Annotated in this window: 110 protein-coding genes (2 of these 110 only partly in view); 52 read left to right on the top strand and 58 right to left on the bottom strand. The window is 67.3% G+C overall.

Annotated elements, in window-relative coordinates:
- Positions 1-536 carry the 3' portion of an ABC transporter ATP-binding protein gene (locus VJ162_RS07510; protein WP_324663425.1) on the top strand. Its footprint begins 202 nt before the window's first position, so 536 of the gene's 738 nt are visible here — the last part of the coding sequence; its start codon lies off the left edge, out of view; it ends in the stop codon at positions 534-536.
- Positions 533-2146, top strand: a complete 1614-nt coding sequence (locus VJ162_RS07515; RefSeq protein ID WP_324663426.1) for a hypothetical protein — start codon at positions 533-535, stop codon at positions 2144-2146. Before VJ162_RS07510 ends, VJ162_RS07515 begins: the two co-directional genes overlap by 4 nt.
- 1 nt (position 2147) lies before the next feature.
- Here VJ162_RS07515 and VJ162_RS07520 read toward each other — a convergent pair whose 3' ends face one another.
- The gene (locus tag VJ162_RS07520) at positions 2148-2762 is read right to left on the bottom strand and encodes a transcription antitermination protein (protein WP_324663427.1); all 615 of its coding nucleotides are present in this window, start codon (positions 2760-2762) and stop codon (positions 2148-2150) included.
- A 70-nt stretch (positions 2763-2832) separates the two neighbouring features.
- On the opposite strand from VJ162_RS07520, the gene VJ162_RS07525 reads away from it, so the two are divergent.
- Positions 2833-4005 (top strand): MBL fold metallo-hydrolase, encoded by a 1173-nt coding sequence (locus tag VJ162_RS07525; RefSeq protein ID WP_324663428.1) that lies wholly within the window; start codon positions 2833-2835, stop codon positions 4003-4005.
- On the opposite strand, the gene VJ162_RS07530 is transcribed toward VJ162_RS07525, so the two are convergent.
- The 3 genes from VJ162_RS07530 to VJ162_RS07540 form a co-directional block, all read right to left on the bottom strand.
- Entirely contained in the window at positions 4002-4295 is a 294-nt protein-coding gene (locus VJ162_RS07530) for a DUF6432 family protein (protein ID WP_324663429.1), read from the bottom strand. The two genes, VJ162_RS07525 and VJ162_RS07530, sit on opposite strands and share 4 nt — an antisense overlap.
- A 120-nt stretch (positions 4296-4415) precedes the next feature.
- A complete protein-coding gene (locus VJ162_RS07535; RefSeq protein WP_324663432.1) occupies positions 4416-5510 on the bottom strand; it encodes a hypothetical protein in 1095 nt (364 codons plus the stop codon).
- Positions 5511-5702: 192 nt separating this feature from the next.
- Positions 5703-6932 (bottom strand): PKD domain-containing protein, encoded by a 1230-nt coding sequence (locus VJ162_RS07540; protein ID WP_324663433.1) that lies wholly within the window; start codon positions 6930-6932, stop codon positions 5703-5705.
- 144 nt (positions 6933-7076) lie between these two features.
- On the opposite strand from VJ162_RS07540, the gene VJ162_RS07545 reads away from it, so the two are divergent.
- On the top strand, positions 7077-7913 hold the full coding sequence (locus VJ162_RS07545) for a DUF7093 family protein (RefSeq protein ID WP_324663434.1): 837 nt from the start codon (positions 7077-7079) through the stop codon (positions 7911-7913).
- A gap of 38 nt (positions 7914-7951) precedes the next feature.
- Positions 7952-8344 (top strand): DUF5611 family protein, encoded by a 393-nt coding sequence (locus VJ162_RS07550; RefSeq protein WP_324663435.1) that lies wholly within the window; start codon positions 7952-7954, stop codon positions 8342-8344.
- A 270-nt stretch (positions 8345-8614) separates the two neighbouring features.
- Here the strand turns inward: VJ162_RS07550 and VJ162_RS07555 are convergent, their stop codons facing one another.
- From VJ162_RS07555 to VJ162_RS07575, 5 genes are all read right to left on the bottom strand, one after another.
- A complete protein-coding gene (locus VJ162_RS07555; protein ID WP_324663437.1) occupies positions 8615-9382 on the bottom strand; it encodes an ABC transporter permease in 768 nt (255 codons plus the stop codon).
- A complete protein-coding gene (locus tag VJ162_RS07560; protein ID WP_324663438.1) occupies positions 9379-10323 on the bottom strand; it encodes an ABC transporter ATP-binding protein in 945 nt (314 codons plus the stop codon). Before VJ162_RS07560 ends, VJ162_RS07555 begins: the two co-directional genes overlap by 4 nt.
- Before the next feature lie 81 nt (positions 10324-10404).
- The gene (locus tag VJ162_RS07565) at positions 10405-10764 is read right to left on the bottom strand and encodes a cell division protein SepF (protein ID WP_324663439.1); all 360 of its coding nucleotides are present in this window, start codon (positions 10762-10764) and stop codon (positions 10405-10407) included.
- A 104-nt stretch (positions 10765-10868) separates the two neighbouring features.
- Complete coding sequence (locus VJ162_RS07570) at positions 10869-11186, bottom strand: RPA12/RPB9/RPC11 RNA polymerase family protein (RefSeq protein ID WP_324663440.1); 318 nt, start codon at positions 11184-11186, stop codon at positions 10869-10871.
- A gap of 13 nt (positions 11187-11199) precedes the next feature.
- Complete coding sequence (locus VJ162_RS07575; RefSeq protein ID WP_324663441.1) at positions 11200-11682, bottom strand: RNA-binding protein; 483 nt, start codon at positions 11680-11682, stop codon at positions 11200-11202.
- A 92-nt stretch (positions 11683-11774) separates the two neighbouring features.
- Between VJ162_RS07575 and VJ162_RS07580 the strand changes: the two genes are divergently transcribed.
- On the top strand, positions 11775-12686 hold the full coding sequence (locus VJ162_RS07580; protein ID WP_324663442.1) for a cobalamin-binding protein: 912 nt from the start codon (positions 11775-11777) through the stop codon (positions 12684-12686).
- Here VJ162_RS07580 and VJ162_RS07585 read toward each other — a convergent pair.
- Positions 12683-13045, bottom strand: a complete 363-nt coding sequence (locus VJ162_RS07585) for a DUF5658 family protein (protein WP_324663443.1) — start codon at positions 13043-13045, stop codon at positions 12683-12685. The two genes, VJ162_RS07580 and VJ162_RS07585, sit on opposite strands and share 4 nt — an antisense overlap.
- 74 nt (positions 13046-13119) lie before the next feature.
- Complete coding sequence (gene ubaA, locus VJ162_RS07590) at positions 13120-13923, bottom strand: SAMP-activating enzyme E1 (RefSeq protein ID WP_324663444.1); 804 nt, start codon at positions 13921-13923, stop codon at positions 13120-13122.
- 102 nt (positions 13924-14025) lie between these two features.
- Here ubaA and VJ162_RS07595 point away from each other — a divergent pair, with 102 nt between their 5' ends.
- Positions 14026-14565, top strand: coding sequence for a DUF3592 domain-containing protein (locus VJ162_RS07595; protein WP_324663445.1), 540 nt, complete (start codon positions 14026-14028; stop codon positions 14563-14565).
- A gap of 105 nt (positions 14566-14670) precedes the next feature.
- Here the strand turns inward: VJ162_RS07595 and VJ162_RS07600 are convergent, their stop codons facing one another.
- The gene (locus tag VJ162_RS07600) at positions 14671-16161 is read right to left on the bottom strand and encodes a carboxypeptidase M32 (RefSeq protein WP_324663446.1); all 1491 of its coding nucleotides are present in this window, start codon (positions 16159-16161) and stop codon (positions 14671-14673) included.
- Positions 16162-16329: 168 nt separating this feature from the next.
- Here VJ162_RS07600 and katG point away from each other — a divergent pair, with 168 nt between their 5' ends.
- Positions 16330-18462: a catalase/peroxidase HPI gene (gene katG, locus VJ162_RS07605; protein ID WP_324663447.1), complete on the top strand. Its 2133-nt coding sequence runs from the start codon at positions 16330-16332 to the stop codon at positions 18460-18462.
- A gap of 342 nt (positions 18463-18804) precedes the next feature.
- Here katG and VJ162_RS07610 read toward each other — a convergent pair whose 3' ends face one another.
- The 5 genes from VJ162_RS07610 to VJ162_RS07630 all read right to left on the bottom strand — a co-directional run bounded on the left by VJ162_RS07610 (position 18805) and on the right by VJ162_RS07630 (position 24923).
- On the bottom strand, positions 18805-19248 hold the full coding sequence (locus VJ162_RS07610; protein WP_324663448.1) for a universal stress protein: 444 nt from the start codon (positions 19246-19248) through the stop codon (positions 18805-18807).
- A gap of 166 nt (positions 19249-19414) precedes the next feature.
- Positions 19415-21682, bottom strand: a complete 2268-nt coding sequence (locus VJ162_RS07615; protein ID WP_324663450.1) for an NADP-dependent malic enzyme — start codon at positions 21680-21682, stop codon at positions 19415-19417.
- Positions 21683-21778: 96 nt separating this feature from the next.
- Positions 21779-22996, bottom strand: a complete 1218-nt coding sequence (locus VJ162_RS07620; RefSeq protein WP_324663451.1) for an MFS transporter — start codon at positions 22994-22996, stop codon at positions 21779-21781.
- Positions 22997-23016: 20 nt separating this feature from the next.
- The gene (locus VJ162_RS07625; protein WP_324663452.1) at positions 23017-24648 is read right to left on the bottom strand and encodes an SLC13 family permease; all 1632 of its coding nucleotides are present in this window, start codon (positions 24646-24648) and stop codon (positions 23017-23019) included.
- A 71-nt stretch (positions 24649-24719) separates the two neighbouring features.
- Positions 24720-24923: a hypothetical protein gene (locus VJ162_RS07630; protein ID WP_324663453.1), complete on the bottom strand. Its 204-nt coding sequence runs from the start codon at positions 24921-24923 to the stop codon at positions 24720-24722.
- A 318-nt stretch (positions 24924-25241) separates the two neighbouring features.
- On the opposite strand from VJ162_RS07630, the gene VJ162_RS07635 reads away from it, so the two are divergent.
- The 3 genes from VJ162_RS07635 to VJ162_RS07645 all read left to right on the top strand — a co-directional run bounded on the left by VJ162_RS07635 (position 25242) and on the right by VJ162_RS07645 (position 28589).
- Complete coding sequence (locus VJ162_RS07635) at positions 25242-25619, top strand: tautomerase (RefSeq protein ID WP_324663454.1); 378 nt, start codon at positions 25242-25244, stop codon at positions 25617-25619.
- Positions 25620-25852: 233 nt separating this feature from the next.
- The gene (locus VJ162_RS07640) at positions 25853-27358 is read left to right on the top strand and encodes a phosphoenolpyruvate carboxykinase (ATP) (protein WP_324663455.1); all 1506 of its coding nucleotides are present in this window, start codon (positions 25853-25855) and stop codon (positions 27356-27358) included.
- A 160-nt stretch (positions 27359-27518) separates the two neighbouring features.
- On the top strand, positions 27519-28589 hold the full coding sequence (locus VJ162_RS07645) for a type II glyceraldehyde-3-phosphate dehydrogenase (protein WP_324663456.1): 1071 nt from the start codon (positions 27519-27521) through the stop codon (positions 28587-28589).
- Between the two features lie 143 nt (positions 28590-28732).
- Here VJ162_RS07645 and VJ162_RS07650 read toward each other — a convergent pair whose 3' ends face one another.
- Both VJ162_RS07650 and VJ162_RS07655 read right to left on the bottom strand, forming a co-directional pair.
- Entirely contained in the window at positions 28733-30007 is a 1275-nt protein-coding gene (locus VJ162_RS07650) for an endonuclease/exonuclease/phosphatase family protein (RefSeq protein ID WP_324663457.1), read from the bottom strand.
- Between the two features lie 80 nt (positions 30008-30087).
- Positions 30088-31200, bottom strand: coding sequence for a M20 family metallopeptidase (locus VJ162_RS07655; protein WP_324663459.1), 1113 nt, complete (start codon positions 31198-31200; stop codon positions 30088-30090).
- Between the two features lie 142 nt (positions 31201-31342).
- Between VJ162_RS07655 and VJ162_RS07660 the strand changes: the two genes are divergently transcribed.
- The 3 genes from VJ162_RS07660 to VJ162_RS07670 all read left to right on the top strand — a co-directional run bounded on the left by VJ162_RS07660 (position 31343) and on the right by VJ162_RS07670 (position 34551).
- On the top strand, positions 31343-32056 hold the full coding sequence (locus tag VJ162_RS07660) for a hypothetical protein (RefSeq protein ID WP_324663461.1): 714 nt from the start codon (positions 31343-31345) through the stop codon (positions 32054-32056).
- A 69-nt stretch (positions 32057-32125) separates the two neighbouring features.
- Entirely contained in the window at positions 32126-34003 is a 1878-nt protein-coding gene (locus VJ162_RS07665) for a PINc/VapC family ATPase (RefSeq protein WP_324663462.1), read from the top strand.
- A 380-nt stretch (positions 34004-34383) separates the two neighbouring features.
- The gene (locus tag VJ162_RS07670) at positions 34384-34551 is read left to right on the top strand and encodes a hypothetical protein (RefSeq protein ID WP_324663463.1); all 168 of its coding nucleotides are present in this window, start codon (positions 34384-34386) and stop codon (positions 34549-34551) included.
- Positions 34552-34722: 171 nt separating this feature from the next.
- Here the strand turns inward: VJ162_RS07670 and VJ162_RS07675 are convergent, their stop codons facing one another.
- Positions 34723-34989 carry a helix-turn-helix domain-containing protein gene (locus tag VJ162_RS07675; protein ID WP_324663465.1) on the bottom strand — a complete coding sequence of 89 codons (267 nt, stop codon included), beginning with the start codon at positions 34987-34989 and terminating at the stop codon, positions 34723-34725.
- Positions 34990-35109: 120 nt separating this feature from the next.
- Here VJ162_RS07675 and VJ162_RS07680 point away from each other — a divergent pair, with 120 nt between their 5' ends.
- Genes VJ162_RS07680 through VJ162_RS07690 form a run of 3 tightly spaced genes read left to right on the top strand, consistent with a single transcriptional unit; the run spans position 35110 to position 37648 of the window.
- Positions 35110-35406 carry an EMC6-like membrane protein gene (locus tag VJ162_RS07680; RefSeq protein WP_324663467.1) on the top strand — a complete coding sequence of 99 codons (297 nt, stop codon included), beginning with the start codon at positions 35110-35112 and terminating at the stop codon, positions 35404-35406.
- Position 35407: 1 nt separating this feature from the next.
- Positions 35408-37246 carry a ribosome biogenesis/translation initiation ATPase RLI gene (locus tag VJ162_RS07685; protein ID WP_324663469.1) on the top strand — a complete coding sequence of 613 codons (1839 nt, stop codon included), beginning with the start codon at positions 35408-35410 and terminating at the stop codon, positions 37244-37246.
- Between the two features lie 24 nt (positions 37247-37270).
- Positions 37271-37648, top strand: a complete 378-nt coding sequence (locus VJ162_RS07690; RefSeq protein WP_324663471.1) for a hypothetical protein — start codon at positions 37271-37273, stop codon at positions 37646-37648.
- Positions 37649-37707: 59 nt separating this feature from the next.
- On the opposite strand, the gene VJ162_RS07695 is transcribed toward VJ162_RS07690, so the two are convergent.
- Positions 37708-37923: a hypothetical protein gene (locus tag VJ162_RS07695; protein ID WP_324663472.1), complete on the bottom strand. Its 216-nt coding sequence runs from the start codon at positions 37921-37923 to the stop codon at positions 37708-37710.
- Positions 37924-37996: 73 nt separating this feature from the next.
- Positions 37997-38518, bottom strand: a complete 522-nt coding sequence (locus VJ162_RS07700; RefSeq protein WP_324663473.1) for an archaemetzincin family Zn-dependent metalloprotease — start codon at positions 38516-38518, stop codon at positions 37997-37999.
- 39 nt (positions 38519-38557) lie between these two features.
- On the opposite strand from VJ162_RS07700, the gene VJ162_RS07705 reads away from it, so the two are divergent.
- From VJ162_RS07705 to fer, 5 genes are all read left to right on the top strand, one after another.
- The gene (locus VJ162_RS07705) at positions 38558-38962 is read left to right on the top strand and encodes a UPF0146 family protein (RefSeq protein WP_324663475.1); all 405 of its coding nucleotides are present in this window, start codon (positions 38558-38560) and stop codon (positions 38960-38962) included.
- A gap of 34 nt (positions 38963-38996) precedes the next feature.
- On the top strand, positions 38997-39857 hold the full coding sequence (locus VJ162_RS07710) for a TIGR01548 family HAD-type hydrolase (protein WP_324663477.1): 861 nt from the start codon (positions 38997-38999) through the stop codon (positions 39855-39857).
- A gap of 129 nt (positions 39858-39986) precedes the next feature.
- The gene (locus tag VJ162_RS07715; protein WP_324663479.1) at positions 39987-41660 is read left to right on the top strand and encodes a histidine kinase N-terminal 7TM domain-containing protein; all 1674 of its coding nucleotides are present in this window, start codon (positions 39987-39989) and stop codon (positions 41658-41660) included.
- A gap of 109 nt (positions 41661-41769) precedes the next feature.
- A complete protein-coding gene (gene npdG, locus VJ162_RS07720; protein ID WP_324663480.1) occupies positions 41770-42435 on the top strand; it encodes an NADPH-dependent F420 reductase in 666 nt (221 codons plus the stop codon).
- A gap of 307 nt (positions 42436-42742) precedes the next feature.
- Positions 42743-43426, top strand: a complete 684-nt coding sequence (fer, locus tag VJ162_RS07725; RefSeq protein ID WP_324663482.1) for a ferredoxin Fer — start codon at positions 42743-42745, stop codon at positions 43424-43426.
- A 42-nt stretch (positions 43427-43468) separates the two neighbouring features.
- Here the strand turns inward: fer and VJ162_RS07730 are convergent, their stop codons facing one another.
- A complete protein-coding gene (locus VJ162_RS07730) occupies positions 43469-43735 on the bottom strand; it encodes a thioredoxin family protein (RefSeq protein WP_324663483.1) in 267 nt (88 codons plus the stop codon).
- A gap of 104 nt (positions 43736-43839) precedes the next feature.
- Between VJ162_RS07730 and VJ162_RS07735 the strand changes: the two genes are divergently transcribed.
- The 3 genes from VJ162_RS07735 (at position 43840) to VJ162_RS07745 (ending at position 46018) form a co-directional block, all read left to right on the top strand.
- Complete coding sequence (locus tag VJ162_RS07735; RefSeq protein ID WP_324663484.1) at positions 43840-44010, top strand: preprotein translocase subunit Sec61beta; 171 nt, start codon at positions 43840-43842, stop codon at positions 44008-44010.
- Between the two features lie 236 nt (positions 44011-44246).
- Positions 44247-44621, top strand: coding sequence for a DUF7532 family protein (locus tag VJ162_RS07740; protein ID WP_324663485.1), 375 nt, complete (start codon positions 44247-44249; stop codon positions 44619-44621).
- Positions 44618-46018, top strand: a complete 1401-nt coding sequence (locus VJ162_RS07745) for a DUF402 domain-containing protein (RefSeq protein ID WP_324663486.1) — start codon at positions 44618-44620, stop codon at positions 46016-46018. Before VJ162_RS07740 ends, VJ162_RS07745 begins: the two co-directional genes overlap by 4 nt.
- Before the next feature lie 110 nt (positions 46019-46128).
- Here VJ162_RS07745 and VJ162_RS07750 read toward each other — a convergent pair whose 3' ends face one another.
- Positions 46129-47490 carry an LVIVD repeat-containing protein gene (locus VJ162_RS07750; protein ID WP_324663487.1) on the bottom strand — a complete coding sequence of 454 codons (1362 nt, stop codon included), beginning with the start codon at positions 47488-47490 and terminating at the stop codon, positions 46129-46131.
- Positions 47491-47527: 37 nt separating this feature from the next.
- A complete protein-coding gene (locus VJ162_RS07755) occupies positions 47528-48109 on the bottom strand; it encodes an LURP-one-related/scramblase family protein (RefSeq protein WP_324663489.1) in 582 nt (193 codons plus the stop codon).
- 118 nt (positions 48110-48227) lie between these two features.
- Here VJ162_RS07755 and uvrA point away from each other — a divergent pair, with 118 nt between their 5' ends.
- Entirely contained in the window at positions 48228-51230 is a 3003-nt protein-coding gene (uvrA, locus tag VJ162_RS07760; RefSeq protein WP_324663490.1) for an excinuclease ABC subunit UvrA, read from the top strand.
- On the opposite strand, the gene VJ162_RS07765 is transcribed toward uvrA, so the two are convergent.
- Both VJ162_RS07765 and VJ162_RS07770 read right to left on the bottom strand, forming a co-directional pair.
- On the bottom strand, positions 51227-51802 hold the full coding sequence (locus tag VJ162_RS07765; RefSeq protein WP_324663491.1) for a hypothetical protein: 576 nt from the start codon (positions 51800-51802) through the stop codon (positions 51227-51229). The two genes, uvrA and VJ162_RS07765, sit on opposite strands and share 4 nt — an antisense overlap.
- Positions 51799-52095: a UPF0175 family protein gene (locus VJ162_RS07770; RefSeq protein WP_324663492.1), complete on the bottom strand. Its 297-nt coding sequence runs from the start codon at positions 52093-52095 to the stop codon at positions 51799-51801. The genes VJ162_RS07765 and VJ162_RS07770 overlap by 4 nt, the downstream gene beginning before the upstream one ends.
- A gap of 88 nt (positions 52096-52183) precedes the next feature.
- Here VJ162_RS07770 and VJ162_RS07775 point away from each other — a divergent pair, with 88 nt between their 5' ends.
- Positions 52184-53194: a WD40/YVTN/BNR-like repeat-containing protein gene (locus tag VJ162_RS07775; protein ID WP_324663493.1), complete on the top strand. Its 1011-nt coding sequence runs from the start codon at positions 52184-52186 to the stop codon at positions 53192-53194.
- Here the strand turns inward: VJ162_RS07775 and VJ162_RS07780 are convergent.
- Positions 53191-53577, bottom strand: a complete 387-nt coding sequence (locus VJ162_RS07780) for a hypothetical protein (RefSeq protein WP_324663494.1) — start codon at positions 53575-53577, stop codon at positions 53191-53193. The genes VJ162_RS07775 and VJ162_RS07780 overlap by 4 nt on opposite strands.
- 87 nt (positions 53578-53664) lie before the next feature.
- On the opposite strand from VJ162_RS07780, the gene VJ162_RS07785 reads away from it, so the two are divergent.
- Positions 53665-54096 carry a DUF5518 domain-containing protein gene (locus tag VJ162_RS07785; protein ID WP_324663495.1) on the top strand — a complete coding sequence of 144 codons (432 nt, stop codon included), beginning with the start codon at positions 53665-53667 and terminating at the stop codon, positions 54094-54096.
- A gap of 51 nt (positions 54097-54147) precedes the next feature.
- The gene (locus VJ162_RS07790; protein ID WP_324663497.1) at positions 54148-55233 is read left to right on the top strand and encodes a geranylgeranyl reductase family protein; all 1086 of its coding nucleotides are present in this window, start codon (positions 54148-54150) and stop codon (positions 55231-55233) included.
- Here VJ162_RS07790 and VJ162_RS07795 read toward each other — a convergent pair whose 3' ends face one another.
- Complete coding sequence (locus VJ162_RS07795) at positions 55234-55473, bottom strand: hypothetical protein (RefSeq protein ID WP_324663498.1); 240 nt, start codon at positions 55471-55473, stop codon at positions 55234-55236.
- A gap of 81 nt (positions 55474-55554) precedes the next feature.
- Here VJ162_RS07795 and VJ162_RS07800 point away from each other — a divergent pair, with 81 nt between their 5' ends.
- Both VJ162_RS07800 and VJ162_RS07805 read left to right on the top strand, forming a co-directional pair.
- Positions 55555-55782 (top strand): DUF7860 family protein, encoded by a 228-nt coding sequence (locus tag VJ162_RS07800; protein WP_324663500.1) that lies wholly within the window; start codon positions 55555-55557, stop codon positions 55780-55782.
- A 44-nt stretch (positions 55783-55826) separates the two neighbouring features.
- Positions 55827-56207 carry a hypothetical protein gene (locus VJ162_RS07805; RefSeq protein WP_324663501.1) on the top strand — a complete coding sequence of 127 codons (381 nt, stop codon included), beginning with the start codon at positions 55827-55829 and terminating at the stop codon, positions 56205-56207.
- Here VJ162_RS07805 and ygfZ read toward each other — a convergent pair.
- The 5 genes from ygfZ to mutL all read right to left on the bottom strand — a co-directional run bounded on the left by ygfZ (position 56198) and on the right by mutL (position 63219).
- On the bottom strand, positions 56198-57283 hold the full coding sequence (gene ygfZ, locus VJ162_RS07810; RefSeq protein WP_324663503.1) for a CAF17-like 4Fe-4S cluster assembly/insertion protein YgfZ: 1086 nt from the start codon (positions 57281-57283) through the stop codon (positions 56198-56200). The two genes, VJ162_RS07805 and ygfZ, sit on opposite strands and share 10 nt — an antisense overlap.
- A gap of 66 nt (positions 57284-57349) precedes the next feature.
- Positions 57350-58570, bottom strand: coding sequence for a PGF-CTERM sorting domain-containing protein (locus VJ162_RS07815; protein ID WP_324663504.1), 1221 nt, complete (start codon positions 58568-58570; stop codon positions 57350-57352).
- Positions 58571-58623: 53 nt separating this feature from the next.
- On the bottom strand, positions 58624-59565 hold the full coding sequence (locus VJ162_RS07820) for a carbohydrate kinase family protein (RefSeq protein WP_324663505.1): 942 nt from the start codon (positions 59563-59565) through the stop codon (positions 58624-58626).
- Between the two features lie 52 nt (positions 59566-59617).
- The gene (locus VJ162_RS07825; RefSeq protein ID WP_407066844.1) at positions 59618-60808 is read right to left on the bottom strand and encodes a glycosyltransferase family 2 protein; all 1191 of its coding nucleotides are present in this window, start codon (positions 60806-60808) and stop codon (positions 59618-59620) included.
- Between the two features lie 320 nt (positions 60809-61128).
- Positions 61129-63219 carry a DNA mismatch repair endonuclease MutL gene (mutL, locus tag VJ162_RS07830; RefSeq protein ID WP_324663507.1) on the bottom strand — a complete coding sequence of 697 codons (2091 nt, stop codon included), beginning with the start codon at positions 63217-63219 and terminating at the stop codon, positions 61129-61131.
- 106 nt (positions 63220-63325) lie between these two features.
- Here mutL and VJ162_RS07835 point away from each other — a divergent pair, with 106 nt between their 5' ends.
- The 3 genes from VJ162_RS07835 to VJ162_RS07845 are packed head-to-tail and all read left to right on the top strand — an operon-like array spanning position 63326 to position 65336.
- On the top strand, positions 63326-63490 hold the full coding sequence (locus VJ162_RS07835; RefSeq protein WP_324663509.1) for a hypothetical protein: 165 nt from the start codon (positions 63326-63328) through the stop codon (positions 63488-63490).
- Between the two features lie 59 nt (positions 63491-63549).
- Positions 63550-64791 (top strand): HAD family hydrolase, encoded by a 1242-nt coding sequence (locus tag VJ162_RS07840; protein WP_324663510.1) that lies wholly within the window; start codon positions 63550-63552, stop codon positions 64789-64791.
- A gap of 38 nt (positions 64792-64829) precedes the next feature.
- Positions 64830-65336, top strand: a complete 507-nt coding sequence (locus VJ162_RS07845) for a hypothetical protein (protein ID WP_324663512.1) — start codon at positions 64830-64832, stop codon at positions 65334-65336.
- On the opposite strand, the gene VJ162_RS07850 is transcribed toward VJ162_RS07845, so the two are convergent.
- The gene (locus tag VJ162_RS07850; RefSeq protein WP_324663514.1) at positions 65337-66095 is read right to left on the bottom strand and encodes a hypothetical protein; all 759 of its coding nucleotides are present in this window, start codon (positions 66093-66095) and stop codon (positions 65337-65339) included.
- Between the two features lie 90 nt (positions 66096-66185).
- Here VJ162_RS07850 and VJ162_RS07855 point away from each other — a divergent pair, with 90 nt between their 5' ends.
- Positions 66186-66779: a class I SAM-dependent methyltransferase gene (locus VJ162_RS07855; RefSeq protein WP_324663515.1), complete on the top strand. Its 594-nt coding sequence runs from the start codon at positions 66186-66188 to the stop codon at positions 66777-66779.
- Between the two features lie 43 nt (positions 66780-66822).
- A complete protein-coding gene (locus tag VJ162_RS07860) occupies positions 66823-67227 on the top strand; it encodes a hypothetical protein (RefSeq protein WP_324663517.1) in 405 nt (134 codons plus the stop codon).
- Positions 67228-67238: 11 nt separating this feature from the next.
- Here the strand turns inward: VJ162_RS07860 and VJ162_RS07865 are convergent, their stop codons facing one another.
- The 5 genes from VJ162_RS07865 to VJ162_RS07885 form a co-directional block, all read right to left on the bottom strand.
- Positions 67239-68303 carry a TrmB family transcriptional regulator sugar-binding domain-containing protein gene (locus tag VJ162_RS07865; protein WP_324663519.1) on the bottom strand — a complete coding sequence of 355 codons (1065 nt, stop codon included), beginning with the start codon at positions 68301-68303 and terminating at the stop codon, positions 67239-67241.
- Between the two features lie 86 nt (positions 68304-68389).
- Positions 68390-69538 carry an ABC transporter ATP-binding protein gene (locus VJ162_RS07870; RefSeq protein ID WP_324663521.1) on the bottom strand — a complete coding sequence of 383 codons (1149 nt, stop codon included), beginning with the start codon at positions 69536-69538 and terminating at the stop codon, positions 68390-68392.
- A gap of 92 nt (positions 69539-69630) precedes the next feature.
- Positions 69631-70557, bottom strand: coding sequence for a carbohydrate ABC transporter permease (locus VJ162_RS07875; RefSeq protein WP_324663523.1), 927 nt, complete (start codon positions 70555-70557; stop codon positions 69631-69633).
- Positions 70554-71600, bottom strand: a complete 1047-nt coding sequence (locus VJ162_RS07880; RefSeq protein WP_324663524.1) for a carbohydrate ABC transporter permease — start codon at positions 71598-71600, stop codon at positions 70554-70556. The genes VJ162_RS07875 and VJ162_RS07880 overlap by 4 nt, the downstream gene beginning before the upstream one ends.
- Positions 71601-71618: 18 nt before the next feature.
- Positions 71619-72884 (bottom strand): ABC transporter substrate-binding protein, encoded by a 1266-nt coding sequence (locus VJ162_RS07885; RefSeq protein WP_324663525.1) that lies wholly within the window; start codon positions 72882-72884, stop codon positions 71619-71621.
- A gap of 1473 nt (positions 72885-74357) precedes the next feature.
- Here VJ162_RS07885 and VJ162_RS07890 point away from each other — a divergent pair.
- The 4 genes from VJ162_RS07890 to VJ162_RS07905 all read left to right on the top strand — a co-directional run bounded on the left by VJ162_RS07890 (position 74358) and on the right by VJ162_RS07905 (position 82004).
- Positions 74358-76082 carry an L-lactate permease gene (locus tag VJ162_RS07890; protein ID WP_324663527.1) on the top strand — a complete coding sequence of 575 codons (1725 nt, stop codon included), beginning with the start codon at positions 74358-74360 and terminating at the stop codon, positions 76080-76082.
- Positions 76083-76089: 7 nt separating this feature from the next.
- On the top strand, positions 76090-79161 hold the full coding sequence (locus VJ162_RS07895; RefSeq protein ID WP_324663529.1) for an FAD-binding and (Fe-S)-binding domain-containing protein: 3072 nt from the start codon (positions 76090-76092) through the stop codon (positions 79159-79161).
- A gap of 108 nt (positions 79162-79269) precedes the next feature.
- Entirely contained in the window at positions 79270-79785 is a 516-nt protein-coding gene (locus VJ162_RS07900) for an LUD domain-containing protein (protein ID WP_324663530.1), read from the top strand.
- Positions 79782-82004, top strand: coding sequence for an LUD domain-containing protein (locus tag VJ162_RS07905; RefSeq protein ID WP_324663531.1), 2223 nt, complete (start codon positions 79782-79784; stop codon positions 82002-82004). The genes VJ162_RS07900 and VJ162_RS07905 overlap by 4 nt, the downstream gene beginning before the upstream one ends.
- Here the strand turns inward: VJ162_RS07905 and VJ162_RS07910 are convergent.
- From VJ162_RS07910 to VJ162_RS07920, 3 genes are all read right to left on the bottom strand, one after another.
- Complete coding sequence (locus VJ162_RS07910; RefSeq protein ID WP_324663534.1) at positions 81982-82446, bottom strand: hypothetical protein; 465 nt, start codon at positions 82444-82446, stop codon at positions 81982-81984. The two genes, VJ162_RS07905 and VJ162_RS07910, sit on opposite strands and share 23 nt — an antisense overlap.
- Entirely contained in the window at positions 82443-84173 is a 1731-nt protein-coding gene (locus VJ162_RS07915) for an Nramp family divalent metal transporter (protein ID WP_324663536.1), read from the bottom strand. The genes VJ162_RS07910 and VJ162_RS07915 overlap by 4 nt, the downstream gene beginning before the upstream one ends.
- Before the next feature lie 97 nt (positions 84174-84270).
- The gene (locus VJ162_RS07920; protein WP_324663538.1) at positions 84271-84843 is read right to left on the bottom strand and encodes an ArsR family transcriptional regulator; all 573 of its coding nucleotides are present in this window, start codon (positions 84841-84843) and stop codon (positions 84271-84273) included.
- A 111-nt stretch (positions 84844-84954) separates the two neighbouring features.
- Between VJ162_RS07920 and VJ162_RS07925 the strand changes: the two genes are divergently transcribed.
- The 4 genes from VJ162_RS07925 (at position 84955) to VJ162_RS07940 (ending at position 90272) form a co-directional block, all read left to right on the top strand.
- Positions 84955-85863 carry a D-2-hydroxyacid dehydrogenase gene (locus VJ162_RS07925; RefSeq protein ID WP_324663540.1) on the top strand — a complete coding sequence of 303 codons (909 nt, stop codon included), beginning with the start codon at positions 84955-84957 and terminating at the stop codon, positions 85861-85863.
- Positions 85864-86252: 389 nt separating this feature from the next.
- On the top strand, positions 86253-88538 hold the full coding sequence (gene ppsA, locus VJ162_RS07930) for a phosphoenolpyruvate synthase (RefSeq protein WP_324663542.1): 2286 nt from the start codon (positions 86253-86255) through the stop codon (positions 88536-88538).
- 701 nt (positions 88539-89239) lie between these two features.
- Positions 89240-89968 (top strand): AzlC family ABC transporter permease, encoded by a 729-nt coding sequence (locus VJ162_RS07935; protein ID WP_324663544.1) that lies wholly within the window; start codon positions 89240-89242, stop codon positions 89966-89968.
- A complete protein-coding gene (locus VJ162_RS07940; protein WP_324663546.1) occupies positions 89961-90272 on the top strand; it encodes an AzlD family protein in 312 nt (103 codons plus the stop codon). The genes VJ162_RS07935 and VJ162_RS07940 overlap by 8 nt, the downstream gene beginning before the upstream one ends.
- Positions 90273-90313: 41 nt before the next feature.
- On the opposite strand, the gene VJ162_RS07945 is transcribed toward VJ162_RS07940, so the two are convergent.
- From VJ162_RS07945 to VJ162_RS07965, 5 genes are all read right to left on the bottom strand, one after another.
- On the bottom strand, positions 90314-91030 hold the full coding sequence (locus tag VJ162_RS07945) for a maleate cis-trans isomerase family protein (RefSeq protein WP_324663549.1): 717 nt from the start codon (positions 91028-91030) through the stop codon (positions 90314-90316).
- On the bottom strand, positions 91027-92658 hold the full coding sequence (locus VJ162_RS07950) for a hydantoinase B/oxoprolinase family protein (RefSeq protein WP_324663550.1): 1632 nt from the start codon (positions 92656-92658) through the stop codon (positions 91027-91029). Before VJ162_RS07950 ends, VJ162_RS07945 begins: the two co-directional genes overlap by 4 nt.
- A complete protein-coding gene (locus VJ162_RS07955; protein WP_324663552.1) occupies positions 92655-94658 on the bottom strand; it encodes a hydantoinase/oxoprolinase family protein in 2004 nt (667 codons plus the stop codon). Before VJ162_RS07955 ends, VJ162_RS07950 begins: the two co-directional genes overlap by 4 nt.
- Positions 94658-95866: an Nramp family divalent metal transporter gene (locus VJ162_RS07960; RefSeq protein ID WP_324663553.1), complete on the bottom strand. Its 1209-nt coding sequence runs from the start codon at positions 95864-95866 to the stop codon at positions 94658-94660. The genes VJ162_RS07955 and VJ162_RS07960 overlap by 1 nt, the downstream gene beginning before the upstream one ends.
- A 137-nt stretch (positions 95867-96003) precedes the next feature.
- Positions 96004-96546 (bottom strand): ribbon-helix-helix protein, CopG family, encoded by a 543-nt coding sequence (locus VJ162_RS07965; protein WP_324663555.1) that lies wholly within the window; start codon positions 96544-96546, stop codon positions 96004-96006.
- Positions 96547-96663: 117 nt separating this feature from the next.
- Here VJ162_RS07965 and VJ162_RS07970 point away from each other — a divergent pair, with 117 nt between their 5' ends.
- Positions 96664-97158, top strand: coding sequence for a hypothetical protein (locus VJ162_RS07970; protein ID WP_324663557.1), 495 nt, complete (start codon positions 96664-96666; stop codon positions 97156-97158).
- A 97-nt stretch (positions 97159-97255) separates the two neighbouring features.
- On the opposite strand, the gene mutS is transcribed toward VJ162_RS07970, so the two are convergent.
- A complete protein-coding gene (mutS, locus tag VJ162_RS07975) occupies positions 97256-99925 on the bottom strand; it encodes a DNA mismatch repair protein MutS (RefSeq protein ID WP_324663559.1) in 2670 nt (889 codons plus the stop codon).
- Between the two features lie 126 nt (positions 99926-100051).
- Here mutS and VJ162_RS07980 point away from each other — a divergent pair, with 126 nt between their 5' ends.
- Positions 100052-102115, top strand: a complete 2064-nt coding sequence (locus VJ162_RS07980) for a M61 metallopeptidase family protein (RefSeq protein ID WP_324663561.1) — start codon at positions 100052-100054, stop codon at positions 102113-102115.
- Between the two features lie 103 nt (positions 102116-102218).
- Here the strand turns inward: VJ162_RS07980 and VJ162_RS07985 are convergent, their stop codons facing one another.
- Positions 102219-102383: a DUF7331 family protein gene (locus VJ162_RS07985; RefSeq protein ID WP_262175070.1), complete on the bottom strand. Its 165-nt coding sequence runs from the start codon at positions 102381-102383 to the stop codon at positions 102219-102221.
- A 165-nt stretch (positions 102384-102548) separates the two neighbouring features.
- On the opposite strand from VJ162_RS07985, the gene thiD reads away from it, so the two are divergent.
- Positions 102549-103886 carry a bifunctional hydroxymethylpyrimidine kinase/phosphomethylpyrimidine kinase gene (gene thiD / locus VJ162_RS07990; protein WP_324663565.1) on the top strand — a complete coding sequence of 446 codons (1338 nt, stop codon included), beginning with the start codon at positions 102549-102551 and terminating at the stop codon, positions 103884-103886.
- 57 nt (positions 103887-103943) lie between these two features.
- Here the strand turns inward: thiD and VJ162_RS07995 are convergent, their stop codons facing one another.
- Together VJ162_RS07995 and VJ162_RS08000 are read right to left on the bottom strand one after the other, a co-directional pair.
- On the bottom strand, positions 103944-104189 hold the full coding sequence (locus VJ162_RS07995) for a PRC-barrel domain containing protein (RefSeq protein WP_324663567.1): 246 nt from the start codon (positions 104187-104189) through the stop codon (positions 103944-103946).
- Between the two features lie 71 nt (positions 104190-104260).
- The gene (locus VJ162_RS08000; RefSeq protein ID WP_324663569.1) at positions 104261-104716 is read right to left on the bottom strand and encodes a ferritin-like domain-containing protein; all 456 of its coding nucleotides are present in this window, start codon (positions 104714-104716) and stop codon (positions 104261-104263) included.
- A 179-nt stretch (positions 104717-104895) separates the two neighbouring features.
- On the opposite strand from VJ162_RS08000, the gene VJ162_RS08005 reads away from it, so the two are divergent.
- Both VJ162_RS08005 and VJ162_RS08010 read left to right on the top strand, forming a co-directional pair.
- A complete protein-coding gene (locus VJ162_RS08005) occupies positions 104896-105618 on the top strand; it encodes a hypothetical protein (protein WP_324663571.1) in 723 nt (240 codons plus the stop codon).
- A gap of 71 nt (positions 105619-105689) precedes the next feature.
- Positions 105690-106325, top strand: coding sequence for a DsbA family oxidoreductase (locus VJ162_RS08010; protein ID WP_324663573.1), 636 nt, complete (start codon positions 105690-105692; stop codon positions 106323-106325).
- Positions 106326-106333: 8 nt separating this feature from the next.
- Here the strand turns inward: VJ162_RS08010 and VJ162_RS08015 are convergent, their stop codons facing one another.
- Complete coding sequence (locus VJ162_RS08015) at positions 106334-106519, bottom strand: hypothetical protein (protein ID WP_324663575.1); 186 nt, start codon at positions 106517-106519, stop codon at positions 106334-106336.
- A 182-nt stretch (positions 106520-106701) separates the two neighbouring features.
- Here VJ162_RS08015 and VJ162_RS08020 point away from each other — a divergent pair, with 182 nt between their 5' ends.
- Both VJ162_RS08020 and VJ162_RS08025 read left to right on the top strand, forming a co-directional pair.
- Positions 106702-107796: a sulfite exporter TauE/SafE family protein gene (locus VJ162_RS08020; RefSeq protein WP_324663577.1), complete on the top strand. Its 1095-nt coding sequence runs from the start codon at positions 106702-106704 to the stop codon at positions 107794-107796.
- 24 nt (positions 107797-107820) lie between these two features.
- Positions 107821-108258 (top strand): universal stress protein, encoded by a 438-nt coding sequence (locus tag VJ162_RS08025; RefSeq protein ID WP_324663579.1) that lies wholly within the window; start codon positions 107821-107823, stop codon positions 108256-108258.
- Here VJ162_RS08025 and VJ162_RS08030 read toward each other — a convergent pair.
- The 5 genes from VJ162_RS08030 to VJ162_RS08050 all read right to left on the bottom strand — a co-directional run bounded on the left by VJ162_RS08030 (position 108255) and on the right by VJ162_RS08050 (position 110844).
- Positions 108255-109025, bottom strand: coding sequence for a hypothetical protein (locus VJ162_RS08030; protein ID WP_324663581.1), 771 nt, complete (start codon positions 109023-109025; stop codon positions 108255-108257). The genes VJ162_RS08025 and VJ162_RS08030 overlap by 4 nt on opposite strands.
- A 64-nt stretch (positions 109026-109089) precedes the next feature.
- Positions 109090-109416, bottom strand: a complete 327-nt coding sequence (locus VJ162_RS08035; RefSeq protein WP_324663583.1) for a thioredoxin family protein — start codon at positions 109414-109416, stop codon at positions 109090-109092.
- A gap of 42 nt (positions 109417-109458) precedes the next feature.
- Entirely contained in the window at positions 109459-109941 is a 483-nt protein-coding gene (locus tag VJ162_RS08040) for a hypothetical protein (RefSeq protein WP_324663585.1), read from the bottom strand.
- Positions 109934-110536, bottom strand: a complete 603-nt coding sequence (locus VJ162_RS08045; RefSeq protein WP_324663586.1) for a DUF7344 domain-containing protein — start codon at positions 110534-110536, stop codon at positions 109934-109936. Before VJ162_RS08045 ends, VJ162_RS08040 begins: the two co-directional genes overlap by 8 nt.
- 158 nt (positions 110537-110694) lie before the next feature.
- Positions 110695-110844: a hypothetical protein gene (locus VJ162_RS08050; RefSeq protein ID WP_324663587.1), complete on the bottom strand. Its 150-nt coding sequence runs from the start codon at positions 110842-110844 to the stop codon at positions 110695-110697.
- Positions 110845-111201: 357 nt separating this feature from the next.
- On the opposite strand from VJ162_RS08050, the gene VJ162_RS08055 reads away from it, so the two are divergent.
- Positions 111202-111308: the beginning of a hypothetical protein gene (locus VJ162_RS08055; RefSeq protein WP_324663588.1), read on the top strand. It continues 523 nt past the right edge of the window; only the first 107 of its 630 coding nucleotides appear in the window; its start codon is at positions 111202-111204; its stop codon lies beyond the right edge, outside the window.

The raw sequence follows: 111308 nt of genomic DNA on the forward strand, positions 1-111308 counted from the left end.
GCCAGCCGGTCAGCGACCGGGGCGCAGTGGTCGAACACATCGGCTTTCTCCCTGAGGAACCGCCGCTGTACGACGAGCTCACCGGCCGCGAACAGCTTGAGTACATCGCCGGGCTGCGGGGCCACGACGACTGGGACCGGGTGGAGTCGCTGCTAGAGCGGTTCGACCTCGACGAGGACGCCGACCGCCGGGTCGAGACCTACTCAAAGGGGATGAAACAGAAGCTCGGGCTGATCCAGGCGCTCGTCCACGAGCCCGACGTGCTCTTCCTGGACGAGCCGACCAGCGGGCTCGACCCCCGAGCGGCCCGCACCGTCCGGGCCACAATCGACGAGGTGGCCGCCGCCGACACCACCGTGTTCCTCTCGACGCACATCCTCCCGGTCGTCGAGGAGCTGGCCGACACCGTCGGCGTGCTGTACGACGGCGAGCTCGTGGCCGAAGGGGCACCGGCAGAGCTGACCGGCGGCGTCGAGAGCGGCTCGACGCTTGAGGACGTGTTCCTCGAAGTGACCAGCGAACAGCCCGGCCAATGAGACGGCCCGACCGGCACCGGGCCGGCCGTATCGCCCGGGTCGAACTGCGCCGGACGTGGCGTTCGCTGCGGGCCAGCAACAGGGGCATCCTGTTGCTCGTCGTGGGGGTGCTCGTGGTGCCGCTGTACAGCCTCGTCATCGCCGGGGCGGGCTATCTCGGCGGCGGGGCAGTCACCACCGCGGCCCCCGACGATGTGCGGCTCGCGACGACCGGCGCCGTGGCGGGGCTGCTCGGACTGACGGGGTTCGCCGTCCTCCAGCGGACGGTCAAGCTAAACGGCGAGCCCGACGCCGCCGACGGACTGTTGACGACGGTCGGCTACGAGGACGTCCTCGCGGGGCTGCTGGCCGCCGAGTGTGGCCGGCTGCTCGTGGTCGGCGCGGTACCGCTGTGTGCCCTCGCGGTCGGTGTGACCGTCGGGAGCGGGCTGCCGCTGCTCGGGCTCGCGGTGCTGGTGACGAGCCTGCTGGTCGTCCTGTTCGGACTGCTGGCGAGCTACGCCGCCGGGCTGGGACTCAAGCTGGTCGTCGCTCGCTCGGCCTTCGTCGCTCGCCACCGGGCCGTCATCGGTGGGGTCACCTCGCTGGCGCTCGTGACCGTCTGGCTGCTGGCGTGGGGGACGACCGGGGTCCAGCTGGCGGTGCTGCGGGCCGCGACCCGGTCGCCGCTGTCGTGGGTCGGCGAGCTCGTCTTGCTCGCGGTCCCGTCAGTCGAGGCCGCGCCGCTGGCCGCCGGTGTCGCTGCCGCCGTCATGCTGGGCAGTCTCCCGGCCGCCGGGCTGGTCTGTCTCTGGCTGGCCGAGCGGGTGTGGTACGGCGACGCGGTCCAGCCCGACCACGAGTTCGACGCCACCGAGCGGACGCTGTCGGACCGGCTGCTTTCGGGCCGGGTCTCGACGGCCACCCGCGTCGTCACACAGAAGTCCTGGCGCCGGGCAAAGCGGGCCCCCCTGACCGTCCAGTTCGCGGTCGCACCGGCTTTTCTGCTCGTTTTCCAGCTCCAGACGCTCCTGCTCGAACGGACCGTCCCGCCGACCTTGCCCCTGACGGCCGGGCTGGTCACCGCCGCGGCCGCCGGCGCGGCCTTCAGCCTCAACCCGCTGGGCGGCGAGGAACGGGTCCTACCGCTGACGCTGACGGCCGATATCTCCGGAAAGCGGTTCGTCACCGGCCTCGCGCTCGCGGGGCTGCTCCCAGGCGTCGGTCTGGTGACGGTCCTCGTCACCGGGCTGGGCGTGGTTGCCGGCACGCCGCTCCCGGTGCTCGCGGCCGCGATGGCGACCGCGCTCGTAGTGACCGTCGCGGCCCCCTGGGTGGCCGCCGCGGCCGGCGTCGTCTTCCCGAAGTTCGAGCCCTCGACAGTCGGAGACACGTCGGTGACCGTGCCCAGCGGGTTCGCCTTCGGGCTCTACTTCGCCGTTCTTGCCGCCGTCGCGACCCCCGGCGCCGCCGCCGTCGCACTGGCGATACTCGCGCCCGCGCTGGCCCCGGTCGCGCCGACGTGGCTGCTGGCCGGCGGGGTCGCCACGACCGTCCTGCTCGCCGCTATCGGGGCGGCGATGGGCTACCTCTACGCCGCCAACCGCGTGGGCAGCTACCGGCTGGAGTGAGTCAGCAGACCGGCTTCGGATCCAACCCTATCGCTTCGAGTGCGTTCGCGTACTCCTCGTAGGCGACGCCGACCGCCTCGACCGCCGCGTCGCGGGCCCGCTCACGACCGGACCCGTCGAGCGCCGCGAGCGCGTCACGGGCCGGTTCGAGGTCGCTCGCACCGCTTCTGAGTTCGCGGGCCACGTCGGCGCTGGTCTCGTCGGCTTCGTTGACGAAGTAGCTCACTACCTGCAGGTAAAACCGGTCGAACACCAGCGCCGGGGCGACGAGTCCGGCACCGACGCGCTCGTCGGTTCCGTCGACGGCGTCGAGATGCGCAGAGAGCGCGTCGGGGTCGCCCGGCGCCGCGTCGATGCGCGCCGCCCGTTCGCTCGCAGCCGTCGCGGCTCGATCGAAGGCGTCGACCACGGCTCCGTCGACGGTAGCGTCGGCGTCGCTCGCCCAGCCGTCGAGTGCCTCGGCCACACCGGTCTCCCGGGTCGCCGCGGCCGCCCAGACGGCGTCGGTCTCAAGGTTCGCTCCCGTGGCAGCGATGAGGGCCTTATCCGACCCGATTCGGGTCCGCTCGGTCGTCGTCGCTTCCTCGACAGCCGCGATGGTGTCGGCGGCGTCCATACCGGTTAGAGGACTGCTCCGGACATACATCCTCCGCCCGATTTATCGGCGCCCGGCACCACCGTCCGGTATGGCACAGAACCCACCCGAGCCGCCCGCTGAGCACCCGTCGCTCACCGCGGCGATGCTGAAAAGACAGCTCGACGCAGGCGACCCGGTCCGGCTGCTCGACGTCCGCGACCGCGACGAGTTCGCGGCGTGGCACATCGACGGGCCGTCGGTGACGGCGACGCAACTCCCCTTCGCGAAGTTCCTCCAGGCGAAGGTGACCGGCGACGTCGAGGGCCTGCTCGACGATATCGACGGCGAGGGCCCCGTCACCGCCGTCTGTGCCCGCGGCGAGGCCAGTGCCTTCGTCGCCGGCCTGCTCGTCGACCACGGCGTTGACGCCCGCAACCTCGCCGACGGCATGGAAGGGTGGGCGCGGCTCTACGAGGCCCGCGAACTCCCCGCCGACGCGGCGCCAGTCCTCCAGTACGAGCGTCCGGCCACCGGCTGTCTCTCCTACCTCGTCGTCAGCGACGGCGAGGCCGCCGTCGTCGACCCGCTCCGGGCGTTTACCGACCGCTACGTCGCCGACGCCGCCGACCGCGACGCCACGCTGCGCTACGCCGTCGACACCCACGTCCACGCCGACCACGTCAGCGGCGTCCGGGAACTCGCCAGCGACCACGGCGTCGAGCCGGTCGTGCCCGCCCGCGCCGTCGACCGCGGAGTCACGTACGAGGTCACCGCGCTCTCCGACGACGGGTCGCTATCGGTCGGTTCGACCGCTCTCGACGCCCTCCCGCTGCCGGGCCACACCTCCGGCATGACCGGGTTCCGCGTCGGCGAGGTCCTGCTTGCCGGCGACAGTGTCTTCCTCGAAAGCGTCGCCCGCCCGGACCTCGAAGCCGGCGACGACGGCGCCCCGGAACTGGCACGCACGCTCTACGAGACGCTCACCGAGCGACTCGGAACGCTCCCAGAGGCGACGCTGGTCGCGCCGGGCCACCGCAGCGAGGCGACCGACCCGAACGACGACGGGAGCTACACCGCCCGGCTCGGCGAGCTACGGGACCGGCTCCCGGCGCTCGCGCTCGACCGCGAGACCTTCGTCGAACGCATCTGTGGCGATATCCCACCCCGCCCCGCCAACTTCGAGCGCATCGTCGCCATCAACCTCGGCACCGACGCGGCCGAGGACGGCACCGCCTTCGAACTGGAACTCGGCCCGAACAACTGCGCCGCAGCGCCGCTCTAGAACGGCAACACACCGCGGATTTTGTCAAGCAACGACACGTCCTCGTCCGTCGTCTCCGGCCCCACCACGTCCTCGTCGGGCAGGATGAGCGTCCGCTCCTCGTCGTTCTCGACCACGATGAGGTCGTCGTCTTTCAGCGCAGCCAGCGCGTCCTCAATCTGGTCGATAGTGACATCGGCCCGCGAGCGAATCTCAAACACCGTCATCCCTTCCTGGTGGCGGTCCGCGAGCGCGTCGAGTACCACAACCTCCGTCTCGTCCCGATTGCGGTACTCCGGCTTCGCTCTCATACACCCCTCTAAATCCGGCTGGCTCTTGGCTTTGTCCCTCATCCGGCCATAGTTGTCACCAGCGGCGGGCTATCTATGTCGAATGCGTCATCGTTTGGATGTGCCGTCGCGAGTGGACAGCTACAGCCCGTACTTCTCCGCCAATGTCGAGTTGTACCTTGGATTCGTGTAGTTGTAGTACGCCTCCGGGAGCTCACCGGATGCTATCGTGTCGTCACGCTCCGGGCTGTACCCCTGACGCGCCGGTCCGTAGCGCAGCGTCGAATAGTAATCACCCATGTAGTAGGAAAACGCCTCGTCGCTTTCGCCCTCTTGGTACCGTAACGCCCACTCTTTCGTGATGAAGGTAGTGCTTACGGTTTCACCACTCTCCGGGTCTACAGCCTTGAAGAAAACGATCTCCGGTGCCCACGATCTATTGGTAGGTGTATCAGTATTGTTGCCAAATTCTTCATATCGTTTTAGTCCGCCTGAATAGCTCAACGTGGCCGTGACATCTACTGTGTTTCGCTGAGTGAAATTATATTCCGAAGGCATCTCGTAAGTGTAAACAACGTAGTCACCGGTTGCGTTCGCCTTCAGACCGCTCTCGTTAGCGTACTCAGGAAGTTCTACTGCTGAATAACTGGAACCGTGTTCTTCATTATAGACCTCTTTCACGACGCCAGCCATATCCTGGCTGAACATAAGGTACTGTTCAGTCTCGTTCCACTGGGCAGCATCCCCTCGAAATAGCCCCTCATTTTCTGTAACGCGCTCGATGGTGAGCGTGTAGTTGAACGTGGCGCTTTGGTCAGCTGAGGTGGCCTCGAACGTGTAGCGGCCGCTCTGGTTGAACTCCCCCTCGATCAATTGCGCTTGACCGCCCCTTTCGTTGCTGACAACTTGGGATACGTTCCCATCAGGATTCACGACCCGAAAACCCGGATTCCCGTTTTCAGCCTCCATCGTGATGTTCACCACCTCCCCCTCGTCGGCAGTGATCTGGACCGGTTCATAGAACTTGTTACTCTCACTCGGGTCGCCGTAGTCAAGCTCGCCGGAAGCGGTGACACTACCGTTCTCAGGGATGTACATACTGCGGAGGTCGGTGCCGTTGGTACGCTTCACCTCTCCGTCTTCAGTCGATGCCGGTGTGCTCGTGTCGACCCCGTTCGTGCCACCCTTGTCCGAAAGGAACCCGGCACAGCCAGCGGTTAGGATAAGCGCTGCCATGAGAACGCTGAGTCTTGCCTGTCGAAACGTGGTGTCAGTAAATATCTGCATCGCTCGTTTTTATCTATGTATATTTGTTTTTATCTTACTATATAAATACTGAGAAAATTGTCGGTATCAGTTGCCTCTATTCAATCTTGATATCCTTTCGTACTGCCCATAAAACAGATACCTACCAACCATCAAGTGGAGTTAGAACAGGCCACCACCGAGACCACCACCGCCGATACCGCCACTATCGTCACCACCGTCATCGTCGAACCCCCCACTGATTATGTCTCTGGCATCATCAATGACACTGCCGTCGTCGTCAGCATCGGATATGCCACCCGAGTTATCGGAACTACTGCTATCATCGTCGTCAATAGAAACCCAGTTGGAACCACTATCGTCATCGTCATCCTCATCGTCGTCGGAGCTGTCGCCGCCGATGTGGTTGTGACCGGCGTCATCGCTGGAACTACTACCACCATCGTCGTCGTCGGAGCTACTGCCACCATCTTTGTCGTCTACAGAATCATACGACCCATCAATTGGCTCGTTAACACCCTCTTTTTTGTCCCTGCTAACGGCTTCTGGGCCTCCATCAATTTTGTACCCGCCGCCGTCCAGTTCTCTCACGTTGCTTGCGTCCGGGTCGATGTCCACGAGCTGACCGTCTTGATACGTTGTAATCTTGCCATCGCCGTTCGTATCGACGTAGGTCTGCTCCCCATCAAACGAGTACTGCATATCCGCCTCGCTACCGCACCAAATGGCGAAGCAGCCACTGCTGGTACCACCTCCGGTGTTCCCAACCGAAATCCGTCGCGTCGCGCTCCCACGCTGGCCGAGGGTGTCGTACACCACCGCCGTGACGGGTACTTCACCGGCGCTGTCGAACGAGTGGGTAAACGGGCGGCTGGCCGACATCCCGTCGAGAGAGTCCCGTTCGGCTACGCTGCCGTTGACAAGCCACGTGATCGCCTGCAACGGCGCGTCGTCGTTCGATACGTTCGCGGCGACAGTTGCGTTAGTGCCCGTCCGCGTCGAACCGGCGCCCGACAGCGAGACATCGGGCCCGCTCTCGTTGGTAACGGTGACGTATAGCGTGTCCGAACGGGAGACCCCGTCGTCGTCGGTGACAGTAAGCGTGACCGTGTACTGGCCGACGGCGGTGGCGTCGAACTCGGTCCGCCGACAGCCCACACAGTCGGGCGTCGTCGTCGCGCCGCCGGGCGTCTCGATGGACCACTCGACGCGAGTGATCTCCCCGTCGGGGTCGACCGAGGCGTTGCCGTCGAGATACACCGTTCCGTTGACCGGGACGGTCTGGTCGACGCCGGCATCGGCCAGCGGAGCGGTGTTGTCGGCTGCGAGAGCCGTTCCCGTGGTGGCCAACAGGACCACGGCCGCGAGCAAGAGGAGAGTACCCCGGCGCATTGGTGACCACTGGGCACGGTATCCGTTATAAAATTACGTGTCTTTAGCCCGGAAACGAACGTCGGGAGGTCGACGAGAACAGCGGTGCCGACGCCGGCGGCTGACGGGCAGGGTTTAAGTAGGCCACGGCAACATTGACTGACAATGGGTCTCAAATGCTCCGTCATCGGGCACAAGTACGGTGAGACGGAAGTCGAGCGCGAGCGGGAGGAACAGGGCAGCGAGGTCGTCATCACGATTCAGGAACGCGAGACCTGCGAGCGCTGCGGGAAGACACGCATCGTCTCCGAGAACAAGGAGGTCACTGCCATCGAGACGCCGTCGGACATCGCCGGGGATATGATAGACGACGGGGACTCGGCGGACAAGGCCGGCGGCGAAGAACCAGCGGCCGGCGATGCGTCGGACGACACGACAGCGGACACCGACACGCCAGCGACGGCGGACGAAACGGAGCCAGCAGCCGGGAGCGCCGAGGTACCCGACAGTGCTGTCGACGCCGTGGACCCCGACGCCGACGACGCGGAGATTCTCGATGGCGACAGTGACGGGACAGCAAGCGGTGACAGCGAGCTCGAGGACCCCTCGACCGAGGTGACGGTCGGCGAGAGTGGGGAGAGCGAGCCGTCGCTGGACGCCGAGGAGCCGGCGGTCGCCACCGACCCGGAGTCCGATGACGGGATGATAATCGACGGCGACGATGACGGCGCGGCCGACGACGACCGCCAGCCCGGCGAGTGGCCCGAAGAGCCAAGCGACGACGGCGACGGCTGGGCCCCCGAGACGGACGCGTCGGCGGACGACGAGGCGGACGAGTCGACGGACGTCGAGCCGTTCGGCGGGAACGCCGTCACCGTCCCCGAGGGAGAGTTCCGCTGTCCGGAGTGTGACTTCACCACCGACGTGGCCTCCAGCTCGCTTCGGGCGGGCGATTTCTGCCCCGAGTGTCACAAGGGCGCGCTCGTCAACACCGCGGAGTGAACGCAAAGGGTAAGACGGCGCCTTGCAAAACGTCGCCCATGCGAGAGTACAAGATGCGGCGCGGCGAGCACCTCGAAGACCGCGTTCCGGACATGGAAGCGTTCGTCGAGGAGTACTTCGGCGAGGTAACCGACACCGAGGACCACAACGGCAGCGACCTCCTGGTCGTCGACGAACCGGACAACCCCGTTTTCGAACGCGTCGTCGCCGGGACCGTCTCCTACAGCAGCAAGAAGGACAAGCTGGCGCTGCACATCGACGAGCGCCCGGCCGAAGAGGTCATCGCCGAGGGGCACATCGACGCCGCCGAAGACGCTGTCAGCAAGAAGAACAACTTCCTCGAAGAGGCGACCGGCCGCGACGCGAAGTCCCGGCGAGAGTCGCTGAAACGCGACGTCGAGGACGACGCCGACGCGCCCGACAACATCTAGACTGCCACTATCTGCGATGGCGTTTTGCCGATATCCCTAAATACGCCCGTGACATACAGTCACATACGCCCCGCCGGAGGCGGACAGAAGTATCCGGACCGCTGTGGACCCTGTGCCCGCGGGGTCGTTCACCTGTCATAGTTTGCCGCTCCGCCGGAAGCGGCCCCAATCCGGCAGTTTGGCACGTCCGCTTTTTCCGCCGGGGGTGTTCGTTCCGGTGACACCGCGGCCGGCTGTAACACCGGCATACCCGGTACAGTCCCACGAGGCCTATTCGGCCAGGCCGTAGCCGCGCTTGAACAGCAGGAAATCGATGGCCAGAACGACTGCCGTTACGCCGGTCAGGACGGCCAGGGACGTGTTGGGGTCGATTTCCGTGACGCCGATCATCCCGTAGCGGACGCCGTTGACCATGTAGACCATCGGGTTGAGCAGCGAGACGTTCCGCCAGAGCGGCGGCAGTACGTCGAGCGAGTAAAACACCGCCCCGAAGAACACCAGCGGGCGGAGGATGAACTGGTTCATCACAGTGAGGTAGTCGAAGTCACTCGCCCAGAGCCCGCCGATGACGCCGAGACCGCCAAACAGCGTGGTGATGACCAGCAGGAACGCGACCAGATACAGCGGGTTGGCGAGGGGGACCGGGGTAAACACCAGCCCCACACCGACGATGAGCAGGGACGTGACGATACCCCTGAGCGCGCTCGCCGAGACGTACGCCGTCACCATGCTCCGGTTCGACATCGGCGAGGTCAACACGGCCTGGATATAGTCGTTCCAGCGCCCGTGGAAGATGGTAAACGAGGCGTTCTCGAAGCTGTCCGAGATGGCCCCAAGCACGACCAGCCCCGGCAGCACGAACTGGAGGTAACTCACGCCGGCAATCTCGCCGATCCGGCTGCCGAGTATCACGCCGAACACGGAGAAATACAGCGTGTTCGTGATGATGGGGGGCAGGAACGTGTTGTACGGACGCCGCACGAACCGCAGGATTTCCCGCCGGACCAGCGTCATGAACTGCGTCGTGTTCTTGTTCATGCCGACACCTCCGCGTACTCGCGGTCGTCGCGGGTCAGGTCGACGAACACCTCTTCGAGCGACGCCCGTCGGATGTCCAGCGAGGTGACGGAGTGTCCCTGTCGTTCGAGGGCCCGCATAAGCGCGGGCGCAGTCTGGCTGCCTCCGGCGGCGGTGACGGACAGGCCGTCCTCGGTGACGGCTATCTCGGTGACACCCTCCACGTCGAGACGCGGCGCGGTCCGTGGCGGGTCGGCCAGCCCGATGTCGATGGTGTCGGTACCACGCGCCATCAGCTCGTCGGGGGCGGCGACCTCGACTTTCTGTCCGCTGTCCATGATAGCGACGCGGTCACAGAGCCGCTCGGCCTCCTCGATGTAGTGGGTGGTCAGCAGGATGGTCGTCCCCTCGTCGTTCATCCGGTTGATGATGTCCCAGAGGTCGTGGCGCAGCTGGACGTCGACACCGGCCGTGGGCTCGTCCAGGATCAGCAGGTCCGGGTCGGAGACGAGCGCCCGCGCGAGGACGAAGCGGCGTTTCATCCCGCCGGAGAGCCAGTCGAAGCGGGTGTCCCGTTTCTCCCAGATGCCGACCGTTTTGAGAGCGTCCTCGGCCCGGCGTCGGGCCTCCTCGCTCCCGATGCCGTGGTAACCGGCCTTGTGCTCTAGGACCTCGATGATAGGGAAAAACCGGTCGACGTTGAACTCCTGGGGGGCCAGACCGATACGGTCGCGGGTCTCGCGGTAGTCGTCCTCGACGTCGAAGCCAAAGACCTCGGCGGTGCCGCTGTTCTTGTGGACGAGCCCGACGAGCGTGTTGATGAACGTCGTCTTGCCCGCGCCGTTGGGACCGAGCAGCCCGAAGAACTCGCCGCGGTCGACGGTGAGATCCAGCCCGTCAAGGGCCTGTACGTCGCCGTAACTCTTCCGCAGTTTCCGTGTTCGAATCGCCGGGTCGGTCATTGCTGTCCCTATCGGCCCAGCACCGAAAAGGACAGTGGACCGTCCCGCCGATGATGCCCGTGTGAGCAGGTGACGCGGGTGTTACTGGCCGAGTCGCTCCCGCGAGACCGTGACCCCGGCGGGCGTGATAATGAGCTGGTCGTCGTCCTTCTGGACGATGTCGCCGCCGACTTCCTCGGCGACCTGTTTGAGTTCGTCGCTGATGCGTTCCATCGTGGTGTCCTGCGTCGAGTGGCGCGTGATGTCGGCCACGACGATGTCGCCGTCGTAGACGGCGTCTTTGATGTCGACGACGTCTTTCGACCCGCTGATTCGGGCGATGCGGACCTGTCGTTCGGACTCTACGCTCGACGTATCGAAGTTGTCGGCGTTCAGCTCGACGTAGTCGTCAGTCTGCCGAGAGGGGCCCGACTCGCCGAGAATCTTGCTCATTAGTCCCATGTCACGGAGAGCGGGCGCTACCCGTTTCAACTTTACGTCAGACATCACTTCTTTGTCGCCCGCAGAAACCCCAGTTTCTGGTGAGGCGTCCGCGAGATGCCCCATCAGGACTCGCGCCACTTGTGGCCACACTCGATGCAGGTAAACAGCCGGACCTCGTAGGAGCCGCCCGGTTTCGGCAGCATCTCGTAGTCGGCCCGGTCGCTGTCGCAGCCGTCCGCCGGACAGGGCTCTTGCATCGTCTCGGTGGCGTCCTGGGTCGCGTCGGCCACGGCGGGTGCCCCGTCGTCCCGCTGTCCGGCCTGGGTCGTCATCGCTGCTTCCGCTTGCGAGTCACGTGGCGCCTCGTTCTCACAGGAGCGACACACCCACGTATCGCCCTCCGTGTGCATCACCGAACCGCACTCGTCACAGAACTGCATACGACACCCTCACCTACACCGAGAACTCGAAGAGGTCGTCCCCGACGTGGTGGATGGACGTGACGACTTTCCCCGACTCGCCGACCATGTCCGACCCGTCGGCCATCGCCCGGCCGACGGCGAGGAACTTCCCGTGGGCCTCCTCGTTGATGGCGACGAGGTCGCCCTCGCTGATGTCGTCGTCGGCCTCGGTGATGCCGGGCCGCATGATGTCGGCGCCGTCCGAGACAAAGGAGATAGCGCCGGTGTCGACGGTGACGACGTGTTTCTCGGGCGGGTGGGCGTTGGCGCCCTGAACGGTGAGGAAGGGCTCATCCTCCGCGACGTACAGCACGTAGGGCTCGCCGTCGACGAGGACCACGTCCCAGTCGCTGTCCTCGAACTCCACTTTCTCGAAGCTGTCGGCGTCCAGTTCGACGCCGAGGTTGTCCGCGAGCGCGTCGGCGATGTCGGCGACCGCGTCGGAGCGGAGGTGGTGGCGCGATTTGACGTTCATACGGGCGACTCCGCGGTCACGGGGTGTAAGCGTAACGAAGGCGGGTGCCGACGGTACAGCACAGTTTAGGGCCGCCAGTCCGTAGCGAACCCATGCGCGTCGTCACCCTGCTCCCATCCGCCACGGAAATCGTCTACGCGCTCGGGGTTGAGCCGGTCGGGGTCTCACACGAGTGTGACTACCCGCCGGCGGCCCGCGAGCGGCCCGCTGTCAACCGCTCCCGGGTGGACCCAGCGGCTTCGAGCAGCGAGATCAACGAGCAGGTCGCCGCGGCCGAGGACGGCGACGGCGTCTACGCTATCGACCGCAAGACGCTTTCGACCCTTGCCCCCGACGTGGTCATCACGCAGGGCGTCTGTGACGTGTGCGCCGTCGACCACGTGCAGGTCGCGGAGGCCGTCGCCGACCTGGGGCTTGACGCCGAGGTGCTGACGCTCGACGTACACAGCCTGGCGGACCTCTTTGACTCCATCCACCGCGTCGGTGCAGCTATCGACCGCGACGAGCGGGCGACCGACCTCGTGGCGAATCTCCGGGAGCGAGTGGCCGCCGTGGAGACGACCGCCGCGCGGGCCAGCGAGACACCGACCGTCGCCGTGCTGGACTGGCTGGACCCGGTGATGGTCGCGGGCCACTGGATTCCCGAGATGGTCGAGATGGCCGGCGGCGCGTACGGCATGGCCGACCACGGCGCGCACTCCCGGCCCCGCGAGTGGGGCGAAGTGACGGCGTACGACCCGGACGTGCTGGTGGCCGCGCCGTGTGGGTTCGACATCGACCAGACCCGCAAGAACCTCGCCGACGTGACCGGCCGACCCGGGTTCGACGACCTCCGGGCGGTCCGCGAGGGGCGGGCCTACGTCGTCGACGGCCACCACTACGTGAACCGGTCGGGCCCGCGGCTGGTCGACACGCTCGAACACCTGGCGGCGCTGTGTCACCCCGACCTGTTCGACGCCCCGCCGCGGGATGCGGTGGTCGAGCTGGCGCCGCTGCGGGCCTAGACTCCGGCAGCCGCAAGCGCCACGGAGAGGTTGAGCGCCACGACCACAGTACCGACACCGAGGAGCCCGCCGAGCCACAGCCGCCAGCGCGGGAGCCCCTCGACGGCGGCCCGGTACCGGACGAGGACGAGCCCGACAACGAGCATAACGGTGCCTTTCAGCGCGACGACCAGCAGCGGGTCGTGGGACAGCAGCGTCCGTATCAGCGGGTTCGCCTCGGCCCCGACGCCGGTGAAATGCAGCGCGGCGAGGGTAGAGAGTAAGTCGCCGGTCCCCCAGACGAACACGATACCGAAGACGAGTTCGACGTAGCCCGGGCGTTGCAGCCGCGCCAGCAGATCGGGCGACGAGGGAGACATTGTGAGACCGTTGGCCTCGGTTTTCGGCTACACTGACCTAAACGCACGGCCCCGGCTATCGGTGTGAAATCCAGCTACAGCTCGCAGCGGCCCTCGTAGGTCGCCTCGGTGATGTCATCGATGGCGGGGTCGTCGCCACAGACGGGACAGTCCGGGTTCGGTTCGATGGGCACCTCGTCGACCGACATCGAGCCGGCGTCGAATGCCAGCAGCCGGCCGGCAAGCGAGTCGCCGTAGTCCAGAGCGAGCTTGCAGACCTCGGTGGCCTGCAGGCAGCCGATGGTCCCCGGCAGGACCCCCAACACGCCGGCCGTCGAGCAGTCCGGGACCGTCCCCGCGGGCGGGGCTTTCGGGAACAGACACCGGTAGCAGGGCCCGTCGCCGGTGAAGGTGGTCACCTGTCCCTCGAAGCGGAAGACGGCGCCGTGGGAGAAGGGAACACCGGCGAGCGTGCAGGCGTCGTTGACCAGAAACCGGGTGGCGAAGTTGTCGGAGGCGTCGACGACGATGTCGTAGTCATCGACGAGGTCGGCGTTGTCGGCCGAGAAGCGCAGCTCGTGGGTGTCGACGGTCACGTCGGGGTTGAGGTCGGCGACAAAGTCGCGGGCGCTCTCGACTTTCGGCCGGCCGACGTCGCTGTCGGCGTGGATGACCTGGCGCTGGAGGTTCGACCGTTCGACGGTGTCGTCGTCGACGATGCCCAGCCGGCCGATGCCCGCGGCGGCGAGATACTGCAGGGCGGGGGACCCGAGCCCGCCGGCCCCCACGACGAGCACGTCGGTGTCGAGCAGCGCCGCCTGCCCCGCCGGCCCCACGTCGTCCATGATGATGTGACGGGAGTAGCGGTCGAGCTGTTCGGGGTCCAGGTCCGGTCGCATAGCGGCGTGTTGGCCACCGGTCGGTATAAACAGCGGGATGAGCGACAGTGTCCCCGGACAACCGGCGCCGGGATTTATTTTTCGTGCCCCCATGTACGGGACATGGGAAACAGCGGGACCGACGCGGGCGGCGCCGGCCGGCTCCCCGTCCGGCCGCCGAAACCGGGGACGGCGATGAGCGTCGTCGTCTTGCTGTTCGGTCTCGCCATCGTCTGCGTGGGGGCCTACTCGTACGTGAGCGACTCGGCGAGGCTGGACGGGAGAGTGACAGTCACCGCCGAGGTCACCGGGGTCGGCGTCGAACAGGTCGAGGGGTCGCGTGGCAGGGAGGCGTACGTCCCAGCCGTACAGTTCCAGTACCGCTTTCGGGGGACAGGCTACACCTCGGACAGGCTCTATCCGGGGCGTTCCCAGCCCCAGTACGACGACAGAGCGACCGCGCGAGAGCGCGTGTCGGCGTACGCCGTCGGCGAGCGCGTGACGGCGTACGTAGACCCCGAGGCGCCGGGGGCGGCGTTCCTCGAAGACGCCAGGTCGGGCCAGGCGACTGGCGCCGTTATCGTCGGGGCCATCGTGTCGCTGGTCGGGGGTGTGGGACTCTACCAGGCGCGAGCGGAGTCCCGCGCCCGGCAGTCGCTGTGAGGGGCGCGTGTCGGCGCCGCCGTGGGCCGGAAGCGAATCCGTCGCTGGCGGACACAGCCGCCCCGCGGCTGGAAGCGGGCAGTCGGAGACCCGACAGCAGCGGGGTCAGCAGTCGTAGAGGTCGCGGTACTTCGCGTCGGCGTAGTCGAGGAAGTGGTCGGCAGTGAACGATTCGCCGGTCGCCTCGCGCACGAGGTCGTCGGTCTCGTAGCGGGCGCCGTGGCGGAGGACGTGCTCGGTGAGCCAGTCGTGGATGGGGTCGAAGTCGCCCTCGCGGACGAGCGCGTCCACGTCGCCCACGTCGGCCCGGAGGTGGTGGTCCAGCTGGGCGGCCAGGACGGAGCCGAGCGTGTAGGTCGGGAAGTAGCCGATGGCGCCGTTCGTCCAGTGGATGTCCTGCAGACACCCCGCCGCGTCGGTGTCGGGTCGCACGCCCAGATACTCCTCCATCTTCTCGTTCCAGACCTGTGGCACGTCCTCGACGGCCAGGTCGCCCCGGATCAGGTCGCGCTCGATCTCGAACCGGAGGACGATGTGCATGTGGTAGGTGAGTTCGTCCGCCTCGACGCGAATGAGGTTGTCCGGGTGAACGGTGTTTGCGGCCTCGTAGAACTCGCGTGGCGTCGCGTCGGTGCCGAGGCGGTCGTTGGCCGTCGCCCCGAAGTGCTCCCAGAACGGCTGCGAGCGCCCGATATGGTTCTCCCAGAAGCGCGACTGGGACTCGTGGACCGAGAGGTCCCGGTTGTCCCCCAGCGGCGTGCCGTACTCCTCCCGGGGCAGCCCGAGCGTGTAGGTGGCGTGGCCGAACTCGTGGACGGTCGAGCCGACGGCGTCCATGGGGTCGTCGGGTTTGAACCGCGTCGTGACGCGGGCGTCGAACTGCGTCCCGGTCGAGAACGGGTGTGGCGCGGTATCGAGCCGGCCGTGGTCCCAGTCGTACCCCAGCGTGGCAAGGGCGTCCTCGACGAGTTCGTGTTGGGTGTCGTCGTCGTAGGTCCCGCTGAAGGGGTCCGCGAGCGTCACATCGCTGTCGGCGATGTCGTCGATGAGGGGGACGAGTTCGTCCCGCAGCGTCGTCAGTACCTCCTCGGCGGTGTCGATACCGAGATAGGGTTCGTACTCCTCGAAGAGGACCTCGTAGGGGTCCCGGTCGGGGTCGATGGCGGCGGCGTACTCCCGGCGGAGCTCGACCATCTCTTCGAGCGTGTCGGCGAACATGCCGAAGTCGTCCTCGGCCTTGGCTTCCTCCCAGACGGGCAGGGCGTTGGAGGACGCTTCGGAGATGCGCTCGACGAGGTCCGAGGGGACCCGCACCGCCCGCTCGTGGTCCCGGCGGACCTCGCGGACGACGGCCGCCTGCTCGGCGTCAAGGTCGGCCCCGTCGAGTTCGTCCAGCCACGCCCCCAACTGGTCGTCGGTCAGCAGGTCGTGGTGCAGCGTCGAGAGGGCCGAGGACTGCTTGGCGCGGGCGGGGGTCCCGCCTTCGGGCATCATCACCTGCTGGTCCCACTGGAGGACGCTCCCGGCGTCGGAGACGTAGTGGAGCTGTCGGACGTGCTCCAGGAACTGCTCGTAGGTCTCGGTCGTCGTTGCCATGGCGAGGGGTTAGACTGGCGGACCTATAGACGCGTTGCCGGCGGAAACACTTCCGGCGGGCCGGTACAGGACACCTCGTTTTCATGTAAATTAAGAATTGTTTGGTTTGGCCGACAATATCCTGCCGATTTGAACAACTTTAATAATCTAAAGCGACGGATTTCTCGCATGAGCAAGTCCAACCACGAGTGGTGGCCGAACCAGTTGAGCCTCGATATCCTCGACCAGAACGCCCGCGACGCCGGGCCGATGGACGACTTCGACTACGCGGAGGAGTTCCAGAAACTCGACCTCGACGCGGTGAAGTCGGACCTCGAAGAGCTGATGACGGACTCGAAAGACTGGTGGCCGGCCGACTACGGCCACTACGGGCCGCTTTTCATCCGGATGGCGTGGCACAGCGCCGGCACGTACCGCACCGCCGACGGCCGCGGCGGCGCGGCCGGCGGCCAACAGCGCCTCGCGCCGCTCAACAGCTGGCCCGACAACGCGAACCTCGACAAGGCGCGCCGTCTACTCTTGCCGATCAAACAGAAGTACGGCCGCAAGCTCTCCTGGGCCGACCTGATGATTCTTGCGGGGAACGTCGCCATCGAGTCGATGGGGTTCAAGACCTTTGGCTACGCCGGCGGCCGCGAGGACGACTTCGAGCCCGACGAGTCGGTCTACTGGGGGCCAGAAACCGAGATGGACACCCAGGAGCGATTCGACGAGCCCGGGGAGATAGAGAAGGGCCTCGGCGCGTCCGTGATGGGGCTCATCTACGTGAACCCGGAGGGTCCCGACGGGAACCCCGACCCGGAGCTGTCGGCGAAGAACATCCGCGAGACGTTCTCCCGGATGGCAATGAACGACAAGGAGACGGCCGCACTCATCGCCGGCGGCCACACCTTCGGGAAAGTCCACGGCGCGGACGACCCCGACGAGCACCTCGGTCCCGAGCCGGAGGCGGCGCCCATCGAGGCCCAGGGGCTGGGCTGGGAGAACGACTACGGCTCCGGGAAGGGCGGCGACACCATCACCAGCGGCATCGAGGGTCCATGGACGGGCTCGCCGACCGACTGGGACATGGGTTACATCGACAACCTGCTCGAATACGAGTGGGCGGCCCAGAAGGGCCCCGGCGGCGCCTGGCAGTGGCTACCGGTCGACGAGGAGCTGAAAGACACCGCGCCGGACGCCCACGACGACGAGGAGTCGGTCACGCCGATGATGCTCACGACCGACGTGGCGCTGAAGCGTGACCCGGACTACCGCGAGATAATCGAGGAGTTCCAGGAGAACCCGATGGAGTTCGGGATGAACTTCGCGAAGGCCTGGTACAAACTGACCCACCGCGACATGGGCCCGCCCTCCCGGTTCCTCGGTCCCGAGGTCCCCGAGGAGGAGATGCTGTGGCAGGACCCGCTGCCCGACGCCGACTACGACCTCATCGGGGACGCGGAGGCCGAGCGCCTCAAGTCGGACATCCTCGATACGGACCTCTCGGTCCCACAGCTCGTCAAGACCGCCTGGGCGTCGGCCTCGACGTACCGCGACAGCGACAAGCGCGGCGGCGCGAACGGCGCCCGCATCCGTCTGGAACCACAGCGGAGCTGGGAGGTCAACGAGCCCGAGCAGCTCCGCACCGTCCTGGAGACCCTCGAAGGGATTCAGGCCGAGTTCAACGACTCGCGGGACGACGGGACGAAGGTCTCGCTCGCGGACCTCATCGTGCTGGGCGGTAACGCGGCCGTCGAGCAGGCCGCGGCCGAGGCCGGCTACGACGTGTCGATTCCTTTCGACCCGGGTCGGACGGACGCCACGAGCGAACAGACCGACGCCGACTCGTACGAGGCGCTCAAACCGAGCGTCGACGGGTTCCGGAACTACATCCGGGACGACGTCGACCAGCCGCCCGAGGAACTGCTGGTCGACAAGGCCGACCTGCTGGACCTGACGCCGTCCGAGATGACGGTGCTCGTCGGCGGCATGCGCGCGCTGGGCGCGAACTACCAGGGTTCGGACCTGGGCGTCTTCACCGACCAGCCGGGGACGCTGACCAACGACTTCTTCGTGAACCTGCTGGACATGGACACGGAGTGGGAGCAGGTCTCGGAGAACGTCTACGAGGGACTGGACCGCGCCACGGGCGAGGTCAAGTGGGAGGGGACCCGCATCGACCTCATCTTCGGTTCCCACTCCCGGCTTCGGGCTATCGCGGAGGTCTACAGCGCCGACGACGCGGAGGAGAAGTTCGTCCGCGACTTCGCGGAGACGTGGGCCAAAGTGATGCGCCTCGACCGCTTCGACCTCGAATAATCGTCGTCGGATAACCCGTATCCTGTTTTCCGGGCTCTGGACGTGCCCGTCGGGGCACCGCCCGACACGTCGGCGGTCCCGATTTCCTCTCCTGTTGAAGCGACAGAACAGTCACGGCCGCGGGCAGGGAAGTGCCGTCCCGCGTTTCAGGCCGGAGTCACCACGACGAACGGCGGGCCGCGCTACCACTCAGCAGATCGTCTCTGCTGACCCGAGTCTCGCCTGTCTCGATGTCCTCGTCGGCGGCGACCTGTCCGCCCACGTCGACCGGCCTCTCCCGACAACCAGCGTCGCCCCCGGCTCGTCAGACGATACTGGGGGCAGGTCGCCGGAGTGACGCGGTCATTCTCGGCGGACGAACACCACCGGGCAGGGCGCTTCGAGGAGTACGTCCTGGGTCGCGGACCCGAAGACGGCTTTCCCCGCCGGTGACCGCTTCGCCCCGCCGATGATGAGAAGGTCCGCGTCGGCCGCCATGTCGACGATACTGCTCGCGTGTTGTCCGACGGCCGTTCGGAGTTCGTAGTCGACGCCCGCCTCGTCCAGCTCGGCGGTCATCGAGCTGAATGTCCCGTGTTCGCGCGCTATCTCCGCGGACAGGTCCCCGGTCTCGTCCGCGAGCCCCAGGCTGGCGAGTGCGTTGTCGTATTCCTCGTCGGTGAATATCTGGCCGACGATGACGCGGGCGTTTGCCGGCTTCGCGATGTCGGTTGCCGCCTCTGCGAGCTTCGTGCCGTGCCCCTCGTCACCGGGCCGACCGACGAGGAGTACCGTTTCAAGCGCCATGTATCAATGATACACAGCTCGGATTGTAAACGTACCGGTACTGCCGTCCCGGTACTGCCAGTCGCCGGCCGACAGAGCGGATGAAACCCGAAGCGAGGGAGGAGCCACGCGCTGGCCCGCACCTGCGAGACGGGGGCCGAACTGACAGCGAGGGGCAGCCAAGCGGTTATTCGCCGCTGTCCCGTTGCTGGGCGTCGGCGACGGCGACGCCGGCGAGGTTGACGATGTCTTTGACCTCGTCGCCGCGCTGGAGGACGTGGGCCGGCTTGTCCATCCCAACGAGCATCGGGCCGATGGCCTCCGCCCCGCCGAGCCGCTGGAGGAGCTTGTAGCCGATGTTACCCGCTTCGAGGTTCGGGAAGATGAGGACGTTCGCGGGCCCCTCGAGCTCGGAAAAGCCGTAGGTCCCGGCGAGCATCTCCTCGACGACGGCGGTGTCGGCCTGCATCTCCCCGTCGACGTCGAAGTCGACCTGGGGGTCCTCGTGAAGCATCGAGACGGCGTTTCGCGGTTTCGCGACGCCGGCGTTGTCGACGCTCCCGAAGTCCGAGTACGAGAGCAGCGCCGCGCGCGGTTCGACGTTGAACCGGCGGGCGAGCTCCGCGGTGTGTTTGGTCACCTCCGCCAGCACCTCGGCGGAGGGGTCGAGGTTTACGGTCGTGTCCGCACAGAAGATGACGCGGTTCCGGAAGGTGAGCATGTAGACGCCGGCGGCGTAGTCGGCGTCGTCGGCGGTGCCGATGACCTCCAGGGGCGGACGCAGCGCGGACGGGTACTGGTGGGTGAGCCCGCTGAGCATCGCGTCCGCGTCGTCCATCTCGACCATCATACTGGCGAAGTAGTCCGGGTCACTGCGGACGAGTTCGGCCGCTTCCCCCTGGGTGAGTCCCTTCCGTCGGCGACGCCGGTGCAGTTCCGCCCCGTAGTGGCCCCACTCGTCGTCGGTCGGGTCCGCGACGGCCGGCTCGAAGTCCAGCCCGAGCTCGTCGACGGTCCGTCGGATCTCCGACGCGTCGCCGACGAGAACGGGGTCGGCGATGCCCTGCTCTGTCATCTGGTTTGCCGCCCGGATGATCCGCTCGTTTTCCCCCTCGGCGAGCGCGACGCGTTTCGGGTCCGACTTCGCCTTGTTCAGGACGACCCGCATCATCTCGCGGGACTTTCCGAGTCGGGCCTCCAGTTGCTCGCGGTAGTCATCGAGGTCGAGCTCCCGGCGCGCCGTGCCGCTTTCCATCGCCGCCTCCGCGACGGCGGGTGTCACCTCGTAGAGGACGCGCTGGTCGAGCGGTTTCGGGATGAGGTAGTCGGGCCCGAACTGCAACACGTCGTCGTCGTAGGCCTTGACGACGGCGTCGGGGACGTCCTGCCGGGCGAGGTCCGCGAGCGCCTCTGCCGCGGCTCGTTTCATCGGCTCGTTGATTTCGGTGGCACGCACGTCAAGCGCCCCGCGGAAGATGAAGGGGAACCCGAGGACGTTGTTGACCTGATTGGGGTAGTCAGAGCGGCCCGTCGCCATGATGACGGTGTCGTCTCGGGCGTTTTTGGCCGCCTCGTACTCGATTTCGGGGTCCGGGTTAGCCATCGCGAAGATGACCGGGTCTTCGGCCATCGACCGGACCATCTCCGGCGTGACGATACCGCCGACGGAGAGCCCGACAAACACGTCCGCGCCGGCCATCGCGTCCGCGAGGTCGCCGTCGTCGACGCCCCGTGTGAACGGTTCGATGTACTCGTTCAGTTCGCCGGCGGACGCGCGCCGCTCCGACAGAACCCCGCCTTCGTCACACATCGTGATGTTCTCGCGTGGAATGCCAAGCGAGACGTAGAATCGGGCCGTCGCCGTCGCGGCCGCGCCCGCCCCGGCGAAGGTGACCTGCAGGTCCGACAGCTCTTTCCCGGTGATTTCGACCGCATTGAGCAGGGCCGCACCCGAGATTATCGCGGTCCCGTGCTGGTCGTCGTGGAAGACGGGGATGTCCATCCGCTCACGGAGGCGTCGTTCTATCTCGAAACACTCGGGCGCGCGGATGTCTTCGAGGTTGATACCGCCGAAGGTAGACCCCATGCCCGCCACCGCCTGGACGAACGCGTCGGGGTCGTCGAGGTCCAGTTCGATGTCGAAGACATCGATGTCGGCGAAACGCTTGAACAGGACGCCCTTGCCCTCCATCACCGGCTTCGACGCCTGCGCGCCGATGTCGCCGAGCCCGAGGACGGCCGACCCATTCGAGACGACGCCGACGAGGTTGCCCTTCGCCGTGTAGTCGTACGCCCGGGTCCCGTCCTCGTCGATCTCCCGACAGGGCGCCGCCACGCCCGGCGAGTACGCGAGCGAGAGGTCCCGCTGTGTGCTCGTCGATTTGGTCGTCGAAATCTCTACCTTGCCCGACGGCGGCCGCCGGTGGTATTCGAGTGCGTCTTCTTCGAGTGTCATTGTGTTGTGTCTCCGTTGTGAACCGCGTCGTCATACGGTCGGCGTCCCGTGCCGATATCGCCGGTTCCGGGACACCGATTACCACAGCAGTCCGTCTCAGTCATCGGACGAGCAGCTGCAGGCGGTTGTGTCGCCGCTCCCGGCGGTCGTCGGAGCGGGTGTGCGAACGACTCGAACGACGAAGACCGCCGATATCGCCGTCATGCCGGCCAGTAGCAGCCAGCTCGCTCTGTAGCCGATCCACTCCGCGAGATAGCCAAACGCCGGCGGGGCAAGCAACGCGCCGGACGTAAGCGCCAGCTGGCCGCCGGCCGTGGCGCCACCCATCTTCTCGTTCGGGACGAGCGTCGCCATACAGGAGTAGTAGACGCCGGTAAAGCCAAGCACGAAGAATCCGAGGGCGATGAAGGCCGCTATCGCAGGCACGCGCCCGTCGACGAACGCGACGGCCACGAACAGCACGGCGCTCCCGAGGGCCTGGACGAGGAGAATCACCCCGATGCGTCGGCGCGGTTCGCCGGGCAACGCGTCGCTGAGCCAGCCGGTGATAATCCGGCCCGCGCTGCCCGATACCTGTAGCCCGGCGAGAACGAGCCCGCTGAGCGCGACCGACAGGCCGACGGACTCCTCGAGGTAGATGATGGTGTAGCCGACGGTGGTAAAGAGCGCGGCACCGAGGAACCACCCGGCAAGACAGAGCGACCGGTACGGTCGGTTCCGAAACAGGGTCCCGAAGTCGGGAAACTCCATCGTCCCGTCCGTCGTCGTGGGGGTGTAGCTCAGCGCGAACAGGAGCGCGACCGCGACGCCGAGCCCGGCGGCGATGTAGAACCCGGCCTCCCACGCGAAGACCGCGGCCACGTTCGTCAGGAGCACCGCGCTGACGCCGCTTCCCGCGGTGACGCCGACCTGTTTGATGCCCGTCGCGAGGTTCTGCCGCCCGACCGGGACGTTGCCGAATATCGCCTTGTTCGTGCCGGGTATCGCCGTGCCGTACAGGGCACCGAGGACGAAGACGCTCCCCAACAGTGCCACATACGTGCCCGCAAGCGGGACGAGCAGCGCGCCACCGGCGAGGCCGAGGAGGCCCGCAGTGAGGGTTTTGTGTTCGCCGTACCGATCCGTGACAGCGCCAAGCGGGAGCAGAAACACCGCGTAGCCAAGCGTGAGCCCCGTCACCACGAGTCCGACCGCCGTGCCGCTGAGACCGAACTCGTCGCGGAGAAACGGCGTGGCGGCGAACACGGCGTAGTAACAGATACTCGCGGCGAGTTGCCACAGGAAGACGAGCGAAATCGTTCGGCGATGGTTCATATCGGATAGCTATCGTCGTATCACCAGAGGAACATCGGCCAGACGAAGGTAAACAGAAGCCAGATAAGCCCCGTCAGCACCGCCGTCATGAGGATGTTGAGGATGATGCCGGTTCGCAACATGTGGTTTTGCTTGATGTACCCGCTCCCGAAGACGATAGCGTTTGGCGGGGTCGCCACGGGGAGCGCGAACGCGAAGCTGGCCGCAATCGTGCCGGCGACCGAGAGGAAGATGGCCGTCTTGAACTCCGTCAGGCCGACGGTGGCCGCGAAGACGCTCCCGAGGCCGATGAGTATCGGCGCGAGGATAGTCGCCGTCGCGGTGTTGGAGGTCATCTCGGTCAGGAACACGACCAAGAGCACGACGGCGGCGATGATGAGCACGATCGGCATCCCGGTGAGACCGCTGAACACCGTGTTGGCGATCCACTCCGTCGTGCCGGTGTTTGCCAGCGCATCGGCCAGCGCGATACCACCGCCAAACAGCAGGAGCGTCCCCCAGTCGATGTCGACGAGTTCGTCCCACTCCATGGTGTCGGCCAGCACGAGCGCGGGGATAGCCATCACACCAACCATCACGTAGTAGAGGATCCCCTGATGGCCTTCGAGACCGAACACCGTCATCCCGCTACCGCCAAAGAGCGTGGTCATCCACGTGCTCGGCAGATACGGCTCCAGAAACGTCCCGAGACCGCCCAGCACCCAGAGACCGGCCGTGACGCCGAAGATGACCGCGACGCGGCGACCTCGCGGGTCGAGGTCGTCCTCGTCGTCGAGGTACGCCTGGGCCTGTGCCTGTGCCTCGTCGACGTTGTCTATCTGTGGCGGGTACAGAACGTACGTGAGGAGATACCAGACGATGGGCAGTGTGACAAAGACCACCGGCAGCCCGATGAGCAGCCAGTCGGCGAAGCCGATCTCGTAGTCCAGAATCGCGTTGAGTTGCCCGACGAGCACGGCGTTGGGCGGGGTGCCGATTATCGTCCCGACGCCGCCGATACTGGCGGCGTAGGCCGTCCCGAGCAACATCCCGATCTGCATGTTGGTGAAGTCGTCCGCGGTTTCGATACCGGCGGTTCCGAACCCGCCGTCCGTCATCGCCCCCGAGGCGGCGTCGTCCGGGGACTCGTCCCCGACGGCTGCGACACTCTCACTGCCGAGCACCTGTGTGAGGACGCCGACGGCGATAGGTGTCATCATGGCCGTCGTCGCCGTGTTCGAGACCCACATCGACAGCCCCGCAGTGGAGATCATGACGGCACCGATCAGGCGACGCGGCGAACTCCCCATCTTCGCCATGGTGTACAGCGCGATCCGGCGGTCGATGTCGTATTTCTGGAGGGCGTTTGCCAGCATGAACCCCGCCATGAACAGGAAGATGAGGTGGTCCGCGAAGCCGACGAGCGCGGCGTCCATGTCGTCGTAGACGCCGGTGGCAGTGAGCAACACCGGAATCGACAGCGCCGTCACGGCCAGGGGCATCGTGCCGGTTACCCACAGCGACCCGGCGAAAAACATCGTCGCGAGCGTGTACTGGCCAGCCAGCGAGAGCCCTTCCGGGGTCGGTGCGACTGCGATGAGTATCGTCCCGAGAGAGGCGAGGGCGAATTTCCCCAATCGCTGCTGTGCCTCACTCAGCGTGCGGTGTATCATTGATACAGCCGTAATCTCAAGCCGTCGCTATTAAGCTTTGTGGAGGACATGAATGATGAATGGTTATGTTACTAGAAGCTGGTAACTATCGCCTCGACCTGCTCCCGGGTGAGGTCAGCGGTGTACAACTCGAATAGGACCCGACGGCGGGACTGGGACAGGCCGCGCGTGCCGTTTTCGAGCATCGAGAGGTGCGCCTGCATGAGGTCGTCGACCTCCCGTTCGACGCCCCGCTGCTCGTACCCGGCGGCGACCCGGAGGAGTCGCCACGCCATCGGGGAAACGTCGTCTATGTCGGCATATTCGACAGAGTCTGAGTCATCTGTTGCCACAGTTTTCACCACCGAGTCCGCACGGACAGCTCGGACCCCGGTCTGGCTCCGAGGCGCGTGTGCGATAGACTCAATCAATCCGCAGTAGGGACAGCCATAATTTAAATGGTGTTGCTTGGTGGCCAGCGATAGGCAAGACGGGCGCTGGGCCTCGCCTCGGTGCCGGTACTGCGTGCAGCCGCTCACCCGGTCCGGTCTCGGGCAGTAGACCGGCGGGGGAGATGACACAACATAAATGTCGCTGTCGACGCGACTGCGGGTGTGCCCCTGTTACAGTTTGACATCGCACGGACGCTATCGGCGGCGAAGAAGACATCGTTCGCCGAGCGGGTGACGGAGCTCTACACGACCGAGATGGCGACCACCGGCGGCCACGTCGCGGTCACCATCCGGGAGCGCGAGCCAAGCGAGATGCACCTCGGACGGGCTGTCGACGGGCCGCTCCTCTTTCTCGACGCCGAGATCCGCCAGGGGCGCTCTTTCGACCAGAAGCGAGCGTTCGCGCTCGCCACGATGGAGTACGCGGCTGACGAGTTCGACATCCCGGACGAGAATATGAAAGTCGTCTTCACCGAACACCCCGGACAGGCGATGATGGGCGTCGACCGCGTCGGCGACGAGTGGGACCCGGAGAACTGAACCGGTCGCCGACAGCACGCGGGCCCTGCTGTGACCGACGATTGCCGATACCACTGCGTGGTCCCGCGAGAGTGCCACCAGCCCGGCACAGACTGTTCAATCGTAGAGTTTGCCCGCCGGTTCCGCGCGGAATACTTTATGCTCGTTTGCCATATCCCGAGCTGCTGTAGATATTTACTACTATCACAGTCCTATCAATCTTATTAGTATAGGGAGCGGCCCCTCTCGTACGGATGCAACAGCCATCGGTACCAGCCACGGACTACGTGGCTGCGCTACCAGACCCGGAGACGGCCGACAACGTGGCGTACAATCCGTCGTTGAATCAGCTGCGGGAGTTCTCACAGCACCTCGAAACGACGACCGAGTTCGGCTCGCCCTCGTACGTGAGCCGGGAGCGGTCGCGGAACGCCGAGCGGACGAAAAACACCGTCGACCACGAGTTCGGCCCGGCGGACTACGAGCTCGTCGACGACGCCCTCTCGGCCCTCGACGAGATGGAGCTGGTCTGTCTGGACCGACAGATGGGTCGCCACCCCGACAACACGTACGTCTGCCGGTACTACGTGCCCAAAGCGTACAGCCGCATCGCGCTCGGCTGGGCGAAGCTGTTCGAACCCGTCGAGAGCGAGCGCGAGCCGGACTTCCACACCGTCCAGCTTCCGGACCACGAAGAGGCCGGCGTTCGCGTCTTCCCGGACGAGGGGTTTACCGCCGTCGTCGGCAGCGACTACACCGGCGAAGCCAAGAAGTCGTTTCTCAGGCTGTTCATGTACTACGCGAAACGCCAGGGCGGGCTCGGCCTCCACGCGGGGAGCAAACGGGTCGAACTGGCAGCCGAGGACGGGCGCGAAACCGTCGGCCAGCTGTTTCTCGGGCTCTCGGGGACCGGCAAGTCCACGCTGACCGCCCACGGGCTGTGGCTCGACGACCCCGAGGGCGCGACGATGCTCCAGGACGACGTCTGTGCGCTGGGCCCCGACGGGACCGTGGCCGGCAGCGAAGGCCAGGGGCTGTTCGTCAAGACCCACGGCCTCGACAGCGAGACCGAACCCGCGATGTACGACGCGGTGACCGACGAGTCGGCGGTGCTGGAAAACGTCGCCGTCGACGAGGACGGGACGGTCGATTTCGACAGCGACCGCTACACGACGAACGGCCGGGCCGTCATCCAGCGCGAGCGGCTCTCTTCGGCCGGTGAGGAGATCGACCTGCCCGAGGTGGACCAGATATTCTTCATCACGCGCAACCCGGCGATGCCGCCGGTCGCGAAGCTCACGCCGGAAGAGGCCGCGGTGGCGTTCATGCTCGGCGAGTCGGTCCAGACGAGCGCCGGCGACCCGAACGCCGCCGGCGAGTCGATTCGCGTCGTCGGGACGAACCCCTTTATCATCGGGTCGGAAGGCGAGGAGGGCAACCGGTTCCGCGAGCTGATCGCCGACCTCGACGTGGACTGTTTCGTGTTGAACACCGGCAGCGTCGGCCCGGTCGACATCGGAGTCGAAGAGACGGTGACGCTGTTGCGTGGTATCGCGCGGGAGTCGCTCGACTGGGAGCGCGACGAGACGACGGGACTCACCGTCCCGACTGCCGTCCCCGGAATGGACATCGACGAGTTCGACGTCGCGACGGCCCTGTCCGACCCCACGTCGACGCTCGCCGAGCTCCGGGACGAACGCGACAGATATCTCGCTCAGTTCGACGACCTCGACCCGGCGATCAGGGACGCCCGGTACTGAACCGGGCGGCGGCCCCGTTCGAGACACGACGTTCGGCCGGTGGCACAACAGAGGGCGTGTAGGCGGGTGTTTTTCTAAATCAGAAGTACTACTACGGATTGAGTAAAAAATATTTGCGAAATGCGAAACTACTATCAGTCATCGTCGTGAACACGCTACTATGCTCCACGTGGGCATCAACGGCTTCGGAACCATCGGCAAGCGGGTCGCCGACGCGGTTCGACTACAGCCTGATATGACGGTCGCTGGCGTCACGAAACGCTCCCCGAACTTCGAAGCGGTCGTCGCACACGACCGCGGATACGACCTCTATACGGCCGACGAGGACAGCCGAGCGCAGTTCGAGGCTGCCGACGTTCCGACCCAGGGCGTGGTCTCGGACCTCGTCGAGGCGAGCGACGTCGTCGTCGATGCGACGCCCAGCGGTGTCGGCGAGACGTACGCCGACCTCTACAGCGAGTACGAGACGCCGGCGCTCTTCCAGGGCGGCGAGGACGCCGACGTGGCCGAGGCGAGTTTCAACGCCCGGGCCAACTACGAGCGGGCGGTCGACGCGGAGTCCGCGCGCGTCGTCTCCTGTAACACGACGGGGCTGTCGCGGTTGTTCGCTCCCATTCGCGAGCAGTTCGGCATCGAGAAGGCCCGCGTCACCCTCGTCCGCCGCGGCGGCGACCCCAGCGACACGGGGCGGGGGCCGATCAACGACACGCTGCCCGACCCGGTCGAAATCCCCTCCCACCACGGGCCGGACGTGGAGACGGTGTTCCCCGACATCGACATCGACACGATGGGGATGAAGGTGCCGACGACGCAGATGCACACCCACTCGGTCAACGTCACGCTCGACGCCGACCCCACCGCTGCCGAAGTCCGGGACGCCCTGTCCCAGGAGTCCCGGCTCTTCTTGCTGCCAGAGCACCTCGATATCGACGGCGCGGGGAAGCTAAAGGAGTACACCCGCGACGCCGGCCGCCCGCGCGGCGACGTCTGGGAGAACTGCATCTGGGCCGAATCAGTGACAGTCGAGGACGGGGACCTCTATCTGTTCCAGGCGATCCACCAGGAAGCCGACGTTGTCCCCGAGAACATCGACGCGATCCGGGCGGTCTGTGGACGGACGACGAGCGCCGAGACGAGCATCCAGCGGACCAACGGGGCGCTCGGAATCGGGCAGGACCTGCTGGACCACGACACGGGCACCCGCCGGACCGGGAGTCCAGCCGACGACTGAGTGCCCGGCGGCGTGGACAGCGACCGCAGTCGCTTGTACTCGGAACGGTATTCAGACGCGCATTCTCGACGTGTGGCGTGCTGTACAGACAAGTACCGTCTCCGTAGACGGCGGTGGACGGGCCAGTGATGCGACCGCCCCCGTCACCGGCGCCACAGCCACGCCCCGGCACCCACCACCAGCCCGAGAAGCGCCGACCCGGTGCCGAAGCCGGGGCCCGACGCGCTCGTGGCGGGCGCCGCCGTCCCATCGGTCGCTGTCGTCGCCGTGGCGTCCCTCGCCGTCGGTGACGGCGTCGTCGCAGTTGCCGGCGGCCCCGACAGGTCGAAGGTGCCGACGACACCGGCGTGGTCCGAGGGCCACGCCCGGACCGTCTCGCCGTCGAGTTCGACCGCGGTGCGGTCGCCGGGCCGGTCGCCGACGCGGTCGATGGCCGTCGGCGTGACCGGCCCGCGGTACAGCACGGCGTCGATGCGGCGGTCGAGTAGCGACTCGTCGTTTTGCAGGTCCTTGGCCTGACAGCAGGTGGCGCCGCCCCCGTCGGACCGGAGCGCGGTATACGAGTCGGTCAGCGAACCGGTCAGCAGGTCGTAGGCCGCCTCGCCGGGGGCGCTGTTGAGGTCGCCACAGACGACCACCGGCCCCGTCTCGGGGAGGGTGTCGAGCAGCTCCTGGGCCTGTCGGCGCCGATATCGCGTCGCCGCCGACTCCAGATGCGTCGAGACGGCCCGGACATCGACGCCACCAATGGTCACGTCGACCGCGCTGTACCCCCGAGAGATAGTCAGCGTCCGGTCGCTGTCCGGAATCGGGAGTTCCAGCGCGTCGTCGTAAGTCCCCGCCTCGGGGTCTGCGGTGTCGAGGTCGCTCCGGACGAGAATCACGTCCCGGTCGGTGATGCGGAGGTCGACGGGGCCGTCGTCGGTCTCGGCGGGCAGCTCGAAATCGTTGGCCACCGACTCGGCGGCGACGGTGTAGTCGAGTCCCCGCTCGGCGAGAGCCGTCCGAATCAGGTCGAGAAGGTCGACCACCACGTCGGTGGCCGCCGAACTCGTCTCCGTCCCGTAGTCCCCCGGCTGCTGGCGCCGCAGCAACACTGCCTCCTGCAGGGCGAGCACGTCCGCGTCGGCGGTCTCGACCGCCGCGGCGATACGCTCGGCGCGGGCCGCGTACAGCTCGGGCTCGATGTCCCGGAGGAACCCGCCCGCGATCGACCGGACATCGGCCAGTGACTCCGCCCGCAACAGCCCGGCGACGTCGAATCCGAGATACGCGTTCTGTGTCATGACCGTCGCGACCGCCGACTGACCGGCGCTTGCGACACCGGTCACGCCGACGGTTCCGGCGGCGATGCCGGCGGCGCTACCGAGCAGTGTCCGGCGCGTGACTGGCGGGCGTGTGGCGTCCGACGAACGCATACAGCGAAAGTGTGAGCGGGGCGCGGAAATAATGTCGGTTGGCCTATAGTTGTGTGCGGCGTATCACCGCCGATAGTCGGTCAGCCGAGCCACTCGGTGACGACGCCGTCGTAGATGCGCCGGCACCGTTCCAGAACGTCGATAGCGACGCTCTCGTCGGCAGTGTGAGCCTCGCCGGGTTCGGCGGCGCCGACGACGATGCAGTCGGTCCCCTCGGCGGCGAGCCAGCCGGCGTCGGTCGCGTGGGGCTTGACGACGTGTTCCGGGGTCGCGTCCTGGGCCCCAGTGGCGGCCGCAAGCACCGCATCGGCGAAGTCGGCGTCGCCACAGGCCATCGGCGGGAGGTCCTGGTCGACCCGCCAGGTCACCCCGTCGATGGTCTCGACCCGGGACAGCGGCGCGCGCTCGCCCGGCACCGTCCGCTCATCGACGGTCGCCTCGCAGCGTTCGGGGACGACGTTCCAGGCCGAGCCGCCGTCGATCTCCGTGACGGCGACGCTGCCCTGAAGCTCGTGGCCCAGCACCTCGGTCGTCGGGAAGTCGAGGTCGCGGACGACATCGACCGCGTCGGTCGCCCGGTAGATGGCGTTCTCGCCGGCCTCGACCTCGCTCGCGTGGGCCGCCGCCCCTTCGGCGACGATGGTCGAGCCCCGACGGCCCTTGTGGGCGACGGCCACGTCGGTCACGCCGGGCGCGGAGTAGCCCGTCGACCCCTCCCCGACGACGGCGTAGTCGGGTTCGAAGCCGTCCGCGATGGCGGCCTGACACCCGACACCGCCCTGCTCCTCGCCGGCGAAGGAGGCAAAGACGAGTTCGCCGTCGACGGGAGAGCCGGCGGCAAAGGCCAGCATCGCGGCCGCGAGCGAGCCCTTCATGTCCGCGGTGCCCCGGCCGTAGAGGCGCTCGCGTGTCGTGTCACTCCCGCTTGCACGTTCCGTGGTCTCGCGGCGCTCGACCACGTACTCGCCGTCATCGACCTGCGACCCGTCCGGCGGCACCACGTCGTGGTGGCCGACCAGGGCGAGCGACCGGCCGCCCGACCCCTTGCGGGCGATGACGTTGCCGTGGTCGTCGTGCGTGACGGCGGCGTCGGTGTGGTCCCGGAGCCACGCCGTGACGAAGTCGCCGGCGGCCGTCTCGTCGTCGTGGCTCGGAATCGCGACAAGTTCCTCGGTGAGTGAGACGACGTCCATACCGCCCGATGGCCCCGGCGGGCCAAGAGTCCCCGTTTTCCCGTCGGCGCGTGGCCGGAGGCCACGACGGGGACCGTCGCCGTCCGGCCGCTGTCAGAGCGGAACGAAAAGTTTCACGTCAGCCACTGCGGATATACGAGTAATGAGCGTCACTGTCGCCGGCGCACTGGCCACCGCAGGAGCACTGGGCGTCACCCACGCTATCGAACCGGACCACGTCGCCGGCATCTCCTCGCTGACCAGCGAGTACGGCGACTCGCGGCTGTCGGCGCTGGTCGGCGCGTGTTTCAGCATCGGCCACGTCGCCCTGGTCGTCGCGTGGCTCGCCGTCGCATACGCGTTGCTGGGGCGAACCGAGTTCCCGCCGGTGTTCGACGCCGTCGGCACCGTCGGGGTCGGCGTCGTCCTCGGCCTGCTGGGCGCCGCGATGGCGCTTGGCGGCCTGCGCAGCGTCGTCCGCACGGGCGAACACGACCACGGGGACCGGAGCCACAGCCACCTCCACATCGCCCTGCCGGGCCTGGACCCGGCGAACCACGCCCACGACACCCGCGCCTACCTCAAGACCGGGCTGGTCGGCGCGCTGTTTACCCTCTCGCCGCCGGTGTCGATGATGGTGTTTGCGGCGACCCTGTTTCCCGAGTACGGGGTCGGCGTCGTCGGGCTGGCGGTCCTCACGTACGGCGTGGCCATCACCGCGACGATGAGCGCCATCGGTGCCGGGGCCGGGGCGGTGTTCGGGACCGCGCGGCAGTGGAGCGGCCGGGCCCACGCCGTCGCGAGGCTCGTCGCCGGCGTCGCTATCACGGCCCTGGCCGGCTCGCTGCTCGTCGACGGGGTCGCCCTGGTGGCGTAAGCGGCCAAACGCGGACACCGCGGCGCGTGGACTCCACACCCTTTTCACCGCCTGCGACATACCGGGGGTATGGAAATCGTTCCGGACACGAGCGTGGTCATCGACGGCCGCGTGTCCACACAGGTCGGCGCCGACGCCGACCCCGACAGCGAGGTCGACGGCATGGGCTTTGCGGGCGCGACGGTCGTCGTCCCCGAGGCCGTCGTCGGCGAGCTCGAAGCACAGGCCAACGACGGCCGCGAGACCGGCTGGGAGGGCCTCGAAGAACTGCAGGCGCTGGTCGAACTGGCCGACGAGGGCACCATCGACGTGGAGTACGTCGGGCGCCGGCCCGACGCCATAGAGAAGCGCGACGCCGGCGAGGGCGAGATAGACGCGCTCATCCGTGACATCGCCGGCGACCGCGGGGCGACGCTGGTGACCAGCGACGACGTACAGGCCGAGGTCGCCCGCGCGAAGGGGCTAGACGTGGAGTTCGTCGAGCCACGCGGGCGCACCGTCGACCGCCTGGAGATAGAGAACTTCTTCGACGAGGGGACGATGAGCGTCCACCTCAAAGTCGGCGTCAAACCCTACGCCAAGAAGGGTTCTATCGGCGACATGCACTACCAGCCCATCCGCGACGATGTGGCCACCGAGGACGAGCTGCGCGAGTACGCTGAGGACGTCCTCGACGCGGCCCGGGACTCCGCCGAGGGCTTCCTCGAACTCGACGGGCCCGGCATGAGCATCGTCCAGTTCCGGGACCTGCGCATCGCCATCGCCCGCCCGCCTTTCTCCGACGCCCGGGAGATAACCGCGGTGCGGCCCATCGTCAAGACCGAGCTCGACGACTACGAGCACGCCGACGAGCTGCGAGAGCGCTTTACCGAACAGCAACGTGGCGTCCTCATCTCCGGCTCGCCCGGGGCCGGGAAGTCCACCTTCGCACAGGCGGTCGGGGAGTTCCTCGTCGACTCCGATTACTCCGTCAAGACAATGGAGAAACCGCGGGACCTCCAGGTCGGCCCCGACATCACCCAGTACACCGCGCTGGGCGGCTCCATGGAGAAGACGGCCGACTCCCTGCTGATGGTCCGGCCCGACTACACCATCTACGACGAGGTCCGCAAGACCGACGACTTTGAAGTCTTTGCCGACATGCGCCTCGCAGGTGTGGGGATGGTCGGCGTCGTCCACGCCACCCGGGCCGTCGACGCCCTCCAGCGGCTCATCGGCCGCGTCGAACTCGGGCTCATACCGCAGATCGTCGACACCGTCGTCTACATCGAGGCCGGGGAGGTCCACACCGTCTACGACGTAAAGACCGAGGTCAAGGTCCCCCACGGCCTGATGGAGGAAGACCTCGCCCGCCCGGTCATCGTTGTCCGGGACTTCGAGACCGGCCAGCCCGAGTACGAGATATACACGTTCAACCGCCAGGTCGTCACGGTGCCGCTCAACGAAGAGGAGGACAGCCAGGACTCCGGCGTCGACCGCCTCGCCAAACAGGAGGTCGAGCGCGAGATTCGCTCCATCGCGCGGGGCCACGTCGACGTGGAACTGCGCGGTCCGGACACCGCCGTCGTCTGGGTCGAGGAAGACGACATCCCGCAGGTCATCGGCAAGGGCGGGGGCCGCATCACCGACGTGGAGAACCGGCTGGGTATCGACATCGACGTACGCACCCTAGACGAGAAACCCACCGGGCCGTCGGGCGGCCCGCAGACGGACAGCGGCGGCCAGCAGGGCGAAATCGTCAACCCGGAGGTCACCTCCCGGCACGTCATGATTCCACTCAACGGCCACGCGGGCGACACTGTCGAGGTACAGGCCGACGGGGAGTACCTCTTTACCGCGACAGTCTCCCGCGGCGGCGAGATTCAGGTCTCCCGTGGCTCCGGTATCGCCGAGGAACTGGAGCGGGCCATCGACCGCGGGAGCACGATCACCGTCACCCCGTCGTAAGCATACGGCGAGCGTAGCGAGCCGTTTCATCGAATCAGAACGCAGTGAGGCGTTGGCTTTTCCACATTTTTCACGGAGCGGGTTGCGGACCCGTGGCCCGCAACCGTATGACGTGGCGGCTTCGCCGCCACGCTCGTCCCGTAGCGAGCGAGGAGGGGCGACGATGCAAAGGAGGATACTGGAGCGGGCCATCGACCGCGGCAGTACGATTACCGCCGTACTGTTTTTGAGTGTTCGAGCTGCATTTCTGTCGAATCTCGGCCCATATCGAAACGTTCGTTCCGCAAGTCTCTCTGTACCAATAGAGGTTGGTAGTGTTTAAGGATATTACCAGACGTATGTCCACAGCTCTTTTGTACCCGTCTCTGCTGGGTAGTAACATGGCGGTGCACGAATCACACGCTGTCGAATCGACCGTTCCATCGGTCACCTCCGGGGTCTCGGAGATGACCGGCGACCGCTACTGCCGACACTGTAGCGAGATCGCGCTGGCGTACGACCCGTCGGCGAACCGGGCGCGCTGTCGGTCCTGCGGGGAGCTCGCATGAGCGTCCGCCGAAGCATCCGCGCGTCGATCAGGAACCGCTCGGGGCGGGGCTGTGGGTTCTGTCGTACGCAGTCCGGTGGCCGGGGCCGGACCTGCCCGGCCTGTGCAGGCGAGACACGGTAGAAGAGCCAGACGAACGGGCGTATTCTCGTCTTCGGTCCGATGTGGCGTCTCAGTCGGAGATAGCGGGGTCGGCCTGTTCGGCCGGCGGCTCGCTCAGTTCATAGAGGTTCTGTCTGGCGTCGGCGAAGTAGACGTCCTCCTCGATAACGCCGACCTCGTCGAGTCGTTCGAGCGCGTAGCGGACTGTCCGGGCCGAGAGCATCGACTCCTCGACGATACCCTTCTGGGTCAGCGGCCCGTCGTACTCCAGTACCTTGTAGACGAGCTTCGCGCTGGGCGGCAGGTCCGTGATGCCCTCGCCATCGGTTTCCGTCATTAACTGCTACGAATGTCGCCGGATGCATAAAGATTGAGGAGTGGGTCGGCAGACGGGCGCTCGCGCAGGTTCTGTCCTGGAACCGCGCCCCTTTTGGTGGCGGGTCGTCGAACTGTGGGTATGGCAACGGAATCGGCGGACGGAATGAGTTCCCACATGCGGGGGCTCACTGTCACGACGATAACGGCGATCGCCGGTATCGCCGCGGCGTTCGTGTCGAACGCCGTGGCGAGCGGCGCGACCGACACGCTCGCGGTGCTCGTCGTTCTCGCCGCCATCTTCGTGCAGCTCCCGCTGTTGCGGGGCATCGGTATCCTCGACGACGACTTCTCGGGCAAGGACTACCTCTATATCTCCTTCATGACCTTCGCGCTCTGGTTCGTGTCGTGGGGGATTTTGCTGACAGCGGGGGCCTGAGATGGCCGACGACAGCATCGCAGTGGTCGACCTCGAACGCTGTCAGCCCGACCGCTGTAACTACGAGTGTATGAACTACTGCCCGCCAAACCGGAGCGGGAAAGAGTGTATCACGAAGCGAAGCGACACCTACGAGGAAGACGAGGAGTTTGAGGGCAAGCCCGACCAGGTCCGTATCTCCGAAGAGATCTGTCTCGGCGAGAGCTGTGGTATCTGTGTCAACAAGTGCCCGTTTGACGCCATCGAGATAATCAACCTCCCACAGGAGCTGGACGACGACCCCGTCCACCGCTACGGCGAGAACGCCTTCTCGCTGTACGGGCTCCCGTCCCCGGCCGAAGGACAGGTCACCGGCATTCTGGGTCCGAACGGCATCGGGAAGACCACCGCGGTCCGCATCCTCGCCGACGAGATGGCCCCGAACCTCGGCCAGTACGGCACCGAGCCCGGCTGGGACGAGATCCTCGATGAGTACCGCGGGACGGCCCTGCAGGATTACCTCGAACAGATGCGCGACGGCGACGTGACCGTCGCCCGGAAGCCCCAGTACGTCGACCGCATCCCCGACCAGTTCGACGGACCGGCGATGGAGCTGCTCGAACAGACAGACGAGCGGGGTGCCCTGGACGAACTCATCGACCGCACCGGCATCCGCCCGGTGGTCGACAACCACATCGACGACCTCTCGGGCGGGGAGCTACAGCGGGTCGCGCTGGTCGCGACGCTGGCGCGGGACGCCGACTTCTACTTCCTCGACGAGATAACGCCCTACCTGGACATCGGCCAGCGGATGACCGCCGCCCGGCTCATCCGGGAACTCGCCGAAGAGGGCGACCGGTCGATGCTCGTCGTCGAGCACGACCTCGCCATCCTGGACCTGCTTGCGGACAATATCAACGTCGCCTACGGGTCCCCCGGCGCGTTCGGTATCATCACGCCGCCCAAGTCCACGAAGAAGGGCATCAACCAGTACCTCTCGGGCTTCCTCGAAAACGAGAACATGCGCATCCGGCAGACGGAGATCCAGTTCGAGGAACACGCCCCACGCCCCGGCTCGACGGGCGACGTGGTCATCGAGTACCCCGAGCTCACGAAGTCCTACGGCGAGGGCGAGTTCAGCCTCGACGTCGAGGCCGGCACCATCCGCGAGAGCGAAGTCCTCGGTGTGGTGGGCCCCAACGGCATCGGGAAGTCGACGTTCGCGAAGATGCTCGCGGGCCGGCTCGAACCCACGAGCGGCGAAGTCGACAGCGAGCTCGACATCGCCTACAAACCGCAGTACATCGAGATCGACCAGCCGATGCGGGTCGACGCCTTCCTCTCCTCTATCACGGACGACTTCGGGAGTTCCTACTGGACCACCGAAATCGCCGACCCGCTCCAGCTCGATGCGGTGATGGAACAGCAACTCACCGACCTCTCCGGCGGGGAGCGCCAGCGCGTCGCCATCGCCGCCTGTCTCTCGAAGGACGCCGACCTCTACCTGCTTGACGAGCCCTCGGCCCACCTGGACGTGGAACAGCGAGTGATGGCAACGTCGGCGATTCGACGCTACGCCGAGAACCACGACGCGACGGCGCTGGTCATCGACCACGACATCTACATGATAGACCTGCTCGCCGACCGGCTCCTCGTCTTCGACGGCGAGCCCGCCAAGTCCGGCCACGCCGCCCCGCCACAGGGGATGCGCGAGGGGATGAACGAGTTCCTCGCGAACCTCGATATCACCTTCCGCCGGGACGAGCGCACCTCCCGGCCCCGCATCAACAAACCGGGGTCCCAGCTCGACCGGCAACAGAAGTCGGCCGGCGAGTACTACTACGCCCCCGACGAGAACTGACCGGCCGCCCCGGCCACCCACAGCATGGCACACAGCAGACGCACCGTCGTCGCCCGGGACCTGTTTGTCGGCACATCGAGTGTCGTGACGAGCGGACTGATAGCGTACTCGCTCGACGGTCCGACGGCGTGGTCGCTCGGGGCCGTCGCCGCCGCGGTCGGTGTCGTCGTCTTTGCGGTCGTCGACCGGAGCACCGCCGGGGCCTACGGGCTCACAGCCGGGCTATCGGGGAGCATCCTCGCGTTCGCCGCGGTGTTGTGGTGGCTCGTCCCCGGTCCGCCAGTTGCCGTGTTCCCACCGCTGCTTTTCGGATTGGGCACCGGGATGGCCTCGAACCGGCTGGTGTTTGGCGTCGTCTATCCGCTGCCGGAAGCGCGTCTGCGGCGGGAGAACCTCGCCTAGCCACTCAAGGCAGTTCGAAAGGGTGGAGAACACGTGGGCCGCGTCGGTGCGCGGACAGCCTACGCGGCGGGGTCGCTCGTATCGCCGGTCTCGGAGCCGTCGACGGCATCGTCGAGCCCGTCCGCGACCTCGTCGGGGTCGAACTCCTCGCCGGGCCGGAGCTCCCGGTCGGGGGAGTCCCCGTCTTGCGTTTCTGTGACCGATTCGTCGCCCGTGACCGCGACGAAGATGTCACCGAGCTCTGCGATTCGGTCGCGTGACTGACTCGTGCTCATTGCGATTGGTCATACAAGCTACGGGAACATACCAGCACAGCCTAACTCGTTAGGCACGTCGCCGTCCGGCGAATTACAGCACCGAGCGCTGGCAGGAGCCACACAGCGAGGACTCCTTGACGTCGACCTGTCGCACCGTCGGGGAGAAGTTCATCACGCAGCGCTTGTTGTCACAGTGTTCCAGCCCCAGGGTGTGGCCGATCTCGTGGACGACCTCCTTTCGGACGCGAGCGGAGAAGATGTCGCTTGCGGACTGATCAGAGAAGCCGCCGTCGGAGGAGGTCTGAAGCCGGTACGTGGAGATGACGCTCCCGGAGCCGCTGAGATACGCGAGTCCGAAGACGTAGTTTCGCCGGCGATAGAAGAGATCCTTGGGGGTGATAGCGATGTTCTTCTCGCCCGAGCCGACCCGTCGCGCGAGGTCTATGAACTCCTCGGCACGGTACTGGTCGCGGTCGCTGTGGTACGCACCGGCGGGGATCGACTGCGGTTCGTGCATAGAGACCTCACAGTCGTACGTCTCCCGGAGGCCCTCCGAGGCCTCGCGTTTCACGAGGCTGGAGACCTCGCCGACCGGTACGATGTCGACATGCATGCGAACCCATAAACACCACCGTGTCATAAGTTTCCCGCTGTGACTGACCCCGAGACGGCGCTGAGTAACCGACTGTCGGCGGTCGATTCCGTCGTCGAGGTCGGCGTGGGAAATCGGCCCGGCGTCGCCGCCAAACTGGTCGACCGAGGCGTCGACGTGACGGCGACGGACATCCGCGAGCGGTCGGTCCCCGAGGGGGTCCGGTTCGTCCGCGACGACGTGACCGAGCCGACGCTGTCGGTGTACGAGGGGACCGACGTGGTGTTCGCGCGAAACCTCCCGCCGGAGCTCCAGCGGTCGGTGTGGCGGGTCGCCCAGCGTGTCGACGCCGACTGCTGGTTCACCACGCTGGGCGGGGACCCGGCGGTCGTCCCGACCGACAGCGAGCAGTTGCCCGGTGGCGTGGTGCTGTACCGGGTCGTCGGCGGCCGGGAGCGGAGATAGCAAGGCGCTTCAACGAGCGCGTGGAGGTCCGAGTATGCAAGTGGACGCTGTCGTGCTGGACATCGACGGGGTGCTGGTGGACGTGGCCGACTCCTACCGGCGGGCCATCGTCGAGTCCGTCGAGGAGGTGTACGGCGAGACCATCGAGAAGGCGGCGATTCAGCGGTTCAAGGACGCCGGCGGGTTCAACAACGACTGGGAGCTGACCGACGCGGCGGCGCTGTTCGTGCTGACGGCCCGCGAGACCGACGTGGACGTGGCGGCCTTTACCGACGCTATCGCCCAGCAGGGCGGCGGCCTCGACGCGGCGAAAGCCGTCGTCCGGGAGCTGCTTGGCGACGACGCCGACGGCGTCCTGGCCCGGTGGGACCCCAGAGGCCTCCGCGAGGTGTTCCAGACGCTGTACCTGGGCGCTGACCTGTACCAGAAGTTGGAGGGCGGCGAACCGGCCTTCGACGCGCCCGGCTACATCAACGACGAGCCGGTGCTGGTGAGCGAATCGACACTAGAGGCGCTACAGGAGCGCTACGCGGTCGGCGTCGTCACCGGCCGCCCCGCCGCGGAGGCCGACATCGCGATGGACCGCGTCGGACTGGACATCCCCGACGAGCACCGGTTCACGATGGACGACTGGGCGGAGGGGAAACCCCACCCGCGCGCACTGTTGACGCTGGCCGAGCGCTTCGACGCCCGGCGAATCGCCTTCGCCGGCGACACGCTCGATGACATCGGGACCGCCGTCAACGCCGACGACGAGGACCCCGAGCGAGTGTACTACGGCGTCGGCGTGTTGACCGGCGGGCTGACCGGCGACGACGGCCGAGCGGCCTACGCGGGAGCGGGCGCGAGCGCCGTCGTCGAGAGCGTCGAGGACCTGCCCGAGTTGCTGGAGTGAGAGGACGGGCCCACCAGCCGTCCCCGGCGTCTCATACCGGGCGGGGGAAACAGCGATAGAGTCCACGCTCGCCGCCGCGAGAGACAATCCTCGTATTTCATGTAGGAGGAATATCGTACTGGCCAACGAGTGCTACGAGCTGGCTACCTCGCCGTCTTCGCGCTCGCCGCACTGGCGTGTTTCGGGAGCGTCCCCCGGGCGGTGCGTATCACCGACAGCGACACCAGGCGCGGACTCGTCGGGCTCCTCCTCTGTAGCGGCACGTGGGCCGCCGCCAGCGCTGGGCGCATCGCCGCGCCGTCCCCGACGCTACAACATGCGTCGTACATCGTCGGCCTGATCGTCGGGCTGGCGTCCGTCGGCGCGTGGCTGTACTTCTGTTCCGCCTACGCCGGCTACGACTACCACCACCAGCGGACCATCCGCCGGTTCTCCGTGGCGGTCTTTCTCGCCATCGTCGCGGTCAAGCTCACCAACCCCGCCCACTCGCTGTACTTTACGGCGTCAGTCGCGGAGGAACCGTTCCGACACCTGAGCATCGAGCTGTCGGTGATACACTGGACGGTCGCGGGACTGGCGTACACGCTCTCCGGCGTGGGGTTCTATCTCCTCTACGAGCTGTTCCGGGAAACCCGGCTCGAAACCAGACGTATCGGCTTCCTCGTCGGTCTCACTGGCGTGCCGGCCATCGTCAATATCGCCGGCGTCGCGTCGGTCGCACCCGGTGTCTTGCTGCCGTTTAGCTACGAACCGGTCGCCGTTGCCCTGTTTGCCATCGGGGTCCTGTACGTCGTCGACGAGACGTTCGTGGCCGTGCCGCGCCGCTGGCGGACCGAGTTCGTCGAGCAGTTTGCCGACCCGGTGTTGCTTGTCACGCGGGACGGGCGGGTCCGCGACTACAACCGCGTCGCTGTAGAGCGGTATCCGGCGCTCGACGGTGCCGTCGGGCGCCAGCTCGAAGCGGTCGCCCCGGAGCTACACGCAGTCGCCGCAGGGTCCGACAACGTCGTCGAAACCCGACACGACGGCGAGGCGACGTTCTACACGGTCCAGCGGACGCCGCTGGCGCGTGGTACGGACGCGGTCGGGGAAGTGCTCGTCTACAGGGACGTGACGGACATCGAGCAACAGCGCCGGGAGCGCAAACGCCAGAACGAACAGCTCAACGACTTCTCCGTGGCCCTCAACCACGAGCTGCGGAACGCTATCACGGTGTTGGGAGGGTTTCTCGACCAGGCGTCACAGTCGTCGACCCACGGGACGGTCGATTTCGATTCGACTGACGTCAGGCGTGCCGACGACGCGCTGTCGCGGATGCAGCGTGTCATCGAGGAGCTGACAACACTGGCACAGTACGGGCAGACAGCCGAGACGACCACGGAGTGTAAACTGGCCGCCACGGCCGAAACAGCCCGGGCTGGCGGGGAGTTCGGCTCGCTGCGCTACAGGGTCGAAACGGACGCGACGGTGGTGGCCAACCACCCGCGGCTGGAGGAGCTGCTACAGGAGGTGTTCCGGTTTGCCAGCGCGAACGGGGCGACGAGAGTGACTCTCGACGCGGCGGGGGATATCGTGACCATCACCGGCAACGGCGAGGCCCTCGCGCCGGGCGAGCGCACCGGCGCGCTGGAGTTTGGGCCGCCGGTGCCGGTCGGCGACGCCGAGATGGCCCTGCCCACTGTCCGACTGCTCGCACGCGTCCAGGGGTGGACGGCGGACATCGACCCCGACTATGACGACGGCGTTCGGCTCCGTATCCGCGGGGTCACCGTTCGGCCGGGGGCGGAGCCCGTGTCGGAGTGACTGCCACGGGACGGGCCGTCCGCTGGTCGGGTCGCCGCTGCGTGGCACAGACGGTGGCAAGCACATCCGGTCGCACAACGCTTATTCGCGGTTCGCCCTACCCCAGCATATGGACATCGCGTTACTCGGCGGCACCGGCGACATCGGCGAAGGGCTCGCCCTGCGCTGGGCGGACGACACCAACCACACGGTCATCGTCGGCTCGCGCGACGCCGAGAAGGCCGAAGCGAAAGCCACGGAGTACGAGGCCGAACTCGACAGCCGCGGCCGCGAGGTCGAAATCGCGGGCCTGGAAAACAGTGACGCCGCCGCCCGCGCCGACGTGGTCGTCACTGCGGTCCCGGCCTACCACCTCACGGACACCGTCGAGGCCGTCGCCGACGAGCTGTCCGACACCATCCTCGTCTCCCCCGCCGTCGGGATGAAACACGACGAGGACGGCTTCCACTACAACCGCCCCGGCGTCGGCAGCGTCACCGAGCTGGCGGCCGCGGCCGCTCCCGACGAAACCCCCGTGGTCGGCGCGTTCCACAACCTCGCGGCCGGCCGGCTGGCCGACCTCGAAGCGGACCTGGAGTGGGACACCATCGTCGTCGGCGACGACAGGGACGCCAAGGCCACGGTCTCGGAGCTCGCCGAGGCCATCGAGGGACTGCGGGCGCTTGACGGCGGCCCGCTCGCCAACGCCGCCGAAGTGGAGGGGCTGACCCCCCTGCTCATCAACGTCGCCCGCCACAACGACGGCCTGCACGACCTGGGCGTGCAGTTCCGCTAGCTGAGGCTGTGTTTTCTGGAGTTAAATAGATCTGTTACAGCCAGAAAGGGGCGTTGTCGGCGCTTCGCGCCGACTGCTCGGGAGACCTCCGGTCTCCCGGCGGCAAGCCACACGAAGGCGGACGACGCAAGGACCACAGCGAACGGAGTGAGCGAGGACCGCAGCGAGTCCCCCGAGTGTCGCTTGCCGGGACTTTCTGGCTGTACGGATCACTGCAACGCCACTTTCGACACCACGCACGAATACGCCTAGCCGCAATGTGGGAGGGATGCACACTGCTTTTGGCGACCCAAGCCTACGTGCGGGTGTGGCGTCCCCATACGAGATTCTCGGCGTCGACCCCGACGCGGACGAAGCCGAGATAGTCGATGCTTATCGGGAGCGCGTCAAGGAGACCCACCCGGACCAGGGCGGGTCGACGGAGGCGTTCCTGGCGGTGAAAACAGCCTTCGAGCGCATCGAGAACGGCTGGGAGCCCGGCGACGCCGTCCCCGAGCGCGACCCTCCCGGGGCGCAGGCGGAACCCGCAGACGACGAGCCGACCGAGCCCGAGCAACCGCCGGAGCCGGAGGGCGTCAAGGTCGAGTACCTGAACTACGAGGTGATGGCCGACCGGCTGTGGGAGCTGACCGACGACGACCTCTTCGAGAAGGCGGCCGACGGCGGCCTCGACCCCGAGGACTACGGGGAGTTCTACGTCAGAGACAGCGAGTCACTGCTGGAGGCCGCCGAGCGCCAGGGCTACGCCTGGCCCTTTGCCTGCCGCGGGGGCGCCTGCACGAACTGCGCCGTCGCCGTCGTCGAGGGAGAGATGCCCTCGCCGTCGAGCCACGTCCTCCCGAACGAACTCCACGACCGGGGCATCCGACTGTCGTGTATCGTCGCACCGGAGACGGACGCCAAAATCGTCTACAACGTCAAGCACCTGCCCGCCGTGCAGGACCTCCTGCTGCCGGCCAGCCGGTTCGAGGCCTCGTCGTCGACGGACTGAGCAGTCGCTATCGCGGGGCAGGGCCGATAGAAAGGGGTGAGTCTATGCCGAGGCCTGCGTCAGCGCGTCCTCGATGTCGTCGGCCTGCGTGACGCCGACGAAGCGCTCGACGATGCCGTCGTCGTTCTCGACGATGAGCGTCGGGAGCGAGCGGACCTGGTACTCGTTTGCCACGTCCTGTTCCTCGTCGACGTCTATCTTCTCGAACTCGACGTCGCCCCACTCCTCTTCGAGGTCTTCGAGAATCGGGTCCTGTGTCTTGCAGGGGCCACACCAATCGGCGTAGAAGTCCTTGAGCGTGACAGCCATGGTTCCTCTCAATCTAAACTGTGAGGTCGGATAAGGATTGTCCATGTGGGTACGGCCCGGACAAACCCGAAAAGCTTACTCCGGGTGAGAGCGGTGTTGCGGACATGAGCAGCGACAGCGGCGGACTGATGTCCAGTGCCGGCCTCGTCCGGTACTTCGACGCCGAAGACCAGAACACCATCCGCATCGACCCGCGAACTATCGTCGCCTTCGGCGTCCTCTTTGGCGCGCTCGTCCTCGTGCTGAACGCGATGATTCAGACCGGCGGGCTCTAGGAAGCGTCGCTTTTTCCATCGATACAGGCTGTTTTGCTGCTGGGTCAGCGAGGACTACCGAGAGCAGAAAGCCCCCTTTCGATCCCACCCATACCGGTTGGTCAAACAGCTACGGGCGGGACTGAGAGCGCGGGGGCTTTCTGGCTGTGTGCAGTCCGCCTCAGCACTCAAGTAGCGGCCCATCGTGACCACACGAACTCCAGTTTGCTTAATTGACCACACTACGATTCACCAGTATGCACTTCACGCAGCGCGAACAGGCCGCGCTTCGGGACGCCGGACTGGCGCAGGACGATATCGAGGCCGCCTCCGAGGCCGTGGTCGAGGCCACGGAGGAAGCCGCCACAGACCTCGAAGCGTTCTTCGCCGGGAAAGAGACCGTCTACTCCGACATGGACATCGCCCACAGCAGTAGCGAGATCCAGGAGCACACCCTCGACTACGTCGACCTCTACACCCACGCCGACGACATCCGCGGGTACGTCCGCTTCGACTCGTGGGGCGTTCCCGTCGAGGGCGGGCGCGTGCTGACCGACGGGAAAGTCGAGTTGACACTGGGCCCGACCGTGGACGGGCGGGTCCGCTTCGCGGCCGACAGGGACGCCCTATGAGCGTCCGGGTCAGGGGCATCTACGCGACGGCGCTGACCCGGCTGCTCTCCGCGGCCGGCGTCGACGTGGTCCAGGCGTCGGGCCCCATCGAGGACCGCTTCGACACCGACTTCGCCGTCGAGCGGGCGGGCGCCGCCGTCGAGACGACCGACGACCGGCAGGGCGTGGGCGTCAGCGGCGACCGCGAGGCGGTCGAACAGGTGGTCGCGGAACTGCGGGACCTCGGCCGGGACACGCTGGCGTGGGCCGACCCGCTCCCGGTTCGCGCGGTCTACGCCGGCGAGGTGACCGAGACGCGTTCCAGCGGCGCCGTCGTCGACTGCGGCGACGGCGAGGGGTTTCTCCCCTACTCGAACAGCGACGAGCGCGTCGAGACCGGCGACCGGCTGCGCGTCCAGGTCGTCGAGGGGGCGGCGCCCTGGACCGACGGCCGCGCCGTACTGGACACCGCCATCGCGGTCCGTGGCGAGCTGTTGACGCTGGTTCGGGGCGGCTCGAACAGCGCGACCGCAGCGGGGCCGGCGATGCTCGACGTCGTCGCGGCCGACCCGCGCGAGGGGTGGGGCGTCTCCTGGGAGAGAGCCAGCGACGACGCGAGCTTCGATGCCATCGCCGGCGCCCTGACGGCGGCCAACGAGCGGGCGGCGGCCATCGACGACGCGCTCGCAGGCGCCGACGACCCGGCCGACGCCGCACCGGCCCGCCAGTACGACGGGGGGCAGACGACGTGGGTGTGGTTCGGCCGGGAGAGCCGCTTTGGGCTGGACGAGCAGCGGCGGCAGGTGACGACGACGATGGCGGGCCACCACCGCGTGAAGGCCGGCTCAAACAGCGGGAGCGCGGCGGTCGACTACGTAGAGGCGCTGTGTGACGAGCCCGGGAGCGACACCGAGACGGACTTTCCCTTCGCGGTGACGGCGCGACAGTTCGGCCCCCGAGAGGGGGAGTCCCTGACCCTGGGTCACGGGAAACCCGACGGCCGGCTCATCACCCTCGGACGGGCGGACGTGCAGTCCGTCGAGGCCGACGGCACCGTGACCGTCGAGCGGGAGCTGTCCGCCGGCGGCGAGTACGACGGGCTGGGCGTCCCCAAAGAAGCCGGCGACGTGGCCGAGACGAAACTGAAAGAGGGGCGGTGGTGGTATCCGACGGTGTACCGCGACAGCGAGGGCGAGAAGAAGGGCACCTACGTCAACGTCTGCACGCCGGTCGAGGTGTTCCCGGACACCGCCCGCTACGTCGACCTCCACGTCGACGTGCTCAAACACGCCGACGGCACGGTCGAACGCGTCGACGACGACGAACTCGACGCGGCGGTCGAGGCGGGACACGTCCCCGAGGAGCTGGCCGAGCGCGCCCGGAGCGTGGCCGCCGCGGTGGCGAGCGCGCTGTCGTAGCGGTTCCCTTCGCTTCACGTGTCACTCCGTTCCACAGCGGAGACTGCGCTGTGTTCACCCTCTTCGCTCACCGCGTCGCGTCGGGGCCGCTCACGTCGTTCGTGGCTTCGCTACTGCTCCCGCCGGCCCAGCCGCCACGCCCCCAGCCCGACAGCCGCAAGCGCCGCGGCGACGCCGAAGCCGTCGCCGGCCGCCCCGAGGACGCCGCCGTCGGTCGGCGTCCGGTCCGGGGCGTCGGCGGCTGGGTCAGGAAACGTGTAGACGCCGGGGGAGACGGTGTCGTCCAGCGCGGCGGTGTTCGCCGCTACAAAGCAGCCGTCGGCCCGCTGTGCGGTCCAGAAGGAGGTCGTCGCCGAGTCCCGCCACCGGAATATCTCGCGGGGCTCGCTCGGCTCGCGAAGGTCGTGGACCCGGACGCCGCCCTGATACCACGCCGAGTAGCACCGGCCGCCGGTGAGTTCGAAGTTGTGCGCCGTCGTCAACACGCCGCCCCGCGTCGGGTCGCTCGTCGGCGGCGGGTCGATGGTGGCGAGCGACTCCGGGGAGCGGGGGTCGCCGATGTCGAACAGCTCGATACCGCTGGGGCCGTCGTCGTCCGCCACGGTCGCCCAGGACTCCCCACCGACACCCAGCAGTTCGGCGCCCTCGTCAACGGTGACGAAGTGGTCGTTGCCCGGGGGTTCGGTGCGCTCGGTGCCGGGGTCGTCGATAGCGGCCAGCGTCTCGCGGCTGCGGCCCCGGACCCGGGAGACGAGCGAGATGTCGGCGGGGTCGCTCACGTCGAGTATCCACGTCCCGGCGTCCCAGTAGGCCAGATAGGCGTCGTCGCCCTGAACGGTGACGTCGTGGAGCGGGCGCAGTGTGGGGCTGACCTCGGCCCACCGCTCGTCGTCGTCGAGCAGCGACCACGAGCCGACCTCGTCGCCGGTCTCGGTGTCGACGACGGCGAGGGGGTTCTCCCCGCGGCTGTTGGCGGTAACGTAGGCGTAGCGGCCGTCGAAATCGCAGTTGTGGATGCGCGTATCGAGTTCGACGGCGGCGGTACGTTCGGGGCACTCGCGGTCGCGCACGTCGAAAACGACGACGCCGTGGGCGCCCTCGGCCGGGTTGGCGGGCCCGGCCACCAGCAGTCGGTCGCCGGCGAGAGCGAGGTCCTGGACGACCCGCATCGGGCCGTCGGTGCTGTCGGCGAGTAGCTCGGTCCGCTCCGCGAGGAGGCGAGGCGCCGCTGGCGAGACGAGGTCGACGACGGCGATGCCGTCGCCGGTCGCGACGTAGGCGGTGTGTCCGTCGGGGCTGGTGACGAGTTCGCGGGCGCCCGACAGGGCGAGAGAGCCCAGCGGCTCGCCGCCCGTCGGCGTGTTCGCAGGCGTCGACCCGTCGTCGGTAGGGAGCGGGTGGGCGGCGGCCGAGTCGACGGTCCCGGCGGCGCCCGCGGCCGCGAGCGACTGCAGGAGGGTGCGGCGGCGCATACCGGTCGGTCGGGAGCGACGGCAAGAAGGATTGCGGTCAGTTCCCCTGAATGGCGTCGATGACCATCGCGGCGGCAATTATGGCTTCCTTTGGCACGTTGCTGGCGTCGTCGATAGTTATCTCGTAGCGGTCCTTCAGCGAGAGCTGGCCGTCGATGTTACCGACGTGTCTGCCGTCGACGTCGGTTATCTCGTACTTGTGGGGGATCAACTCGCCGAAGGGGACGACGTTGCGGGCGACGGTCACGAGCGCGCCCTGGGAGTTTATCTCCGCGATCTTGGCCTCGGTGCGAGCGTCACGAATCTTCCAGGTGTCCTGGAAGATGGAGTAGTCGTTGTCGAGAATGACCAGTTCCTCGCCGGTCCGGGCGTCGGAGAGCACGTAGTTGCCGGCCACGTCGAGCATGCCGCCGGCCTTGACGGTGAACACCTCGTTGCCCGCAGCGTCGACGAAGGGGAACTCCTCTTTGAGCTTGAACATCTTCTGTTTGCCCCGGATGACGACGTTGCCGGCCCTGTCCATCGCCTTGTACTTGTTCCGGACGAGGCTCTGTTCGACGACGTAGCTGTCGTCCGTGAGCTCGATGCCCTCGATATCGTAGGACCCCCGCTGGTTCATAGGCGCGTATCGTTCGGAAAGTGGCTTGAAAGTTTGCACACAGACAGCGGCAGGATAAAACCCCCGAGCGTGGCTAACCGACAGGGTTTCACGCGTCCATTCCCTGAAGACGGCATAGATGAGCAAAGACGTCATCGAGGTCACCGGCGCAGAGGAACACAACCTCAAGGACGTCGACGTGGAGATTCCCCGGGAGGAACTCACCGTCGTCACGGGGCTGTCGGGGTCGGGCAAGTCGTCGCTCGCCTTCGAGACGGTCTATGCGGAGGGGCAACGGCGCTACATCGAGTCGCTGTCGGCCTACGCCCGGAACTTCCTGGGCCAGATGGACAAGCCACAGGTCGAGAACGTCGAGGGGCTCTCGCCCGCCATCAGTATCGACCAGAAAAACGCCGCGAACAACCCCCGCTCGACCGTGGGCACCGTCACCGAACTGCACGACTACCTCCGACTGCTGTACGCCCGCGTCGGCGTGCCACACTGTCCGGAGTGTGGCCGCGAGGTCGGCGAGCAGTCCGCCCAGAACATGGTCACGCGCTTGCTGGAACTACCCGAGGGCACCCGCGCGAAGCTGTGTGCCCCGGTCGTCCGTGACCAGAAGGGCGCCTTCGAGGACCTCTTTGACGACCTCGTCGGCGAGGGGTACTCCCGGGTCGAGGTCGACGGCGAGGAGTACGACCTCACGATGGACCGGCCCGAGCTGGACGAGAACTACGACCACACTATCGACGTGGTGGTCGACCGGGTGAAGATATCGACCGACGCGCGCTCCCGCATCAACGACTCCGTCGAGACCGCGCTTGGCGAGGCCGACGGGACGCTGAAAGTCGTGCTGCCGGACCCGCCGGAGGGCGCCGCCGACGCGCTTGGCGGGGCGACCGCCCGGGCGACGGGGGACCTGGCGAGCGAGGCGCGAAGCGCCTCGGGACAGGCGAGCGGGCAGGGCCCGCGAGCCACCGACGACCGCCTCGTCGTCGAGCTCTCCGAGGAGCTTGCCTGTACTCACTGTGGCATCGACATCTCCGAGGTCGAGACCCGCTCTTTCTCCTTCAACTCGCCACACGGGGCCTGTCACGACTGCGAGGGGCTGGGCGAGACCAAGGAGGTCAGCGAGGAGCTGGTGATAACTGACACGTCGAAGCCGTTGAAACACGTCTTCGAGCCCTGGAGCTACGACCGGACCTACTACTCCCGCCAGCTGGACAACGTCGCCGACCACTTCGGCGTCTCGCTGTCGACCCCCTTCGAGGAGCTGGACGAGTCCATCCAGCGGCAGTTCCTCTATGGCACCGACGACCTGGTCCACTTCGAGTGGACCACGAAAAACGGCACCCGCGAGAAGACCGAGCGCTTCGAGGGCGTGATTCCGAACCTCGAACGGCGCCACGTCGAGACGGACTCGGACCGCGCCCGCGAGCACATCGAGGAGTTCATGGCGACGACGACGTGTCCGACCTGCGAGGGGACCCGGCTGAAAGCCGAGTCCCGCGCGGTGCTGGTCGACGGCACCTCGATAACCGAGGTCAACGAGCTCTCCATCGGCGACGCCCTGGCCCACTTCGAGGGGCTGGAGGACGAGCTGTCGGCCCGCGATAGGAAGATCGCCGAGGAGATTCTGAAAGAGATCCGCGCCCGTCTCGGGTTCATGGCGGAGGTCGGGCTGGAGTACCTCACCCTGGACCGCGAGGCCGCCACGCTGTCGGGCGGTGAGAGCCAGCGCATCCGGCTCGCGACCCAGATAGGGTCCGGTCTCGTCGGTGTGCTGTACGTGCTGGACGAGCCCTCCATCGGTCTGCACCAGCGGGACAACGACAAGCTGTTGAACACCCTAGAGGAGCTTCGCGACCTCGGGAACACGCTCATCGTCGTCGAACACGACACCGAGACGATGCGCCGTGCCGACCAGGTCATCGACATGGGGCCGGGCCCCGGCAAGCGGGGCGGCGAGGTCGTCGTCAACGGGCCCCAGGAGGAGCTGATGGCGGCCGACGAGTCGGTGACCGGCAAGTACCTCTCGGGCGAGCGGACGATTCCGGTCCCCGAGACGCGCCGCGAGGGCGACGGCGACGCCCTCACGGTGCGGGGCGCCCGCCAGCACAACCTCCGGGACCTCGACGTCGAGTTCCCGCTTGGCACCTTCACCGCCATCACGGGCGTGTCGGGCTCGGGCAAGTCCACCCTGATGCACGACATCCTCTATAAGGGCCTGGTCCGCCGGATGAACGACACGGACGTCAACCCCGGCGAGCACGACGACATCGACGGGATAGAGAACATCGAGACGGTGCGGCTCATCGACCAGTCGCCCATCGGCCGGACGCCGCGCTCGAACCCCGCGACCTACACCAACGTCTTCGACCACGTCCGCGAGCTGTTCGCGGAGACGAACCTCGCCAAACAGCGGGGTTACGAGAAGGGTCGGTTCTCGTTCAACGTCAGGGGCGGCCGGTGTGAGGCCTGTGGCGGGCAGGGGACCGTCACCATCGACATGAACTTCCTCTCGGACGTGCAGGTCCCCTGCGAGGAGTGTGGCGGGGCCCGCTACAACGACGAGACCCTCGATGTCACTTACAGGGGCAAGACCATCGCCGACGTGCTGGAGATGAGCGTCGAGGAGGCCTACGACTTCTTCGAGAGCCACAGCGGGCTCCGACGGCGCCTGCAGTTGCTCAAGGACGTGGGCCTTGGCTACATGACACTGGGCCAGCCCTCGACGACGCTCTCCGGTGGGGAGGCCCAGCGGGTGAAACTCGCCGAGGAACTGGGGAAGAAAGATTCGGGCGAGACGCTGTATCTGCTTGACGAACCGACGACCGGGCTCCATCCGGAAGACGAGCGCAAGCTCATCGACGTGTTGCACCGGCTCACCGAGGACGGCAACACCGTGGTCGTCATCGAGCACGAACTCGACCTCGTGAAAAACGCCGACCACGTCATCGACCTCGGCCCGGAGGGCGGCGAGGGCGGCGGCGACCTCGTCGCCGAGGGGACGCCCGAGGAAGTGGCACGCACCGACGACTCGTACACGGGCCGGTATCTGCGGGACCACCTGCCGGCGGTCGAGCTAGAGGGACCGCGCTCAGAGCGGGACCTCGCAAAGCCCGCGGCCGACGACGACTAGTCGGCCGCGTCGTCGATTAGTTTTTCAGCGCGTTTCACCAGACTGGCACTGAGACGAGCGCCGACTTCGTCCATCGCATAGAGTTTGCTCTTAGCTTGTGTGACGGTGTATTTCCCACATTTGACCGCCCGAACGAGCACCGCGATACTTCCAGAGACTGGAATCGAGAGTGCCTTACACGTCTTTCTGAGTGGTTTATCGTCAGTTAGCACGACTACGTCATCCATATGCATCCCGAAAGATAGGAGTGCAACATCACCATCGGCCAGGCGCACCGGACTATCCTTTGTATCGACTGCTACCTCGGGGTCAGTCCCGAGATGAGTCGCCGCGACGTGTTCACCCGAAACCTCTCTTTCGTCTGACCACTGGAACCAATCCAGTTCGGTAATGGTACCAGCGGCAACGAGACGCTCCAGTTGGGTCTTGGCTGGGTCATTGCTCACCTCCCGTCTGACCGCCGAGGGAACTACGAGAGTGCCGTCCAGCGATTCCAAACAGCTGAGAGCGTCGGTTTCGGCTAAGGTTATGAAAACGCTTGCGTCAACGAGTAGCTGGCGTTGGTCACTCATCGAAGTGCGTCCACGTCATCGGTGAGGTCCGCTTCGTCGTAGTTCGACATGACGCCACGCTCGTTCGCCTCGGCCATCATCTCAGCAATAGTGAGTCCAGCAATGTCTGCCGCACCGCGCATCCCGACTTCGCCGTCCTGATAGCGTTGGAGTGCGACGCGAATTAGTTCCTCCCGCGCGCCACGGCGAATCGCCTGCCGAACTGCATCGCTCCGGCTCTCCCCTTTTGCGCCAGCGAGTCGCTCAATGAGGTCTAGCTCGTCGTCACTCATTCGCGTGGTGACGTTCTCCATATGTAATGCATTGCAATGCATCGTATTAAATCTCTCGTGCAGTCCCATCGCCGATATACTTCTTCCGCGCGAGCCCCTATCGTGAGCCATGTCACCATACTACGCCGCGCTCTCGGACCGGCTGCTGGTCGGTGGCGGCGAGTGGACCGAGCGGCTGGTCGGGGAGACACTCGAATGTGTCGCGGCCGACCCGCGAGCCCCCGACCGGGCCCTCGTCGGCACCGTCGATTCAGGGCTCCAGCGGACGATCGACGGCGGGGAGACGTGGACGACCGCGCTGGACGCGGGGGACCGCGTGACCAGCGTCACCGTCAGCCCGCACGACCCGGCTGTACTCTGGGCCGGCACCGAGCCCAGCGCCGTCTACCGCTCAACGAACGGCGGAGAGATATGGACCGAACGCGAGGGGCTGGCCGACCTCGACTCGGCCTCGCGGTGGTCGTTCCCGCCCCGGCCACACACCCACCACGTCCGCTGGATAGCCGTGGCGCCGGACGACCCCGACCAGTTGTACGTCGCCGTCGAGGCCGGCGCGTTCGTCCGGAGCGAGGACGGCGGCGAGACGTGGCTGGACCATCCCGACGGCGGCCGCCGGGACAACCACACGCTTGCGACCCACCCGGACGCCCCCGACCGCGTCTACGCCGCCGCCGGCGACGGCTACGCGCTGTCGACCGACCGCGGCGAGACGTGGGATAGCGTCGAGCGCCGCTCGACGAAGGAGGCGAGCGGCGGCCAGCCGCGAGCCCGGACCGACCCGCAGGACGGGCTGGACCACCGGTACGTCTGGAGCGTGGCGGTCCACCCCGACGACCCCGAGACGGTCGTCGTCTCGGCGGCGGCGGGCGCGCGGTCGGCCCACTCGACCACCGGCGAGAGCTACGTCTACCGGACGACGGGCAAGGACTGGGAACGGGCGATGGACGGACTGCCCGGCCCGGACAGGCTGGCCCGAGCGGTGCTTGCGACTGACGCCGAGGCGTTCCTGGCGCTGACGAACCGCGGGCTCTTCCGGTCGGCGGCGGGGGACTCGTGGTCGCGGCTCGGGTCGTGGCCCGACGCCTTCGACCAGGTGCCCCGCGGGCTCGCGGTCGTCTAGACCGCCCCGCCGAGCAGGACGACGGGCGCGCTCGTCACCACGGTCAGGACCGCCGCCACGGCCAGAATCCACAGCGCCCGCTTGCGGTCGGCGGCGACCGCCTCGGCCTCGGCCACCGACCCAGTCGTCCCGCCCGACCCCGAGAGGTCGTAGCGAGCTAACGCGCCAAAGGCCACGCAGAAGCCGTAGTAATCCTGGACGAGACCGACCCAGCCGCCGAAGACGAAGGGCGCGGTCGCCCAGAGCGTGGTCGCCGGGAGGACATCGAGCGCGACCGCGAGCACGACGGCAACGGCGATACCGAACGACCCGATACCCGACAGCCGCCGGGCGCGGCGCTGCTCGGCGCCGATGTTGCAGACGCCGGGCTGGTACTCTGCCATGCCAGACCGTTAGTCGGCCCCCCTCTTAGCGTCTGTCCGGTACTGTCAGCCGGTAGAAATATGTCGGGCACGGTCCAACGGGCGACCATGTCGCCCCTCCTCCAGCGGCTACGGTCCCCGACGTGGCAGTACGCCATCCTCGGTGGGCTCGCATCGGTCCCGCTCACGCTCGCTCTGTATCTGCGGGCGCCCGGCACCACCTGGGACGTCTCGGGAATCGCGCTCTGTGCCCTCGCGGCCGGCTATCTGGCGAAACGGCGTGGCCTAGAGAGCACCCCGGTCGGCCTTCGGGCCGGTGCCGTCGGTGCGTTCCCGGTCCTGCTGTCGGTCGCCGAACTGGTCCCGGTTGTCCTCTCGTTCACCCAGCCCGCCTGGTTCACCGCGGTACAGCTCGCGCTTGTGACCGTCTCGGTCCCGCTACTGGTCGGGACCGCGGCGCTGGTCGGTGGCGTCGCCGGTCGGCTCGGCGGCTGGCTGGCGGAGCGGGGCGGCCACCCGCAGACCCCCGTCGGCTCGTAGCCGTCGACGGAATCGAGAAGGTATTTGCCGCCTGACACCCTCCCCGTCGGTATGCACGATGTCGTCGTCGTCGGCGCCGGCCCCGCCGGCTCGCGGTACGCCCGGCGAGCCGCCGAGAGCGGGTTGGACGTGCTCGTCTTCGAGCAGGGCGAGGTCGGTGAGCCCCTGGCCTGTTCGGGCCACGTCAGCACGGATATCTGGGAGTACACCGAGGACGCCCGCGAGACGCTGCTCCAGAACGAGATATCGGGAGCGCGCTTTCACACCGGCGGGCCTGGCAGCGACGACCATCCCTTCTACAAGGACGAGGTCATCTCGAACGTCATCGACCGCGTGGGACTGGACAGACACCTCGCCGAGCTGGCCCGCGAGGCCGGTGCCGACGTGCGGGAAGGGCACACGGTGGTAGGCGTCAGCGAGGACCGCGACGGCGTCACCGTCGACGCCCGCGGCCCCGACGGCGGCGTCGAGTCCCATCGCGCGAAGATGGTCGCCGGCTGTGACGGCCCCAAGAGCCGCGTCCGCCGGGAGCTTGGCCTGCCGGAGCCGGACGAACTGCTCCACGGGGTGCTCGGTTTCGACGAGACGCCCGACCACGGGGACTTCGTCGACGTCCACCTCACCGTCCCGACGTTCTTCGCCTGGCGCATCCCGCGGGGCGAAGCCGGCGTCGAGTACGGCCTTGCGGTGCCGCCGGGCGACGACGCCCGCGGGCGCTTCGAGGCGTTCGTCGACGGGTACGACGCCGACGTGACCCGCCGCTGTTCCGGCCTCATCCCTATCGGCCCGCCGAAGCGCGTGACTGGCAGCCGGTCGTTCCTTATCGGTGACGCCGCCGCCCAGACCAAACCGTTCACCGGCGGCGGCATCCTCTATGGGATGACCGCCGCGGACCACGCGGCCCGCGAAATCGACCCCGACGACCCCGCGACCCTTGGCGACTACGAGCGCGCCTGGCGCGAGGACCTGCGCGGCGACATCAGGCTGGGACACGCCGTACGGGCGGGCTACTCGGCGCCGAAAACGGTACAGAAAGCCGGGATGAAGGCGTTCGAGGGGGAGATCGGCGTCCACATGGACCGCCCCTCGACGCTGTTCTCGCGCGAGCAGCTGAAGGCGCTGCTGTCGCGGTCCTGATCAGTTCGCGAACTGGCCGCGCAGCCCGAGCCATACCCGCTTGTACCCGAGCATGTAGATGCCGGTGTACAGCAGGAGCAGCCCCATGCCGACCTCCCAGACCGCAAAGACCGACGGCTCCACCAGCATGTCCGCGACGCCGGCGTTCTCCGTGAGCGCGCCGACGACCGTCAGCAGGCCGGCCGCCACAGCGCTCAACACTAGCGATAGCAGTTCCGTCAGTGAACCCAGACCGTTCATCGGCGACCCTTGGCCAACGAGTGTTATAATCTTTCCGCCCGAAGCGTAACGGGTTTGTGCACCTGTTGTCTGGGCACTCGTATGGGCCAGTACCGAAGTATGGACCACGCGACGCTCGCCAAACGCGGCTTCCTGCTGGGCGTGTCCCTGTTCGTGCTCGGCGCGCTGGGCGAGTTCGTCGCACCTGTGCTGCTCGGGCCGCTGCCGGGCTGGGGAAACGTACTGTTTACTGATATGGAAGCGCTGGGTATCCTGCTGGGGCTGTTCTCGCCGCTCGTGTTCGGCATCGTCCTCCCGCTGGTCGAGTGAGCGGCCGCCGAACGTATTTAGCGTGTGCGGTGCTATCAGTTCGTATGGACGCGAGTCGGTTCACCGTCGCCTCGGCCGTCGTCGCACTGCTTGGCTGTCTGGTCGCTTTCGTCGCGCCGCTCGCGCTGGACGCCCAGCCCGGTATCCGGGGAAGCGTGACGCTCTCGGCCGTCGTCGGCGCCGTCTTTGCGGGGAAGAACTTCCTGACCGTCCGCGACCGCGGGCTTCCGAGCTTCGCCGCGGGCGTCATGGCCACCGCCCTCGGCCTGTGGCTCATCGTCGCGCCGCTGCAGTACAACATCGTCGGCGCCCCGCTGACCGCGCTCACACAGTTCGGCGGGATGTGTCTGGCGGCCTTCTCGGCGTACACCGCGCTCGTGGCCGTCGAGAGCTTCTTTGGCGACGAAGCGGACAGCTACTCGTAGGTGGGCAGTCGGGCCGAGACAGCCGACCCGTCGACGAACGGAAGCCCGGAGCGCTCGGCGGGAACCCGCTCACCGTCGATGCGAACTGTGAGGTCGCCCTCCGGGTAGTCCCAGTCGAGCGACGCCAAAGCGATGGGGCCGTCGACGGTCGGGCTGTCGACGGCCCGCGTGATCTCGCCGACGTGTTCGTCTCCGACCGAGACGGCCGCCCCGGGGTCGGGGACGGCGTCGACGGTCAGCCCGACCAGACGGGAGCCGGGGTACCCCTGGTTCTCGACGCGGGAGACGACCTCCTGGCCGACGTAACACCCCTTCTCGAAGTCCAAGGCGTTTCGGAGCCCGAGGTCGTTGGGCAGCGCCCCGTCGATTTCCGTGTCGAACAGCGGCGACCCGGCCTCCAGCGTGAGCGCCTCCCACGTGCGGTAGCCGAAGGGGACGGCGTTTAGCCCCCGGTTGACCAGCGTGTCGAAGACGCGCTCGGCGTCGTCGGCGCCACAGACCACGTCGTAGCTCTCCTCGCCGCCGAGGTTGTCGGTCCGGATGACGGAGACGCCGGCGTCGCCCAGCTCGCCGCGGTTAAAGGAGAGGGGCGCTTCGGGCGAAGCCGCCTGGTGGAGCACGCTCGCGATTTTTTCGGTCGCCTTCGGGCCGTGGACGCCGAAGACGGCGAACTCGTCCGTCGCGAGGCGGATATCGACGTCCTGAATGAACGTCTTTTCCTGCCAGTCCTCGGCGAGGGCAGCGGCCTCCTGGGGCGGAGTGAACACGAGCAGCCGCTCGCCGGCGTTGTAGACGTACATGTCCGTCTCGACGCGGCCCTGCGGGTCCAGCAGGAGGGCGTAGGTCCCCTCGCCGTCGGCCTCGGGTACGCGGTTCGAGACGGCGTTGTCGACGTAGTCGACGCGGTCCTCGCCGGTAACGACGAGGACGCCGTAGCCGAACTCGCAGACGCCGACGACGTTGCGGACCGCCCGGTGAGTCCGCTCGGGCCGGCCGTAGTGGTCGACGACGCTGCGACCGCCGACGTCACGGAACGTCGCGTCGTGGTCGGCGTGGACCCCCTCAATAACAGTCATGGGAACGGCTGGGGGCCTCGCGGCAAAAAGGGTCCCGCTCTCGTGAGCCGGGGTGGGAGGTTCGGCTTAGCGACGCCGGGCGGCGACCAGCGAGAGCAGGGCCAGTGCGGCGGCGACCGTCACCGGCGTGAAGCCGGGGCCGCTCCCGCCTGAGGTCCCGGTCGGTTCGGTGTCGGTAGGGGTGGAGTCGGGAATCGGTGTCCCGGTCAGTTCCGCCGAGGCTTCGACGACCTCGACCGTGACCTCCTCCTGAACGTCGCCGTCGTCGACGGTGAAAGTCACCGGTCCAGCCGAGTCGGTGTCGACCTCGAACTCGCCGGACGCGTCGGTGGTTCCGACCTCCTGGCCGTCCTGTGACACCGTCGCACCCTCGACGGGGTCGTCGTACTCGTCGGTGACTTCCAGCGCTATCGGGTTACCCAAGAGCACCCGGTCACGTGCCGAGATCTCGAGCCGGTCGGTCCGGTCGATGGAAACCGTAGCCACGGTGTCGCTCTCTCCGACGCTGACAGTCTGTTGCCGACGGTCGTATCCGTCGGCAGTCACGGTTACGTCGTAGTCGGTGTTGACCGGCACACGGACCGTCGCGTTGCCGTCGTCGTTAGTCTGGAGCGTCCCCGCCGACGGGACACGGACGGAGGCGTTGCGCGGCTCTGCAGGGTCGAAGTAGTCGTCGACCACCGAGACGGTGAGAAGCACCTCACCCGCTTCGATAGTGGGAGTGATCTCGGACCGGTCCCCGATAGAGACACGAGTCCGGTTCGTGAAGTAGCCCGACTTCCGGATGTGCATGCCGTAGCTACCCTGTTCGACGGGCGGCGTCGTGACGGTCCCGTTGGCACCGGTCCGCTGGTCGGTCACGTACCGGCCGCTTCGGTACAGGCGAACGCGAGCGTCCTCGACCGTCTGGTTCGCCTTGTTCCGGACCGTTATCGTGGCCGTGCCGGACTCGGAGACGGGGACCTCGACCGACTGCGCGCTGGCGTCAGTGACCGTGTAGGGGACGTTCCGGGCGTACTGGTCGTCTTCGACCTGTATCGAGACGTTCGCGCCCCGAGGGACATCAAGCAGGACCTGCCCGCTCGACGCCGTCGTCCCGTTGACCGAGCCCCCCTCCCAGGCGGCCGTCACGTCGACGCCGCCGCCAACGGAGCGACCGTCCTGGTTGACGATGGTCGCGGTGATAGTGACCTGGTCCTGCTGTGCCGAGACAGCCGCCGGGAAGGCCGCGGCCATCCCGACGAGCAGCACGATGCAGAGACCGACTGAAACGCGTGTCGAACCCATATCCGAGTGGTAACAACGGACACCCTTAAAGTATGGCTCCGCTAGAGGAGCGGTTAGCGCCCGCCTGACTCCGCGGCCACGAGCTCCTCGACGTCGGCCGGTTCGATGGGGGGCAACGGCCCGTTCATCGTCCGCGCTATCGCCGCCGCCGCCGCGCCGTAGGCCAGCGCGTCGTCGGTCGCAGCGCCGGCAGTGAGCTGCTGGAGGACGGCCCCGACCAGGGCGGCGTGCTGGCCGGCGCTGTCGATCTCCGGCGTCTCGAAGGCGTCCTGTTCGTGGAGGACGCCGTCGTGATAGCCGACGACGCCGTACTCGTTTCGGGTGAGGACGACGTGGGAGAAGTCGTAGTCGCTGGCGATGGTGTGGACGAGGTCTCGGGGCGAGCCGGTCCGGTCGAACACCGCCGCGGCACCGTCCTCGCTAGCGAACAGCAGCTCGACGGGGTCGAAGAGGTCCGACAGGGTGTCGTGGGCCGTCTCAGCGCTCCAGATGCCGGGATGGAAATCGAGGTCCATCGCCCGTAGCCCGGGGGTCGAGCGGAGCAGGGCTCCGGCGGTCTCGGCCGCCTCGTCGGACAGGGCCGCCATCGACCCCGTCGTGAAGACCGCGTCGGCCTCTTGGATGCGACCCACCGGGAAGTCACCCGGGGACACCGTCGCCATCGCCGTATCGCTCCGGTCCTGAAGCAGTCGTGACTCCCGGGGCGGGGCCCCACTCTCGTGGAACGTCAGCCCCTGGCGCCCGGTCTCGGGGTCGGCCCAGTCGATGTCGGTCTCCAGCCCGTGTTCGTGGAGTTCGGCAACGGCGCGACGGCCAAGCGGCGTGTCAGCGAGCTTCGAGAGCCAGACGGCGTCGGCGCCAAGCCGGCCGGCGACGGCCGCCGCGTTGCTGGATATCCCGTCGACGGACAGCCCGACTTCCCGGGCGGTCTCGAACCGCTCTCCCTCGCGTGTCGCGAAGCGGAGGGCCGTATCACCGAAGGAAACGATTGACATGTCCCGCCCATAGACAGACTGGGGGTTTAGTTCACCCGGCTGTTTCAGGTTGTTACCCGACCTTCTCGGTGACGCGGAACTCCGTCGGCGGCACGAGGATGCCGGCGACGGTGCCCATCGAGTGGACGACGGTGACGAGCGGGGCAAGCGGCACCGCGGCGGCCAGGGCGAGCTTGCCCCGGCCGTAGTAGCGGACGCCGCGGAGATACCAGAACAGCGTCAACGCACCGAGCAGCAGTGAGACGGTGGCAAACAGGCCACCGGCGCCGACGCCGACGCCCAGCAGCGACAGCGGGACGACCACCAGCGTCACCACCGGCGAGAGCGCCCACGCGTAGTTGCGCACGCGGGTCAACAGCTGGTAGCCAAGCGGGAGGGCGGTCGAGGCCTCGACGTTGCCCGCGGCCCACCGGCGGCGCTGTTGGACGATCTCGGTCAGCGACGGCGGGGCCTCGTTCCGGCAGGTGGCCGTCGCCAGCTCGAAGTCGATGTCGAACTGCTGGGCGGCCGTCCAGACGAAAGCGGTGTCCTCGACCAGCGTCTCGCGGTCCCAGGTCACCGCATCCTCGAGGTCGCTCCGAACGGCGATGCCGCCGCCCCACGCGAACAGCGGGATAGAGAGCCGGGCGAAGGCGCGCTGTTCTACCTGGACGCCCATCCGGTAGACATCGGCCAGATAGGTCCAGACAGACCCCGTCCGGCGGGGCTGTTCGCGCAGCTGGACGATATCGGCGTCGGGCAGCCCCTCGAATGAGTCGACGATGCTGTCCTCGTCCAGATACAGCACGTACTCGCGCTCGCAGTCCAGCGTCCGTCGGGCCCACTCGATGGCCCGGCCCTTCCGGACCGCCTCGCAGTCGAACGCCTCGGGGACGACGTGGACCGCCGCCCCGGCTACGTCGATGTCCGCCTCGGCGATGACGTGGACGTCGTCGAGTTCGTCCGGCAGCGAGTCGACGGTTCGCTGGACCACCGCGGCGGCGTCGACGGTCAGGATACGGACCTGGATGTCGTCGCCGCCGTGGGCGGGGGCGGGCGCCTCGTACCCCCGCCCGACCACGTAGGTCAACACCACCCAGACGAGGGCGGTCCCGGTAAAGAGGAGGGTAGTCCCCCACAGCAGGTAGTCGAACAGCTGGCGCCAGTCGACGACACCGAAAGCCAGCGACGGCAGTAGCGTCGCGACGGCGGCGACGACAAAGAGGCCGCCGACCCCGGTCAGTGTGATTCGCTCGGTCTTCATCGTACCCGGTACCGGGGGGTCCACCCACTTCATGCGGGCCGACGGTCAGGTCGTCTTCGGACCGTTTTCGGCCCAGTTAACGCCGCTTGAACCGAATAAACCGGGCTAAAGGGTAGCAGACGCGGTTCCGGAGGCGCGACGGGAGAGACGGGTCGAACGCCGGCCTCGCGCGACGTGGCCCGCGGTCACGTCCGGAACGACTGCCGACCCTCGCGAACGCTGGGCGTTCGCTCACTTCCGAGAGACGCGGAGCGCCTCCCGACTTTCGCGGCGTCGGAGACGCCGCTCAATCCCGGCGGCCGGCGTGCACGCCCGCGGCGCTATTGCCGGCGGCCGGCGTGCCCCGGATAATCCCGTTCGAACCGGTCTTCGAGTTCGTCGAAGTCGACCTCGATGACCGTCGGCCGGCCGTGGGGGCAGGCGTAGGGGTTCTCGCAGTCGTCCAGCGCCGCGAGCAGGTCCCGGACCGAGCCCTCAGTGAGTGACGTGTTGCCGGTGACCGAGGGGTAACAGGCCAGATCGCCCAGCAGTTCGTCGGCGGCGGCCTCGACGGTGGTCGCGGCCTCGCTCTCCCCGCCGACGAAGGCACTCAGAACGTCACGGACGATGTCGGGACCGGCGGCGTCGGCGATGACCCCGGGCAGCGTGCGCACCTCGACGGTCCGCTCGCCGGTGCGGGCGGTGTGAAAGCCCAGGCTGGCCAGGGCGTCGCTGCGCTCGTCGAAGACGGCGGCCTCCCGGGCCGTGAGTTCGAGTTCGACCGGGTCGGCCAGCGCCTGCGTCGTCGTCTCGCCCGAAAAGTCCCGCTTGAGCCGCTCGTAGTTGACCCGCTCGTCGGCGGCGTGCTGGTCTATCAGGACGAGTCCGTCGTCGGTCTCGGCGACGACATAGGTGTCGTGCAGTTGCCCGAGTATCCGCATCGCGGGCAGCGTGTCGTGGCTCGTCTCGGGCGCGTCGCCCAGCCGCGTCTGGTCGTGCCCGCCGGAGAACTTCCGCTCCGGGTCGGGCGACGCGTCGGTGTCGCTCGTGGGCGACTCGTCAGTCGTCGCCGGCTCGCTCCCCGAGGACGGCCGTGCCCCGTCGCTGGCGGGCGCTGCCGACGCCGACGGGTCCGTCGTTGCACCCGAACCGGTGGTGTCCGGCGTGGGTTGGGTATCGGCCGACGCCGGTGTCGTCGACGTTGGGTCGGTTACAGGGTGCTCGTCGTCCGGCTCCGTCGACCCACCGCGTCCACCGCCCCCGCTCGGGGCCGACGGCGCTGAGTCGCTGTCCGCGCCGCTCGCGGTCGAGCTCCCCGCGGCCGAATCGATTGCCTCCGATTCGCTGCCCGACCGTTCCGGTGCAATCTCGGTCTGTTCGGGCTGTGAACGGCCCCTCGGAGCCGTCGAGCGCAGTAGCCCCTCCTCTAAGAGAGCGTCTTCGACGGCAGTACGGACCTGCTCGTGGACGCCCTCGTCGTCGACGAATCGGACCTCCATCTTGCGCGGGTGGACATTGACGTCCACGTCGCCCGCCGGAACTTCGAGAAAGAGGACGGCAAAGGGGTAGCGGTCGGGCGCTATCTGTGTCCCGTAGGCGTCGACAACGGCGTCGTGGGCGGTCTTGGCCCGGACGTAGCGGCCGTTGACGTACGTCGAGAGGTACTCCCGACCCGCGCGGGTCGTCTCGGGGTGGGAGACCAGCCCGGTGACGCCGTCTAGTGGACCGTCCGGTAACTCGTCACCGTCGACTCGTATCATGGATTCGGCCACTTCACGCCCGTAGACCGACATCACCGTCTCCCGTAGGTCGCCCTGTCCCGTCGTGGCGAACGTCTCGCGGCCGTCGTGTTCGAGGGTGACGGCCACGTCGGGGTTGGCCAGTGCGTAGCTCGTGACGATGGTGTTGACGTGGGCAAACTCCGTCGCGGCCTGTTTGAGGTACTTCCGGCGGGCGGGGACGTTGTAGAACAGGTCCTCGATTTCGATGGTCGTCCCCTCGGGACAGCCCGCCGGGCCGACCGACGTGACCTCGCCGCCCTCGACGACGAGTTCGGTGCCCGCCGAGCCCTCGCGCGGGCGCGTGACAATCGTCAGTCTTGACACCGCGCCGATGGCGTGCAAGGCCTCTCCCCGGAAACCGAGCGTCCCGACGCCGCCCTCCAGGTCCTCGATGTCCCGTATCTTGGAGGTCGTATGTTGCTCGACGGCGCGCTCGACGGCCTCGCGGTCCATCCCGACGCCGTCGTCGGTGACACGGATGCCCCCGCGGCCGCCGTCTGCGACGCTCACCGTGACCCGGTCGGCGTCGGCGTCGATGGCGTTCTCGACCAGCTCCTTTACCACCGAGGCCGGCCGCTCGACGACCTCGCCGGCGGCGATGCGCTCGACGGTTCGCTCGTCGAGTTGCCGGATGTCTCCTGGCTCCCCCATGCTCTTGTGTCCGGTAACGGACCGGCCGACTTGAGGCTGTCCCAGCAGACAGTGTCGTGTCAACAATTAACACTCTGGAGGCCGTATGGACTGACGGTGAGCGAGTATGTGTCACCACAGAGGCGACATCCCTGAGGAATTGCCCGACTGGACGGCGGAGCGAGTGGACGACAAAGCCGAGGAAGCGACCGACGACGAGGAACTGCCCGAGTTCCTCAACGAGGACGGGGACGAAGTGTCAGTGTTGACCGACGGGTCGGGAACTGAGTAACGCTCCAGTCGCTCTTTTCGAACCGTACACTGAAGTACCGGCCTGCGGTGGGTCCGACAATGGAGCAGTACGACCGCCTCTACGAGCTCTACGAGACGGTGGACACGGAGACAGTGCGGGCCTATCAGGAACTTGTCGATCTCTTCCCGCCGCTGCGGTCAACCGTCGGGCTGAGCCAGTGGGAGAGCGCCCGGACGGAGCTGGACGAACGGAAGTCGGCCATCGCCGAGCGGTACAGCGAGCCCTACGCGGAACTCGCCGCGCATCTGACGCGTGAGGAAGCCTTCACCGCGCTTGACCTGTACTCGAAGTACGACCGGACGGTGAACGTTCTCGTGTTGGACGTCGACGAGACGCTCCGGTCGGCCGGCGACACGGACAACGAGATACCCCGCCCGACGCTGCACCTGCTGACGGAGTTCCACGAGCGCGGGATACCCATCGTCGTCTGTACCGGCCAGACCCTGGAGAACGTCAAGGGGTTCATGATACAGGGGCTGGGCAACGACATCGTCGAGTCGGGGTCGTTGAGCGTCGTCTACGAGACGGGCAACGCGGTGTTCACGCCGAACCACGGGACCGACACCAAGCGGCTGCTGTACGAGGGGCTGGACCGGGTCATCGTCGAGACGTTCGACGACGTGCGCGGGCGCGTCCTCTCGGAGGCCCCCGACGCCGTCCGGCGGGGCTGTCACCTGCAGGGCAACGAGTTCAACGTGACAATCAAGCCCAACGCCGAGGTCGGTAGCGAGCGGGCCGTCGCGGTCATCGACGAGGCCATCCGCTACTTCTGTGGGCTCGTCGGCGAGGCACTGGCCGACGCGGTCGACGCGGACGTGGCCGACCCCGCGCTGCTCGCGCGGACCCACTTCGCGAACGACCCCGAGATAGCGAGAGTGCTTGACGAGGGGGACGTGGCCCGCGACGGCGACCCGGCCAGCGCGCCCGAGCCGTTCACCGACGCGCTGGAGCGTCTCGACGTGGGCTACTACGAGGGCGACGCCGCCGAGCTCGTCAGCCTCGAACTGGACAAACCCACCGGCGTCAGGGAGGCTCTGGACGTGCTCGGCATCGAGGACCCGTTCGGGCTGGCGATGGGCGACTCCAAGAGCGACCTGCGGGTGATGGAGTGGCTGGCCGAGACCGACCGGGGCATCGCCGCGGCGCCGGAACACGCCTCCGAGACCGTGCTGGACCACGTCAACGACCGGGACGAGCTGGTGTATGCGGCCGGCGAAGCGAACACCGTCCTCCGTATCGTCTACGGGATGGAGCTGCTGGCGGCGCTCGACGGGGTGTAGGCCCCAAACGGTTAGACCGCCTAGACCCTATATCCGATATGAGTCTCGACAGCGCCTTCGGCCAGGTGCCCGACCCGAGCGCCTACTCCTTTCCCGACTACGCACTGCCCCAGGGCGACCCGGTGCGGCCGGTCGCCGTGACCGCCGAGGAACTGACGGCGCTGCTTTCCCTCTATGAGACGTTCGCCGCCGTCGACCCGACCGGCGTCGGGTCGAACCCGTTCGTGCGGGCGACCAGCGAGTTCCTAGAGCAGACGTTCGGGACGACCTTAGAGCGGCCCGACGAGCGATTGCACGACGATATCGCCGACATGCTCTCGGATTTCTCCGAGGCGCTCGGTGACGAGCCACTCGGCGTCGTCGACGTGACGCCGGCGCACTTTCGCACGCTGTATTTCTTCCTGACAGGCGCAAAGGCCTACCACGTCGCCCCACACATCGGGTTTTCGCCCGACGAGGGTGCCGTTGAAGCGCTGCTCTCGGTGTACCAGCGGGCCGTCGACCAGGAGTTCTACCTGAAACGGCCCCGGTCGGTGCTTGAGTGATTATCGGGGGTCCATCGGCGTCGAACAGCGCATACAGAGCGTGTGGTCGGTGACCCAGTTTACGTCGGTCGACCCGCAGTCGGGACACCGGAAGTTCGCGTTATCGTACTCGGTCGTCCCCCGGGGTGTGGCCAGATAGTCGGCCTCGACAGTCCGGGCGAGCAGGCTGGCAAGCCGCTGGCGCTTGAACCGGGCGCGGTGGGCGAGGAAGGCTCCGATATCGTCCGGGTCCGGGCCGTGGAGGTCGGCCCACGACACCGCGACCTCGCCGTCGTCCAGCCCGCGGGCGACCTGTCGGAGCGTCCCGGCGGCGCCCTGAAACAGCGGCGTCGTCGTCAGCGACTCCACGGAGTCGACGCTTCCGGCGGCGTCCCGGTAGGCCGCCTCGGCGTCGTCGTAGGCCTCGCCGGCACGGTCCAGATCGCCGATAACCCGGAAGTCGGCGGCGAACTCCCGGAGACAGGCGCGCTGGGCCGGCCGGTCGAGCGCGTATTCGAGGTCGCTGGCCACGGCGACGCCCTCGCGCCCGCGATATGCGGCGCGTTCGCCGCGCCCGGCGACGCGGTAGCAGACGCCCGCCAGCGCGAGCCGCTGGAGCGCACGCCCGACCCACCCCTTCTCGTCGGCGTCGAACGGCGACAGGCCGTCACGGGGTTCGGTCAAGCGGTCCCAGGCGGCACGGGTGTAGGCGTCGCCGGCTTGCTCGTACTCTCGGTCTGCCAGTGCGCCGACGGCGACGGTCCGGTGGTCGCTGTCCATACCGGGTCCCGGGAGTGTAGCGACACAAGCGTTGTGTCCAGCGTGCGGGAGCGCCCCGCAACTGATACGAAGGGCGCCCCTAGCCGACCCATGGACAGAAACGAGGTGCGCCGGGCCTGGGACGAGGTGGCAGCGACGTACGCGGCCCGTCGGGACCCCGACGGCTCCGACGCCGACCTTATAGACGACCTGCTGGCGGAGCTGCCCGACTCGCCCACCGTACTGGACGTGGGCTGTGGCGACGGCGCCCGCACGCTGGCGAACCTGCCGGCGGGCGCCGTCGGGCTAGATTTCTCCCGGCGGGGGCTGGAACTCGCGACCGAGACAGTGCCCGGCGCGCGGCTCGTTCAGGGGGACATGACCGCCCTCCCGGTGGCCGACGACAGCGTCGACGGTATCACCGCCTACCACGCCGTCTTCCACGTCCCCCGCGAGCGCCACCCCGAGGTGTACCGGGAGTTCGCCCGCGTGCTCCGGCCGGGCGGCGTCGTCCTCATGACCCTCCCGAGCGGTGACTTCGAGACCGTCCGATGGGGCTGGATGGGCGGGTCGATGTTCTTCTCGGCGCCCGGCCGGCGGGCCACGCTCAACCAGTTAGACGCCGCCGGGTTCGACGAGATACGGACCGAGACGGCCGACGACCCGCTGGGCAGTGCCACGGAGTTTGTGTTCGCCCGGCTGTAGCAACGTCCCCGACATATTTGTCATCTCGGATACAAAATGGGATATGGCACTCGACGTTCAGACGCCCGACCCGCCCGAGCTCACCGACTCCGAATCACGCGACAGCGGCCACGCCGACGGCCGGGGCGAGGACTATCACCGCGAGGACATCGAGACGGCGCTGGCCGAGGGCGCGTGGGTCGAGGGGTTCGAGGAGTGGGCAGCGGAGACCGAACTGGCCGAAAGCGAGTTCGACCTGCTAGTTCGGCACGGGCTCCTCGACCAGTTCGACTTCTTCGTGGGAACGGACGGCGACGGGGTCGACTGCCACGTGCCGACGCTCTCTGACGACGCCCGCGAGGCGCTGGGGCGTGAGGCCGACATCGAGGCGGTGGAGTCAGAGCTGTCGACACTGGGCCGCGTCGTCGCGGCGACGCTGGAGCGCGAACCGCTCGGCCGTAGCGGGTAGGCGTCCGGTGCTCACCCGCTGTGGGGGGCCCGTTCGAGGCGGATATCCACCGCCTCGTAGTCCTCGATAACGGCGCTGACGCCGCCGACGGTCACCACCTCGCCGTCGTGTTCGACGCGGACGCTGTTCTCGATGGGGAACTCGTTGCTGAAAGGGTCCATCAGACCCTGTCGGAGCTCGACAATCGGGACCGACGCCAGTTCGACGATCTCGCCGGTCGCCGTGTCTTGGGCGGTGATGGTCGCGGTCAGGTCGACGCCGGCTCGCTCGTGGAGGGTCGCCTGGACCAGGGCGTTGCGAAGCGTCGGATACGACTGTGGGAGCGGGTCGCGGTCACAGCGATACACCTCCGTGGCGAGCCGCCAGAAGTTACCCAGATACGTGCTAAAGAGGTTCCCGGTGACGGCCGACCGGGTGAGCGAGATGGCGCTGCCGTCCCCGCCGCCGACGAGAAACCCCGGGTCGTCAAGCGCCATCCGTTCGCGGTCCACGGTGAGCAGCGGTTGGGGTTCGTACGCCCACGTGCGCGCAAGCGTCGCGCAGCCGTCGAGTGCGGCCGTGTCGAACTCGTCGAGCCCGGGGTCGGTGACGAGGACGTAGACGGCGGCGCCCCGGCCGAGAGCGTCGGCCAGCGCGTCGGTAAACTGGTCGAACACCGCGGCGGGCAGACAGATAAACACCTCCGCCTGGGCCGCGTCGATGTCGCGGCGCCAGCGCTTTGCGAGCGTCTGGCCGGACTTTATGAGCTCGACTTCGAGGTCGTCGACGTCCTGGTCGGCGAGTTCGCGCTCGATGTCCGCTTCGAGCTCGTCGAGACGGGCGTCGATACTGCCGACGGCGCTGTCGGCCCGCTGGGCCCGGACCACCGAGGGCCTGACGTGGTCGTTGAGCACGACCAGCCCGCGCTCGTCGAGCTGTTCGCACATCTGATAGACGTGTCGCTGGGAGACGTCGGACTCGTCGACGACGCGGCTGACCGTCACCGTCCCGTGGTCGAGGATCGTGAGGTAGACGTCGATCTCCTTGGCCGAAAGGCCGAGCAGCCGCAGGTTCTCGCGGAGTCGCTCGCGTGTCATTGGCGTTCGTTTCGGCTGGTCGATTGTGTACCCACTGTTCCTGACGGCGGGCGATATCGGCCGGTAAATCGCGACGCCACGGCGAGTCAGGTGAGCTGTTCGGTGACCTCGGTGGTCTCAAGCGAGCGGTTGTGCAAGGCGGTCCCGGTCTCGGCGTCGAACAGGTGGACTGACTCGGGCGGGAGCGTCGCCACCACGGGCTCGCCGGCCCGGATGTGGCGCAGGCCGCTGATAGTCGCGGTGAACGTCTCGGGCTCGTCGACGCCCCGGTCGAAGGTGAGATGTGTCGTGTTCTCGTCGCCACGGGGTTCGACCACGTCGACGAACACGTCGTAGGCGTGGGTCCCGTCGCCCTCCACGTCGAGTTCGATGTCCTCCGGCCGGACCCCGAGCGTGACGCGGTCGGCGTCACCGACCGCGTCACGCTGGTCGGGCGTGAGTTCGTACTCGAAGCGGTCGGAGACGAGGGTCCCGTCCCGGACCTCCATCTCGAAGAAGTTCATCGACGGATCACCGATGAAGCCGGCGACGAACTGGTTGTTCGGTGCGTGGTAACACTCCAGTGGCGTCCCGACCTGCTGGAGGACGCCGTCGTCGAGGATGGCGATGCGGTCGCCCATCGTCATCGCCTCGGTCTGGTCGTGGGTGACATAGACCGTCGTGACGCCGAGTTCGTCCTGCAGGCGCTGGAGTTCGGTCCGCATGGTCGCGCGGAGTTTCGCGTCTAAGTTACTGAGCGGCTCGTCCATGAGGAACGCTTCGGGGTCCCGGACGATGGCCCGCCCCAGCGCGACGCGCTGTTGCTGGCCGCCGGAGAGGTCGGCGGGCTTTCGGTCCAGCAGGTCCCCGATACCCATCATGTCGGCCGTCTCCCCGACGGTCGCCGAGATCTCGTCGTCGGGCATCTCTGTCGACTCCTCCAGCCCGAAGCTCATGTTTTCCCGCACCGTCATGTGGGGGTACAGCGCGTAGGACTGGAACACCATCGCGATGTCCCGTTCGGCGGGTTGTTTCTCGTTCATCCGTCGGCCGCCGAGCGAGATTTCGCCCGAGGTGATCGTTTCGAGGCCGGCGATCATCCGCAGGGTCGTCGACTTCCCACAGCCCGACGGGCCGACCAGCACGAGGAACTCCCCGTCTTCGATGTCGATGCTCACGTCGTCGACCGCGACGATCTCGTTGCCGTCGTCCTCGGTGAAGACCTTCGTTACGTTGTCGAGTGTCAGTTGTGCCATTGTTGTGTGCTATGTATTGGTTCGGTGGCTGTGACATCGTGGCGGTCGCCGCCCCGAGGCGGCGACATCGGCCACGTGCGGACAGCCGACATTCACGCTGCGACCCCCTTTGCGAACTTCTCGCCAAAGAGGACGTAGACCAGAAGCGTCGGGAGCGCGGCGACGAGTGCCCCGGCCATCCGGAGCGGGAAGTTCGTCCCCGACTGCGAGACACCGAGCCCGACGAGTTCCTGCGTGACGACGGAGGCATCGCCGAACTGGACGATAGTCAGCGCAAAGAGGAGGTCGTTCCATATCTGCGTGAACTGGTAGATGAACACCACCGCGAACATCGGCACCGACAGCGGGAGGATGATGCGCCGATAGATGCGGTAGACGGAGGCCCCGTCCAGCCGGGCGGCCTCTATCATCTCGTCTGAGAGTTTCTTGTAGTGAGCGCGAAACAGCAGCGTACAGATGGGCAGCCCGTAGGCCGTGTGCGTGACGATGAGCGCGACGAGCTTCCAGTGGTAGCCCTGGATAAACGGCAGTATGGTGACGGGCTGGAACGCCGTCCGCAGCGGGACGACGTTGTACCAGAACTGGGTCAGGGGCACCAACACTGCCTGGTAGGGGATGAAGATGCCCGCGACGAAGGTGATGTAGACTGCGATCTGGCCACGCCAGCTCACCGTCGTCAGCCCGTAGGCCGCCATGCTCCCGAGCAGCCCCGAGAGGATGGTCGCCGGGACGACCAGGATGGCGCTGTTGACCAGTCCCTGACCGAGCAGGTCGACGGCGCTGGTCCAGGCCCCCATCGAGAACTCGCCGGTCCCGGAGACCAGCGGTTCAAGCGGCGGGAGGTAGGGGTACTGTCCCGTGTACGACGACGGGTTCGTAAGGGAGGTCACGACGCCGGTCTCGATGGGGATAAGGTAGAACACCGCCATCGCGACCAGCGTGATATACAGGACGATACGGCGAAGCGGGTAGCCGGCGTCCAGCTCGGACTCCTCCTCGGTCGAGGTGCCAAAGCTCATAACGCACCCCGCTTGTACTGGGAGTAGATGTACGGCGAGACGATGGCCAGCGCCATCAGGAAGAGGACGACGGCGATAGCCGAGCCGTACGCCCAGTTCCCGTTACTGTAGGCCTCACGCACCATCCGCGTCGCCAGGATGTCCGCGGAGGGACCGGGCTGGTAGCCGTACATCGAGTAGAGGAAGTCGAAGGCCTTCAGCGCGAACACCGTCAGCACCACGAGCGCGCTGACGGTCGCGGTGCGGAGCTGGGGGATGATGACCCGCCAGTACATCTTGACGGTGCTGGCCCCGTCGACGCGGGCGGCCTCGAAGTGGCTGTCCGGGATGGCGCGCAACCCCGCGAGATAGACCACCATCGCGTAGCCGCTGAACTGCCACACCAGCGCGAAGGCGACGGCGGCCAGTTTCAGATCGGGGTTCTGGATGATTTCGACCGGGCCGATACCGACGACGCCCAGCGCGATGTTGATGAGCCCCGTCTGTGGGTTGTACATGTAGAGCCAGAACTTCGCCGTCACGACGAAAGAGAGGCTCATCGGCAGGAGGTAGATGGTCCGGAAGGTGTTCTCGAAGCGTATCTCCTGGTCGACCAGGATGGCGAGCAAGAGCCCGAGCGCCAGACACACCGCGGTGAACGCGACGATGAGTATGACGGTGTTCCCGAGCGAGTTCCAGATGGGGTCGACGGTCAAATCCGACCACGACGGAGTCCCACCCTGGAAGGCGATGACGTAGTTCTCGAAGTCGAGCGAACTGTAGTCGGGCGTCCCGAGACCGGTAAAGTCAGTCAGTGACAGGACGATGTTCCAGGCGATGGCGCCGTAGACGAACACGCCGATGAGCAGCGCCGGCGGCAACCAGAACGGGGCCGACCGCACCGAGTCCCGCTGGAAGAACGACTCCCCCTCGTCGGCGGCAGTCACCTCGCCGCCGTCGGCCCGCAGGTCCGACCCATCTCGGTTCGCGTCGCTTGGCTCACCCCCGCGAGTATTCCGGCCGCCGGACAGGCGGCGTCGAAGTATCGTAAGTGGATTGTGCATAAATTGGGGCGTGACGGTTCAGTTGAACGCGTCGATGAGGTCGTCGGCGGTCGCGGAGGCGTCGGACTCCTCCAGGAAGCCGCTGAACGCGGAGGTGATGTTCGTCTTCACGCCCGGCGCAACGGCCAGCCCATGCTGGATGGACGGGGGCTGGCTGTCGGCGTTGTTGAAGTCCTCGTACTGGTCCTGCTGGAACTGGTTGAGACTGGAGACGTCGGCGTCGCTCCGGGGCGGAATCGAGCCTTTCTCCGCGTTGAACAGGACCTGTCCCTCGGCGCTGCCACAGTAACTGAGGAACGTCTTGGTGGCTTCCGGCGTGGGGTTGTTCGCGAGGAAGGGGAACGAGTCCATGTTCAGGAGGTAGCTCCCGCTCGTCCCGGGGTAGGTGACCTGTCCCCACTGCTCGCCGTAGTTGAAGCTGTCGTCGCCGCTGTAGGCGCCGGCGGCCCAGTCGCCCTGATGGATGAACGCGGCGTTGCCCTCCATAACCATCGTGTTGGCCTCCGTGAAGCTGAGCGAGGAGGCGTCGCTGGGGTAGTACTCCTCTAACTCGACGACGGAGTCAAGCGCCGCCTTGACTTCCGAGCGGTTGCCGTTCCCGTTGATGAACGCCTCGTAGCCGTCGATACCGCCCTCGGCGAGCAGGATGGTCTCCCAGAGCTGGATAGTCGACCAGGCACCGCTGGTCTGGTGGGCGAAGGGGACGGCGTCGGTGTTCTGTGCCACCTGTTCGCAAGCGTCGACAACATCGCTCGGGCTGGACAGGGTGCTGGGGTCGACACCGGCCGACTCCAGCACGTTCGCGTTGTAAAACAGGTTGTTGATGCGGTGGATGTTCAGCGGGACCGTGACGTAAGTCCCGTCCATCTGGGCCTGTGCCTGCGGGCCCTCCAGGTAGTTGTCCTTCATGTCCTGGTCCCAGACGTCGCCCTCGATGTCGGCGTAGGCGTCGCCGAACTTCTCTAGGGTCTTGCCGGGCCAGGTCTGGAACGTGCTCGGGGGGTCGTTTGACTGCAGTCGGTTCTGGACGACCTGGTCGAGGTTCGAGCGCGCGGCCCCGTTGACCGGTTCCTCGGCGAACTCGACGTCGGGGTGGGCCTCCTGGAACCCGTCGATGAGCGCCCCGATAGCCGCGTTACCGTCACCGTCGGACCACGCGTGGAGCAGTTCGATGCCGTCGCTGCCCGAGTCGCCACCGCCGCCACAGCCGGCCAGTCCGGCGACCGCGGCGACGCCGGCACCCTGGAGTACACGTCGGCGGGAGACGCCGTCTCCGTCCGTCATCGTGTCAGCCCCCGCGTGGCCGATGTCGTGTCCGTAGCCCGTGCCCCATCCGAACGGCTGTAATCAGTTGGCATGCACGCCCACCTTGGCCAACATGTGCATTAAAAATTGGGATAGTAGAATTGCTAAATGTCTAGAAACGGGATTACGGTGTAATATTCGCGTATTCGTCCAGAATACCACCCGCTATTTTATAATTACCGCCTGCAGCGGTACTAATTAACTGTGTTTAATAGTGGTAGATCGGGATTATTGCGGCAACAAAATCCTGTTATTTGGAAAAGAGTCCTGTGATTTTAGTATATCTTTCTTGCCAAACGCAGTAGTCGGTCCGAGGCACGGAGACCTGCCAGCGGCCGGAGCCAGTGTATCGACGCCGTAACGGCAGCGACACTGCGTCCCTGCCGGGAAGCGGTACCCGACACTCGATGTTGTAATTCGATCACACCGGCACCGAGGTCGCGCCCGGCCATCACCACCCCGCCGGCTGGTCAGAGCAGCAGCGACTACCCCGACGGCCGCGCCCAACAGTCCGGACCGTTCCAGAGAAGTAATAGATATTGTATGTGTTTGAGTATTTATTGAAGCAAATATATTTCGTGCTGGCGCCGCCCGATCGGAGCCAACGCCGTGACACCGGATATCAGTCGTTTCGAACGCCGTTTCGGGTTGCTTCCGCAGCAACGACAGCCTGGATGGCTGAAAGTTCGGCCGGGTAGCGGGACAGTCGTCCGTCTGGCCAGCGGTATCGAGCGGTTCCGGTGAGTAAACAGTGCAGTCGCGGCGAGTGCAGCGACGGCATACGAGCTGTCAGTGTGACAGGGGGGCGCCAAAATAACAAAGATGGAGTATGTATGTAACTCTGATACAGTATCCGACGACGACCCGACCGCGGACGGGTAGTAGCGCGACCGTCGGGACTGACTCGGGGTACGATGCCGTCGACATGCCGAAAGCCGTCCGGCGTGTCGCCAGATCTCTCGGGGTCCGTCGGAACGAACGATGACGCGGGACGAGCCGTATCGGCGGTGCACGAAATAACAGTGATATCGCTGTTATGGAGTAGGTGAAGACTCGAAGCAGAACGGAGCGCGCCGCAACGAGACAGATACAAAACACGTAGCAATACTGTCCGCTTTCAGCGGTCCATCCCCCGCCACACCGGGTACACACGTGTGTATCCGAGCCGTAACGCGGTTTTCTGGGTGTACACACGACTGAACACCCCTCCGGAGGTCGATAGGGCAAGGCGAGTGAACACACCGAAAGTTGGCCACTGTGAAGCGCCGAGATGGGCGATATCGGCGGGTAAACTCGTATGTACAGGGCGATACCGTCGACTGCAGCCGCTGAACGGTAGGCAGTTATAAATAATGCAGAATGGAGTGTGTCGGCTATGCCAGTCACCACGGCATGGACGGAACTGCATCGCACAGGAACCACGGGCGGGACAACAGACCGGGGGTGTCCGTGATGGCCACGGCGGCACAGATCGTCATGGGGGTGTTGCCGCTTGCGGTCATCTCGTTCCTCATGATCGGTCGCTACTGGTCGGCGACCCGAGCCATGCCCATCGCGTGGGTGGTCGCGGCGGCCGTCGGCTACGTCGGCTGGAACATGACGCCCCAGTGGATCGTCGCCGCATCGATAAACGGCGCGATCACCGCGGTCAACATACTGTGGATCGTGTTCGGGGCGATACTGCTCCTGTACACGCTCAAGCAGACGGGCGCCTTCGACGTCATCAATGCCGGGTTCACGTCGATTAGCGACGACCGGCGCGTGCAGGTGGTGTTGCTGGTGTTCCTGATGGGGTCGTTCATCGAGTCGGCGGCCGGCTTCGGGACGCCCGCGGCCATCGTCGGGCCCCTGCTCGTCGGGCTCGGGTTCCCGCCGCTTGCCGCCGTCGTGGTCGCGCTGACGGGGAACCTGATGGCGATTACGTTCGGCGCGGTCGGGACGCCGCTGATCATCGGACTCCAGGACATCTTCGAGTCCTCGGACTCGATCTCGGCAGCCGTCGCCGGACAGGGGATGTCCGTCGAGGGGTGGATCGCCGAGATCGGCCTGTGGGCGGCCACCCACCACGTCGTCGTCGGTATCATGCTCCCTTTCATCGGCGTCGCGATGATGACGCGGTTCTTCGGCGAGGAGCGGTCGCTCAAACCCGCACTCGAAGTGCTGCCGCTCACGCTGTTTGCGTGGGCCTCCTTTGCCGTTCCCTACTGGCTGACCGCGTACTTCCTGGGGCCGACGTTCCCCGGCCTCTTCGGCGCGATGTTCGGGATGGCCATCACGGTGAGTGCGCTGCGTGCCGGCTACTTCCACCCTGACGAGGAGTGGGACTTCGCGCCCAAGGCCGAGTGGCCCGACCACTGGATCGGCGACATCAAGCCGGGCGAGTCGACCAGCCGCGAGGCGACCGTCGCGGCCGACGGCGGACAGGTGACCGCCGGCGACGCGAAGATGTCACTGGCCCGCGCCTGGACGCCCTACGTCGTCCTGGCCGGACTGCTCGTGGTGACCCGCGTCATCGACCCGCTGACGAACTTCCTCACCTCGACGCTCGTCCTCAAATGGGCGGACATCCTCGGGACGGGGATGTCCAACGACTTCGCGCTGTTGTATCTCCCGGGAGCGATTTTCGTGTTCGTCCACCTGCTCACCATCCCGCTGCACCGGATGGACGGCGAGGAGATCAAGGCCGCGTGGCTGGAGTCAATAGAGAAGGTGACGCCGGCGGTCATCGCGCTCGTCTTCGCCGTCGCGACCGTCCAGATAATGATCCAGTCGGGCGAGAGCGCCGGTATCGACAGCATGCTCGTTGTCCTCTCGGAGACCACGGCCAACACCGCGGGCGCGGTCTATCCGTTCTTCGCGGCCACCGTCGGTGCCTTCGGGGCGTTCCTCGCCGGGTCGAACACGGTCAGTGACATCCTCTTTGGGACCTTCCAGTACAACATCGCGACGGAGCTTGGCGTCTCACGGACCATCGTCGTCGGCGCACAGGCCGTCGGCGGCGCCATCGGAAACCTCGTCGCGATTCACAACGTCGTCGCCGCGCTGGCCGTCGTCGGGCTCGTCGGCGAGGAGGGGCGGGTCATCCGTCTGGAGCTGATCCCGCTTACGTACTATGCGGTGACGACGGGGATACTGACGCTCCTGTTCGTCTACGTCCTGGCGCCGGGGGTGTTCTAGGCGGGCAATGGCGGGACTCGAACCCAGCCGCTCCGTCCCCGCCGCCGAGCCGCGGGCGGACTACGAGCACACGAGCGGCGAGGTGAACCGACCCGCGCTGGTCGAGAGCCTCAGAGCCCGCGTGGACGGTGACGTGCGGTTCGACGAGTACTCCCGGCAGTCGTACGCGACCGACGCCAGCATCTACGAGGTGCCGCCGGTCGGCGTCGTCTTCCCAACCTCGACGGCCGACGTGGCGGCCGTCGTCGAGACCTGCGCGTCCGTCGACGTGCCGGTCCTGCCGCGGGGCGGCGGGACGAGTCTCGCCGGCCAGACGGTCAACGAAGCCGTCGTCCTCGATTTCACCCGGTACATGGACGACGTACGAACCGTCGACCCCGATACACGAACCGCCCGGGCACAGGTCGGGACGACGCTTGGCGACCTCAACGCCGACCTCGCCGACCACGACCTGAAGTTCGCGCCCGACCCCGCGTGGGGCGATAAGTCCGCCCTCGGCGGCGCTATCGGCAACAACTCGACCGGCGCCCACTCGCTGCAGTACGGCAAGACCGACCACTACGTCGAGTCCTGCGAGGTCGTCCTCTCGGACGGCACCGTCACCGAGTTCGGCGAGCTATCGGTCACGGAGCTGCGCGAGCGTGCCGGGGACGAAGACCTGGAGAGCCGGATATACGCCGCCGTCGCCGACGTGCTCGACGAACACGGCGACGAGATAGCGGCGGCCTACCCCGACCTGAAACGTAACGTCTCGGGATACAACCTCGACCGGCTCGTCGCCGAGGCCGACGGCGAGTTCGGCGAACCGGGCACGGTGAACCTCGCGCGGCTGCTGGCCGGCAGCGAGGGGACGCTAGCGATAGTCACGGAGGCGACCGTATCGCTGGAACCCGTCCCAGAGACGAAGGCGATGGCCCTGCTCACCTACGGGGACCTCATCGACGCGATGGCCGACGTGGCACCGATACTCGAACACGACCCGGCGGCCGTCGAGATCCTAGACGACGTGATGATAGACCTCGCGCGGGACACCGCCGAGTTCGAGGACGTGGCGGCCATCCTGCCCGACGGCACGCGGGCGACGCTGCTCGTCGAGTTCTACGCCGAGGACGACGCCGAGGGCCGGGAGCTTGTCGACCGGCTGCTGGCCGACCGGCTCGACGGGACGGCCTCGGTGACAGACGAGCCGGTTCGGGCCGCCGAGGGGTTAGAAGCCCACGACGAGGCCAAGCGCGAGAAGTTCTGGAAGCTCCGGAAATCGGGGCTGCCGATACTGCTCTCGCGGACGAGCGACGCCAAACACGTCGCGTTCATCGAGGACACGGGCGTGCCGCCCGAGAACCTCCCCGAGTACGTCGCCGACTTCCAGGAGGTGCTGGAAGACCACGACACGTTCGCGTCCTTCTACGCGCACGCGGGCCCGGGCGTGTTACACATCCGCCCGCTGGTGAACACGAAGACCGTCGAGGGCGTGGAGACGATGGTCTCCATCGCCGACGACGTGACCGACCTCGTCGTCGAGTACGGCGGGTCGGTGTCGGGCGAACACGGCGACGGCCGCGCCCGGACCTGCTGGAACGAGAAGCTGTACGGCACCGACGTCTGGGAGGTGTTCCGGGAGCTAAAGACCGCGTTCGACCCCGACTGGCTGTTGAACCCCGGGCAGGTCGTCGGCGTCGACGACGCGGCTGTCGAGGCCGGGACGGCGCCCCCGCGTGCCCGCACCGTCGATATGGCCACCCAGTTGCGCTTCGACCCGGAGTACGACATCGACGCCGGGCTGGCGCCGACCTTAGAGTGGGACAACGAGAACGGCATGGAGGGGATGGTCGAGCTCTGTCACGGCTGTGGCGGCTGTCGGGGTCCCCAGGAGACGACCGGGAGCGTGATGTGTCCGACCTACCGGGCCGCCGACGAGGAGCTGACCGCCACGCGGGGCCGGGCGAACATGCTCCGGCAGGCGATGAGCGGCGACCTCCCGGACGACCCCACGGACGACCAGTTCGCCGAGGAGGTGCTCGACCTCTGTATCGGCTGTAAGGGGTGTAAACGCGACTGTCCCAGCGGCGTCGACATGGCGAAGCTGAAAGCGGAGGTCACACACGCCCGCCACCAGGAACACGGCGCGAGCCTGCGGGACAAACTGTTCGCGAACGTCGATACCCTGTTTGCGCTGGGGAGCCGCGTCGCCCCGGTCGCGAACCTGCTGGGGTCGCTCCCCGGGAGCGACACAGTCCTGGAGAAGACCGTCGGCATCGCGCGGGAACGGGACACGCCGACGCTGCACTCGGAGACGTTCGCCGACTGGTTCGCGGCCCGCGAGCGGTCGCTGTCGACCGACGAGGCGACACGCAGCGTCGTCCTGTTTGCGGACGCGTACACGAACCACGTACATCCCGACGTGGGGAAAGCGGCCGTCGAGGTGCTCGAAGCGGCGGGCGTCTCCGTCACCCTGCTCGACGGCCACACAGACAGCGGCCGCCCGGCTTACTCCAAGGGGCTGCTGGACGACGCCCGCGCGACCGCCGAGAGCGTGGTCGGCGCGCTCGAACCGTACGTCGACGCCGGCCGCGACGTCGTCGTCGTCGAGCCCTCGGACGCGGTGATGCTCCAGTCGGACTACCTCGACCTGCTGGGCCAGAACGAACGGACGGCGGCCGTCGCCACGAACACGTACGGCCTGTGTGAGTACCTCGACGCGTTCGACCTGGACCGGGAGATAGCGTGGGCGCCGCCGGCGCGGTCGCTTGCCTACCACGGTCACTGCCACCAGAAGGCCACGAAGAAGGACCACCACGCGGTCGGGGTCCTCCGGCGCGCGGGCTACGACATCGACCCGCTCGATTCGGGCTGCTGTGGCATGGCCGGCAGTTTCGGCTACGAGGCCGAACACTACAGCATGAGCCAGGCCATCGGCGACATCCTCTTCGAACAGGTCGAGGAGAGCCCGGCCGAGCAGGTCGTCGCCCCCGGAGCGTCCTGTCGGACCCAGCTCGGCGACCGCGAGGGGGGTGAGGACCCCCCACACCCCGTCGAGGCGCTGGCCGACGCGCTCGCGACAGCGCGGTCCCGGCCGTAGCCCCTCTCTGCTTTGGCGTCGCCAACGGACCATCGAACGAGTGAAAAATCGATATGTTTACCGACAGACAACCAACGGCTACTTGCCGACCGAACGGAGCGAGAGTACATGTCACAGACTAGCACTGAATCGGTACGCGAGCGGTTTCGGGACCGGCTGCGGGATTTCGACGTCGAGTCGACCGTCGTCCCGCCGAGCGACGTGGCCGCGACGATAGCACGCATCGCGTCGTCGCCGGCTGTCGGCGTCGAGCCCGCGGACGCGAGCTACGACTTCCCCGATATGGTCGAGACGGAGTTCACGCCGTCGGACCTCGAAGCGGCCGCGACCGGCGTCACCGCGGCGACGCTCGGCATCAGCGACTACGGGAGCGTCGTCGTCCCGACCACCGAGTCGGGCGTCGAGCCCGTCAGCCTGTTCGCCGACCAGCACGTCGCCGTCCTCGACGCGGACGACATCGTTCCGGGGATGGACGACGGGTTGGCAGAGATGGGTGAGCGGTCCCGCCAGTCGGGGTTCAGCGGCGTCATCGCGACGGGCCCCAGCGCGACCGCCGACATGGGCGCGCTGGTCAAGGGCGCCCACGGCCCGAAGACGGTCCACGTGGTGGTGGTCGACCCGTGACGGCGAGTGGCGAGACGAAGGCGGCACACATCCGCCACATCCTCGAAACCGAAGGCGACGCCGTCTCGACGAACACCCAGGGGTTCAACGACGGGCGTTACGAGTCGGTCGCGAAGCTCGAAGATTACGAGGGGCTGAAAGACGAGGCCCGCGCCATCAAGGAAGACGCCATCAAGCGGCTCCCCTCGCTGCTGTCCCAGCTCCGCGAGACCGTCGAGGCAAACGGCGGGACCCTCTACGTCGCCGACGACGCCGCCGACGCGAACGACTACGTCCGCGACGTCGTCAGCGAGGCCGACGGCGAGCGCGTCGTCAAGAGCAAGTCGATGACCTCCGAGGAGATGGAGCTCAACGAGGCCCTGGCCGGGGACGGCGTCGACGTCGTCGAGACCGACCTGGGCGAGTGGGTGCTCCAGGTCGCCGACGAGGCCCCCTCACACATCGTCGCGCCGGCGATACACAAGTCCCGAGAGGCCATCGCGGAGCTGTTCACGGAGCAGTTCGACCCGGACGAGCCCCTCGAAACGGCCGAGGACCTCACCATGTTCGCACGGCGGAAGCTGGCCGAGAAGATAACCACGGCCGACGTCGGCGTGACGGGCGCGAACTTCGTCGCCGCCGACTCGGGGACGATGGCGCTCGTGACCAGCGAGGGCAACGCGCGAAAGACCGTCACCGCGACGGACACTCACGTCGCAGTCGCCGGCGTCGAGAAGGTGGTCCCCACGGTCGAGGACCTCCACCCGTTCGTCGAGCTCATCGGCCGCTCGGGCACCGGCCAGGACATCACCTCCTACGTCTCGCTGCTGACGCCGCCAGTCGACTCGCCGACGCTGGACTTCGGGGCCGACGAGCTCGGGCCGGCCGACGACCGGGAGTTCCACCTCGTGTTGATAGACAACGGGCGCATGGCGATGCGCGACGACGAGGACTTACGCGAGACGCTGTACTGTATCCGGTGTTCGGCGTGTTCGAACTCCTGTGCGAACTTCCAGCAGGTCGGCGGTCACGCCTTCGGCGGCGAGACCTACTCGGGCGGCATCGCGACCGGCTGGGAGGCCGGCGTCGAGGGGCTCGACACCGCCGGCGAGTTCAACGACCTCTGTACGGGCTGTTCGCGCTGCGTGAACGCCTGCCCCGTCGGCATCGACATTCCCTGGATAAACACCGCCGTCCGCGACCGGGTGAACCGCGACGGGGAGACCGACCTCGACTGGCTCGTGGAGGGGCTCACGCCCGACGAGGAGCCCGGCGGGGTCTCGCTCCAGAAGCGGCTGTTCGGGAACTTCTCCACCCTGGCCCGGCTGGGGAGCGCCACGGCGCCGGTCTCGAACTGGCTGGCCGACAACCCCGTCTCGCGGCGGGTGCTGGAGCGCGTGGCGGGGGTCGACCGCCGGCGCGCGCTCCCGGCGTTCGAGCGCGAGACGCTGCGGGACTGGATGGCCGACCGGCCGCCCGTCCCCGATCCGGAGCGCGAGGTGGTCCTCTTTCCGGACCTGTACACGAACCACGTCCAGGTCGAGCGGGGCAAGGCCGCCGTCCGGGCGCTCGAAGCGCTCGGCGTCGAAGTCCGTCTCGCGGACGTGTCCGCGAGCGGTCGCGCACCGCTGTCCCAGGGGATGGTCGCGACGGCCCGGGACCACGCCGAGTCGGTCGCCGACGACCTCCTTCCACACGTCGACGCGGGCCGCGACGTGGTGGTCATCGAGCCCAGCGACCACGCCCTCTTCCAGCGCGAGTACGAGAAGTTGCTCGACGAAAAGCGCCACGAGCGGCTGCGGGCCAACAGCTACGAGATACTGGAGTACGTCTACGGCTGTCTGGAGAACGGCGCGGACCCCGACGTGCTCCGGGACGGCGAAGGCGAGGAAATTGCCTACCACAGCCACTGCCAGCAGCGCACGCTCGGCGTGGAGCGGTACACCGAGGCCGTGCTGGACGAACTCGGGTTCGACGTCGTCACCTCCGACGTGGAGTGCTGTGGGATGGCCGGGAGCTTCGGCTACAAACAGGAGTACTACGACGTGAGCATGGCCGTCGGCTCGGAGCTGGAAGCGCAGTTCACGGCGGACGACACCGACGAGCGGACGGTCGTCGCCAGCGGGACCTCCTGCGAGGAACAGCTGGACGACCTGCTCGTCCGGTCCCCGAAGCACCCGGTCGAACTGCTCACCCCGGCCGTCCGCACCGAGCGGGTCAGCGGGGAACCAGGCGCCTGAGCCAGCTGCCGAGCGCCAGCCCCGTCCGCCGGGAGACGGTGACGTCGTAACCGGCGACGACATCTTCTAGAGCCGCTGTGAAGCCGTCCAGGTCGATGTCCCCGTGGACGCGGACGACGCGGGCCGAGCCGCCGTCCGGGTCGACGACGACCGCCTCCCGGCCGAAGCGGCCGCCGTCGTAGACGTGAATCGCGTCCACGCCCTCGTACGGGAGCCCCGTCACGGCGTCCGCCGTATCGAGCGCCGCCGCGAGCCCCTCGGAACGGAGCAGCGCCGCGAAGGCGTCGGCTTCCCGCGCCGGCGCCCCCCGCGCGAGGTCGAGCGGCGTCGGGTAGTCGTACTCGACGAACAGCAGGTGGTCGGGACGGAACACCACGTCGAGCAGCCTGAGCGGCACGGCCGCGGCCATCGTGAAGTGGAGGTGTATCCGAACGTCCGTCACGGGAACCAGCCCTTCGCGCGGTCGGCGTCGGCCACGGTTCCGGTCGCGGCCCGTTTGGCCCTCGCGACGTAGTACATGACTGCGACCTGGGCGGCTGCGTACCCCAGCCACAGGGCGTACCCCCCGGCGGCGCTCCCGGCGACGAACGGGTCAACGGCGAAGGCGCCGAGTCCGGCGCGGGTCGCGAGGAAGGTGCCGACGAGGAGGACGCTGAAGTAGCCGAAGAAGCCGGCCGCGAACCACATCGAGACGACCCGTCCCCAGCCGGGCATCGTGTGTTCGGGGAGCCGGACCGTGTTGACGAGCTGGATGGCGAGGATGTACGGCCACATCATCAGCCCCGACATCGCGGCGCCCACGACGAGCAGTCCGAAGGGGTCCTGGGCGGCCAGCGGCGAGAGGAGGATGACGATGCCCCAGAGACAGAACACGGTCAGCAGCGTCCAGAACAGCCGCGGGAGGCTCCAGCCGGCCTCGCGGCCGTACAGCTCGTATATCACGTCGGAGCTGTTGCGGACGAACGACTCCACGATGGCGTACTCGGTCGTAAACAGCGCGAGAAACAGCAGGATGTAGATGACGCTGCCGGCGAACGGCCCCACCGCCGGAACGATTTCGACGAGCCACATGTCGACGGCCGTCTCGGCCGACCCCGACGCGTAGGTGAAGGCGATGGAGGCGAGGATGGCCGTCACGACGACGAGGCCTGCGAGGAAGGTGAGCAGGTGTTCGAGCTGGGTGACACGCCACCAGCCGCGCCACCGGTCGAGGTTCACCCGTTCGGGCGCGAACGTGAACCCGTCGCGGTGGACCGTCTCGGGTTCGTCGCCGGCGAAGGGGTTCTTGATGCGGCCCTGATACCGGCCCATGCCGTACCCCTTCTCGCGTATCCAGAGGCTCTGTGAGAGGTTCAGATAGCCGCCCGCGCCGGCGTAGGCCAGCGCGCCCAGCAGGACGGCGATGCTATCGAATGGCAGCTGATTGCCGCTCAGCGAGACGTTCGCGGGTATCGACGCCAGCGTCTCGACCGAGCCGACGAGGGCAAACAGCACCACGGCGAAGAATATCGAGAGCGAGACGAGCAGGAGCTGGAGGCGCTCGACGACGTTGTACATCAGTGGCGTCAGCTGGTAGGTGAGCCAGATGAACACCATGAGGACGATGCCGAGCAGTCGCCAGCCGGCGAGCTCGGTGCCGAGGAGGTCGTAGGTGCCAAGGGAGAGCCCGGCGGCCCCGATTTTGGCGGCGCTGGCCGCCCAGCCGGGCCAGCCGAGGCTGACGAACCCGCCGGCAAGCAGCGCGAGCGGGACGACCGGGTGGAGCCGTTCGGTGCCGCGGAAGACGCTCTCGCCGGTCGCGAGCGTCCAGCGCTGTATCTCGGTGTTCACGACGAAGTGGACGGCCGCGGCGAGCAGGAAGAGCCCGAACAGCGCCCACCCGTAGCGGGCGACCAGCGTCGGCCAGAACAGCGTCTCGCCGCTGCCCAGCGAGGCACCGAGCATGATGGCGCTCGGCCCGACGATGTACTTCAGCTTCGGCACTTTCGGGAGGTCGAGCAGTCCGAACGGGCCGCCCGTCCCGCGTTCGGGCTGGGACTCGTTCTCGGGGGCCGCGTCGAGGTTGTCGTACGCGACCGGCGTGTACGAGGCGGTCGGGTAGTCCATATCCTCCGGCGACGCGTAGACGTCGTCCGCTCCGTCGTCGTGCGGTCGGTCTGTATCACCCATCTATCTCCCTCTCACAGTCGTGCGTTCGCGTCGCGCCGATAGCGGGAACGAACGCGGACGATGTATCCAGTGTATCGGTTTGTCTCATATACGTCGGTCACCCTTTGACGAACCGCCAGACGTGGCCCCGGTCTGTCTCTACGTCGACGGTGGGCAGGTCGGTAAGCGCCGGCTCGATTATCTCCCACCACTCGTCGGCCGTCTTGCACCCGGCCGGATAGTCGGGGAACACCTCGGTGAGGAACTCGGACTTCGTCGCGTTGGGATGGTCGCTCACGTAGTCGTAGGCCGCCTGCAGCGCCTCGCGGCGCTGTTTCAGCAGCTCCCCCGAGCCGGGCAGCTCCGCGTTGGCGACCTCGGTGTCGACGGCCGGCTCGGCGACCGGCGCGCTCTCGGCGGCCGGAGCCCCCGAGTTCGGAATCGGGAGCCACCACACCCGACTCCGCGCGCCGACCTTGCGGGTCTCGAGAACTCCCCGGTCGACGAGCGCGTTCAGTTTGTTGTGGGCCGTCCGTCGCGAACACCCCAGCTCGTCCATCACGTCGTTTGCGGTCAGGGGACGAGCCGCGTCAGACCGATCACCGAAGACGGTCAACACGTCCTCCTCCGAGAACTGCGCCTCCTGTGGGGCCGACGAGGAGCCACCGGAGTCTAGTGTGGAATCGGTCATACACAGTGCTTTTCACTCGTGTGTAATATCTTTTAATCATGAACGTTGCGAGCGACCCCGCCGGACAGTAATTACACAATCTTTTTGCGGATATCCCGAGAGGTCCAACCGATGTCAGAAGTCGACGTGCTAGTCCTCGACCAGACGATTCACGGGATGTCGACGCGGAACTACCGGGACGTGCTCCGGGAGCGGTTGCCGGACATGCGGGTCGAACTCGCCGCGACCCCCTCGGAGTACGAGGAACTGCTCCCCCGGGCCAGGACGGTCACCGGGTTCGAGATAGACGCCGACGACGTGGCGCGGGCGACGAACCTCGAACGGTTCGTCTGTACGTTCGCCGGGACCGACCACCTCCCGCTCGATGCCCTCGCGGAAAACGACGTGGCCGTCTCGAACGCATCCGGCGTCCACGGCCCCAACGCCGCCGAGCAGGTGCTCGCGTACGTCCTCTCCTTTGCCCGTAACCTCGACCGGGGCTGGCGACAGAGCGACGCGGGCACGTGGAACCACTACCGGGCCGGGGAGCTGTACGGGTCGACGGTGACCGTCGTGGGCATGGGCTCTATCGGCAGCGCGATACTGGACCGGCTGGAGCCGTTCGGCGTCGACACGGTCGGTGTCCGGAACACACCCTCGAAGGGCGGCAACGCCGACGAGGTCGTCGGGTTCGGGGACGTGCCCGAGATCATGCCCCGGACGGACTACCTGATTCTGGCCTGCCCGCTCACCGAGAAGACCGAGCGGCTGGTCGACGAGGCGACGCTTGACCTGCTCTCGCCGGAGAGCGTCCTCGTCAACATCGCCCGCGGGGAGGTCGTCGAGACGGACGCGCTGGTCCGGGCGCTGCAGACGAACGAGCTCCGCGCGGCGGCCCTCGACGTGACCGACCCGGAGCCGCTCCCGGACGGCCACCCGCTCTGGAATCTGGACAACTGCCTGATAACGCCGCACAACGTCGGGCACACGCCCCGGTACTGGGACCGGATGGCCGACATCATCGTCGAGGACATCGCCTGAGACGGCTCGTTACGTTACACGACAGCATAGAAAAGCCGCGGTGTCGCCCCTCTCCGCTCGCCCGTTTCCACACACTCTGTAGCCGCGTCGGCCCACGGCGACCCGGCTACTGATTGTCCCGTGCTGGCGCCGACTCCCCGCTCACTCGATGCCGCGCCGGGTTTCGTACACGAGCCGCCAGAGTTCGTCCTCGACGTCGTCGAGTCCATCGGTCGTCTGGAGCTGCTGGTACAACCGTTCGGATACTTCGATTCCAGGCATTACGTGTACGATGCAGCCGGAACGGCAAAAGTGTACGCGGACTCGTAATCGAGTTAATTTCTCCCAGTACCCGTTCCGTTCGGCCGCTTCGTGATGATTTATGTATGGATATATACTTCAGTTACGCAATGTCAGTAGCTTGGCTGACCGCAGTGGGTGCCAGTGACATCGATACCGTCGGCGGGAAGGCTGCATCGCTGGGCGAGTTGACCGAACACGGTCTCCCGATTCCCGACGGGTTCACCGTCACGGCGGACACCTATCGGCGCTTTATCACCGAGACGGGAATCGCCGAGGAGCTGTTCGCGGCGATAGACATCGACGTGGAGGATTCCCGCGCGCTGGCCGAGGCCGAACAGCAGGCGCGGAAACTGATTCTCGACGCCCCGTGGCCCGAGGAAATCCGGTCGGACGTGCTCGCGGCCTTCGACGACCTCGGCGAGGACTCGGTCGTCGCCGTTCGCTCCTCGGCCACCGCCGAGGACCTGCCGGACGCGAGCTTTGCCGGCCAGCAGGACACCTATCTCAACATCACCCGCGAGGACCTGCTTGACCGTATCAAGCGCTGCTGGGCGTCGCTTTTCACCCAGCGGGCGCTGTACTACCGCGAGGAGCAGGGGTTCGACCACGCCGAGGTTGACATCGCGGTCGTCGTCCAGCGGATGGTCGACGCCGACAAGTCGGGCGTCCTCTTTACCAGCCACCCCTCGACCGGCGAGCGACAGCTCACCGTCGAGGCCGCCTGGGGGCTGGGCGAGGCCGTCGTCTCCGGCTCCGTCTCGCCCGACCACTACACCTACGACCGGGAGACCGACGCCGTCGAGTCGGTGACGGTCTCGACGAAGAAGGTGATGCACGTCAGAGACGCCGAGACGGGCGAGACAATCGAGACGGAGGTCCCCGAGGCAAAGCGGGACGAACGCGTCCTCTCCGACGAGGAGCTACACGACCTGAGCGAAATCGGCGAACTCGTCGAGGAGCACTACGGGGAGCCACAGGACGTCGAGTGGGCAATCAGTGACGGTAGCATCTACCTCCTGCAGTCCCGCCCGATAACGACTATCGACGCTGAGACGGCGGCGTCGGACGACGACGGGAGTCAGGCGCCCGGAGCGAACGACGGGGAAGACGACGCCGTCCTCGTGGACGGACTCGGTGCGAGCCCGGGAACGGCCACCGGGACGGTCCGGGTCGTCGGCACCCTCGACCAGCTCGACAAGGTGAATCAGGGGGACATAATCGTCACGGAGATGACGACGCCGGACATGGTGCCCGCGATGAAACGCGCCGGGGCGCTGGTCACCGACGAGGGCGGGATGACCAGTCACGCCGCGATCGTCTCCCGCGAGCTCGGGGTGCCCGCCGTCGTCGGCGCCGAGACGGGGACGTCGACGCTTACCGACGACCAGCTCGTCAGCGTCGACGGCGACCGGGGAATCGTGGCCGATGGCCAGCAGGCCCCCGCCAGCGACGGGGAGAGCGAGAGCCAGCAGTCCGCGGCGGCGGGTGGCCCGGCCGCAAAGCCGATGACCGCGACGGACATCAAGGTGAACGTCTCGATTCCCGAGGCAGCCGAGCGGGCCGCCAGCACGGGCGCCGACGGCGTCGGGCTGCTCCGGATGGAACACATGGTGTTGTCCACGAACGAGACGCCGGCTCACTACGTCGCGAACCACGGCGAATCGGCGTTCATCAACACGCTGGTCGACGGGATGCGGACCGTCGCCGAGGCGTTCTACCCCCGCCCGGTCCGCATCCGGACCCTCGACGCCCCGACCGACGAGTTCCGCAAGCTGGAGGGCGGCGAGGACGAGCCAGCCGAGCACAACCCGATGCTGGGCTACCGCGGTATCCGGCGGTCGCTCGACGAGCCCGAGACCTTCCGGCTGCAGCTGCGGGCGTTCCAGAAGCTCTACGGGATGGGCTATGACAACGTCGAGCTGATGTTCCCACTGGTCAACGACGGCGAGGACGTCCGACGGGCCCGCGAACAGATGGAGGCCGTCGGCATCAACCCCGACAAGCGCGACTGGGGCGCGATGGTCGAGACGCCCGCCAGCGCGCTGTGTGCCGAGGACATCTGTGAAGCCGGCGTCGACTTCGTCTCCTTCGGGACGAACGACCTCACACAGTACACGCTCGCGGTCGACCGCAACAACGGCACCGTCGCCGACCGCTACGACGAGCTCCACCCCGCCGTCGTCCGCCTAATGTGCGAGACGATAGCCACCTGCCGGGACCACGACGTCGCGACGAGCATCTGCGGACAGGCCGCCTCGAACCCGAAGATGATACAGGAGCTCGTCGACGCCGGTATCAGCTCGATAAGCGTCAACGTCGACGCCGTACACGACGCCCAGCGCGAGGCGAAACGCGTCGAGCAACACCTCATCCTCGAATCGGTTCGGGAGTGAGTCACGGCCGGCACCCATAGAGCGAGCGGGGCGGCGCGGAGACGGGGAGTCGTCCCATCTGTGTGCCGACGAAACATCGGACTAGCTACCCTATATTTCTAATATTTTCTGTTAGTTCCATATTTCTTATCTTTCTTCTGGAACGGGTCCCGGCAGCGTGTGGGCTGGTCGTCGTACGAACGGCTTGAGCGCCGATATCTCGACATGACAGCCCTCTTGTCCGCTATACGGGGCCACGACGTCGGCCAGGTAACCAGCGACGCGGTAGGGAAAGACAGCGTATCCGTAGCTGCCGTTCAGTTCCTGTATCGCCCGTTCCACGTTGTTTCTACTCCGCGGTGAGTGTCGGCTGCGATACGGCCGCCCAGCCGCGGCCAGACGGTGCGGCAAACAGCCCCTCGGAATATATGTAATATTTCAGTATATGATAGTATTAGTATCTTTTTCTCGGGACCCCGGAGATAGCGCGTGGGCACCGTCGGCGAGCCCGACCGCGCCACCCCACGTTCGGTCGGCCACCAGTAACTTCCGAAAGTTCTTACGGGGGACTCATAATACGTGTGGCACGGAGCGGCGCCGGACTGTGGGCACACCCCTCCACCCGTCCACGTGTGGTCCCCGACACGCAACGGCGCTGCGTATCGATGCCGCCGACCACGTCGTCGCGGACAGCGACCCCCGAGCACCGGTCAACGGATAGCATGAGCGATAGTTCACCACACGACTCGGAGCGCGGCCAAGAGCCGGCCGTCGAGTTCACACTGTCCGGCGTCCGGAGCGGCTTCACCGAGGGGACTCCCATCGCGCTCGGCGTCGCCGGCTACGGCGTCGTCTTCGGGGTGCTCGCCCGCCAGGCCGGGCTGAGCGTCGCCGAGGCCGCGCTGATGAGCGCGACGGTTCTGGCCGGCGCGGCGCAGGTCATCACCATCGAACTGTGGGACACGCCGATCCCCGTGCTCGCGGTCATCGGGACGACGTTCGTGGTCAACCTCCGCTACGCCTTGATGGGCGCAGCGCTGCGGCCGTGGTTCAGCCAGCTCTCCCCGGCGAAGGCCTACGGGAGCGTCTTCTTCACCGCGGACGAGAACTGGGCGCTGACGATGGGGGAGCTGCGGTCCGGCAGTCGGAAAGGGGCGTACCTCCTCGGGAGCGGGCTCGCCATCTGGGTGTTCTGGGTCCTCTCGACGGTCGTCGGCGCGGTCGCCGGGAGCGTCGTCAGCGACCCGGCGACCTACGGGCTCGACTTCGTGCTCACGGCGGTGTTCGTCGCGATTGCCGTCGGGCTCTGGGACGGGACCGCTGATTTCGGCCCGTGGGCGACCGCCTTCGCCGTCGCCGTACTCGGCGCCGAGTTCCTCCCCGGCCGCTGGTACATCCTGCTGGGCGGTCTCGCCGGCTGTCTCGTGGAGGTGGTTCGCTTCGATGGTTGACCTCCACCTCGGTCCGTCCGTCGTCGCGGTCATCGTCGGCATGGCCGTCGTGACCTACGTCACGAAAGCGGGCGGCCTCTGGGTCCTCAACCGCGTCACGGTCTCGGACCGGGTGGAAGCCGGGCTCGACGTGTTGCCCGGGGCCATCATCGTCTCGATTCTCGGCCCCGAACTGCTGGACGCGGGCCCCGTGGAGTGGGGGGCGTCGGCCGTCGTCCTCGTCGTGATGGTTCGGACCGAAAACGTCCTGCTCGCGCTTCTCAGCGGTCTCGCGGTCGTGCTCTCCCTGCGGGCGGTCGTGTAGCGGTGTCGGGCCCGGCGATAGACCGGGCGTGCGACAGGCGCTCAGGCGTCGTCGACCGGTTCCCTGTCCGCCAGCCGGATATCGAGGTCCGGCTGGACGCCGAGCCGACCACACAGGTCCCAGATCGTCGCCGCGTTGCTCGAAACGGCGGGCACGTCGAAGGCCGCTTCCAGCGACGCCAGCGCCGACACCGACCAGTAGTTCGTACACGAGAGAAACAGCGCGTCCGCGTCCGGCGCGTCAGAGAGCACGTCGCGGCCCTGCTGCTTTGCGTCCGACGGGCTCAGTTTCCCGATAGCGGTGTTCTCGACGATGTCGCGCCCGTCGAGGGAGACGACCTCGAAGCCGTTCCCGGTCAGGTACTCCCGTTCCAGCTCGTTTAGCTCCGCGGCGTACGGCGTCGCGACGGCGACCCGGTCCACGTTCAGCGCGTCGAGCGCGCGGACGACCGAAAGCGCGGTCGCGACCGCCGGGGCGGCGGCGGCCTCGGACAGCCGAGACTCCAGTTGTGCGTCGAACCCGGAGCCGTGCAGCAGGCTGCCGGTGGTACAGGCGTAGGCGACGCCGTCGACCGACGCGTCCGAGAGCAGCGAGGCCGCCCGGTCGGCGTCGTCGGCCATCGCGTCGAGTTCCGTCGCCGTCACGTCTTCGAGGGGCATCCGCGCCGCGTGGACGGTACACGTCTCGGGGAGCGCATGTCGGAACTCCGGTTCGGCAGTCGTGTTCGAGGAGGGGACGACGATGCCGACGCGGCTCACGAGCCGTCCACCTTCCCGTCGCGGCGGTCGCGCTCTCTGGCGTCCGGGTCGCGGTCGTCGGGGTCGCCGTGCCCGCCGCCACCCGGCGTCAGAATCGAGACGGTCGTGCCCGCCTCGACGTCGAGCGACGCCTTCGCGGGGACCGCCTCGCCGTCGATGCGGTTCTCACCGGTCGCGCCGTCCTCGCCGCCGTTCACGCCGGCGGGGGCGGTCCGCCGGCGCTCGGTCAGCAGCGAGACGGTCGCGTCGGTCTCGACAGTCACGGTCCGTTCGAGGCCGAGCCCGCCCCGATGCCGGCCGTCGCCGCCGCTTGCCGGGCGGAGCGCGTACCGCTCGACGCGGAGCGGGTACTCGGTCTCCATCGACTCGACGGGCGTGTTGAGCGTGTTCGTCATCCCGACCTGGACGCCGTCCATCCCGTCTTTGGTCGGACGGCCGCCGAAACCGCCGCCGATGGTCTCGTAGTAGGTGAACTCCCCGCTCCGGTCACCGATGATGAGGTTGTTCATCGTCCCCTGGCCGCCGGCGGGGACCGTCTCCGGGACCGCCTCGGCCAGCGCCGCCAGCGTGACATCCGTGACCCGCTGGCTCGTCTCGACGTTGCCGCCGACGACCGCTGCCGGGGGGTTCGGGTTGAGGACGGAGCCGTCCGGTGCCGACACGGAGACCGGCTCGTAGCAGCCGTGGTTGGGCGGAATCTCGGGGTCGGTGACCGCGCGGACGACGAAGTAGACCGCGCTCTTGGCCACCGACAGCGGCGCGTTCAGGTTACCCGCCACCTGGTCGGCCGTCCCGGCGAAGTCGACGTCTATCGACGCGCCGTCGACGGTGACGGCGACCTGTATCGGGATGTCCGCGTCGGTCACGCCGTCCCCTTCGAGTACGTCACTCGCCCGGTACCGGCCGTCGGGAAGCTCGGCGAGTTCGGCCTCGACGCGGTCCCGGGAGTACTCGATGACGGCGTCGAACGCGTCCAGCAGCGTCTCCCCGTGTTCGTCCAGAAGCTCGCCGATGCGTTCCTCCGCCCGGTCGTTGGCGGCCCGCTGGGCCCGCAGGTCCGCCGCCCGCTCGTCCGGCGTCCGGACGTTGGCGCGGATGAGGTCGTGGACCGCCGCGTTGGGCTCGCCGCCGTCGACGAGCCGGACCGCCGGCAGTCGGAGCCCCTCCTCGTAGACCTCCCGGGAGCCCGGGGGCATACTGCCGGGCGCGCTGCCGCCGACGTCGGCGTGGTGGGCCCGCGAGACCGCAAAGCCGATGACCTCGTCGCGGGGGGCAATCGTCGAGACCAGCGTGATATCGGGGAGGTGGGTCCCGCCGGCGAAGGGGTCGTTGACGATGAAGACGTCGCCCGGCTGGGGGTCCTTTTCGAGGACGGTCTCGACCGCGTCGGGCATCGCGCCCAGATGGACCGGGATGTGTTCGGCCTGTGCGACCATCCGGCCTGACGCGTCAAAGAGCGCGGTCGAGCAGTCCTGTCGCTCCTTGATGTTCGGGGAGTACGCGCCCCGGATGAGCACGTGGCCCATCTCCGTGGCGACGCTCTCAAGCTGGTTTCGGAGTATCTCCAGGGTCACCGGGTCGATATCCGTCGTCGATTCGCCGCTGTCAGCGCTGTGTTCGTCGCTCATGTGTCTCCCCCCTCCGCCAGCAGCGCACCGTCCTCGCGCACCTGTACCTGCCACGTCGGCGGGACGACGATGGTGCTCTCGTCGCCCTCGACGATGGCCGGCCCGTCGACCGTCTCGCCGGGCGCTAATCGCTCGCGCCCGTAGACCGGCGTCTCGTGGACGCCGTCGGCAAACGCCGCCTCGCGGGTCCCCTTCCGCGCGTCCCCGCCGCCGGCGTAGTCCAGCGAGGGCTCGCTCCGGGAGACCGTCGTCGTCACGCGGCAGTTGACCAGTTCGACCGGCTCGTCGGCCCGGTAGCCGTAGGCGGAGTCGTGTGCGTCGCCGAACCGGCGGCTCGCCTCCTCGGCGTCGAACGGGCGGTCGACGTCCACGGTGAGTTCGAAGCTCTGCCCGGCGTATCTGAGGTCCGCCGAGCACCGCACGGTCGCGTTCGTCCGGTCGCTGACCTCCGCCAGCAGTTCCGAGGTCAGGTCCTCGTAGACGGCGTCGACGGCGTCGGGGTCGACGTCGTCCAGCGGGCGCTGGAACGTCCGGACCGCGTCGCGCTTCTCGTCGGCCGCGAGCAGCCCGTACGCCGAGAGGACGCCGGAGGCGCGGGGAATTATCACCCGGTCGATGTCGAGGCCGTCGGCGATGGAGATGGCGTGCATCGGCCCGGCGCCGCCGAAGGCGACGAGGCCGAACTTCCGGGGGTCATAGCCCCGCTCGACGGTCACCGAGCGGATCGCCCGGGTCATGTTCGCGTTCGCGACCCGGTAGACCCCGCGGGCGGCCGCCAGCGGCCCGTCCATCCCCGCCTCGTCGGCCAGGTCGGCCAGCGCGTCGTGAGCGGCCGCCTCGTCCAGCGACATCTCGCCGCCGAGGCTCGTACTGCCTCCGATATACCCCAGGACGAGGTTCGCGTCCGTGACCGTCGGCTCCGTCCCGCCCTTACCGTAGCAGGCGGGACCCGGCTCGGCGCCGGCCGAGCGCGGCCCGATACGGAGCGCGCCGCCGGCGTCGACCCAGGCGATGGAGCCGCCGCCGGCGCCGACGGTCTCGATGTCGACCATCGGCGTCTTTATCGGCCGGTCGTTGATGACGCCCGTCGTCGTCCGCTCGGCGTCGCCGTCGCGGACGAGGCTCACGTCGCTGGAGGTCCCGCCCATGTCGAACGTGACGAGCCCCGAGAGGTCGCTGCCGTCGTCGGCCGCCATCGCGCTCGCGCCCACGACCCCCGCGGCGGGGCCCGAGAGGACGGTCGAGACGGCGTTTTGCCTGACCGTCTCGGCGTCGGTGATGCCGCCGTTTGCCTGCATGATGCGGGGCTGTGGGACGCCCCGGTCCCGCGCGCGCTCGGTCAGGTGACTTACGTACCGGTCTATCGCCGGCCGGACGTACGCGTCGACGGCGGTCGTCGAGGTCCGCTCGTACTCGCGGAACTCGGCGAGGACCTCGTGTGAGGCCGACACGGGGACGTCGAGTTCCGCCCGCAGTATCTCCGCGACGCGGGCCTCGTTCTCGGGGTGGGCGTAGGCGTGCAGCAGCGAGACGGCGACGGCCTCGATATCCGCCTCGCGAATCTCGTCGGCGACCGCCTCCACCGCCGCGTCGTCGACTGGCTGTTCGACCCCGTCGGTCGTCGTCCGCTCGTCGACCTCGAACCGGTGGCGTCTGGGGACGAGCGGCGTCGGCTTCTCCGCGCCGAGGTCGTACAGCGACGGCCGGTCCTGCCGGCCGATCTCCAGTACGTCGCCAAAGCCCTCAGTGGCGACGAGGGCCGTCTTCGCGCCGTCTTCCTCCAGAAGCGCGTTGACCGACACCGTCATCGCGTGGGAGAACTCGTCTAGGCTCTCGGGGTCGATGCCGGCCGACTCGCAGGCCTTCTCGATGCCGGCCATCACGCCCTCGCTCTGGTCGTCGGTGCTCGGGACCTTCGCGGTCACGAGCTCGCCGTCAAGCGAGAGACACACGTCGGTGAACGTCCCGCCGACGTCGACGCCGATTCGTCGGCCGGCCATCATAGCACCCCGGCGACGCTCAGGAGCGTTCGGACGCCCAGCCAGACGACGATGAGCGTCACAATCGCCCCGAGAGTGTTCGCTATCGGCCCGTTCGTGTACTCGCCGAGGAGGTCCTCCTGGTTCATCGCGTAGATCAGGAAGATAGCGACGATGGGGAGCAGGATCCCGTTGACCACCTGAGCGAACACGATGATCTCGACGGGGCTCCCGCCCAGCAGCACGGAGAGCACGCCGACGCTCAAGATTGTCCCCCAGACGGCCCGGAACCGCGTGCTCTTCATGTCGGAGTCCCAGCCCAACGCGCCCGTGGTGGCCCACGCGCCCGCGAGCGGTGCCGTCGTCGCGCTCGTGAACCCGGCGGCGAACAGTCCGATGCTGAAGAACAGCTCCGCGTAGGGACCCGCCAGCGGCCGGAGCTGTTCGGCCATCTGCCCGACGTCGCTGATCTGTGTCCCCGGCTCGAAAGCGGCGGCCGCGGTGACCATGATCGTGATAGTGATCACCCCGCCGACGACGATAGAGAGTATCGTGTCGGTCCGGGAGTGGCCGATGTCCGACGGTCCGTCCCACCGTTCCTGGACGTTGCTCGCGTGCAGGAACAGGTTGTAGCCGACGATGGTCGTCCCGATGAGCCCCGTGATGAGATACAGCGAGCCGGAGGGAACGCCCGGAACGAAGCCCATCGCTATCGCGCCGAAGTCCGGCCCGATGAGGGCCGCCGACGCGACGAAGGAAATAGCCATCACGGCGACGAGACCGACGAGCGCCCGCTCTATCAGTTTGTACCGGCCAGTGTAGAGCAACACGCCCGCAACCAGCCCCATGATAGCCCCCCAGACGGTCGAGCTAACGCCGGTGATCGTCGCGAGCCCGGCGGCCCCGCCGAGGATGTTGCCGGCCTCGTAGGCCGCGGTCCCGACGCCGATCGCGCCCACGACCAGGAAGATGCTCACGTACTCGACGATCTGGTTGTCGAACCGCTCGCGCAGCGCCTCGCCCAGGCCCTCGCCGGAGACGAGGCCGAGCCGCGCGCTCATCTCCTGGAGGACGATGGTCGCGACGATCGAGAACACGATCGTCCAGAGGAGCGCGTAGCCAAACTCCGCGCCGGTGACACTCGCCGTGGTAACCGTTCCGGGGCCGATGAAGGCGGCCGCGACCATGGCGCCCGGACCGATAGTTTTGAGTCGTTGTATGAGAGACATTGTCTAGTTGGTATTCAGTAACACGGAGAGAGGATTCCATCAAGAAGGTTGTTGAGAGGTGTGTGCATCTATCACATCACGAGTATGAGAGCGAGGAGTATTTTCAACACAGATGTGCGTCGATAAGAAGTAGGGTGTCAGTTCGTTTCCGTAAACCGCACCTTCGAGACGCTCTCCTCGATTGTGACGTCAAAGGGGAGGTCGGTGACGCTGCCGCGGATGAACCTGACCATGAGCCACCGCAGCGATTCGGACGGGAAGACGACGTGGTAACTCCCCGCCTCGGCCCGACGAACGGTCAGGAACCCACACAGCGAGAGCCAGTCGAGGACGTCCCCCAGCGAGTCGAACCGCTGTACGTACTCCTGGGCGTGGTACTGTGCGACCTGGTCTATCATCCCGAGAAACTCCTCGTCCCGGTCGTCGGGGTCGTCCATCTGGCTCAGGAACACGTGCAGCAGGTCCACGTCGAGGAGCACGTGTTCGCCGGTCGAGAGCATCTCGTAGTAGGTCTGCAAGTGGTCGCTGTCGCTCGTCCTCGCGGAGTCGAAGTTGGCCGCGTAGAACGTGATCGCCTCGCGAATCAGTTCGCTTCGACTGTCGTCGGTCTGTTCGGCCAGCCCTTCGAGTGCGCTCTTTGCGTCGTCGTCGAGAGAAACAGTGACACGGTCGCCAGGCATACTTCCCATCACGGCCGGGGGGACTTATAGTATGTGCGGGGCAAGTCCCGACTTCGAAATCCTTAGGTTCGCTGCTCGCTGGGTGGGTAGTACAGCGCCGCAGGCCGCAGCGTACCTATGACAGACAACACACCAACCGCCAACGAGCGTATCCTCCTCGACGTAATCGGAAACATCCCGGCCGAGTGGGACCTCGATATCACGTACCCGACGCTACCCGACGTGACCCATCAGTTCCCGTCGCTTCCGGAGCTAGTACTCACCGCCGTCGACGAGACGGGCACACACGAGGTCGCGGTCAGAGCGGTCATCACCGACGAGCAGGTCTTCCACGGCTACGTCGTCACGACCACCTGTCCCGAGTCCGGCATCCTCACGGCGGCGTGCCGGGAGCGTCGTCTCACCTCGCTCTCTCACGAGGAACTGCTCGCCAAGGGCGTCAGTATCACACACCACGCCGACGTTCACCCGGGCAGCGACGCGGCGGCCGCACAGTCGCTCTCCCTGTCGGCAGCAGCCAGCCTCGCGGGCTACTACGTGGTCAGCACCGAGACGGACGCCGTGTCCGGCGACGACCGCGTCCAGAAGACGGTTTCGGCGGCCGACGACTAGCGGCTACTCCGTACCCCGTCGCTGACGGCCCAGTGCCGGGAAACTCGTCCCGATCCACGCGTTCCGAGCCGCCCGCTTCGCGACGGCCGGGCCGTCCCTAGGAGTCCTCGTCCAGTTGCGCTTGCCACTCCTGGACTTTCGCCAGCAGCTCCACCGGCGGCGTCTCGTTGACATCGAGGTCCTGTAGCTCCTCTAGTACGTCCTCGGTCGCCGGGTCGGTGGCGCCGTCCGTGGCGACCGGGTCGGTCTCGGTCGTGCCGTCGTCGAACTGCCCCGACGAGAGGTCGAAGACGGCCTGGGTCGTGTCCGCGCCGTCGCTCTCTCCGCCCCTGACCTCGATGGCCTTGTCCTCGCGCAGCCGGTCAAGCACCTCCCGAGAGCGGTCGACGACCGGCTCGGGAACGCCGGCCAGGTCGGCGACGTGGACGCCGTAGGAGCGGTTCGTCGGCCCGTCCCTGACGGTGCGCATGAACGTCACGTCGCCGTCGGTCTCGTCGGCCGCGACGTGGACGTTCTGGACGGTCGGGAGCGACTCGCCCAGGGAGGTGAGCTCGTGGTAGTGTGTCGCAAAGAGCGTCTTCGCGCGGACGGTGGTCGCGATGTACTCCGTGGCCGCCCAGGCGATAGAGATACCGTCAAACGTCGCGGTCCCGCGGCCGACCTCGTCTAAGATGATGAGCGAGTCCTCGGTCGCCGAGTGGAGGATGTTCGACAGCTCCTGCATCTCGACCATGAAGGTAGACCGCCCCTGGGCGAGTTCGTCCAGCGCGCCGACGCGGGTGTAGATACCGTCGACGAGCCCGACCGTCGCCGCACGCGCGGGGACGAAACTGCCGGTCTGGGCCAGCAGCGTGATGAGCGCGGCCTGGCGCATGTAGGTCGACTTCCCGCTCATGTTCGGCCCGGTGACGATGAGGAAGTCCCGCTCCCCGGGCCGCATTTCGAGGTCGTTGGGGACGAACTCGGTGGTCTGCTCGACGACGGGGTGGCGGCCGGCCTCGATGTCGAGGTCGCCGTCGTCGGTCAGCTCGGGCCGTGTCCAGTCGTTCTCGACGGCGTGGACCGAAAGCGACGCCAGCGTGTCGACCTCGGCCAGCGCCCGGCCCACGTCCTGTAACAGCGCCGCGTGGCCGGCGACCCGCTCGCGCAACTGCTCGAACAGCTCGTGTTCCATCTCGTACCGGCGTTCCTCCAGTCGGAGCACGTCCCGCTCGCGCTCGTCGAGTTCGGGGATGGTGTAGCGTTTGGAGTTTTTGAGCGTCTTTATCTCCTCGTAGTCGTCGGGAACCTGGTCCGTCTCGCTTTTCCCGACCTGGATGTAGTAGCCGTCCGTCTTGTTGCGGTCGACCGAGAGGTGCGTGATACCGGTCCGCTCTTTCTCGCGGTCGGGCAGTGTCTCCAGCCACTCCAGGGCCGCCTCGTGTTCCTCGATGACGGCGTCGAGGTTGTCGTCGTACCCCCGAGCGAAGAGCCCGCCCTGTGTGACGGTGCCGGGCGGGTCCTCGACCAGGGCGGCGTCCAGTTCGGCGGCGAGGTCGGCGGCAGCCTCGCGGTCGGCGCCCGCGAGCACGTCGGCGAGTGGCGAGTCGGCCAGGCGCTCGGTCTCGGCGACGGCGTCGGCCACCGCGGCGAGCAGGCCGAGCGTGTCCTCTATCGCACGGAGGTCACGGGCGTCGGCGCTGCCCGAGGTCGCCCGCGCCGCGAGCCGTTCGAGGTCGTAGGCCGCCCCGAGAGTCTCCCGAATCGCCTCGCGGGCCATCGCCTCCCGGGTCAGCGCCGCGACGGCGCGCTGGCGGCGGACGAGTTCGCCCCGCTCGCGGCGGGGCCGCTGGAGCCACCGTTTCAGCAGGCGCCCGCCGGCGGCCGTGACGGTGTGGTCGACGGTCGCAAACAGCGACCCCGCCGAGTCGCCCTGCATCGTCTCGGTGAGTTCGAGGTTGCGCTGGGTGGTCGCGTCCAGCGCGACGTGGTCGCGGGCGCCGTAGGCCCGCAAGCGAGTGACCGCGGCCAGCGTCCCGACGCCGGTCTCCTCGACGTAGGCGAGGACGGCGCCGGCGGCCGCGATGGCCGCGTCGTCGTCCGCGACGCCGACGCTCGACAGCGTCTCGGCGCCGAACTGCTCGCGCACCCGGTGGCGCGCCCGACCCGGCTCGAACGACTCCGTGGCGTGCAGTGAGACGGCGGCCGCCGAGCGCTCGTCCAGGGCCGCCAGGAACTCGTCGTCGGTCCGGAGGTCGGGGCCCGGCAACACCTCCGCGGGGGAGAACGTGTACAGCTCGGTCAGGGCCGCGCTCGCGTCGGCGTCGTCCAGCTGGGTGACCTGGAACCGGCCCGTCGTCACGTCGGCGACCGCGAGGCCGTAGGTGTCCCCGTCGGCGCCCCGGCCGCCGTCGTGGCGGACCACCGCCGCGAGGTGCTGGGCGCTGTCGTCGCCGGTCGCCAGATGGGTTCCCGGCGTCACCACGCGGGTTATCTCCCGGGCGTGGCCGTCCGCGGTCTCGTGCTGGTCGGCCACCGCCACCCGATACCCCCGTTCGACCAGCGCGGAGACGTACGGGGTCAAATCGTCCACCGGGACGCCGGCCATCGGATACTGCGAGCCGTGGGAGGACTTCTGGCTCACTTTCAGGTCCAGCTCGGCGGCCACCAGCTCGGCGTCGTCGGCGAAGAACTCGTAGAAGTCGCCACACTGCATCGCGAGAACGTCGGCGTCGGTCTCCTCCTTGAGCGCGAGGAACTCGCCGACGATGCCCGTCGCCTCTGTCATACCCGTCCGTGTGGGTCTGCCCGGCGTAAGGATTGCGGGTCGGGGCGCACTCGGGGCCCGACCCCGCCCGTCACCGCGGCGCCTCGGCAAGCAAGTATATTACTCGCGACCCGTAAGCGGCGCGTAATGCGCAGGACGGACCGCGGGTGGGTCATCGGAGCGCTCACACTGCTTCTCGTCGTGTCGATGGCCGGGAGTGCCGCCGCTTTCGGGGGGGCTACCCCGTCCGCGTCGGCCGCCGAGCCGACCGGACAGACAGCCCTCTCCGGGTCGGATGCCCCGGCGACAGACCGCTCGCTCGGGGCCGCCAACGCGACACAGACCGACGACGACATCGTCCGGACCAGCAGCTACGCGCTGACGCCCGACCGGCCGGGGTCGGTGCGGGTAACGCTCACCTACCGGCTCCCCGACCGGGTTCGGTCGCTGCGGACGCACCTCGTCGACGACGGGACCGTCACCAGCACGAACGGGTTCGACCGGGTCAACGACACGACCTACGACTGGGACGAGTCGACGTCGACGCCGAGTATCACCGTCCGGTTCAACCCGAACGAGACGACTAGCAAGACCGGTCCCGAGGCCGCTTCCGGTCAGTATCTCTTCGCCGATACCGGCGAGTGGGCGCTGCTCAGGCAGTTCCGGACATCCAGCAGTTACAGTTACACCAAGCCCGAGCCGGGCGTGGACCGGCGAGTGCGAACGGACGGCCCGGGCGCGGCGGGCGACCGCATCGTCTTCCTCGGCGACGTTCGGACCGTCGAGCGGACACAGAACGGCCAGACGTTCCGGCTGGTGGTCCCCGAGGCGGCGGAGCTGAGCGAGTCACCCGAGGCCGTTCTGGACTCGCTGACCAACGCCTCACGGACCCTGCGAGTCGGGAACCGCGACGAGACGGTCGTCGGCTTCGCGGCGCCGACCGACCGGGTCGAGTGGGGGGTCCGGGGGCTGGCGACCGGCGATTCGGAGTTCTGGGTGCGGGACTTCGAGCGGTTGGGCGAGCCGGCCAACGTCTGGCTCCATGAATACGTCCACACGCGGCAGGCGTTCCGGACGACCAGCGAGACGCGGTGGCTCACCGAGGCGACCGCCCAGTACTACGCCGCCCAGCTGACGCTCGAACAGGGGCGTATCGACTTCGAGGCGTTCAGACGCGAGCTCGCCCGCGGCGAGCGCTCGACTTACGACGGCGTCGTGCTCTCGTCGCCGTCGACGTGGACGGCCAACGCCAACTACGTGAAGGGGGCGCTGGCGGCGGGGCGGCTCGACCTGGCGCTTCGGGAGGGGACAAACCGGTCCGCGACGCTCCAGCAGGTGGTGCACGAACTGAACGAGGGCGGGCAACCGGTGACACAGACCGGGTTCCTCGGCGCCGTCGAGGCCGCCGGCGGGGCCGACTCCCGGTCGACGGCCGCCGAGCTATCGGAGACGAGCGAGCGGCTCTCGATGTGGAACCAGCGGACCCACTCGCGGCTGTTCGGACCGGTGCCGGCACAGATACGCTACGGGCTCCCGTCCGGGGCGGACGGCTACCGGGCGAGCGGGCCCTACCGGAACGACACCCTGTCGACGCCGGTCCGGCTGGCGACCGGCGAGCGGCTGACCGTCGACACCGTCGTCGAGAACACCGGCGGCGAGACGGGCGCGTACAACGCCACGCTGACCGTCGACGGGCGCGCCGTCGCGTCGGCGTCGGGCGAGCTAGACGCGGAGAGCGACCGGACGGTCCCGCTCTCGTACACGTTCGACCGGCCCGGCGAGTACACGCTGGGCGCGGGCGGGGAGACGGCCACGGTCGTCGTCGAGGAGCCGGCCGAGCCGACCGTCAGCGAGGTCAGCGTGGACAGCGAACGGGTCCGGGCGGGCGAGAGCGTCCGGGTCACGGCGACGGTGCGAAACGACGCGGCGGTGCCAGCGAACGGCACTGTCACGTTCACGCGGGACGGCGAGCCGGTCGCCGAGCGGGCGGTCACCCTGTCGCCGGGGGCGACGACCGAACTGTCGGCCGACATCGAGTTGCCGACCGCCGGGACGGCACGGCTCGGCGCGGGGTCGGCGACGCCGGTGACGGTGACGGTCGCCACACCGACCGACGGACCGGCGGGAACGAGCGGGGGGAGCGGGCCGGGCTTTACCGCTCCCGTCGCCGTGCTGGCGGCCGCGCTGGCGTTGCTGGCGCGGCGAAGATAAAAGTCGGGACGGCCGTACAGTCCTCACTACGCGAGGCGGCCGTTGATAAACTGGTGTACGACAGAACGAGCCGTTCGCCGTCGCGCGAACGACGGGCGAAGAATTATGCGCTTGTCCGCTCGGAGGCGGGGCCTACTTCGACGGCGTAGTCCGACTGGAGCCACGCCTCGGGGTTGTCCGTGTCGTAGACGACGACGTCGCCGTCGCCGGTCGTGAAAGCGCCGTACTGCTCGTCTGCCTGCTGGGTGTTACTGGGGGCCGATGCCATTGTGCAGGTGTTGCATGGGAGGTTCTACCATATAAGCCTTTTCCGGACTCCATATAGAGTGTTATTATCATACTAGGACAGGGCGGCCCAGCCGCGGTCACAGCCGGTCCAGCGGCAACGGGGGGAGTCGGCACCACTTTGGGGGCCCCGGCCGAGACACCGGCTATGCAACGGACAGAGTCGCCGGTGACGCCGCCGGTCGTGCTCACTATCGCGGGGAGCGACTCGGGCGGCGGGGCCGGTATCCAGGCCGACCTGAAGACCATCGAGGCCGGCGGGGCCTTCGGTACCAGCGCCATTACGAGCGTCACTGCACAGAACACCGCGGGCGTCCGGGGGAGCCACCTCCTTCCGACCGACGACATCGCGGCCCAGATAGGCGCCGTGCTGGATGATTTCGATGTGAGCGCGGTCAAGACCGGGATGCTCGCGACGGGCGAGGTCATCGACCTCGTGGTAGAGCGGGCGGCCGACCTCCCGAATCTGGTCGTCGACCCGGTGATGGTCGCGGCGTCGGGCGACCGGCTGCTTGCCGCCGAGGCCGAGGACGCCTACGAGACGCTGGTCGCGGCGTCGGCGCTCGTGACGCCAAACGCCGACGAGGCCGAGGTCCTGACCGGGCGAGATATCGCTGACCCTGACGACGCGGCCGCGGCGGGACGGGACCTCGTGGAGATGGGTGCCGACGCCGCGCTGGTCAAGGGCGGCCACGTCCCCGGTGGCGCGGTCGTGGACGTGCTGGTGACCGACGACGCGACGACCGAGTTCCGCCACGACCGGGTCGACACCGACGCGACCCACGGCTCGGGCTGTACGCTCTCGTCGGCCATCGCGACCCGACTGGCCCACGGCGACGGGCTGGAGACGGCGGTCGCCGGCGGCATCGACCTCCTCGGGCGGGCGGTCCGGTACAACATAGACGTGGGCGAGGGGCCCGGCGCGGTCCACCACGCGGTCACACTCCGGGACGACGCCGCCCGCGAGCCGACAGCCGAGGCCGTAGAGAGCGTCGTCGCGGCTCTGACCGGGAACAAACTGGCCCCGCTGGTCCCCGAGTCGGGGATGGCCGTCGCGGGCGCGACCCCCCACGCCGAGCGGCCCGACGAGGTCGCCGCGGTCGACGGGCGCATCACGCTGACGATGGCCGGCCCGCGGCCGAACCATGGCGTCCGCTTTGGCGCCGAACCCGACCTGGCCCGGAGCCTGCTTGCGGTGCGGGAACGCGACCCGACGCGCCGGTTCGCGGTCACCTGCCGACTGCCCGACGACGAGACCGCGCTCGACGGGCTCGACGGCCCCGTCGCGTCGGTGGCCGACGGCGAGCGCGAGGCGGGCACCGCGCCCGAGGGGCGGATAGAGGCGGCGTTTGCGGGCGTCGACGGCTCGCCGGTCGCCGTCGTCGACCCCGGCGCGGTCGGCGTCGAGGGGCGGGTGCTGGTGCTCGCCGACGGCGCGGCCACGGTGACAGAACGAGTCGAAAAGATACTGGACGCGGTCGGATAAGTCGAGTCCCCGCCGGTTGATGGCTGGCTCGGGGGACGGGAACCAGCCGAGAACGCGTTACAGCGCCGATGTGAGCCGGACCTCGTCGTCGGTGACCTCGGCGACCTGGTCGGAGCTGAGCGCGTAGTCGTCCTCGCCGACGTCGTTCCAGCCCAGCGAGGACATTATCTTGTCGGTCATGCCGGCGTCCGGGTCGACGTAGGCCTCTCCGCCGCGAAAGCCCGAGATGACGCCGATCTGGTCGCCGTCGTGGTTCACTACTTTCTTCCCCTCGTCCGTTTCGGTGAGTTGGGAGTCTGCCATCGCAGTGGCTCTCGGGGGAGCGACGGTATTGTTATACTGAGCGAACCGAGTTCGGACCGGGCCTGCCCGCGTTAGTCGCTGCGGTACTCCTTCCGGAACCCCTGGAACTCCGTCCGGTGGGCCTCCTCGTCGGTGAGGATAGTCACGGCGATGTCCTCGGTGACGGGGTCGTCGTTTTCCTCCGCCGCGTCGATGAGGTCGCGGTAGGTCCCGATGGCGTCCTCCTCGGCGTCGAGGACGCCCTCGATGACCGTGATGACGTCCGTCGAGTCCTCGGGCGGCTGCAGGGAGTCCTGCCGGGCGACGAACTCCGCCGACCCCGGCGGCTGGGCCCCGAGCTGTTTCAGCCGCTGGCCGAGCAGTTCGGCGTGGCCGAGTTCCTCCTGGATGTCGGTCTGGAGGCTCTCCTTTATCTCCTCGGCGCGGACGCCGTCGAGGACGATGGCGTTTGTCTGGTAGTTCATCACGGTCTCTATCTCGTCGCTGTACGCCTCGCGCAGCAGTTCGATGACGCGGTCGTTCGCCATACAGCTGTTTGTCGTCTCACACGTAAACGTATACGGACGCCAACGTGTCGGTAATAGTCCCCAATATGCTGTTATGAGAGTCTTACCCTGCAGTAGCAGGTGGCTGTGCAAACCTACTATCAAGTAAGCAACTCTATCCGAAAGGGTAATCCGTCCCATCCACCCTGTGTCGGGTAGCTGTGACCCCCTGGCCCGAACGGGCGGCGACCGACCCGCGACTCGACGAGACACACCTCGAACGCGTCGACAGCGTCGTCCTCGTCGGCGTCCTCCATGACCACCCCGCGAGCATCTATCGAGTGCGGACCGCCATCGAGGCGGTTGACCCCGACGCGCTCGCGCTCGAACTGCCCCCAGTTGCGGTACCACTCGCCGTCCAGCAGGCGGCCGACGAGCACACGCCGCCGGCGCTGGGCGGGGAGATGAGCGCCGCCGTCCAGGCCGCCGACACCGACCGCGTCGTCGGTATCGACGGTCCCTCGACCGGGTTCCTGCGCTATCTCGCCGCCGAACTGTACGCGGAGCGTGCTGACCCGGACACCGTCCGGAAGACGGCCGCAGGGCTCCGCTCGGTCACGTCACGAGCCCTCAGGCGGCGAGTCGCGGCCGCCGTGACGGCGCTGACGGCGGTACATGTCGCCGTCGACCCGCCCACGACCTACGACACCGCCCGGACGGACGACCCGGCCCGTCAGGCCGAGGAAGAGCGACGACGTATCGACACCGCCCGGTCGATGCTCCGGACCTTCGGGTCGCCGCCCGCGGCCGCCATCCGTCGGGCGGCCCGCGAGCAGTATATGGCCGACCGACTGGCGGCGCTCGGCGGGACGGCGGAGGTGGTAGCGGTCGTCGGGCGAGCCCACCTCGACGCCGTCGCCGGCCACCTGCGCGACGGCGCGTGACCCCCGAGCGGCTGTGCATCGCCCGCACACGACCGACGCCTGTTCTTGCCGGTCGAGCGGATACGGGGCGTATGAGTGAGCAACAGGCCAGCCAGCGGATTACCGTCTACTCGGACTACGTCTGCCCGTTTTGCTATCTCGGCCGGGCGTCCCTAGAGCAGTACCAGGAAACACGTGAGGAGTCACTGGAGATAGACTGGCGTCCCTTCGACCTCCGGAGCGGGCAACGGCGCGAGGACGGCACTATCGACCACAGCGTCGACACCGGCAAAGACGAGGAGTACTTCGAGGAGGCCAAACAGGGCGTCCGTCGCCTCCAGGAGAAATACGACGTTGAGATGGACCTCGACATGGCCACGGATATCGACTCACTGCCCGCACAGGTCGTCTCCTACGCGCTCAAAGACAGCGAGGACTACGAGACGTGGCTGGCGTTCGACGAGGCGGTGCTGGACGCGCTCTGGCGGGACGGGCGCGACATCGGCGACGCCGAGGTGCTGGCCGACATCGCCGAGTCGGTGGGTATCGACCCCGAGCGCGTCCGTGAGCTACTCGCAGACGAGACCCACCGCGAGGCGGTCCACGAGCAGTTCCGCCGGGCACAGCAACAGGGCGTCACCGGCGTCCCGACGTTCGCCTACGACGGCCACGCCGCTCGCGGGGCGGTGCCACCGGCACAGCTCGAACGGTTGGTAGAGGGCGTCTGAAAAGGACTCTACTGGCCGCGACGGCCGGTTCGCGCGTCGACACGCATCTCCACGTAGCGGCGGCTCCACGTGTCGAGGTGAGCGCGTATCGACCGCAGTACGCTCGCGAAAGCGCCGTCCGTCGGGGCCGGATCAGTCGCATCTGTCTCGTCGTGTGACTGCTCCACTGCAGTTGGCCCTTCGGGATAGCTCATTACGATAGGCTCTACCACACCCGCGATAATAAACATTAGGGACTCGTTTTCGCACATGCGGCCGCGAAAGGTATTCCCGGGCGAGCAGCCGGAACGCGGGGAATTCCACACGAATCATCCCGACAGATTGCGGAGAGAACAACGGTTTTATACTCCAATTCCCAACAGAGGATTCACGCTCAATGACCACGTCGTCATCGGCAGACAACATCCAGAAGGCCTTTTTGAAGTACCAGCACGTGTTCGTGTTTCTCGCGCCGCTGCTGTTTATTGTGTCCGTGTACTTCCTGGCGCCGACGCCGGCCGACGCCGGCGCCGGCTACTGGCTGGAGTCCTGGTGGCTCTGTGTCTTCTTCCTGCTTGGCGCGACCATCGTCAACACCGTGGGGATAAGCGGCTCCGCGCTCTTTGTCCCCTTTCTCATCTTCATCTTCCCGCTGCTGGCCGGCGAGACGCTGGACTCCCAGACGCTCGTGAAGATCGGCCTCATCAGCGAGTCCTTCGGGCTCTCTAGCTCGTCGCTGGCCTTTATCCAGTACGGGCTCGTCGACCGCAAGCTCGCGCTGAGCCTGGTGCTGGGCGCTATCCCCTTCGTCGTCGCGGGCGCCCTGCTCTCCTTTGTCATCCCCGCACCGATATTCCACGCGCTGCTTGGCATCGCGCTCATCGTGGCGTCCTATCTCCTGTTCAACGCCGACCTGGGCCACGGCGAGCCCGACGCGGCCGGCGACGAGGAGACGGAGGTCTCGGCCGATGGCGGCGAGTCCGAGCTACCCGACGACAATGACAAGCTCGGCCCGGCCGGCGTCGAGACGGCCGAGGACGGCACCGTCACCCGGGTCGACCGCGACGGCGACGACTACACCTACTCGCGTGGCGGCTGGCTCGAACGGTTCGGGAACTACAGCATCGGCGGCGTGTTCCAGGGGCTTGCCGGTTTCGGCGTCGGCGAACTCGGCATCATCTCCATGCTCCGGACGAACGTCCCGGTGCGGGTCGCCATCGGGACCAACCACATCGTCGTCGCGCTCACCGCGGTGCTTGCCTCCCTCGTCCACGTCTTCGGCGGCGGGCTGGTCCCCGGCGGCCACAGCCTTGACCTCGCCTCGACGCCGTGGAACATGGTCGTCTGGACGGTCCCGGCGACGGTCACGGGGGGCCAGATCGCGCCCTACGTCTCGGCAGCCATCGACACGGAACTCATCAAGAAGGGCGTCGGTGTCCTCTTTGGCGTCATCGCGGTCGCGCTGTTCCTGATGGCCTCCGGTGCTTTCTAACCCGTCCGCGTTCTGTCTCCCCCCATGTACGACGATATCCTGCTTCCGACTGACGGGAGCGACGGAATCGAGGTGGCCACGGAACACGCCGCGGCCATCGCGGAGCGGTTCGACGCCACCGTCCACGTGCTCTCGGTGGTCGACACGCGCAACCGCTTCGAGAGCCCGGCGAGCGGGCTCTCGGCGGCAGCCTGGAAAGAGGCGGAAGGCGAGCGGGCCAACCACGCCGTCGAAACGACGGTGGCGATGCTATCCGACGAGGTCGCCGTCGAGACCGAAGTCGTCGAGGGCGTCCCCAAGACGGCCATCCTCGATTACGTCGACGACGAGGGGATGGACATGGTCGTGATGGGGACCCACGGCCGGACCGGGCTGGATCACTATCTCATCGGCAGCGTCGCCGAAAAGGTCGTCCGTCGGTCGCCGGTCCCGGTCGTCACCGTCCGGCTGACGGAGGACTAGACGGGCGTCGAGGGCGTCTCGGCGGTCGGAGCCGCGCCGGCGGGGTCGTCGGGTTCGGCCTCGCGCAACTGCTCGAACGCCGCGGCGATAACGGCCAGCGAGAACAGCGAGCCGGGCGCGGTCAGGACCGCAAGCGCCAGCTGGCCGACGACCGGCGGGAGCAGCAGGCTCGAAACGAGTCCGCCGACGCCGCCGAGCAAGCCGGCGACGGAGACGACGATGACGACGAGGACGAACAGCACGAGCCAGTGCCCCTTGCTGAGGCGGTAGCTCGACCGGAGCGCGTCGACGAAGTTCCGGTCCTCGACGGCGACGTAGGGCAGCATGAACAGGAAAGCGACGTAGGCGATGATGCCGGGGACGACCAGCGCAATCGTCCCCAGCCCGATGAGCAGGCTGTAGACGAGACCGCCGACCACGGCGTTTGCGAGGGCGAGCGGGACGTTCCGGGTGAACGCCCCGGGCGGGAACTGCCCGCCGTCGCCGGCGACGAACGTCCGGATGGCGACAATAGAGAGGTACCCGCCGGCGAGCGTCCCGACCAGATAGCCGCCGACGGCGACCGACAGCGGGACGTCGAGGACCAGCGGCATCGCCTCGGTGGCCTCGGTGAGCCCGGCCCGTTCGTAGAGACGGACCACCATCGTGTTGCTGAGCGGCAGTAAGGAGGCCATCAGGACGGTGTACGCGGCAAGCAGTATCGCGCCGGTTCGACTGAGCAGTTTCTCCCCGCCCGAACGGAGGGCGGAACTGATCTGGAGGGACATCAACTGTCACCTACAGAGAACTCGATGAAAAGGTTTGTCTAGCTATGTGATCTAGAGACACGGACTACGCGCCGGCGGCGAACGCGGCGAGGTCGTCGGTCGGGACGAAGCCGTCGGCCCGGCGGTCGACCAGTTCCCCGTCGACAAAGAGGAGGAACGTGGGGACGCTGCGGACGGCGAAGTCGGCGACCGCGTCGAGGTCGTCGCGGGGGTTGAACTCGACGACAGTCGCATCGGTCGACCGGGCGACGCCGTCCAGAACCGGCGCCATCGACTTGCAGATGGTACAGCCGGCGGTCCGGACCATCACTAAGACCCGCTCGTGTTCGGCGAGCAGGGCATCGAGTTCGTCGCGCGTGCTGATAGTTGTCGTACCGTCGGTCGTCGTCATGCGTAACCTACGCGGTCGACGGACAAAACGCCTCGCCAGTGGTCACGGGGCGGCGCTGCGCTGCTCGCAGGTGACCGCGTACTCGACGGACCGGTCCTCGCTCGTCGCCGCGGAGACGCTGTCACCGTCAGCTGTCACACCGAACTCGACCGAGACATGGTACTCGCCGGGAGCGTCACAGGTGACGGTCGTAGAGATGTCGGTCTCGTTGCCGACACCGAGTTCCGTCGACTCGCTGCCGCCGCTGGTCGAGAGTCCGGACACCTCCTCGACTGTGTAGTCGACGGCGAGTGTCACCGCTTCGGTGAACTGGTTCGTGACGGCGACAACGGACAGGTCGACCGACTCGCCTTCGTCCACTGTTATCGTCTCGTCGGAGTAATCAAGCGCCATGTAGGCGTCGTCGTCGCCGACGACCTCGACGGCCACGCTCCGGTCGGCCTCCGCCGAGGTGAACCCGCCAGTGCCCGCGATGAGGCCGACGACGGCCACGAGCGCGCAGAGAACGAACAGAACTCTACGCATCACTCACCTCCGGGGGGGACTCGCCCGTTCCCAGCCGATTCCGGCGCGTGAGTACGTAGTGTGACACCGAGGAGACCAACAGCGCCGCGAGCAGGAACACCGTCCAGCCGACGTACGGTATCGCGGCGAAGGGCGCGATATCCAGCCACGACAGCGTCACGAGAATCGTTCCGATGGCGCTGAAACCGATGTAGTAGAAGCTCCACGGGATGTCGTACGTGTCGACCACTTCGAGATAGATATCGAGGTCCTGCGCGGCGTCCGTGATGGACACCTCCCCGGCCCGCTGGTCGAACTCGATGATACCCGTCTCGTCCATCTTGGGCAGGTGAAACTGCTGGAGCGACGTGTAGACGGTCTTGCGCTCGCTGGCGGAGATGTTCGCGATGTCGGTCTCGTTCTCCCAGGCGGCGACCTGCTCGGCGAGGTCCGAGAGCGTCGCGGCTGCGTCCTCGTCCTGCAGGTAGTGCAGGATGAACCGGCGGCGGCGATTGCTCAGCATCTCGAACGCGTCGTCGCGCGAGAGCTTGTCCTGCCCACTCTGTACCCCGGCCGACTCTGGGGTCTCCCCCGTACCCGATATGGCCTTGCTCATGCCGTATCCCACCCCGGATCCCAACTCCGGTTACTTGACATGTAATGTGAGAGAGGTTATAAATGTTTTCGTGAGACGAACAAGAGTTAATTTCCGGAAAGCGAAAATTATAATGTGTGGTTATTTCTAACAGAACGGAACATCTGGTCGGAACGGTACTACGAGGTGTCCAACAGCTCACGCAGCAAAACGCATTTCTGGTATGCCTCGCGGAGATGGTACTTTGCCTTGTCGTCCTCCGCCATCTCGAGGGCCGTCTCGAGATGGGTTTCGATGGGCGTCGCCTGGGGGGAGTGTGATTCGGACATCGGTCTCATCGATAGACATATTCGAGGCTCTGGACTTTGTATTGAAGTTTGTGAACTCCCCACAAATGTAGTTTGAACACCACCGTTCGGTTATTCTCGGCGGCTGACCGGCTCGTTTGGCCGGATTTCACCACCATGGTAGACCACGCAGTGGCTGTCGAGTGCCGGTCAAAGGGCGATATACCGGCTGGGCCCGCCAGCAGTGGGGAGCGCAAAGACCGCATACTGTCGTTCAAACGTATTGTGCAGATATATCAAAGAGAATACTACAATGCGGGTAGGGGTGCTTGCACCTGATAGCACGTTCGACCCACCTAGCGGCGTAGTGGGGGTGGGCAGGCGTGCGCTGAGACAACTATGAACCGACGCAAGTTCCTCATCGGCGCAGGATCGCTCGCGGCCGGCTCGGCCGCTGCAATGGGTACCGGGGCGTTTTCGATCGTCAGTGCCAGTCGTACGCTTAA

Origin of the sequence: Haloarcula sediminis (assembly GCF_035656455.1) — an archaeon.
Classification (GTDB): Archaea; Halobacteriota; Halobacteria; order Halobacteriales; family Haloarculaceae; genus Haloarcula; species Haloarcula sediminis.

Excerpts from the sequence above, each read along its gene's own strand:
- VJ162_RS07515 (WP_324663426.1), top strand. The coding sequence starts at position 533 with ATGAGACGGCCCGACCGGCACCGGGCCGGCCGTATCGCCCGGGTCGAA.
- VJ162_RS07520 (WP_324663427.1), bottom strand. The coding sequence starts at position 2,762 with ATGGACGCCGCCGACACCATCGCGGCTGTCGAGGAAGCGACGACGACC.
- VJ162_RS07525 (WP_324663428.1), top strand. The coding sequence starts at position 2,833 with ATGGCACAGAACCCACCCGAGCCGCCCGCTGAGCACCCGTCGCTCACC.
- VJ162_RS07530 (WP_324663429.1), bottom strand. The coding sequence starts at position 4,295 with ATGAGAGCGAAGCCGGAGTACCGCAATCGGGACGAGACGGAGGTTGTG.
- VJ162_RS07535 (WP_324663432.1), bottom strand. The coding sequence starts at position 5,510 with ATGGCAGCGCTTATCCTAACCGCTGGCTGTGCCGGGTTCCTTTCGGAC.
- VJ162_RS07540 (WP_324663433.1), bottom strand. The coding sequence starts at position 6,932 with ATGCGCCGGGGTACTCTCCTCTTGCTCGCGGCCGTGGTCCTGTTGGCC.
- VJ162_RS07545 (WP_324663434.1), top strand. The coding sequence starts at position 7,077 with ATGGGTCTCAAATGCTCCGTCATCGGGCACAAGTACGGTGAGACGGAA.
- VJ162_RS07550 (WP_324663435.1), top strand. The coding sequence starts at position 7,952 with ATGCGAGAGTACAAGATGCGGCGCGGCGAGCACCTCGAAGACCGCGTT.
- VJ162_RS07555 (WP_324663437.1), bottom strand. The coding sequence starts at position 9,382 with ATGAACAAGAACACGACGCAGTTCATGACGCTGGTCCGGCGGGAAATC.
- VJ162_RS07560 (WP_324663438.1), bottom strand. The coding sequence starts at position 10,323 with ATGACCGACCCGGCGATTCGAACACGGAAACTGCGGAAGAGTTACGGC.
- VJ162_RS07565 (WP_324663439.1), bottom strand. The coding sequence starts at position 10,764 with ATGGGACTAATGAGCAAGATTCTCGGCGAGTCGGGCCCCTCTCGGCAG.
- VJ162_RS07570 (WP_324663440.1), bottom strand. The coding sequence starts at position 11,186 with ATGCAGTTCTGTGACGAGTGCGGTTCGGTGATGCACACGGAGGGCGAT.
- VJ162_RS07575 (WP_324663441.1), bottom strand. The coding sequence starts at position 11,682 with ATGAACGTCAAATCGCGCCACCACCTCCGCTCCGACGCGGTCGCCGAC.
- VJ162_RS07580 (WP_324663442.1), top strand. The coding sequence starts at position 11,775 with ATGCGCGTCGTCACCCTGCTCCCATCCGCCACGGAAATCGTCTACGCG.
- VJ162_RS07585 (WP_324663443.1), bottom strand. The coding sequence starts at position 13,045 with ATGTCTCCCTCGTCGCCCGATCTGCTGGCGCGGCTGCAACGCCCGGGC.
- ubaA (WP_324663444.1), bottom strand. The coding sequence starts at position 13,923 with ATGCGACCGGACCTGGACCCCGAACAGCTCGACCGCTACTCCCGTCAC.
- VJ162_RS07595 (WP_324663445.1), top strand. The coding sequence starts at position 14,026 with ATGGGAAACAGCGGGACCGACGCGGGCGGCGCCGGCCGGCTCCCCGTC.
- VJ162_RS07600 (WP_324663446.1), bottom strand. The coding sequence starts at position 16,161 with ATGGCAACGACGACCGAGACCTACGAGCAGTTCCTGGAGCACGTCCGA.
- katG (WP_324663447.1), top strand. The coding sequence starts at position 16,330 with ATGAGCAAGTCCAACCACGAGTGGTGGCCGAACCAGTTGAGCCTCGAT.
- VJ162_RS07610 (WP_324663448.1), bottom strand. The coding sequence starts at position 19,248 with ATGGCGCTTGAAACGGTACTCCTCGTCGGTCGGCCCGGTGACGAGGGG.
- VJ162_RS07615 (WP_324663450.1), bottom strand. The coding sequence starts at position 21,682 with ATGACACTCGAAGAAGACGCACTCGAATACCACCGGCGGCCGCCGTCG.
- VJ162_RS07620 (WP_324663451.1), bottom strand. The coding sequence starts at position 22,996 with ATGAACCATCGCCGAACGATTTCGCTCGTCTTCCTGTGGCAACTCGCC.
- VJ162_RS07625 (WP_324663452.1), bottom strand. The coding sequence starts at position 24,648 with ATGATACACCGCACGCTGAGTGAGGCACAGCAGCGATTGGGGAAATTC.
- VJ162_RS07630 (WP_324663453.1), bottom strand. The coding sequence starts at position 24,923 with ATGGCGTGGCGACTCCTCCGGGTCGCCGCCGGGTACGAGCAGCGGGGC.
- VJ162_RS07640 (WP_324663455.1), top strand. The coding sequence starts at position 25,853 with ATGCAACAGCCATCGGTACCAGCCACGGACTACGTGGCTGCGCTACCA.
- VJ162_RS07645 (WP_324663456.1), top strand. The coding sequence starts at position 27,519 with ATGCTCCACGTGGGCATCAACGGCTTCGGAACCATCGGCAAGCGGGTC.
- VJ162_RS07650 (WP_324663457.1), bottom strand. The coding sequence starts at position 30,007 with ATGCGTTCGTCGGACGCCACACGCCCGCCAGTCACGCGCCGGACACTG.
- VJ162_RS07655 (WP_324663459.1), bottom strand. The coding sequence starts at position 31,200 with ATGGACGTCGTCTCACTCACCGAGGAACTTGTCGCGATTCCGAGCCAC.
- VJ162_RS07660 (WP_324663461.1), top strand. The coding sequence starts at position 31,343 with ATGAGCGTCACTGTCGCCGGCGCACTGGCCACCGCAGGAGCACTGGGC.
- VJ162_RS07665 (WP_324663462.1), top strand. The coding sequence starts at position 32,126 with ATGGAAATCGTTCCGGACACGAGCGTGGTCATCGACGGCCGCGTGTCC.
- VJ162_RS07670 (WP_324663463.1), top strand. The coding sequence starts at position 34,384 with ATGGCGGTGCACGAATCACACGCTGTCGAATCGACCGTTCCATCGGTC.
- VJ162_RS07675 (WP_324663465.1), bottom strand. The coding sequence starts at position 34,989 with ATGACGGAAACCGATGGCGAGGGCATCACGGACCTGCCGCCCAGCGCG.
- VJ162_RS07680 (WP_324663467.1), top strand. The coding sequence starts at position 35,110 with ATGGCAACGGAATCGGCGGACGGAATGAGTTCCCACATGCGGGGGCTC.
- VJ162_RS07685 (WP_324663469.1), top strand. The coding sequence starts at position 35,408 with ATGGCCGACGACAGCATCGCAGTGGTCGACCTCGAACGCTGTCAGCCC.
- VJ162_RS07690 (WP_324663471.1), top strand. The coding sequence starts at position 37,271 with ATGGCACACAGCAGACGCACCGTCGTCGCCCGGGACCTGTTTGTCGGC.
- VJ162_RS07695 (WP_324663472.1), bottom strand. The coding sequence starts at position 37,923 with ATGAGCACGAGTCAGTCACGCGACCGAATCGCAGAGCTCGGTGACATC.
- VJ162_RS07700 (WP_324663473.1), bottom strand. The coding sequence starts at position 38,518 with ATGCATGTCGACATCGTACCGGTCGGCGAGGTCTCCAGCCTCGTGAAA.
- VJ162_RS07710 (WP_324663477.1), top strand. The coding sequence starts at position 38,997 with ATGCAAGTGGACGCTGTCGTGCTGGACATCGACGGGGTGCTGGTGGAC.
- npdG (WP_324663480.1), top strand. The coding sequence starts at position 41,770 with ATGGACATCGCGTTACTCGGCGGCACCGGCGACATCGGCGAAGGGCTC.
- VJ162_RS07730 (WP_324663483.1), bottom strand. The coding sequence starts at position 43,735 with ATGGCTGTCACGCTCAAGGACTTCTACGCCGATTGGTGTGGCCCCTGC.
- VJ162_RS07735 (WP_324663484.1), top strand. The coding sequence starts at position 43,840 with ATGAGCAGCGACAGCGGCGGACTGATGTCCAGTGCCGGCCTCGTCCGG.
- VJ162_RS07740 (WP_324663485.1), top strand. The coding sequence starts at position 44,247 with ATGCACTTCACGCAGCGCGAACAGGCCGCGCTTCGGGACGCCGGACTG.
- VJ162_RS07745 (WP_324663486.1), top strand. The coding sequence starts at position 44,618 with ATGAGCGTCCGGGTCAGGGGCATCTACGCGACGGCGCTGACCCGGCTG.
- VJ162_RS07750 (WP_324663487.1), bottom strand. The coding sequence starts at position 47,490 with ATGCGCCGCCGCACCCTCCTGCAGTCGCTCGCGGCCGCGGGCGCCGCC.
- VJ162_RS07755 (WP_324663489.1), bottom strand. The coding sequence starts at position 48,109 with ATGAACCAGCGGGGGTCCTACGATATCGAGGGCATCGAGCTCACGGAC.
- uvrA (WP_324663490.1), top strand. The coding sequence starts at position 48,228 with ATGAGCAAAGACGTCATCGAGGTCACCGGCGCAGAGGAACACAACCTC.
- VJ162_RS07765 (WP_324663491.1), bottom strand. The coding sequence starts at position 51,802 with ATGAGTGACCAACGCCAGCTACTCGTTGACGCAAGCGTTTTCATAACC.
- VJ162_RS07770 (WP_324663492.1), bottom strand. The coding sequence starts at position 52,095 with ATGGAGAACGTCACCACGCGAATGAGTGACGACGAGCTAGACCTCATT.
- VJ162_RS07775 (WP_324663493.1), top strand. The coding sequence starts at position 52,184 with ATGTCACCATACTACGCCGCGCTCTCGGACCGGCTGCTGGTCGGTGGC.
- VJ162_RS07780 (WP_324663494.1), bottom strand. The coding sequence starts at position 53,577 with ATGGCAGAGTACCAGCCCGGCGTCTGCAACATCGGCGCCGAGCAGCGC.
- VJ162_RS07785 (WP_324663495.1), top strand. The coding sequence starts at position 53,665 with ATGTCGCCCCTCCTCCAGCGGCTACGGTCCCCGACGTGGCAGTACGCC.
- VJ162_RS07790 (WP_324663497.1), top strand. The coding sequence starts at position 54,148 with ATGCACGATGTCGTCGTCGTCGGCGCCGGCCCCGCCGGCTCGCGGTAC.
- VJ162_RS07795 (WP_324663498.1), bottom strand. The coding sequence starts at position 55,473 with ATGAACGGTCTGGGTTCACTGACGGAACTGCTATCGCTAGTGTTGAGC.
- VJ162_RS07800 (WP_324663500.1), top strand. The coding sequence starts at position 55,555 with ATGGGCCAGTACCGAAGTATGGACCACGCGACGCTCGCCAAACGCGGC.
- VJ162_RS07805 (WP_324663501.1), top strand. The coding sequence starts at position 55,827 with ATGGACGCGAGTCGGTTCACCGTCGCCTCGGCCGTCGTCGCACTGCTT.
- ygfZ (WP_324663503.1), bottom strand. The coding sequence starts at position 57,283 with ATGACTGTTATTGAGGGGGTCCACGCCGACCACGACGCGACGTTCCGT.
- VJ162_RS07815 (WP_324663504.1), bottom strand. The coding sequence starts at position 58,570 with ATGGGTTCGACACGCGTTTCAGTCGGTCTCTGCATCGTGCTGCTCGTC.
- VJ162_RS07820 (WP_324663505.1), bottom strand. The coding sequence starts at position 59,565 with ATGTCAATCGTTTCCTTCGGTGATACGGCCCTCCGCTTCGCGACACGC.
- VJ162_RS07825 (WP_407066844.1), bottom strand. The coding sequence starts at position 60,808 with ATGAAGACCGAGCGAATCACACTGACCGGGGTCGGCGGCCTCTTTGTC.
- mutL (WP_324663507.1), bottom strand. The coding sequence starts at position 63,219 with ATGGGGGAGCCAGGAGACATCCGGCAACTCGACGAGCGAACCGTCGAG.
- VJ162_RS07835 (WP_324663509.1), top strand. The coding sequence starts at position 63,326 with ATGTGTCACCACAGAGGCGACATCCCTGAGGAATTGCCCGACTGGACG.
- VJ162_RS07840 (WP_324663510.1), top strand. The coding sequence starts at position 63,550 with ATGGAGCAGTACGACCGCCTCTACGAGCTCTACGAGACGGTGGACACG.
- VJ162_RS07845 (WP_324663512.1), top strand. The coding sequence starts at position 64,830 with ATGAGTCTCGACAGCGCCTTCGGCCAGGTGCCCGACCCGAGCGCCTAC.
- VJ162_RS07850 (WP_324663514.1), bottom strand. The coding sequence starts at position 66,095 with ATGGACAGCGACCACCGGACCGTCGCCGTCGGCGCACTGGCAGACCGA.
- VJ162_RS07855 (WP_324663515.1), top strand. The coding sequence starts at position 66,186 with ATGGACAGAAACGAGGTGCGCCGGGCCTGGGACGAGGTGGCAGCGACG.
- VJ162_RS07860 (WP_324663517.1), top strand. The coding sequence starts at position 66,823 with ATGGCACTCGACGTTCAGACGCCCGACCCGCCCGAGCTCACCGACTCC.
- VJ162_RS07865 (WP_324663519.1), bottom strand. The coding sequence starts at position 68,303 with ATGACACGCGAGCGACTCCGCGAGAACCTGCGGCTGCTCGGCCTTTCG.
- VJ162_RS07870 (WP_324663521.1), bottom strand. The coding sequence starts at position 69,538 with ATGGCACAACTGACACTCGACAACGTAACGAAGGTCTTCACCGAGGAC.
- VJ162_RS07875 (WP_324663523.1), bottom strand. The coding sequence starts at position 70,557 with ATGAGCTTTGGCACCTCGACCGAGGAGGAGTCCGAGCTGGACGCCGGC.
- VJ162_RS07880 (WP_324663524.1), bottom strand. The coding sequence starts at position 71,600 with ATGCACAATCCACTTACGATACTTCGACGCCGCCTGTCCGGCGGCCGG.
- VJ162_RS07885 (WP_324663525.1), bottom strand. The coding sequence starts at position 72,884 with ATGACGGACGGAGACGGCGTCTCCCGCCGACGTGTACTCCAGGGTGCC.
- VJ162_RS07890 (WP_324663527.1), top strand. The coding sequence starts at position 74,358 with ATGGCCACGGCGGCACAGATCGTCATGGGGGTGTTGCCGCTTGCGGTC.
- VJ162_RS07895 (WP_324663529.1), top strand. The coding sequence starts at position 76,090 with ATGGCGGGACTCGAACCCAGCCGCTCCGTCCCCGCCGCCGAGCCGCGG.
- VJ162_RS07900 (WP_324663530.1), top strand. The coding sequence starts at position 79,270 with ATGTCACAGACTAGCACTGAATCGGTACGCGAGCGGTTTCGGGACCGG.
- VJ162_RS07915 (WP_324663536.1), bottom strand. The coding sequence starts at position 84,173 with ATGGGTGATACAGACCGACCGCACGACGACGGAGCGGACGACGTCTAC.
- VJ162_RS07920 (WP_324663538.1), bottom strand. The coding sequence starts at position 84,843 with ATGACCGATTCCACACTAGACTCCGGTGGCTCCTCGTCGGCCCCACAG.
- VJ162_RS07925 (WP_324663540.1), top strand. The coding sequence starts at position 84,955 with ATGTCAGAAGTCGACGTGCTAGTCCTCGACCAGACGATTCACGGGATG.
- ppsA (WP_324663542.1), top strand. The coding sequence starts at position 86,253 with ATGTCAGTAGCTTGGCTGACCGCAGTGGGTGCCAGTGACATCGATACC.
- VJ162_RS07935 (WP_324663544.1), top strand. The coding sequence starts at position 89,240 with ATGAGCGATAGTTCACCACACGACTCGGAGCGCGGCCAAGAGCCGGCC.
- VJ162_RS07940 (WP_324663546.1), top strand. The coding sequence starts at position 89,961 with ATGGTTGACCTCCACCTCGGTCCGTCCGTCGTCGCGGTCATCGTCGGC.
- VJ162_RS07950 (WP_324663550.1), bottom strand. The coding sequence starts at position 92,658 with ATGAGCGACGAACACAGCGCTGACAGCGGCGAATCGACGACGGATATC.
- VJ162_RS07955 (WP_324663552.1), bottom strand. The coding sequence starts at position 94,658 with ATGGCCGGCCGACGAATCGGCGTCGACGTCGGCGGGACGTTCACCGAC.
- VJ162_RS07960 (WP_324663553.1), bottom strand. The coding sequence starts at position 95,866 with ATGTCTCTCATACAACGACTCAAAACTATCGGTCCGGGCGCCATGGTC.
- VJ162_RS07965 (WP_324663555.1), bottom strand. The coding sequence starts at position 96,546 with ATGCCTGGCGACCGTGTCACTGTTTCTCTCGACGACGACGCAAAGAGC.
- VJ162_RS07970 (WP_324663557.1), top strand. The coding sequence starts at position 96,664 with ATGACAGACAACACACCAACCGCCAACGAGCGTATCCTCCTCGACGTA.
- mutS (WP_324663559.1), bottom strand. The coding sequence starts at position 99,925 with ATGACAGAGGCGACGGGCATCGTCGGCGAGTTCCTCGCGCTCAAGGAG.
- VJ162_RS07980 (WP_324663561.1), top strand. The coding sequence starts at position 100,052 with ATGCGCAGGACGGACCGCGGGTGGGTCATCGGAGCGCTCACACTGCTT.
- VJ162_RS07985 (WP_262175070.1), bottom strand. The coding sequence starts at position 102,383 with ATGGCATCGGCCCCCAGTAACACCCAGCAGGCAGACGAGCAGTACGGC.
- thiD (WP_324663565.1), top strand. The coding sequence starts at position 102,549 with ATGCAACGGACAGAGTCGCCGGTGACGCCGCCGGTCGTGCTCACTATC.
- VJ162_RS07995 (WP_324663567.1), bottom strand. The coding sequence starts at position 104,189 with ATGGCAGACTCCCAACTCACCGAAACGGACGAGGGGAAGAAAGTAGTG.
- VJ162_RS08000 (WP_324663569.1), bottom strand. The coding sequence starts at position 104,716 with ATGGCGAACGACCGCGTCATCGAACTGCTGCGCGAGGCGTACAGCGAC.
- VJ162_RS08010 (WP_324663573.1), top strand. The coding sequence starts at position 105,690 with ATGAGTGAGCAACAGGCCAGCCAGCGGATTACCGTCTACTCGGACTAC.
- VJ162_RS08015 (WP_324663575.1), bottom strand. The coding sequence starts at position 106,519 with ATGAGCTATCCCGAAGGGCCAACTGCAGTGGAGCAGTCACACGACGAG.
- VJ162_RS08020 (WP_324663577.1), top strand. The coding sequence starts at position 106,702 with ATGACCACGTCGTCATCGGCAGACAACATCCAGAAGGCCTTTTTGAAG.
- VJ162_RS08025 (WP_324663579.1), top strand. The coding sequence starts at position 107,821 with ATGTACGACGATATCCTGCTTCCGACTGACGGGAGCGACGGAATCGAG.
- VJ162_RS08030 (WP_324663581.1), bottom strand. The coding sequence starts at position 109,025 with ATGTCCCTCCAGATCAGTTCCGCCCTCCGTTCGGGCGGGGAGAAACTG.
- VJ162_RS08035 (WP_324663583.1), bottom strand. The coding sequence starts at position 109,416 with ATGACGACGACCGACGGTACGACAACTATCAGCACGCGCGACGAACTC.
- VJ162_RS08040 (WP_324663585.1), bottom strand. The coding sequence starts at position 109,941 with ATGCGTAGAGTTCTGTTCGTTCTCTGCGCGCTCGTGGCCGTCGTCGGC.
- VJ162_RS08045 (WP_324663586.1), bottom strand. The coding sequence starts at position 110,536 with ATGAGCAAGGCCATATCGGGTACGGGGGAGACCCCAGAGTCGGCCGGG.
- VJ162_RS08050 (WP_324663587.1), bottom strand. The coding sequence starts at position 110,844 with ATGTCCGAATCACACTCCCCCCAGGCGACGCCCATCGAAACCCATCTC.